Source organism: Pseudomonas sp. NPDC087697 (genome assembly GCF_044743155.1).
Taxonomy (GTDB): domain Bacteria; phylum Pseudomonadota; class Gammaproteobacteria; order Pseudomonadales; family Pseudomonadaceae; genus Aquipseudomonas.
Genome location: NZ_JBIUVW010000006.1, coordinates 1 through 88,853 on the forward strand (window position 1 = coordinate 1; position 88,853 = coordinate 88,853).

The following is an 88,853-nucleotide window of genomic DNA, read 5'->3' on the forward strand; positions in this document are numbered from 1 at the left end:
GTTCACCTTGAATAAAGCGCTTCATGGGCGATCCCTGCGATGAAATCCTCAGAAATCATAGCAAGGGTTCGCAAAGGCGTTTTTACACACTCTGGGCCGATACCGGACTCTCCCAGGGCGCGACTGAAAACTGGGAATGCTTGGAATTGGCTAATTTTACCAGTCTGGGTCGCAGCCGGAGTGGGACTCTACAGCGCCGTTGATCATTGTTGCGGATAGGCCGAATTAGCCTCCCTTTATGCATTGGCGACGCTCAACGATTAATCACGGCAAACAAGTAGATATTGAGAAATGAGCAAAAGAACTTGGTGGGAAAAGACGGTCGAGTACAAATTCGTGGTTGATGCCATGTTGAAGGAGCGTTGTGATTTTGCTGCCCCTTTAGCAGGAAAGCATGAACGCGCGGGAGGTGACACCATTTTTGGATTAGGCACCCGCCTGATTCTGGTTGAATTCAAGCGTGATCTGTCCGAGGTTCCATCTGAGAAGGAGCTCTTCGACGATTACGCGGAAGCAACGGAAAAACTAAGCAAATATGATCACCACTTTATAGTGTACGGTGAATTTATGTTTGGTCCGCCGGAAAACCTACAGTTGGTTGCTCAACACTATTTCTCTGAGCCCAATGTGAATTATTCTGCTTTGGATATCCTGGATTTTGGGGTGACGGAAGCAAATTTTAATAAGTACCTAGCCATCTTGGCTAAGCGCAAGAAGCCAGATGGCCGTGGGAAAGGGAAGAAGCATGTGACCTCACTGGCCATGTCCGCAGTAATCGGCGTTTCAACCGATGGTAAAATGATCGGATCAGTATCTCTGCACGATTATTCTCCGAAATTGTTCCCTTCTCTGGTGCTGCCACCACCTTCACAACAATTAAGCTCGCCTGAATTTGGTGCTAGATCATGAATTAAACATGTTGGGCGGTCGAGATTTTATTGTCCGATGAGTGCCAGTGCTTCCCGTTGCTTCGTTGCTTCGTTGCTTCGTTGCTGGCACGTTTCACGGCGAGCGAGTAGCTGTCTCAAATCTTAGAAGAAGAGAGTTACCGCTTGAAGTATGGGAATTCGCGCGAGCCGCGCTTCATACCAGGCGACCGGGTCTGCCGAGCGAAAAGAACCATCGAAGCCGAGGACATCTGCAATAGGTTTCAGCGCATCAGATTACCGCCACCATTTGGCACCAGCGTGCCCTCCGACTGTTTTTGGTCCACTGTCGCCGGTCGCGAGGAGCAGCTTTGGGTCGATTCTGTTGAAAAAGTCGGCCATGGTTTTCGCAGCTGAAAAGTACCCGTCCGAGATTGAAATCTTTTCTTTCGGTTGAGGCTTCCAGACGCAGATTTCACGCAGCAGCGTGCAAAGGAGGAGTTTTCACCAGTCAATGATTAGGCAGTTTGGGATGACTGACTTTTTCAACAGAATCGGCCAATAGCGGACTGTCGCAATCCTAGAATTCAGGTGCGAGTGGCGCGCAGACTGTGAATGGCATGCACTCGCCATCAGCCCAGAAGCTCCAAGCTGCCCCTGCAAAATGGCTGGTTAAACGTTCAACGTGGCTAAGCTAGGACTCGGTCCAGAGAATCACTCCCCAAAAGCGGTTGTGCTCCTCATCGCGTTCAGCCAGCGCAGCGGGACTGAGCCTTATCCTGAAAACGAGCGTGCTGATTGGCTCTGGCTTTGCTACATTAGCTAGCTATGTATGGACGCATATATCCCGAGTCAATTTCTCATGCGAAGCAATAAACGCAGCATTCTTACGCCCGTAAGTCCTATTTTGATTCCTAACACAAAATCTTATTGGGCTACGCATTTCTACAGCGTATTGAAGTGCATTGACTTGCACAAGAACCTAATTCACTCCCCGCGAAATTTTAAGGATTTTCCACAGTGGAGCATGAGCCTGTTAAGAGGAAATCTTCCACAGGGCTTTTTCGGTACAATGGAATCGTATCTCATGAATTGGGGGGTGCAGTATTTCCTCGCTAGCTTTTTCAATCAAAAGTTAGGCGGACATTTGATAGTTGAGCTTCTGGAGCGACTAGAAGACATGCATGGTGTCTGCTTCAATAAGAATTTGGACTCCTTCGCCTTCCATGTATCGGGAAGGGATTCGGCCCTGAGCTATCGGCTGAATGATAGATTTACCGATATATTCCCATTTAAAGACTTTGAGGGCAATGTGCAGAATCTCATCGCCTTTTCCGATCTGTGCCTAGTGGTCGATAACAGCTTCAATGGTAGTTCGGTGGCCATCTTTGGTGAAGTGGAAGGGATTTACGGGAACAAGTTCAGGTCCGAAAATTACTGGGGAAAGAAGCAGGAGTTCTGTGTTTTTGGAATAGGTACTGTGTCGGGGGAGCAGAAGCAGATCTGGTTCGAAGAGGCCCGACGTAATGGCATCGACAGAGTTCTGCTTATGATCGAAAAATCCCACTTCATCGTAACGGATTTTTCCCAGGCCATCCGCTGTTTTAAATGGCTTTTCTCTAACGGCCCAGCGTTTCAGGATTTCATCGGTGATGAAGAATTCAAGTGGTTCGCCAATCAAATGAGGACAAGATGGTCTGATCCGATTGAGACAGTTTTTCTGTTCCTTGAGGCTTTCATTGACGGCGGTGACCTTGTTGGTTTCAACGAAAATGAAATTAAGATCATAACTGACATTCAGGCGACTTAAGGCAGAACACGATCTATAGTGCGGGCACTCTTCGCCGGAAGAGACGTACCCACACCGAGCATCACCTGCCCATAATGCGTTAAACACAACATTAGGCTGCTTTTGTGCGTTAGATATCTTCCGCGAAGGGCAGCCTTGGGTTGTGGACGTTCGATTTTGTCCGCTTACGATCCAAAGATGACGGTGACGACAGGCAAAAATCTGATGAGGGTAGTCATTCCCTACGTCAGCGTTGGGTCGGAAGAATTGACTACTAATCGGTTGTCGCTTATGTGGCAGTAACTGATCGACTTGCACCGCCCGACGCCCCTATCTGAGCCTGAGCCCAACCATGACCGACCCCGTAAGCACCGCGACCTCCTCACCTCAGGAGCGTCAGTGCATGCTCGCAGAAAGGGGCTGGGAATACCTCAAGAGGCTATGACAGATGCCGCAGAGATTGATAGATCGCGCATGGGTGAAATCTAGCGTGGCGAACGAAACGTTAAAATTTTGAACGCCATCAAGATCGCCGCAGCACTAGATATAAAGCCTTCAGCCCTACTAGAAATAGCAGGGCTATAGGTCTCACAAATTTTTTCTTAGCAACTAATCAATTATACAAACGAAATGGCAGGTCTTCTGCGACGGCTTGCCCAGGAGTGCAGAGCCACTGCCATACCTGTTGTTGTGTTAGGTTTCCTTCGCACAATCGCAATAGCGCCTCACCCAAGTCTCCGCTTTCAACTACGCTTAACCGGCCACAGGATGCAATTTGCTGTGGCACACTCGGATCTACTCCGGGGTGGCAAAGAGTCACGCAAAAACAATCTCTAAAGCCATGAATTTCGGATGCCGCTAAAACCTCTACCGCCTTATTGTAATCGACAAGCTTATCTCCCTCCTTCGATTTTAGCTCGACCACAACCGAAGGCGAATCGGAGAACTTGATTAGATAGTCGGGCGCGCCAGTTTTCGTCTTGTCATCTAATTTCTCAAATACTACACCCAGCTTATAAAGCACCTGTTCGAACGCCACTTCAAATGCATCACCTTTCGCCTCATAATAGCTCTCAATTAAAACCTTGTTATCGCATCTGCTAGCTCGCTTCAGATGCCTTATAGACATTCGCCTCCGCTGGTCAACTTTCCAATCGCGACAAGCGTCTCGTACCCAGTTTGCTTTAGCTTGCGCATTAGGCTTAGATTTTACGAAAGCTAAAATCCTTGCCGCATTCGCCTCAGGACTGCCAAGCATAAGCAATTGCGGCGTTGTGATTCCATGTTTCTTCAAGAGCAACATTTCATGCCTATACAGCTTTAAAGCACTGCCCGCCGCAGATACCCCTGTCATCCAGAGAATGTCGTCCGGCAACCCCTCTTGGACTCTGCATGCTAATCTTCGAATGTAGCGCGTTAGCTTAGATATAGCGCGTAGTAAAGTGTCATCTACTCTTAATTGTGGTGGACGAAGAACTGGCGGCACACGCTTATCGGCGGCGGACATAGCTATCCCGGCCAAGCCCTGTAGTACCCAAGATAGGTTTCTGTTCATTTCTTTGACAGCGCCGGCACTCAGAGATTTAACTTCGCGCTCAATTGCCCTAATCTCAACACCGCTAGTCCACTTCTGGCACAACCATGCCGCATTAGTAGGCACTGGATCAACTTGCCAAAGTGACTCCATTAGGTCATCTGCGAGATGCTGTGCGTCATAAATGGCATCCTTTAACTGATAAGGCAAGAACCGAGTAGGTTTAACTCCATTTCTCGGACGAAACTCAGGACTGGATAAACATGCGGAAAAAATAAGAATCTCTAGTCTGGCTTTTAGATCCGCCGAATCAAGCTGCCCAATGAGTTCTGCCAAATAACGTGACTTCCTAGAAAGGAAGTTTATTAAAAACACTCCGGTTTCAGGTAGCAAACCACTGAACCCGACCGCTCGCCCCACTGGCGTGGGGCTCAGCTCTCCACCAGATGTTTCAACGACGAAGCCAGCATCAATCAACCCGGCCAGAGCGACACCGACTTTATTCGGCCACGTCTTAAATGCAGTTAAGTTGTTATCTTCCTCCCTTAAAGCACTGAACGTTGTGCAAATAAGCTCTTCCAGTTCGGCTCTATTGTTGCACAACCCTGAAGATATCAGTTGCAGTGAAAGTTGACCAAACCTAGCAGGTGCAATTCGTGCTTTGATTTCAGGCAGCTGATGTATCGATAGATAACTTGTAGCTAATGCGCGTTGCGGCCCTGTGCCAAAGTATATTACACGCCCTTCTGCATGATCGAATCCCATACGTCCGACCCGCCCGGACATGTTGTGAAACTCTGCGCTATCTATTGCGACATACTGCCTTTGTTGGCCGTCCCAACGCTCCCAACTAGCAAATACTGCTGCCCCTAGAGGAAAATTCACACCTGCCGCTAAAGTACTTGTGGCAAATACAACATCCAACTTGTTTTTTGACAAGTAACGCTCTACCACTCCGCGTTCTTCGTCTGTCAAATCCGCGTTATGGCTCGCAACACGGAGATCCAGTATCTTCGCTAGCATGGTGTTGGCCGAAGTTTCAGGTAAGGTTTCAAACTCTAGCGACAACTGTCCTTGCTTACCCTTGTGGTACGAAGCTACAAAAGCCTCAGCAAGATCATAAGTATCTTGCTTTTTCATGCAGAAAACTATAATTGGAAGTGGTGGATTTTCTTGTTTAAGCAGATATGTTAAAGCTGAAATTGTTTCCGCTTTAACTCCCGCAGGCAGTCGCTTGTCCGATTCCATAACATCAGGTTTCGCGCTGCTTACTGAATAAATCTGATCACCAATCCAGCATTCATACCACAGATGTTTCTCGCGCTTCTGCTCTAAAATAAGCTTAACGCGCAGCCAGTTCGCTAAGTCTTCAGCGTCCTTGCTCTTTAAAACTGCTGACAACCCTACAAACTGCTTCCAACCCGCATTCCTCATAAGTGTTAGAAGAACTTCAACATTTTGCCCGCGGTTTTCATCTCCCATTAGCTGGATTTCATCGCACACGACAATCGTATTTTGCATGCTTTTTGGCACCCCTGATGCCGACAGCAGCGCTAGGTACTTTTCATATGTAGCAATCACCAGCGGAGCACTTAGAGGAGCCGCAGAATACTGTCCCACGGCATCTTCCACGTAGTCCCCCGTGGCAATAACCATGGAGGCACCATCACCCCCTAAATACCTGTCCAACAACAACGCTTTGAAGTCTTCAAATTTCTGTTTGGCCAGTGCGCGATGGGTTACCAAATATACTGTTTTATTCCCAGCGAGCAGTCCTTCAGCAATAGCCCATAGCCCAATTTGAGTCTTTCCCGTGGAGGTAGGGGAAACCACCAGCATGTTTTGTCCATGCGCCACGCCAGACTCAAGCGCGAGGTACTGAACATCAGTGAGGGATATCGCCCCCTCGGATCGGTAGACCAACCCATCAGTCACAGATGCGGACAGACCGTGTTCTACTGGAAAGGTATCCCTCATGCCTAGCAACTCCTGTCATGCGTATGGGTGCAAGCGCCCAGAGCAATCTGGGCGCCGAGTGTCCGGATTCGGCAGAAGCATACGTAGCATTAAATGGCCATATTGGCCATCCTACTAAGCGTCAGAGCGGCAATCTGGGAAGAAGCAGGGCGGTAAAATGCACAGCCATAAAATCTGTAACTACATGATTTTTAATAAAATCATACTGGATCACCTAGTGGATTCGCTTTTCCCCGGCCCGCCACTTTGAATCGCTCCTGGTTTCTCAGAGACCGATTGACTGGTTCTGGCCGTTTTTGACTATCGCCACCGGCAGCTATGGGTCGTTAGCAGCGAATGCCCCACCCACCCTTCTGATCCGCTACGTGCTCCACGTCGGTTTGTAGTCGTCTAAACCGGACACCCCCTAGGCGAAAATCATCGCCGATCAACTATGTAAAAGCATAAAGCCCGGTAGTTATCCGGGCTAAGCGTTACTCGACCTTTGCGTTAGACCATCGCGCTCGGGCTTCAACCAAGGCCTCGGTATGAGTCATCGGCTCACCGATCATTGTAAAGGGGCAGTACCCTGTTACGAGCACTGCCCAGTGACTGCGGCGGGCTTCACCATCGCTGGCCGCAACTTCGACCATCAGTTCCAAACGGTGCAACTTAATATAGCGGCGCTCCTCCTGTGTCAGCCTGCTAGATGGTGAGACGCTTAAGCGGTTGCCCACCACCTTGGCACTGAACCCACGATCATGGAGATAGTCGATAACTCTCATTCAGAAGGCCTCCGCGTCGGACTCATCGAAGACCATGTCCGGCGAAGTACTGGTGGTGTCGGGGGATAGTTGCCGACTCGAAGTCCTGCAAGTCCCAATGTCCTGCTCGGGGTAATCGTCTGGCAGGACATCAGGACTTGCAGGACATTGCTTCGATAACTTTCTCCCGATGCCCCACTTCACCGTCCCCCCGGATTTACCCAAGGGCTTGCACTCGATGCCTATCTGCCGAAGAGCTGGAGCGGCACGTCGCAGGGCGTCCCCTAGCCCCTTCGCGGAACGCGGCCACGAATCGCAGCCGGTTGGACGGTACTGTTCCAGGGTACGCAGAATCTCTTTTACCGGGGCGGTCACTCCGTGCGGACGCGCCTCGACCAGTTCCACTACGGCGGCAGCTACCGGGCTAGCGTCAATGGTGCGAGCCAGACTTTCCTGCCGACTGGAATTGAACTCGTGCAGGAAATTCTCGGGCTCATATCCCGCTGCGGCGGCGACAGCCATACCGAGGCGAGCGAATTCAACCAACCGCGGACGCTCGTCAGCGGGGATGTGCATCTGCGGCGCTAACTCCAACGCCTTGGCGAAAATATCCAGCAGCGCCCCCAGCAAACATGGACGCTCGGCTTCGTACTCCCGCCAAAGGTCTGTCACTTCCAGCCGCTCGCTGATAACTGGCGTCTCGATAGTGATCGTTCTGTCCACCAGATCTTGCGCCGTGACTGCCGCAGATATGCCATTCAGCACGACAGGGCGCTTCACGCTGATAACACTTTCGTCGGCATCCGAGTACAGCTTGCGCTTGGCAAAGCCGCCTCCGGTTGCCAATACGCACATGGCATCCTGAGTTGCTGCGGGCAAGTGCGAGACGTTCTCCAGGCTCACTACCGCACACACACCAGCAGAAACGAATAGGTCCTCCGACGACTTCGGTGCACTGCGCAATGGGCAGGAATTCGGATCAATGAGCTGGCGCAGTGCTGTTTGTGTCGTGCTCTTGGCACTCCCCTGCTCGCCCAGCAGCTCCAGCACTGGATAAGGCGTATCAGGACGCAGGCATTCGATCAGCCAAGCCAGGGCCAGCAGACGGGAGCCGCGCGGGATGTTCGCCACGTGCCAAAGTTGCTCGATCGATCCACCAGGAACTGGAGCCGGAATCGGCTGCATGGATTCAGGTCGAACAAACATGGCCTCGGGTGACTCTACGATCTCCCACTTACCCGGCAGGATGCGAACCGCTCGGCTACTGCCTGGCCCAGCCAGGTCGAGAAAGTAATCACCAGCGGCGCCAGCAGTGCGCAGGTGTACCTTCTGACAGTCTCCATGGAATCGACCGAGGCCGGCCAAGGTGCTCAGCGCCTCCCGGACCGATTGATCTCGGGGTGCCTTTCCGCTGTCGGAGTAAAAGCCAGCGACCAGCGCATCTCGGAACTGGCGCGCGGCTAGATTGCGCACTTCGCCCGTTGTGCGATCCTTGGCGAAGACATCCTTGTTGTGATCGTGGAACAGCTCGAAGCGTTGCTCCACGAACTTGACCAGCAGAGAAGCTTGGCTCTGCTTTTCGTCAGCATCATCACCGGGCTCGAAGTGCTCCTCGACTGGCTGCTGATCATCGTCTTCGAACTGGTGATTGCCGGGAGCGCTCACCATTTGCAGCAGTTGCTCGACGGTGCCGCCCGCGTCCAGCCAGTCGGATACGTCGCCCTTCGGCAGCAGCCCTGGAAGGCAGAGCACGCGAACTTCGGCCTCTGCCTGACTCAGCGCCCGACAAACCTTGTCGGCGTGCTTATGTCCCGGCTCGTCGTTATCCGCCAGAATTACTACGCGGCGGCGCGCGAAGGGTTCATTGAGTACATCAGGCCACTTGCCAGCGCCACCGGCATTGCAGGTTGCGACCAGCCCCAGCGACTCCAGGCGCAACACGTCCTTCTCGCCCTCCACTACAAACACTGGCGTATCCCAGGGCGCGTCCAGCAGTTGCGGCAGATGGAAGGGAACCTGACGCACACCCTTCACCGACCACACCCAGCCGCCTTTTCCGTCCGGGCAGCGCTGGCGAAAGTCCTTTGGCTCGTAGCGGATAACTTGAAACAGAACGTTATCGTCTTCGTCGGTGTAGTCATAACAAGCCGACATGCGACGGCTGGCCGGTAGGACATCAGGACTTTCAGGACTTGGGGCCAGCTGCTTTTCTTTTAAGCCGTGCTGCTCAAGCCAGCCAATTTGCTCGGCCCGACTTGTGATGCCGGTTTTCCAGGCAATCAAATCCAATACGCCACCACCGCTTCCGTCTTCGTGCGAGTGCCATACCCCCTTTTCCAGATCAACGGAGAGGGAGCCATGCGCTCCGAATCGAAGCTCGGTCGGCTTGCTCTTTGCGGCATTTGGCTCGCCAAGAAGGTAGAGCGCTACTGGCCCAATCATGGATTTCAGCCAAGCCGATCCCGTCGGCGCATAGGCGCCGTTTTGACTTTTCATGGGTTACACCCCTAGCTGCTTGGCTTTGCGCCAGGACCAGAGAGAAGAAGACTGAGAGGAATCAGCGTGCAGGGCGGCCATTACGCGAAGCTTCCAGGACGCTGCAAGTGATGATGAATAGCTCATACTGCGTCCCTCGCTTCAATCTTGGTCTGTAACCAAGCCTCCACCTCAGCCAAGACGTAATAAGCAGCGGCTTGACGGCTTTCGTTGGCCTTAATTGGCTTCGGGAATGTCGGGTCTTTCTTGCGGAGCTTGTCTAGACCAGAGCGGGACAGGTCCAGCCATAGACAGAGCGCTGGCTGACGGATGAGAGCTTTCGGGGGAATTGTTGCTGGCTGCATTTGAGTGCCTCCGTATCGGGTACAGAGCCATTTTTGTTGAACCCCCGATTGCTGTCGCAGTGCTCAAAAGAGATTAGTTAGAGGCTTTTTTCCCCCTTTTTTTTTGCACGTCGGATCAGTTTTTCGATTTCGACAATATCCTCTGGCACCTCGACTCCTGCGGCAACGAGAAGCTCTCGGGCGAGTTCTGCAGCTCTGCGTTTGGTCATCTTCGCTAAGGATGACTGCCGTAGCTTGTCTGCGGTATCAGCCAGCAAAGCATCTCGCGGAAACTTCGGCTTCACGCCCCGAATAGTTGGAGCGGCTTCCAACTTCTGCTCGGTAATATCCAACACATCGGACACCACGGTGGCCTTCGCCTCAAGGTCAGAAAGCAAGCCACCGCTGAAAAAGCCCCCATGGCTACGCCAGCTGGCCTCGTTGATGAGACCCTCGACGAAAGGAGAGAAATTGCTTAGCCGCTGTAGCGCTTCACGAAGACTCAGGTGCGCCTGCTGTATTTCGCGAATTTCTTCGTGGCGCGCGGGTCCTTTTTCCGTTTCGCGGGTGACCGCTCTGTAGGGCCCAAGTCTTTCCTTGAACCACTCCTGAAGATCGCCGTCGTGATGTTCGGCCAAGTCAGCGATAATTGTCTGCGCAGCATCAGACAGGCTTTCATCGACCAAATCACCTGTACCCCATTCGTGTTGATTGTCGAATACTGGAAGTGCTTTTGATCGCTTGCCTCGTTTCGTCATGCTCGTATCCCCCGTATCACGCTCACAACATCAGTGTCCGATGTGCAAAATCGTAGGGTGTAATGTGCTTTTCCCGGTTGGCGTCAAGGTAGTCGGCCCACCAAGTCATCATCAGTCGGCGCTCTTCCAAGTGCTCAGCCTTGTGGATATAGGCGGCGCGTACGCCGTTGCGCTCTTGGTGGCTCATTTGCCGTTCAACCGCGTCACGCGACCACAGGCCGGATTCGACCAACGCGGAACAGGCCATAGTGCGGAAACCGTGCCCGCAAACCTCTATCTTGGTGTCGTACCCCATGCGGCGCAGTGACTTGTTTACAGTGTTCTCCGACATTGGCCGCCAGTGGTAGTGATCGCCCGGCAACACCAGATCAAAACGCCCGCTAAGCCGGCGGATCTGCTCTAGCACTTTAAGCGTCTGGCGTGACAGAGGGACAAGGTGCGGAGTCCCCATCTTGGCCCCTCGATGCGATCTCTTGACGCCCTCGATGGGTACCCGCTCGCCGGGAATCGTCCACATGCTCCGGGCAAAGTCGAACTCTGGCCAGCGAGCAAAGCGCAGCTCACTAGAGCGAATGAACACCAGCAGAGTAAGGCTTACGGCAAGTTGGGTCAGTGGGCGCCCGGTGTCGGCCTCGATGCGTTGCAACAGCTCCGGTAGTCGCGCCAAAGGTAAAGCCGGGCGGTGCTTGGTCTTGCGGGTAGCGGTCGCCCCAACCAGATCAAGCGCGGGGTTGTATTCGATCAAGTTGTGCTGAACGGCGGTTCGCATGATTCCGGTGATGCGCTGGCGCAGTCGCCCAACCAGATCAAGCGCGCCGCGTTTCTCTACCGCCTTCAGACAGACCAGCAGGTCGCGGGTTTTCAGGTCGGTTACGGGGCGTTTACCAAGCATGGGGAAAAGATCGACCTCAATCTCTTTCAGCACCCTGACCGCGTGATCCTTCGACCATTTGCCGGCCATACTGGCGAGCCATTCCCGGGCCACCGCCTCAAAGGTGTGCCCCGCCTCACTGGCCGCCTCGATCTTTGCTTGCTTAGCGCTCTCGATAGGGTCCTGGTCATGCGCCAGCAATTCGAGTGCATCGGCTCGACGTGCACGGGCGGCTTTCAGAGTGAGGGCCGGGTAGTTGCCGAACGTAGCCAGACCAGCCTTACCGCTTGGCTTCTTATACTTGAAGCGCCAGACCTTGGTGCCGGTAGCCTTTACAAGCAAAAAAAGCCCCTGCCCGTCGAACAGGGTGTAGTCCTTTGCGCGGGCCTTGGCGGCCTCGCATTTGGGGTCACTAAGGGGGATTACGGTGCGCGCCATAGGTATACGCCTCGATATCGAACCGATATATACCTAAACGTATACCTAAATCCTGGGGCTGTATAGGAACATACGGGGATATTCAGACACAAAAAAAACCGGCTACAAGGCCGGTTTCTCTAGGTTTCAGGTGTTTACGGGAACATCTGAAATCATACTATTGGTGCCCGAAGCCGGAATCGAACCGGCACGCCCTTACGAGCGGGGGATTTTAAGTCCCATGCGTCTACCAGTTTCGCCATTCGGGCGGTAGCGCGGTGAAGCATTCAAGAACGATCAAATTAACAATCAGTCCTTTTTGCTGCTGATGCGACAGGGGGAGAAATATATACAGCCCTTCCCCTCTAAGCAAGTTCACTGACGTCAAATTCAAGACAAAATCTTGCTGCGTACCGCAAATAAAAAAGCTCCGTAAATCAGTGATCTACGGAGCTATTTTATAGTGGAGGCCGACGTCGGAATCGAACCGGCGTCGATGGATTTGCATTCCATCTATAAATCGCAGCATTTCAATAGGTTAGCACTATATTCATTCCGCAATCCAGCATTTTTTCACAGTCTACAGCCCATGTGGGCTGCGGAACTCACTCTGAGTTGCGGAGCTATTTTCGCCCCTCCCCCGGCGTCCTACCGACCGAACACAATTCCCCAATGCAGGCACCTAAAGGATTGATATTTCCAAACACCATCAGAGGACTGTCAACCCCAGCCCGGCCAACAACATGCCGGCCTGACTCCTGGAGATGATCGCGCCCTTGAACAATTTAGCGTCGACCAAGCGAAGCCCCTGCATGCTTGCCTCACGCAGATCCGCGTCATCGAAGCGTGCATTATTCACTCGAGCCATAGACAGGCTGCCGCCTTCGACAAATACTGCCTTACGAAAATCGCAATAGGTCAGATCAGCATCGCTAAAATCGATCTTGTGCAACTCCGACTTGTAGAAAGAAATACCCGATAGCATGGCGCTGTTCAGCAGGCAGTCAAAAAAACTCAAGCCCAGGGCGGAGACATCGCCGAAGTTGGCCCCAGTGAGCTTGCATCCCTCAAAGCGCACATGGGCAACCTTGCTGCGTTGCCAGTTCGTGTTGTTCAGATCGCACCGATCGAAGCCAGAATCAGTGAGAGCTGCAGAGCGAAAAGTAGCTTCGCCAGCGCGGCAGCTGACCCATCGGGTATTGATCAAGTTGGCAGCGGTAAAGTCCGCGCTGGTTAAAATACACCGTTCAAAATGGGCGCCTGTCAGGCTGATTCGCGACAAATTCTGCCCACTCAAGTCGATCCCCACGCAACGCAATGGTAAAGATTGGAGGCCAGCCAATTCAGCCAAGGTCTGATCCTCCAGATCCTCAGGACCGACGTTGAAGTAACCATTTTGAGCGTGCATTCCTTCTCCTGAGGTTGGGTTTGAGGGAGAGCATCTTCTGGTCGATGCGCTATCAGGTCAATATTGATCTTTTTAACAGTGTGTGAGCAAAAACTCGCTGTAGGGATGGTTACCCTTTCACCTCTTGGCAGTCACTTCTTTTGCATAGGCTTGGCAGGCCCTCAGAGGGATTAACCCCCGGTCGCCGTCGTCGGTGATGCCGATAATTCGTTGAGCATGCGCTGAGTCCAGTCGTGCGCGTGTTCCTCCATGAACCACGCCGCCGGTAGCACCACACGCTCAGACTGCCTCGACCATCTCGCATCGCTCGGATGCAGTGAAGAGATTACGACCGAGCGCCAGCGCGATGTCCAGATGAGCAGTCGGATCCTGCGTTTCCGATTCGAGCAGAAGCTCGGAGGTCACGACGCATGCACCGCAATAATCAAAGATCCCATGGTCAATCTGCGTCTTCATTGCATCGGCATAACCGTGCCGTTCATAGGTTCCTCCGTCTGCGCCACCAACGCCGACAAGATGAACGCGTAGGTGACGAAGCTTCTTCACAAGCTTGGCATCTGAACTGAAGTCGAACGCCCAGCCGTTGCCGAACACGCGATCGATCCATCCCTTGAGAAGCGCCGGCATCGACCACCAGTAGATGGGATAGACCAGCACAAGGGAGTCGGCACGATCGATCCTGGCCTGCTCGGCAGCAACATCAGCCGGCGGTGGCCCCTCCCTGTGATGTACAGCGAGGTCGGCCGCGGAAAACCTCGGATCAAAACCTTCCGCAGAGAGGTCCGCGATTTCGAAAGAGTTGCCGGCATCAGCCACGGATACGCCCTCAGCGACATGCGCAGCGAGGCTATGGCTGAGCGACCTGGGATCATGATGAGCAACAACGATTAGCGCGTGCATGTCGAAAACTCCTGCTACTGATTGAGGGCGAAAGACGAAGGCTATATACTTTTGGTAAGTTACGATCAGAAAGTTACTTTTGGTATATACGCATGTCAAGCGCCGAATCGAGAGAGCAGTCCCCCAGTCTTCAGCCGCGTCGCCGCCTATCTAGAGAGGAGAGACAGCGCCAGCTGTTGGATGTCGCTTGGCGGCTGGTCCGGGAAGAAGGCACGGAAGCGTTGACGCTTGGACGACTCTCCGAGCAAGCCGGCGTTACGAAGCCCGTTGTTTACGACCATTTCGGTACGAGGCCAGGCCTGCTCGCGGCGCTCTATCAGGAGTTCGATGCACGCCAAACAACGCTCATGGATTCCGCACTCCAAGCGAGTGAACCTACGTTAGTGAGTAGGGCTACTATCATCGCATCGTCCTACGTCGACTGCGTGCTTCTCCAGGGCAATGAAATACCCGGCGTGATCGCGGCGTTAGCCAGCTCGCCGGAGCTCGAAAAGATCAAGCGGGAGTACGAAGTGATCTTCATGAATAAATGCCGGACCGCCCTCGCCCCTTTTGCCAGAGCAGGTGATATTGCGCCTGCTGGTCTTCGGGCAATGCTAGGCGCGGCCGAGGCTCTTGCCCATGCCGCTGCAATCGGAGAAATCACCCCTGCGCAAGCGCAGGGCGAACTCTTCGAAACGATCGTCGCGATGGTCGATAGAAGTTCACGCGGCAATACTCACTATGTCGCCGAGACATAGTGCGGTCCGCCCCCCAGAAACACCAAAGCCCGGCACCACACCGGGCTTTTTTCTGCCTGCCACAAGGAGACTTAGGCATGACACCAAAGGAAAAAAAATTACCGTCACCAACTCACTCTTGGGCAGCAATAGTTGGATTATTTTGGGGGCTGGCAATTGCTGCCTGGATCTCCCCGCATGATGAATACTTTTTGGGAAACTTCACCACTTTCTGGCTGCCACATGCAGCTGTTCTGTCGATTTTGCTGCTGCTCAAAGCGCAGCGAGCAGTGTTTGCCGGTGCAGCTATCGCAATGGCGCTTTACTTAAGCCTATTCAGTCTCTGGTATTTCAAGGGGGGAGCTGCTGACTCCACGGCCATGGTCTGGCTGGGCTACTTTTTCAGCTTTCCGGGCGCGCTCATCGGAGCAGTACTCGCTATCTTCACCAAAAGTCCAACAAGCAGATCCATCGCGGTACTGATAGCGTTCGGCTGGGTAGCTCTAGGCATAGCAGTAAATCAAACGATCATTTGCTCTACTGTTATTTATTGTCTGGGAGGCTAGTGCCGGCAAGAGTTATGCGAGATGTAAGCATACGGCCAACACAGGCCGTGAACCAACAGATCGCCTGAAGCAAGAGAGCATTTCGGCACTGTTGTAGAGCATTTCGGCACAGTAACCCCCCTTTGTTCTATCTAGACTCGCGCTTCACTCTAAGACACAGATGAGATCGCGATGAAAATCAGATTAATCCTGCCTGCACTATCCATGGCTGTAGCGCTCAGTGGATACGCTGCCGACTTCTCGCTGACCAGCCGAGATATTGCTGAAAACCGACCGCTGACCAGCCTTGAAGTATTCCAGGGCTTTGGTTGCGAGGGGGGGGGAATACCTCTCCTGAGCTTTCCTGGAACAACGCCCCCGCAGGGACTAAAAGCTACGCGATCACGGTCTACGATCCTGATGCACCGTCCGGTAGCGGCTGGTGGCATTGGACTGTGGTCAACATACCGGCTTCAACCAGCAGTTTGCCAAGGGGAGTGGGTTCGAACCTGCCTACCGGTGCAGTGCAGGGGCGAACCGATTTTGGCCAGCCGGGATTTGGCGGGGCTTGCCCACCTGTAGGGGATAACCCCCATCGCTATCAATTCACCGTATGAGCATTGAAAGTAGATAGACCAATGCATCACCAGTTCATAATCATCGGCAACCCAGGACGGAAATCGTGTGTCTGGCCGCTTGCGCCATGATCGATTTCCAATACGACCAGATGCTCGTGACCATGAACAATTTCAAATCCTTTCAGCTGGTTTGCGCAGTTGGCAGGGGTAGAAAAAGCTTGGCTGTTGGGAGTGGTAACTCGCACAGATGTAATGTCGCGAAAGCCGTTGGGATGTTCAAACGGCTGCGCTCGTTCAATTGGAGCCTCATCTGGTCTCTTGGCAAACGAAAGAAAAAACCACATCGGTTCAGATATAGGCGCATGTCCCACGTCGACTTTCAGGGCAGCTGGTAAGTAAACAGGTCGATACTCCCAGACCGGAAATATTGGCTTCTCGCCTACGGTGGATGGTCTGAAGCAAATTCCAAAGGGCGCGGCGACTCCATCTGCGCACTTGAGGCGGTCAAAGAGTTGGGTTGGCGCTGTTAACTGACTTTGAGCTTCTAACTCATCGGTGAGATGTAAAAGCTCAATGAAAGAATTTCGGAAGAAGAACCTTCTATTGGCAGTGCCTTGGCCTGGGTGTACGTTTGGCGTCCCTTCGGCAAGCCCGAGGGCTTTCAGAGCGTCAGCGCCTCGACCGTCATCATTCACACAAATAAAAATGTGATCTATTTCCATCGTTAATTCCCTTTAATCCTGTGTTTTGATTGCCCAATTATTCGGCAACAGGTCAGCAACTTCACTCGCGCTGCGTCGGCAGACGTGTGAGCACGTCCTTCAGATAAGCATACGGGTCATGCCCGTTAAGCCGTGCCGACTGGATCAAACTCATGATCGCCGCCGCACGTTTGCCGCTGCGCAGTGAGCCCACGAACAACCAGTTAGAGCGCCCGAACTCCCACTGTCGGACCTGGTTCTCGACCCAATTATTGTCAATGGGCACCGCCCCATCATCAAGATAGCGTGACAGTGCTGTCCAGCGTTTGAGGCTGTAATCCAGGGCTTTAGCGATGGCAGAGCCTTCGGGTACGATCTGGCCACTCGCGCATCAGACTGAAGCTAAACGGCCTGAGCCCTGTTGAATACAGAATTCAGGCCGCTCAGGCATAGATGGATAATCGTCCAACTTTGTGGGGCCAGTTCAATTTAGGTGGACACCATGCCTGGGCTTAGCGGAGCCGGCTAGATGACTTTGCCGGACGCATACTGCGAGATGGCCAGAAACAACAAAGCCCAGCACTAGACTGGGCTATTTCACATCTGATTGAGTCAGTGAGCCAGGTCCCGTTACTCTTACGCTATCTCGTCAGCCGTTCGAGCTTAATTGACTACCGATGCACCTGGTTGCGCCCATTACGCTTGGCCTGGTAAAGCGCATCATCGGCGCGAGTCAGAAGGCTTTCCAGATTGTCACCAGGTTGCGCAAGGGCAACACCAAAAGACGCGGTTATCGTGTCGAGCACCTTGTCCGTGCCGCGCGCCTTGATCCGCAACGACTGTATTTTCAGGCGCAACTGCTCAGCATAATCGTAGGCGCTAGTGAGATCAGTGCACTCCCTCAGGATTATGCAGAACTCTTCACCACCATAACGCGCGGCAGTGGCGTGGGGTGTAAGTGAATTGAGTAGCACCTGACCGACATGTTGGAGCACACGATCGCCTAAAGGGTGACCGTACTGGTCATTGAATTGCTTGAAGTGATCAATATCCAGCATGACCAGAGCCACGCCTTGGGGGAAATCGTTCAGCGCTTGCTCCAGCGAGCGAGTGAAGGTAGTTCGGTTCAAGACCTGCGTCAGGCCATCGATTGTCGCATCCAGCTTTGCACGCTCAAGCTTATCTCGCAGGCTTTTAATCTCATTTTGAGCAGCATGCAGCTGGGAGAGGAAGTGTTCTTGTTGACTATGCATGAGCTGGGTGCTTTGTTGCAGCTCGCTCAAAATGCTCGGCAATCGCTCGTTGACTGGCTCCTCAAGCATTTCCAGGCAGCGTCCAAGACTGGCCTGAAAGTTGAGATTACCCTTCACGCTACGAGAGATATCGCGCTCCATATCATCAACCAGATGGATCGCCTGTTGTTGTCCGGCGTAAGCGTTCTCCAGTTCGTCACGAATGATGTAATCGCGAAAAAGCTTCGTAGCGGATTCCGGTGGGAAACAGTCGAAGTCTTTGACCACCCTGTCCAGGTGGCGATTGAGTTCTGGTTTCTGACCTTTGCTGTAGGTGTACCAGAGCGCGTAGTGCACGGGATTGGGTGGAATGTTGTGACGAACCATCAGGGGTACAGCTTGCTTGAGCAGAGCCGCCGCCTCGCGGGAGTCCTCGGGATATAGCGCTAGTACTGTCGCACGCGTCTCTGACTGGTTCATGACATCACTGTGGTTGTTTGTTATTGGCGAATGAAAAACAGGATGAGCATAACCATCTGTACGGCAAACGGCCATTCAACTTAAGCTGCACTGCGTATTGACCGAGTGCCGATCTGGTTTGACTACAGAAACTCATCGATGAGTACGAATCAAAAAGCCCACAAAACCCAGCACTGGACAGGGCTTCGGGATGAGCGTGGATCGCTTGTAAAGTATTCACTCAAAGGATGAACACGATGAACCGCACCAGCCATATCTGCCTGATGGCGACCTATAACGAGTGGATGAATGCAAAGGTTTATGAGGCGGCCAGAAGCCTATCCGATGAAGAGCTCTCAGCGGATAGGAAAGCATTCTTTGGTTCCATTCTCGGGACTCTGAACCACCTAGCTGCCGGAGATACAATCTGGCTAAAGCGATTCGCCAAGCATCCAGCCAACCACTCGGCACTGGAGTCGCTGCGGCAGCTTCCTGATCCGAAAAGCCTCAATCAATTGTTGTTCTCTAATATCCGAGAGCTCTCGGTGCATCGAGAGTGGCTTGATCAGATAATCATCGAATGGGCCCGCTCCATTACAGAATCCGATCTAGACCACACCCTCAATTACACAAGCATGAAGGGTGTACCAGCTGACAGGAGCTTTTATGGCCTGGTCATGCATTTCTTCAACCATCAGACCCATCACCGCGGACAAGTTACGACTTTGCTCTCTCAGGTCGGTGTCGACATAGGCGATACGGATCTGGTCGTTCTCATTCCATCCGAATCCCACACATAGCAAAAAAGCCCAGACTAGACTGGGCTTTTTCATTCGGTTGACCTTAGCTTTTCGGAGGTGCTTTGAGGCTATCCAATCGACCGCTCTCCAGCAAAGCCTTGTACTTCAACGCATCTGCTTCACTGTGATAAACACCTACAAGAACATCTCCTTGAAATACATCCCACATTCTGACTCCCGCGCTACTTGACTCATGAGACATGTGATGCTCATCGCGTTCTTTGATAGTAATGACCATTTGCACATCCTCTGGTTTGAGGCAGGTAAGGTATTTTTTACTCCAGTAATCCCCAAGATTCCATATCTGAAAGCCTTTACATCCCTTCCCTCGTTCCGCCTGTACGAATCCCCAGTAACGCCCTAACCCCGTCGGATAGTAGCCGCGGCTCCTCACACAACCAAGGAGCGGTCATGTCAATCAGAAGCCTCGCGAAAAAATCTCCCAAAAGATCCCGACAACTCCGGCGCCGTCCTCGGCTGGGGTGTCATTCAGAATGCCCCTTGGAAATTCGTCGACATCTAATTATCCAAGGATGCCGCCAAGGCAGCAGAGAAGCGAATCGAGTTCGACGAGAAGGAATTGCGGCACCGGGGTCAGGCTCGGCACCCGGCAGAAGCTTGACGAGCTGATGGCCTGGAACGACAGAGGACATGAGTGAGGTGGTGCAGAACCTGATCCTGAACGCCCATGCGCTCGGACCGACCCTGTCATACCAAGCAATCTAAAGCCCGCGCCACAAAGTTCAGATAAGTGAAAACGTGGCGCGGATGTTTCGGAATGAAAGTTTGGCCGAACTCAAGCGCGACCCGGTCGCATCAGGTCACGGAGGGCGGCGTCAGGCCAACTTGATCAATGCTCCAGAGACATCATCTCTGGCTTGCCGCAGCTCGCACGCATCCTGATTCAGCCGATGGACGACACCCAGTAGCCGCTGGCGCAGCAATTCGTCACCAAGCTGATCAATGGCCCGCATGACATCAACTGCTGCGGCCTCGTTATTGGCTGCAGTGAAGTCCAGTGTTTTACGCAGGTTTCGTGCTGATCGGTTCACTTCAGTAGCCCTCATGAATCAGGCCTGTACCCTACAACAGCAATGTTTCTTTTTAATTTCAGTTGTTTAGCTTCGGATGAGTGGCGCCAGACTGGAGATAACCTATGGAACTGCCGCGAATCGTCTGCCAGTTCAACTGCGGCGCTGCCTCGGCGGTGGCGACCAAACTCGCCCAGTTCCGCGACATCCGACCAAAGGCGGCCAGCGAAATCGTGAACCCGACAAAATGATCGAGGTTGCGGAACGCCCTTGAATAATTGCGGAACACTTCACTTTTCTGAAGGCATAAAAAAACCCGTAGATCATTGATCTACGGGCTTTTAAGAGTGGAGGCCGAGGTCGGAATCGAACCGGCGTAGGTGGATTTGCAATCCACTGCATAACCATTTTGCTACTCGGCCTCAAACGTCCGATGCTTAAAAACAACACCAAACGCATACAAACTGGAGATGGAATCTAGATTGTTATCTATTTCCAACCCTTTGATATCTAAAGGGTTTTTCTCGTTCCTGAATCAGGAATGGACGCAATTCTGGACGTGTTCGCCAGGCATGTCAAGGACAGGAAGAAAAAAATTCTATAGCACGCTACCGAGTGCATTCCACAACCTACAGACGACGTTCCGGAGCAATGCGTCCATGAGCATCGCTACTGGATATTTCACCATTCGTACCTACGCTAATCTGCGAGGGATCCAGGTTTCTGGCGTGCGGTTGAGTGAGGCACAAAATCGGCACGGATAACGCCGGCCTCACCAATACCAGCACTGCCACTCGGCGGGCTTGAGCCAAGTGCAAGGCAACCTGAATAAAACGTCTCAACCCATGGAGTAAAAATATGAGCCTACCCAGGAAATTGCTTGTCGGCGTTGCCTTGACCAGCCTGCTGCTCGGCGGTTGCACCTCAAAAATCACCGAGAAGGAACAATATTCAGGGTTTCTTTCCAACTACAACAACCTGCAAGAAGTCACCACACCCAGCGGCGAGAAAGCCATGCGTTGGGTAACCCCGTCCTGGAACCCAAACGCTTATAACACAGTGGCCTTCAAGCAGCTGGAACTGTATCCGTCACCCAAGCCCAATGAGCGGGTCAACCGTCAGACGCTGGATCAGTTGCAAACCTACATGACGGACAATGCCAAGAGCGTACTGAGCCAGAAGTACCGTGTGGTACCGAACCTTCAGTCGGCCCCCGCCGGTTCGCGAGTGCTGATCGTACGCGCCGCGATTACCGGGGTCACGGCCTCAAACGAAGGCATGAAATGGTATGAAGTGGTTCCGATCGCGGCCGCGGTAGGCGCGACTCAGGCGGCCACCGGCCACCGCGACCAGGACACCGAGTTGTACATCGAAGCCGAGATGATCGATGCGAGCAACGGCCAAACCGTGGCCAAAGTCGTGCGCAAGGTCTTGGGTCAGCAGTTGAAAAATGCAAGCCAGCAGGTTACCGCCAACGACTTCAAAGTGGCGCTCAAGAAGCTGACCAGCGACCTGCAGGCATTTCTCAAATAACAACAGGGTGCAGCGCCGACTCAGCCAGCAAGGCTGAGTCGGTGGTCACTACAGATACCAGCGGTATTCGCGCGCACTGATCTCCTGCAAAAAGGCCAGATGGTCCTGGCGCTTGTTTTCGCAGTACACATCAACAAACTCTGCCCCCAAACCCTCACGCAGCTGTGGCTGATGCTGCATGGCGCGCACGGCCTCGAGCATTTCCAGCGGAAAGTCGATTCCACTGCTGCGGTCGTCATTGAGCGCTGCGATCGGCTCGCGGCGGGCTTCCAGGCCCTGCTCCAACCCCACCAGTATCGCCGCCAGAACCAGATACGGGTTGGCATCAGCACCGGCCAGGCGATGCTCGATCCGCAGATTTTTCGAATCCGAATCGGGAATCCGCACGCACGCATCGCGATCCTCAAAACCCCAGCTGGCACGTGTCGCCGCGTTCACCGTACCGCCCAAACGGCGCAGCGCGTTCTGGTTCGGCGAAAAGATCGGCATGCAATGCGGCAACAGCTCCAGGCAACCGGCCACCGCATGCCGCAGCGCCTGCTGTTGGTTGGCCGCCAGCAGGTTTTTCCCCTCAGCGTCATAGAGACTGACATGCACATGCATGCCGCTGCCCGGATGCTGCAAGTAAGGCTTGGCCATGAAGCTGGCGCGATAACCATGCTTGAACGCGACGCCACGGGTGCTACGGCAAAACAGCGCCGCCCAGTCCGCGGCACGCAGGCCGTCATCGAGGTGACCAAAGTTGATCTCGAACTGACCCGGCCCAAGTTCGGCAGTGATCACTGTGGTATCGATACCTTGCGCTCGCGCCGCTTCGACCATTTCATCGAGCACAGGAGAAAAGCGAGACAGCCGCTCGATGTGCATGTTCGGCTGATCATCGGCATCGTCCGACAGCAGATCGCGAGGGAACTGTGGCTGACCCTCACGCAGCTGTTTATCGAAAAGATAGAACTCCAGTTCGAACGCCACCACCGGATGAATGCCTTTACCACGCAACCGCTCCAGCACCTGTGCGAGAACTTCACGGGGTTCGAAGACGATCGGCTTTTCAGTACCGTCCGAGGTAATCAGCATCTGCCCCAGTGGCTTTGATTCCCAGCTCACCGGTTTGAGCGTACCCGGCACCAGGCGCCGCAGAGCATCCGGGTCACCGTCGTTAAAACAGTAGTCGCCGATTTTAAATAACCCACCCTGCACACCCAGTAGCACGCAGTTCTGCGGCAGCTTCAGTGCACTGCCAGCAGCTACCTTTTCGAGCATCTCAATCGGATAGCGCTTGCCGTAGAAATGCCCAGGAATGTCCAGGGCAATCAGGTCGACATAGCGCACCTCGGGGTAGCGTTGGCGAAAAGCACGAACCTCAGCCAGCAGATCGGAGCAGGCAGCATCCATCGTTGTTGTTCCTTTTATTGTTATCAGGTGTAAACCCACAGCACGCGCGTGAGCTGGTCAGTGAGGTTGCCGTAGCGACAGTGTGTGTGACTGTCGAGCTGAAAACTGTCACCGGCCTGCAAGGTGACCGGCTCGTGGTCATCGCCCAACCACAGCGTCAACGCGCCTTCCAGGACGTAGCCGCCCTGCTCCGAGCTGTCGCTCAATTGCCGCTCGCCACTGCTGGCCCCGGCCTCCAGTTGGCTTTCGAGCATCGAGAACGATGCCCTCATTTTCGGCGAGACCAGAATGTCGGTAATCCCGTTGGCGTAATACAACGTACGACGCTCATCCGGCCGGGTCACCCAAGGCAACACCTTGGGTTTTGGCAAACTGTAGAAATAGGTGGTCGGCACCCCGAGGGCTTCGCTGATCGCTGTCAGGTCCGCCACGGTCGGCCGAGACAAGCCCCGCTCGACTTGCGAAAGAAAGCCCACAGAACGGTCGATTTTGTCGGCCAGTTCCTTGAGGGTGTATTTCTTGTGCTTGCGCAGATCGTGAATAAGGATCGCCAGCGCGGCGATTTCTTCTTGCTTGTTCATGCCAGGAATTCCGGTAGATGACTCATCAAATGCTGTCGCGCAGTCGGTACCAGGCCTTGCCGATGGCCTCCAATGGCGCTGCCAGGTATTTACCGCCGGGAAAGCTGCCATTACTCAAACCCTGGTACAAGGCCAGCTCATCCGCCTGACCAAGAATCGCATCGGACACGGCGCGGGCACCGGCCAGAGTCGGGAGCACACCATGCCCGGAATAGCCCTGTAGCCAGTAGAGGTCGCCACGCCGACCAATGTCGGGAGTGCGTTTGAGGGTAAGGTCGATATGCCCGCCCCAGGCGAACTCCAACTCGACACCTTTGAGCTGCGGGAAGACCCGCTCCAGATAAGGCCGTGTCGCGGCGGCGATGTCTTTCGGCATCCCTCCCAGATAAGTGCAGCCACCACCGAACAGCAGGCGGTTATCCGGTGTGCGACGAAAATAATCGAGGACGAACTGGTTATCGGTGACGCAAACATTGCTCGGTAGCAGTGCCGTGGCCTGCTCTGCGGTCAGCGGTGCTGTGGCCACCTGATAAGTGCCCACCGGTAACACGCAACTGGCAAGCGCAGGGTCTAGTTGATCGAGATAGGCGTTGCACGCCAGCACTAGGATATTCGCCCGAATGCTCCCGCGCTCAGTGGTTACCACGTACTGATCGCCTTCTTCGCGATAGCTCAGCGCTTTGCTCTGCTCGTAGATGCAGCCGCCAGCGCGTTCGATGGCTGCGGCCAGACCCAGCGCCAGTTTCAGCGGATTCAGATGCCCGCCTTCGGGGTCATAGAGCCCCGCCTGATAGCGCTCACTGGCGACCCACTGTGGCAATTCTTCCCGCGTGATGAACTGCAAGCCATCGTGACCCCACTTGTGGCTGGCCTCGCGCTGCCACTCTGTCAGGAGGCTGACTCGACGCGGCATGACCGACGTCCACAGATGTCCAGCTCGATAATCGCAGTCGAAACCATGGCGCGCGGGCAACTCGCGCAGCTCCTGCGCTGCCCAGCGCATGCCGTCCCACAAGCGCCGCGCGCGTTCATAACCCAGCGCAGCCTCCAGCGGCGGCATATCACACGACCAGCCGAGAATCGCCTGCCCACCATTGCGCCCCGAGGCGGCCCAGGCCACGCGACTGGCTTCCAGCAATGTCACACGCTTGCCCGCCAAGGCCAGGCGCAAGGCGGTATGCAGACCACTGAAGCCGGCACCGATGATCAGCACATCGGTGCTTTTTTCACCGTTCAGAGCGGCTCGATCCAACAGGCGATCGGCGCAACTGTGAGCGTAATAGCTGGCGACATGCTGGGAGGACTGCTGAAACATTCGGGCACCCATGAAATTATGTTTTTATAATTTCATGAAAAACTACAGAATAAATTTCACGAACGCAACACCCTGCCCACCCCTCACAGACCGGATGCCCTGTAGCAGCTGGCGAAGCCTGCGTTCGGCTGCGAAGCAGTCGTAAAATCATGCAACGCGGTCTTCCAGATCGACCGTGGAGGCAGGATTTACGACTGCTTCGCAGCCGAACGCAGCCTCGCAGGCTCGACAGCTGCTACGGATTGTGTGCTGGCTTAACTGGCGGGCAGTTGCTTTCTTCCAGTGTTTTATTCCCGCGCCAGCTGTTCAAACAATGCCGAGTACTCTGGAAACAGCTCGCCAAGCGTGCGCCGACTGCCCAATTCCATATCTACAAAATCAAACCCTGGCGAAACAGCTTCACTGATCAAGCCGTAAGCAGCCGGTCCATCCATGAGCTGCGATGCCTTCCAGACACCACCAGGCACGTGCAGTTGCAAGCACTGCCCGGCGGTGACGTCGCTGCCCATCACCACGGTTTTCAATGTGCCGTCCGGGTAGATGAGGAAGTACTGAATCGCATCGCCCACATGGTAGTAGTGAACGATGTCGGATTTGTTCAAATGAAAGTGGCCGACGGGAGACGTGCGGGTCAGCAGGTAATAGATCGAGGTCATCGCATAGCGCCGACCACCCACGGTCTCGACCATGGCCTGGCAATCGGACTGAAAGGTTCTGCGGTAAAAACCACCTTCAACATGAGGCTCCAGGTCGAGTGCGGCGACGATGTCTTGAGCGCTGGGAGTGTGTTTGCCGGGGCTGTTATCAGTCATGCGAAAGGCCATCAGTCAGGTTGAATCATGAAGTTTGCATAGCGTGCAGCTGATCGCAAGCGATCCAGGAAGTGTTGATGAAGAGCTTCGATGGTCACCCCCTTTCGCTGCTTTACTGTAGGGGTAGAGCCTGTCAAACGGGGCCTATGTTTCACTGCGTCTCCCCGTCACTGCCGACCCCAACGGAAAATAGCGCCCCGGAGAGTTGTCATGTCCCTGCACAACGTCGCCCGCTTTGCCGACCTTCGCGAAGACCGTGGTACTCGCATAGAAATCGGCTCACTGAAAATCGTGCTGCTGCGGGCCGGTGAACGGGTCTACGCCTATCAGGGCGAATGTCCGCATGCGCAGGCCCCGCTGGACGAAGGTGTTGTCTGCAACGGTCGGCTGATTTGTCCTTGGCACAAGGCGATGTTCACGGTCGAGGACGGCCAATTGTGCGAACCGCCAGCCCTGAGTGGATTGACCCGCTATCCGGTCAAAGTGGTCGATGGCGAGGTGCAGGTGGACGACCAGCCCTTTGCGCCCATCGAAGCAGCTCGGCTCCCTGACTCACGCCGCTTCGTGATTGTCGGTGCAGGCGCTGCGGGAACAGCGGCAACAGCCGCCCTGCGCGAACACGGTTTTACCGGCCGTCTGGTATTGATCGATCGCGAAACGAATCCTGGCTATGACCGCACGGTACTGAGCAAATACGTCCTCGCCGGAGAAATGTCTCCTGAAGAAACTCCACCGCTGCTGGATGAAAGCTTTTACAACGAACAGCAAATCGAGCGTGTTCAAGGTGAGGTCATCCGCCTCGATGTGGCCGCCAAAAGGGTTTCCCTGGCTGACGGGCGCACCTTCGACTACGACGCCGCGCTCCTGGCCAGTGGCGGTGAACCCAGGCCGCTTTCGGTAAACGGTGCGCATCTGCACAACATCCTGGCGCTGCGTTCGCGAGCGGACGCCGAGCGCATTCTCCAAATCGCAAAACCCGGCACCCGTGTGGTCATCATCGGTGCCAGCTTCATCGGCCTGGAATCGGCATCAGCCTTGCGCCGCCATGGCCTGGAAGTCAGCGTGGTCGCGCACCATGAAACGCCGTTCAGCACACTGTTCGGTGAGCGCATCGGTATGGCGATATTGTCCCTGCATGAAGACAACGGCGTGGTCTTTCACACCGGCACCCAGCCGAAAGCATTCGAGGGCCAAGACAACGTCGAGGCCGTTTTGCTCGAAAACGGTCAAAGACTTCCCGCCGATCTGGTGTTGATCGGCATCGGCGTCAGCCCGGTCACCGATCTGCTCGAAGGTGTTGAGCTGGACGACGATGGCGGGTTGCCGGTAAACGAAGACATGCGCGCTGCGCCAGGTCTGTGGGCCGCCGGCGACATCGCGTCCTTTGCATTGCAAGGTATCCCCACACGTATCGAACACTGGCGTCTGGCCCAGCAGCAAGCGCGGATCGCCGCGCAGAACATGTTGGGCGGTGAAACACACTATGCGGATGTGCCGTTCTTCTGGACGTATCATTTCGACAAAACCTTCGAGATGCTCGGTCATGCCGACCGATGGGACCGGATCGTTTTCGAAGGTAATCCCGAGCAGTACGCGTTTATTGCGTTGCTGTGCAAGGGGGAACAGGTCGAGGCGGTGGTCGCCTGCGAGTACTCGCGGCAAATGGCGTTACTGGCCGAGCGAATGAAACTGCCGTTGCTGCGCGAGGAAGCCTTGCAGACCATTCGACGAATCGCCGCGCAAGAAGACTGAACATCCACAAAAGGCGACGTACTTATTGGAACTATCGTCCTTAATTGCCGGCAAAAAAATAAAAACCGTACACATTCATTATTAATGGCGATAAGAACTCGTACTTCTTATGAGAAAAGAACCGAGCACACTATCCCTCATCGCCAATCCTAATATCAAACAGCCAAACCCCTAACGTGTCGCTATTAATAAAATAATATTAAAAATTTATCAGCCGTACTAGCGCATTGCCCATTGCATATTTATCAACGCCTGCTTAACTGCAAAAGCTGCTGATGACAGCAGTATCCGCAAACACCACGGAAGGAGTCGTTATGAGCAATTCAACTGGCCATAGCATGCCCCCCTATGGGGTGGCCATCCAAGGCGCGATCAAGGCAGGTAACCTGCCGCAAATGAAGACGCTGCTGAAACAACGCGATGCATCCAAGCCAGAACCCAAAGAGCTAAGTACTGCTTACGAGCAGTTGGCAAAGGAAGTCGCTCGCCTGGAAAAGCACTAACGCTTTTTCCACTCTATCTATTGCAATGGAGGCAATTATGTCTGGTTCTAATCAACAGCCTGTCGGCTTGTTCCCACTCTGCTATCGAATTGGCACTTCGGCACCCGGCGCACAAAACCTGGCACTCAATCTCCTGGTTTTTACACCTGAGCAGACGGTAAATGGAACTGCCGCAATCACTCAGGCAACCAACCCACCGCTGGATGTGCATTCCGATGTCTGGGGTGAGTACACCTACCTGACGGTCATGAAACCCGGCGTCAGCAAAATCCTGATCACCGTTCAAGGCAACCAGGGTGGCCCGGGCTCTAACTCCATCGTGAATTTCAAGCTGCATCTGGTGGTCGGTAGCGACTGGAAAGAAGGCGTCGCCAACTACGAGTATTTCAATGGTCAGCGCTGGGTCAAGGTCAATGCACCCGCCCATCTCGTCGAGTCGGTGCCCTCCTACGCCCATTCAGAGCCGTTGGAGCCCGGCCCGGTGATTCCGGCGTATTCGCCGATCATGCCGCTGTACGCCGCACCGATTCAGAGTGCCATTGCCAGCGGCAACCTGGCCCATATGAAAAGTCTGGCAAGCCTTGCCAAACAGCAACTGGACCAGCAACCACAGCTGCAGAGTGTGCTTGAAGCGGCCAAGGGTGAAATCAGCAGGCTGGAACGCCGCTGACCGGCCACTGAACGTGCCTGGCTTGTCCTGAATACAACTAAGGGAGTTGCACCATGTCAATTGGACTTTTTCACACCCGCCTCAACGTTACCAACTCGCTATTGGGCGCACCGGTTTTAACCCTCGATCTGCTGGTGGATACCGTCAACAAGAAAGTCAGCGGTGTGGCCAGCATTTTTCAAAGCACCTACCCACCCCTCAACTTCCGTGCCCGGGTATGGGGTAATTACTCCGAGGCCAAGCTGATCTCCGAGGCGGAGAACCACATCATCCTAACCCTGGAAGGAAGCCCGAGTGGCCCTAACAGCCAGATCGCCCAGACCTTCGATCTGCGGGGTATTTTAGGCGCCGATTGGGCCAGCGGTTTTGCCGACTACAAGTACTTCGATCAGGACCACTGGACTACAGTGAGACACGCAGCCGTCAGCCAAGCCCCGGCGTTGCGCCAAGAGCGCTCGGAGCAGGCGCACTATCCTCACTTGCCGCTCTACGCTGTCGCGGTACAGCAAGCGCAAACCAGCGGTGATCTGGCGCAATTAAAGGCCGTGGTGAGCCAGGGTGAACAACAACTGGCCAGCAGCGGTGCCTTGCGCAGCGCACTGGAGCAGTTGCACGCAGAAATCGCCCGTCTGGAAGCACGCTAACCGGCAATGCCCGGGCTTGGCCAAACCACCATTGACCGAGCCCAGGATCTTTCACACCCAGAGGTAAATCCGCTCGCGCCGTTTACGCTAAGGAAGGCGCGAACACTTCGATGGATTCGTGCCGCGTACGTGTCTGTGCGCAAGGATTTCCCATGTCAGACAATCGCCCTGCCCGCTACCTCAGTGAAACCGACCTCAAACGCTACGTGCCGGTCCATGTGGTCTGGGAAATCACCCTGGCCTGCGATCTCAAATGCCTGCATTGCGGCTCACGCGCAGGCCATCGACGCCCCGATGAACTGAACACCCGGGAATGCCTGGATGTCATCGATTCCCTGGCGGCACTCGGCACCCGCGAGATCACCTTGATCGGCGGTGAAGCCTATTTGCGCAAGGACTGGACTCAATTGATCCAGGCCATCCACGATCACGGCATGTATTGCGCCATCCAAACCGGTGGACGCAACCTGACACCGGCGAAAATGCAGGCAGCGGTGGATGCCGGGCTCAATGGCGTCGGTGTTTCGCTGGATGGACTGGCCCCGCTGCATGACGCCGTGCGCAATGTTCCGGGCTCGTTCGACAAGGCTGTGGACACCCTGCGACGCGCCAAACAATCCGGGCTTGCGGTCAGCGTCAACACCCAAATCGGCGCGGCCACCCTGCCCGATTTGCCCGAACTGATGGACTTGATCATCGAACTTGGCGCCACCCACTGGCAGATCCAGCTGACGGTCGCCATGGGCAATGCCGTCGATCACCCAGAGCTGCTGTTGCAGCCCTACCAACTGCTTGAGGTGATGCCTTTGCTCGCGCGTCTCTACCGCGAAGGTGTCGATCGCGGCCTGCTGATGAATGTGGGCAACAATATTGGTTACTACGGGCCTTATGAACACATGTGGCGTGGCTTCGGTGACGAGCGCGTGCACTGGAGCGGCTGCGCCGCCGGGCAAACCGTGCTGGCACTCGAGGCCGATGGCACCGTCAAAGGCTGCCCGTCATTGGCAACGGTAGGCTTTTCGGGCGGCAACGTGCGCAAAATGAGCCTGCACGATATCTGGCATTACAGCGAAGGCATGCACTTTGGTCGCCTGCGCGGCGTCGACGATCTCTGGGGCTACTGCCGAAGCTGCTACTACAACGATGTCTGCCGCGGCGGCTGCACCTGGACCTCGCACTCCTTGCTCGGCAAACCCGGCAACAACCCCTACTGTCACTACCGCGCTCTGGACCTTCAGAAAAAAGGTCTACGGGAGCGAATTGTCAAACTTGAGGACGCCGCACAGACTTCCTTCGCCGTCGGACGTTTTGACCTGATTACCGAACGCATCGATACCGGCGAGAAGGTCAACAGCGTCAGCGACAGCGGCCAGGTGATCAAACTGGCCTGGGCCAACCAGGGCCAGAAATCGCCTGATGAAGGACGTATTCCGCCTCAACTGGCCCTGTGTCGTGGCTGCTTGCAGTACATCCATGCACACGAAGTGACCTGTCCACACTGCGCCGCCGATGTCGCCACCGCAGAAGCCGAACACCAGGTAAACCGCGCCCGGCAACAAACCATCATCAATACACTGACCGGCTTGCTGGGGTTACCGCAAAACAACTTGATGTAGTGGCGATCTCGATGGCTGGCCTATACGGGAACACGTGCAAATAAAAACGCCACTCAATGAGTGGCGTTTTTAGTGATGTACATATCAGGTATCGAGGCGCTTGCCCTGGAACCTTGCCCGGTAACGACCCGGACTCTCACCGGTCCACTTCTTGAACGCCCGATGGAACGCGCTGGGCTCCTGAAACCCGATCTGTTCGGCAATCACCGTGATGCTTGCCTGGGTCTGGCGCAGCTGTTCAAAGGCAACACCGCGGCGCACTTCGTCCTTGATCTCCTGGAATGAACAGCCTTCACGCTCCAGTTTTCGGCGAACGGTGCTGGGGCTCAGATGCTGTTCGATCGCAAAAGCCTCCAGGGTCGGCCATTGGCTGTAATGGCTGTTGCGCAAACGCTGAAGAACCTGCGAAGCCAGGCCATGCTGGTTTCGAAAACGAATCACCAGCCATTGCGGCGCAGTGCGTAAAAATGCCTTGAGTGAAACCAGATCCTGAACCACCGGCAGTTGCAGGTAACGGCTGTCGAATTCGATCTCGGTGCGCTCGGCGCCAAAGGTCAGATTGGCGCCCCAGAGCATTGAATCATCACTGAGCGACAAACGCTCATGACGAAAGTCTGCACGATCGATGGGAATACGCCGCCCGCCCAACCAACACAGCAGACTGATCATCAACACCAGAAACGTCTCTTCACCGAAATGCGCGACGTCGCTGTTTTTCGCCCGAGTCTGCAAGCCGATGACCGCTCGCTTGCCACGTACTGTCAACGTGCCGCGAAAGTCACGCAGGAACAGCGCGAAATTGGCCAGGCACTGGCGCATGGCTTTTTCCAGGGTCGGCTCTTGAATCAATGCCCGACAGATCAGGGCAAAACTGCCCGGCGGCATGCCATGAGAATCCAACTGGAAGAATTCGTCGTTCAACTCTCGAATCTGCACCAGCCACAACGCGGCAAAAGCGCTGGCCGGCACCCGTGCAGTAGGCTGATCCATCAGTTGCGGATCGATTCCCACCTGCTCAAGTACCGACCGCAGGCGCTGCGGGTTCTCACGCAGGGCATGGATCATTGGATACATGAAGTAGACCGCCACCGAATCCGTTTCCCGCATGTGATCGTCTCTCTCCTCATCATCTGAAAGTGGCAAAAAACGCCATCACCCTTGAACAGTTCTGGCATAGGCCATCGGCGCTGCTGATTCTAGACTCGTGCCCAACAAAAAAGACCTATTTCAGGGAATCAACATGAACCATTCCGATATTTTTGTTGTGAGCGCGGTCCGTTCTGCCATTGGCAGCTTTGGCGGTTCACTCAAAGATGTGCCGCCTATCCAGTTGGCAACCGACGTTTGCCGCGCAGCGATTGAACGATCAGGCCTGGCGCCCGAACACATCGGTCACGCGGTGATGGGGCATGTGATCCCGACTGAAGCTCGCGACGCCTACATTTCCCGCGCCGTGGCGATCAATGCCGGGCTGACCAAAGAGACGCCCGCCTTCAACGTCAACCGCCTCTGCGGCTCGGGTTTGCAGGCGATTGTCAGTGCCGCGCAAAGTTTGATGCTGGGAGATGCCGGGGCCGCGCTGGCGGGTGGCGTCGAATCCATGAGCCGTGGCGCGTACTTGTTGCCGCAGGCGCGCTGGGGCGCACGAATGGGCGACATACAAGCCATCGACTACATGCTCGGTGTGCTGCAAGACCCGTTTGCCGGTTTCCACATGGGTATCACCGCGGAAAACATCGCCGAACACTATGGCATTACCCGTCAGACCCAGGATGAGTTGGCGCTTCTCAGCCAACAGCGCGCCGCGCGGGCGATTGCCGAAGAGCGTTTTGCCGGGCAGATCGTGCCGATCGAAGTGGCGACCCGTAAAGGTACGGTTGCGTTTGCCACTGATGAGCATGTGCGAGCGGAGGTTAACGCCGAACAATTGAGCCGTATGAAACCTGCGTTCAAAAAAGACGGCAGCGTCACCGCCGGTAATGCGTCTGGCCTGAATGATGGTGCCGGAGCCCTGATCATGGCCACCGGGAAAGTCGTGCAGGAGCAAGGCCTCAAGCCTATGGCCCGACTGGTGGGTTATGCCCACGCGGGCGTTGAACCATCAATGATGGGACTGGGACCGATTCCCGCCACCCGACTGGTGCTCAAGCGTGCGGGCCTGACCGTTGCCGACCTTGATGTCATCGAGTCCAACGAAGCCTTTGCCGCCCAGGCCTGTGCGGTAGCGCAAGAGCTGGGCTTCGATCCAGAGAAGGTCAACCCTAACGGTTCGGGTATCTCGCTGGGCCATCCGGTAGGCGCCACCGGCGCGATTATCGCCACCAAAGCCATTCACGAACTGCACCGCTGCCAGGGCCGTTATGCCCTGGCGACCATGTGCATTGGCGGCGGCCAAGGCATCGCCGTGTTGTTCGAGCGGGTTTGAGTACAAGGACATGAAGATGAATCTACAGAACATTGGCGTCATCGGCGCAGGCACCATGGGCAACGGCATTGCGCAAATCTGCGCACTGGCCGGCTTCAACGTGACCTTGTTGGACATCTCCGAAAGCGCCTTGCAAAAGGCGCTGGCGACCGTCGGCAAGAACCTCGACCGGCAAGTTGCCAAGGACTCGCTGACCGAGGAGCAAAAGCACGCGGCATTGGACAAGATCCGCACCAGCACCGACTACAGCACCCTGCACGACGTGCAACTGGTGATCGAGGCCGCCACCGAAAACCTCGAACTGAAGCTGCGGGTGTTGCAACAGATAGCCGCCCAGGTCAGCGCCGACTGCGTTATTGCTTCCAATACCTCATCGCTGTCGATCACCGAGCTCGCCGCCAGCGTAAGTTCGCCCGCGCGTTTCATCGGCCTGCACTTCTTCAACCCGGTGCCGGTGATGGGCTTGATCGAAGTGATTCGCGGCCTGCAAACCAGCGACGCGACCCATGCCCTGGCCCTGGAGTTGGCGCAACGCCTGGGCAAGACCGCGATCACCGCCGGCAACCGTCCGGGCTTTGTGGTGAACCGGATTCTGGTGCCGATGATCAATGAAGCGATCCTGGTGTTTCAGGAAGGCCTGGCCAGCGCCGAAGACATCGATGCGGGCATGCGTCTGGGCTGCAACCAGCCGATAGGTCCGCTGGCGCTGGCCGACCTGATTGGCCTGGATACGTTACTGGCGATCATTGAAGCCTTTTACGACGGCTTCAACGACAGCAAGTACCGCCCTGCTCCGCTGCTCAAGGAAATGGTCGCGGCCGGTTATCTGGGGCGCAAGACCGGACGTGGCTTCCATGCCTATGACTGAGCGTTGCTCACGCTTCGCCGAGAGCCGGGACAAGGCCCTGGAGCTGTTCGCCAGCAAGGGTTTTGGCCAGGTCGGTATGCGTGAGCTGGCAGCCTGCCTGGGGCTTGCCCCAGGCTCGCTGTATCACCACTACCCGAGCAAGCAACACTTGCTGCTCGACCTGATCGAGGAGTTTTACGAGGAATTGCTGGCAACCCTCGGACGTATCGAACGACAACCGCGAGACCTGCGCGCCAGCCTACAAAACGTCATCCACGCACACCTGAACCTGCATCGGGAAATGCCCTGGCATTTTCGTCTGGTGGAACGCGACAGCGGTTGCCTGAACGAGGATCAGCAAGCACGTGTGCGGCAGTTACAGGAGCGCTACGAACGGCAGTTGCTGATGTTCCTCTGCCCCACACCCCGATTCAGCGAGCAAGGGTTACTGGCTGCCGGGCACGCCATTGCCAGCATGCTCAACAGCGCACCCAGCTGGCTGACGCTACACCCGCTGGATGATCGGGAACGGGACGGATTACTGGAGAACCTGCTGACCGGAGCCATTGAGCGTTTGCTGACCCATGCCTCCTGTGATCTGCCAGAGACTCAGACCAAGGTTGCCTGAACAGAGCGCTCTGCGGCTCGCGGATGGCAACCGACCACCCGCGAGCCAGTAGCATCAAGCCAGCAGCTTGAGCTCGTCTTTACCGTACTTGAGCGATTTCTCGTCCGGAATCATCAGACCAGTGTGCTCGTTGCGCCCCTGCAGGATGAAACGCGCGTCCGACTTGCCCAACTGGGTAGCGGCCTGCTGGCTGTCGGCGCCGATCTCGCCCTTCTTCATGCGGTTGACGATCAGCCCCACCGCCGTATCGTTGAAGTCGCGCAGCATCCAGGCATCGCCATCGCTGTCGCCAGCCACCAGCACCGGACCATAGCCCTTCTGTTTAACCAGCACATTCTTGATGCCGACGGTCTTGCCCGGCCCGTAATTGAAGTGCCAATCCGGCTGATAGCGAGTGGTGTACTTGCCGTCTTCCATCGCCATGCGCAGGCCGATCACGTTCTCGGGCGGCACGCCGTATCCGTAATGAGGATTGCCGGCGAACACCCGCACCACATCGTCGATCGAGGCGGTGCTGACATAGACGTCGATGCCATTGGCGCGCAGCGTGTGCATCAGGCCACGGATTTCCTCATGGATGCGGATACCATGAAAATGCGTGTCCGCCACCACCCCTGCCTTGCCCGGCAACGTGCGTGAACTCTCGTACTTGACCTTGCGCAGCGCATCACCGATCGCGTAGTTGTTGGACGCTTCAGCCATCGCCTGCAATTCGGCCGTGGTCATGTTCTTGTAGAAGTACAAAATCCACTTGTAGCCGATCTCCACCGGGTAACTGTCGCAGATCGCGTCGTACATGAAGTAAAGCTTGGCGAGAAAATCCTTGTACTGCTCGCTGGCCTGGATCTCTTCCAGGCTCTTGTCGCCAGCAAGTCCCTTGTAATTGGCGTGCAGCCAACGGTAGTCAGCTTCCACGTCGCTGGCGATGTCTTCCATGGTGACCGGCTTGCCGTCCACCGTGGTGTAGTCCTTCATGAACGCACCGTTCGGCACGTCCTGGCGCACCACGGCGGCGAACTCATCGGGCGTCAGCTTGTACTGCAGATGATTGATCTGGTAGACCAGCAGCGCTTCTTCACAGTCGTTCATGATGCAGGTGTTGTCCCAGTCGAACACCGCATATGGGCGCTGCTCAGGACGATAGGACGCACTTTTGCTGCCGTGCTGGTCGATCACCGCCTGCAGGCGCTGAGTGTTGAGCGGCGACCAGCGCGCCGGATCCAGCGCGCTCGGCGTGGCCGGGGGCGTGGCGGCTTGCGTTATACGAGAGGACAACAACAGTGGGCTTACGACGGAAACGGTAGCGAGGGTGTTCAGAAACTGGCGACGCTGCATGGTATAGCTCCTACTTCTAGACGATAGGTTACAACCGAGGCGATGGCGAAAGCGTGTTTCGAAATATGGACGAGGGGGAAAAACCGTCCCGCGACGAGGCTATCTTCAAATACACAAAAATACAATATTGCCACAATATTACATTTTGATGATTCGCAGACTGCGCCTGAGCAATGCTTATGGGGCCGCACCAAACTTGACAGTGACCGACGCCCCTCCACAATGCGTGCTCGGACAGCGACTCAAACAGCAGGACACCCGGCATGTGGCAAGAAGAGCGTTACCAGCGGATTCGCGCACTGTTATCGACCTTGCAGCGCGTTACCACCGACCGCATCGTCACGGAGCTGAATGTTTCACGCGAGACCGTGCGGCGCGACCTGGTAGCTCTGGAAGACCTGGGGGAGTTGAAGCGGATACACGGCGGTGCCATCTGCGTCGAGGACGAGGCGCCCATCGCCGAGCGGGCGCGCATCAACATCAAATTCAAGCGTGACCTCGCGCGTGCAGCGGTCAGCCTGCTGTCGCACGGACAGACTGTGTTTATCGACGCGGGCACCACCACCGTCATCCTCGCCGAAGAGCTGGCCAAGCTGGGCGGGCTGACCGTGATCACCAACTCGTTTAACGTGGCGCTGCAATTGCGCAATCCCGCCGTGCCGGGCGGCCAGCATAACGAGGTGATCGTACTGGGCGGTTCGCTCGACGACCGTGCTCCGGCAACGGTTGGCGGCACCACGGTGGCGGAAATTGGCCGCTATCGGGCCGACCTCGCGCTGTTATCGCCCGTCGGCATCGACGCCCAGCGCGGTGCCAGCAACTACGACCACCGTGAAGCCGAAGTGGCGCGCGCCATGGCTGAGCATGCCGAGCGCGTGGTCATCCTCGCCGATTACAGCAAGATCGGTTTAGAGAGCCGCGTAGCTTTCTGCCCGCCAGAACGCATCGACGTACTCATCACCAACCACAAGGCCAGTACCGAAGCGGCATTCGCCGCACTGAACGCCAGGCTTAAACACATTGTCCTGGCGTAGCGGGCAATACCACTCAGCACCTGCCGACGAAAACACCCTGCACGTGAAATACCGCCCTGGCATAGAAGGTCATTTCTGATCCGCAGGTTTGCCGACAAAGCCCCGAGTCCCCGTTTGCCAGCAGCATGGAAACACCACTCACCAGGGTGAAAATCCTGAATTCGGCTCCCTTTTAACGCTGACGGCGTGATGTCAGCGCAAAGAGCCGCCAGTCGCTCTGACTGGATCAATTATGTCCCCCCGCGTAGCAACGCCAAGCCAAGCATCAGCATCCAGCCCTTTTTACACCTACCGAATATCAGAACTCTATGGCGGGCGGACACAACCATATCGTAGTATACCCCCCCACAGTATATTTTGATCTCAAGGTGCAATCATGGGCCACACCATCAAGGACAAGAAAAAGCTATTGAATCGTGTCAGTCGTATTCGTGGGCAGCTCGAAGCGATTGAACGTGCGCTGCACGAGGAGCGTGATTGCATTGAGGTACTCCAGCAAATCACCAGTTGCCGGGGCGCCATGAATGGTCTCTTGACTGTGGTGTTGGAGGACCATATCCGCACGCATTTGATTGATGCGGATTTTGCTGACGGCAAGGAGCCGACTGATGCCAAAGAGCAACTGATCGAAATCGTCCGCAGCTATTTCAAGTGAACTCAATATGAATAACCTGTATGAAGCACCGTTTAATGTCGGTCATGACCACGTCTTTCTAGGCGTGGGCCATGAAAAAAATGAGCGCAAGACATGGGCTGTGATTGCACTGTGCACGGCCATGATGTTGGCCGAGATCATCGGTGGGAACCTGTACGGTTCGCTGGCACTGGTCGCAGACGGCCTGCATATGTCCACACACGCCGGCGCCATGTTGATCGCTGCGCTGGCCTACACCTATGCGCGCAAACACGCCAATGATCGGCGGTTCGTATTTGGCACCGGCAAGCTTGGTGATCTGGCGGGCTTCACCAGCGCCATCATTCTCGCAATGATCGCCTTACTGATTGGCTACGAAGCCGTTTCCCGCTTCCTGTCCCCAGTCCCCATCCATTTCAGCGAAGCGATTCCAATCGCCATCGTGGGCTTGGCCGTAAATATCGCCAGTGCCTGGCTGCTGAGCGGTGCAGATCATGGGCATGACCACGGGCATAGCCATGGACACAGTCATGGGCATGCCGAAGGCGATGAACATGATGACCATCATGAAGAGATGCAGCGTATTGTCACTTCTGAAGGGGTGTTCGAGCTGTCGATCTTCGAAGAGGGTGTTCCGCCTGTGTTTCGCTTTAGCACCGAAAGCTCAGGCCCGAAGCTTTCGGCAAGCGATGTCAGCGTTACGACAATACGGCAGGACGGCTCGCGGCAAGTGTTCAACTTTATGCAGAAAGCCGGCTTTCTGGAATCCACCAGCGAAATTCCGGAGCCGCACGGTTTCAAGGTAGCCGTTGCCCTGCCGTCTGGTGAACAGATTGTCGAATTCACGGAGCATGCTCACGACGACCATGGCGTGGATAGCAGCGATCACAATATGCGAGCGGCTTACATTCATGTGATTGCGGACGCGGCCGTGTCAGTGATGGCCATCATCGGCCTGCTGTTGGCCCAGGCATTTGGCTGGCTGTGGATGGACCCGCTGGCCGGTATCGTTGGGGCGTTTGTGATCGCCAACTGGTCCTACGGCTTGATACGCCAGACTGGTGCAATCCTGGTGGATGCCAGTGCAGACACTCGGATTGAAGGCAAGATCAGGAAGGTCATCGACGAGGCCGGTGACAAGCTGGCGGATTTGCATGTTTGGCGGCTCGGCCCTGGGCATCTCGGCGCGGTGGTTTCGGTCGTCACACGCGAGTCGAATCGTACCTCGCAGTTTTACCATCAGCATCTCGCCCAATTCAAAGGGTTGTCCCATCTCACGGTGGAAGTGCACCCAGAAGCAGAGGTCTGAGCAATGGCTCTCAAATCGCCTTGCACCGAAGTCTGTAAATTCGATGGCAAGACCACGCTTTGCGTAGGCTGCTTGCGCACCCTGGAGGAAATTCGCGGCTGGAAAAAAATGACGGATCATCGCCGTCATCAGGTAATCAACGAGCGCTCAAAGCGGTTAGCAAAATTGCAACGAGAAGTGACCTCCCGATAGTCTGGATGCAGCTTTATGCGGCAATCCAAACGCACATTTACCGCGAGCGTCGATCCAGGCAATAGCGTTAGCTTTCAGTTGCTGCTGGTCGACAATCGCGGTAAATGAGGGGGCGAACAAAGACTTGATGCCAGGCACACAAACAGTCGTTTCATACCTTGAGCCTTCTGGCTATTGGCAGGCGACTTTTCTGAAGTGTCCGTCAATCATCAGGTGCTGATGGTCCCCAGGCAGGAGCACCTGCGATCCACAACCGTAGCGACCGGGCGTCTTAATATTTCTTCATCATGCCATTGCTCATATCGTCCTTTTTTTCCAAGCCCTCGTTCTTCATGGCGCCACCTTTATCCATGCTGTCTTTTTTCATGGAGTCACTTTTACCCATGGCGCCACTCTTCGTCTGGTCGCCCTTGGTCTTGTAGTGGTGCTTGGTCTTCATGGTATCGCTTTTCATTTCGTCCTTTTTCATCGTGCCCTTTTCCATCTGATCCTTGGACATATCATTCATATTCGTTTCAGCCGCAAACACTGGGGCGGCCACCACCAGGACAACGGCGGCAATCGCCGTAGCAATCAGCTTCTTCATGTCACTACTCCTGTGTAGTTCGTGTTAACGACAGCGGCAATGCGCCGCCTTTCAGAACAGCCTGTTGCTCAACTGCCACTGAACCAGTTGTAACCCTGATCCTCCCAATAACCACCGGGGTAATCGTTGGTCACAAAGATCTCTACAACATGTTTGGGATTCTTGAAGCCCAGCTTTGTGGGCATACGCAGCCGCAGGGGGTAACCGTACTCCGGCGGCAATACCTGTTCGTCATAACTCAGGGTCAACAGCGTTTGCGCATGCAAGGCCGTGGGCATGTCGATGCTGGTGTAATAGTCATCAGCGCATTTGAGTCCGACATATTTGGCACTGGTGTCGGCTCCCACACGTTGCAGAAAAGTCGAAAAGGTCACCCCACCCCATTTGCCGATGGCGCTCCAGCCCTCCACGCAAATCAACCGCGTGACCTGACTGGTGTGCGGCAACTGGTTCAATTCGGCAAGGGTCCAGCTGTGTTTATCCTGGACCAGACCGCCAACCGTGAGTTTGAAATCGTCACCGTCGATGTCCGGAATGCCGTTGCGGTCGTAATAGGCGTTGAAGGGAAACGGGCGTGTCATCATCGACTCGGGGTAAGTCGGTGCCAGTCTGCTCGGATCGAACAGCGCCGCCTGAACCTTGTCATTGAAGCGCGAGACCATTTTCAACATGGACTCCACGGAGTCGCTGTCATCCAGGCGACAGCCTGTCAGCAAGACAATCCCACCCAGCGTCCAGGCATGGCGAAGAAATTGTCTGCGCGCAGGTAGATCAAGTTCCTGCGCGACCGATTTGATGATGGCGGGGTCATCCAGCCCGTCTTTTCCAGATTGTCTGATCATGGTTTAGCGCCCGCGCAGCATGGCAATCAGGGTACGTGGCACGAGGGCCACCATCACCAGATGCACCACGGTAAAGGCGACCAGCAGGGCCATGCAGACAAAGTGCACGATGCGTGCTGAGTCATAACCGCCCATCAGTTCCCTCAGCAAAGGAAACTGCACGGACTTCCAGATCACCAGTCCCGACAGCACGAGCACAATGAGATCGAGCACGACAAACAGGTAGGCGAGCTTTTGCAGGGTGTTGTATTGCCGCAAGTCCGCATGAGCAAGCTTGCCTCTGAGGGCCGCCAGGAAATCATGAATGACGTCGCCGGGACGGATGGGGAAAAATTTGTAGACGATGCGGCCGGAGAAGATATTGAGCAGAAGGTAAATAATGCCGTTGACGAGCAGTATCCACATCGCCGCAAAGTGCCACAGCAGTGCTCCCGCCAACCAACCACCCAAGGTGATACTTGCGGGAATCTGGAAGGAAAAAATCGGCGAGGCGTTATAGATACGCCAGCCACTCATCACCAGGATGAGCACCGCGATGACGTTGACCCAGTGGGTCAGCCGGAGCCAGATCGGGTGAATGGTTTGGGAGCGACTCATATGCCCTACCCTGCCGGTACAGTGCCGGCGAATCCCCCCGGCCACCACGAAATGTGTTGGCTCTATCCCCCATGTTCAACCTGCATCTCCACTGGAGTTGCAAACAGCGCCGACCTATCGCGCATCTTTTAAGACTAGCATCGGCTTGGAGACGCGGTTTTACATTATTCGTCCTGGCACTTTGTGCAGATGCGCAGAGCGCGGTCATCGCGCTTATTACAAAATCCATATATAGACTTTTCCAAATAGTGCTGACGTGAAAGATCTGACTGATCTCCCAGCCCCCCTAGATTCAGGAAGGTTCAATGATGCCGCTCAGCAGACCCCGGGGGCCCTATTGAACTAATCTAACGCTGAGGCTTTACCCTGCATACGGGAAAACATATATTCGATAAAGCGCATGTGAACTGAAATTTCACAATGACCAGCAACAAACCCGACGTGTTCCGTCACACCCTTCACGAAATTCATGAGCGCATCGAGATGTTCGTCTTGGTGAAAAACAAACACTGAGAACCGATATGGCTGACCATCTGACTCCGACCACTGTTTTCAAATGTCTGGCTGACGACACCCGGGTACGCACGATGCTGCTCATCACCCGTGAGGGGGAGCTGTGTGTTTGCGAACTAACCTGCGCCTTGAACGAGAGCCAGCCAAAAGTCTCCAGACACCTGGCGCAGCTGCGTACTTGCGGCTTGCTTTCGGACCGTCGGCAAGGCCAATGGGTTTATTACCGACTACACCCGAATCTTCCCGACTGGGTACATCGGGTCCTGACCACTGTGCTGGAAAGCAACAAGCACTGGTTGAGTCCTGATGCCAAGCGCCTTGATGAAATGGGTGACCGCCCTGAACGGGCAGTCGCTTGCTGCGAAAGCAAGATCGCCTGATTCCGCCCTCGACTGCGAGATCGTCCGATGAAAATCCTGTTTCTCTGCACCGTTGATAGCTGCCGCGCTATTCAGCATCCAGCCCATATCGAATACATCGGCCAGTTCGATACCCAGTCGAACTCCCACTGACAACAGATACAGAGCACAACAACATGACTATCAAAGTTGGCATCAATGGTTTTGGTCGGATCGGTCGCCTCGCTCTGCGAGCAGCCTGGAGCTGGCCAGAGTTTGAGTTCGTGCAGATCAACGATCCAGCAGGTGACGCGGCAACACATGCGCACCTGATGAACTTCGACTCGGTGCATGGCCGTTGGAATTACCAGGCCGACTCCGAGGGCAACAGCATTGTCATCGACGGCAAACGAATCAAGGTAACTGCCAATAAGGCGATTGCCGACACCGATTGGTCGGGCTGCGATCTGGTGATTGAAGCCAGCGGCAGGATGAAGACCGTCGCTGTGCTTCAGGCTTACCTCGACCAGGGCGTTAAACGCGTGGTGGTCAGCGCTCCGGTGAAGGAAAAAGGCGCGCTGAACATCGTCATGGGCGTCAATCATCAGCTGTTCAATGCCGCGGAACATCGCATCGTCACGGCGGCGTCATGCACCACAAACTGCCTGGCGCCTGTGGTGAAGGTGATCCACGAAAAGCTGGGCATTCGCCATGGCTCGATCACCACCATCCACGACCTGACCAACACCCAAAGCATTCTTGATCAACCCCACAAGGATCTGCGTCGTGCACGGGCTTCGGGCATGAGCCTGATCCCGACCAGCACCGGCTCGGCAACAGCTATCGCCGAAATTTTCCCGGAGCTGCGCGGACGCCTGAATGGCCACGCGGTACGTGTGCCGCTGGCCAACGCTTCGCTGACTGACTGTGTCTTCGAGGTTGAGCGCGCCACCACCGTCGAGGAAGTGAATCAATTCCTGAAGGATGCTTCCGAAAACGAGCTGAAGGACATTCTCGGTTTCGAGGAGCGTCCGCTGGTATCCATCGACTACCGCACCGACCCGCGCTCATCGATCATCGACGCACTGTCGACCATGGTCATCAATGGCACCCAGATCAAACTCTATGCCTGGTACGACAACGAGTGGGGCTATGCCAACCGCACCGTCGAGCTGGCCAGAATGGTCGGACTGGCGGTCTAAGGAGCGGTCATGAAAGCGTTGTCAGCCCTCGCTCCAGAAGTGCGGCAGTACTTGCTCGTTACGGGTAATTACTGGACCTTCACCCTCACCGACGGCGCCTTGCGCATGTTGGTGGTGCTGCACTTTCACGCGTTGGGCTACAGCCCGCTGCAAATCGCGGCGCTGTTTCTGTTCTACGAATTCTTTGGCGTGATCACCAACCTGGTGGGCGGATATCTCGGTGCCCGGCTGGGCTTGAACCGAACAATGAACATTGGGCTGGGTATCCAGGTCGCGGCGCTGCTGATGCTGACGGTGCCTGCGGCTTGGTTGACCATCCCTTGGGTGATGGGCGCTCAGGCGTTGTCCGGGATCGCCAAAGACCTGAACAAGATGAGTGCCAAAAGCTCCATCAAACTTCTGGTGCCGGATGGGCATCAGGGCAAGCTCTATCAATGGGTGGCCATCCTCACCGGCTCGAAGAACGCACTCAAGGGCGTCGGCTTCTTTCTCGGTGGCGCATTACTCGCACTGATGGGGTTCAAGGGTGCGTTGTTGGCCATGGCAGGCGTCCTGGCACTGATCTGGATCAGCAGCCTGATCCTGCTGAAGAGGGATCTGGGCAAAGCCAAGGCCAAGCCCAAGTTTCGCGAAATCCTGTCCAAGAGCCGGGCGATCAATATCCTCTCAGCGGCCCGGATGTTTCTGTTCGGTGCTCGTGATGTCTGGTTCGTGGTGGCCTTGCCGGTATACCTGAGTAGTGTCTTTGGCTGGGACTTCTGGAAGGTTGGTGGATTCCTTGCGGCCTGGGTGATCGGCTACGGCATCGTGCAGTCCTTCGCACCCAACATCACCGGCAAGAAACGTGGGCACGTACCGGATGGTCGTGCTGCATTCTTGTGGGCACTTGCTCTGGCAGGTTTGCCCGCAGCAATCGCTCTCGGACTGAACACCGGGTTGTCGCAACAGTTGGTTCTGTTGGGTGGGCTGATGGTCTTCGGTGTGCTGTTCGCGGTGAACTCCTCGCTGCACAGCTACTTGATCGTGTCCTATGCCAAGGAAGACGGCGTGTCGCTGGACGTGGGCTTTTACTACATGTCCAACGCCATGGGGCGACTGATCGGCACCGTGCTCTCCGGGTGGGTTTATCAAGTGTATGGGTTGGGCGCGTGCTTATGGATATCGAGCGCTTTTGTGCTGCTCGCAGCTTTGATTTCTATTGCATTACCTCGGCACGCAAGTCACTGAGATAGGCGCGGCACGGACCACTAACAAACCAGGAAACAGCTCGTCGTACGCTTCTATTTTGTTCAGGTAATACTGGCTTAATTCAGGTCCTGTGATATCGCCTGAGTCTGCGCCTTTCGACAGGTTCCTTATGACTCGCGTCGAATTGTAAGAGCCATTTTCAACGACTACACTCCAGCCCATGAAACGCTACCTGCGGTTTTTCCTCATCTTCATGATTAGCCTGGCGCTTCCCCTCAGCGGGATGGCGGGCGTTCAGGCACCGACAGAGCCTTGCCCCATGAAAACCATGGGCATGGCGATGATGGACGATATGGGGATGGACTGCTGCCACGATATGAAAAGCCCCTCCGATCACGGCAAACCCTGCAAGCCGGGTCAGGAGTGCAAGACTGGCGGCATGCTGCAAGTCTCGATCATCAAGCCTCCCGTCAGCTTGTCCAGCCCCGTTGTGCTTTCCCTCTCCAGCGATTTCCTCCCTGCCCAAACCCTTTCAGGGGTGTGGCGACCGCCTCGCGTTTGATTCCTGTACCACTCTGAGTCCCATCGCACATTGATGCGATGGCATATCTGCGCGCATGTCTGAAGAGCCGCGCAGTGATTCATCACAGGAATCGTGAAGATGAACTTCCTACGTTATTGCGCAGGCTGGCCTCTCATGGCCGGCCTGACAGCAGGCGTTCTGGCATTGCCGAGCCTGGCCACCCCGCTGACACTCGATGAAGCCTTGCGGCTGGCCGAAAACAACGCCCCGTCACTGATCGCCCAAGCCGCCAAACTCCAGGCCGCCAGCAGTGCAGCCATTCCAGCCGGCGAACTACCCGACCCGAAGTTAAAGCTCGGCGTGCAGAACTACCCCATTGGCGGCCCCGAACGCTGGAGCATTAACCAGGACTCCATGACCATGCAGATGGTTGGGGTCATGCAGGAAGTGCCCAACCGCGACAAGCGCAAAGCACGTATTGAAGTGGCCGATGCGGCCGTTGACCGAGCTGCGGCTGAAGGCCGTGTCGAGCGTCTGAACGTCCGTCAGGCCACTGCGCTGGCCTGGATCAGCAGCTACTCCGTCGAGCGTAAGGAAGCGCTATTCCAGGATTTTTACAAAGAGAATCGTCTGTTGAGCGATACCGTCCGGGCACAGATCGCCGGTGGTCGTGCCCAGCCTGCCGATGCGGTCACGCCGAAACAGGAGGCGGCGCAGTTGGCGGAACAACAGGACGATCTGACCCGTATGCGCGCGCAAGTCCGGGCTGCACTCAAGCGCTGGATTGGCCCGGCCGCCAATGACCTGCCAACGGGTAGCTTGCCGCAATGGCCCGTCGAGACCTCAGGCTACTCCCATAAGCTGCAACATCACCCCGCACTGGCGGCCTTCGAACCGATGACCCGCGAAGCGGAGGCAAAAGTCCGTGAAGCCGAAGCGGATAAGCAGTCCGATTGGAGCTGGGAACTCGATTACCAACACCGTGACCGTCAGTTCGGTGACATGGTCAGCGTGCAGCTCTCGTTCGACCTGCCACTGTTTCCCGGCTCCCGACAAAATCCAAAAATCGCCGCCAAACACGCCGAATTGAACCAATTGGAGGCTGAGCGTGAAGCCATGGTGCGTGAGCACACCCAGCAATTGGAGGAGAGTCTGGCCGAATACGAGCGTCTGAATCGGGCCGTGCACCGCAGCCAGGAAAGTCTGGTGCCCCTGGCCAAGGAAAAGGTCGGGCTAACCATGGCCAGCTACCGCGCCGGTAAAGGTGACTTGGCGGCAGTCATCGCTGCCCGACGTGAACTCATAGAGGTCCGCCTCAAACAGATCGATGTCGAAGAACAGCGAGCCCTGACCAACGCACGCTTGTATTTCAATTATGGGGAAACCAGCCAATGAGCGCTCGAATCTGGAAAATGGCTGTGTTGACTGGCTTGTCGGTTGCCCTGGGGGTTGCAGGCGGTTACTGGTTCGCTCAGCAACGCATGAACACAATGCCTGATGCACTCGCCGCACAGAGCCCCAAGACGCAAGACGAACGCAAGGCCCTGTATTGGTACGATCCGATGTACCCGCAGCAGAAGTTCGACAAACCGGGCAAGTCGCCCTTCATGGACATGCAGCTGGTGCCGCAATACGCCGACGCAGCAACGAACGGCGCGGCCATCAGCATCGACCCCCGTCTGACTCAGAATCTCGGCCTGCGACTGGCGACAGTGACCCGTGGCGCCCTCACCTCCAGTCTGGACGTGGTCGGCGTGTTGGCATTCAACGAACGGGATGTCGCCGTGATCCAGGCGCGTACTGCCGGTTTTGTCGAGCGGGTTTATGCCCGTGCTCCCGGCGATGTGCTCAAGGCCAATGCACCATTGGCGGATATCCTGGTACCGGAATGGGCCGCTGCCCAGGAAGAATTCCTTGCACTTAAACGTAACGGCGATGCCGACTTGCTGGCAGCGGCCCGCCAACGGCTGCGCCTGACGGGGATGCCGGCAGCGCTGATTACCCAGGTAGAGCGTAGCGGCAAGATTCAGCCGAACCTGACCCTCACCAGCCCCATCAGTGGTGTGCTGCAAGAGTTGGATGTCCGTACGGGCATGACCGTGGCGGCCGGCGAGACGCTGGCTCGCGTCAATGGCTTGAGCAGCGTCTGGCTGGCGGTGGCCGTTCCAGAGTCAGAGACCGGATCGATCGTCGTCGGCCAGACGGTAGAAGCACGCCTTCCAGCCTTCCCGGGGACGGTGCTCAACGGCACGGTCAGTGCGATCCTGCCCGAAACGAATATGGACAGCCGCACCGTTCGCGTGCGCGTCGAACTGCCCAACCTTGATGGGCGTCTCAGACCCGGATTGTCGGCGCAGGTGCGCCTGAACCGAACGACCGAGCAAAGTGTGTTGTGGGTGCCGAGCGAGGCGGTCATCCGCACTGGCCGGCGCACTCTGGTGATGCTCGCCGAAGACGCTGGTCGCTACCGTCCGGTAGAGGTGCAGCTCGGACAGGAAAACGACGGCAAGACGGCGGTATTGAAAGGCCTGCAAGAAGGTCAACACGTGGTCAGCTCGGGACAGTTTCTGCTCGACTCCGAGGCTAGCCTCAAGGGCATCGTCGCAAGTGAGCGTCTGGAACAACCAGGGGAGCAACCATGATCGCCGCCCTGATTCGCTGGTCCGTCGCCAACCGTTTCCTGGTCCTGCTGGCCACGCTGTTCGTCACGGCCTGGGGCGTCTGGTCGGTTCAGAGCACCCCCATCGATGCACTGCCGGACCTCTCCGATGTTCAGGTGATCATCCGCACCCCCTATCCGGGACAAGCGCCGCAAATCGTTGAGAACCAGGTGACCTACCCGTTGGCCACCACCATGCTCTCGGTACCAGGGGCGAAAACCGTACGCGGTTATTCTTTTTTCGGCGACAGCTTCGTGTACGTGCTGTTCGAAGACGGTACCGATATGTATTGGGCTCGCTCGCGAGTGTTGGAGTATCTGAGCCAGATACAAAGTCGCCTGCCCGCCAGCGCCAAACCGGCCTTGGGACCCGATGCCACGGGGGTGGGCTGGATCTATCAGTACGCCCTGGTGGATCGCACCGGAGGACATGATCTGGCGCAATTGCGCGCTCTTCAGGACTGGTTTCTCAAGTTCGAACTCAAGACCCTGCCCAATGTGGCGGAAGTGGCCACGGTGGGCGGCATGGTCAAGCAGTACCAGGTACAGCTCGACCCACTCAAACTGGCCAGCCTGGGCATCACTCAGGCGCAGGTCACCGAGGCGATTGGCAAGGCCAATCAGGAAACCGGCGGTGCGGTGCTGGAGATGGCGGAAACCGAGTTCATGGTCCGCGCTTCAGGCTATTTGAAGACCCTGAATGACTTTCGCGCGATCCCGCTCAAACTCAGTGCCGGTGGCGTGCCGGTCACCCTGGGAGATGTGGCCACGATACAACTGGGGCCGGAGATGCGTCGCGGCATCACCGAACTCGACGGTGAAGGTGAGACCGTCGGTGGCGTGGTGATTCTGCGCAGCGGCAAGAACGCTCGCGAAACCATTGCGGCAGTCAAGACCAAGCTCGACGAACTGAAAAGCAGTCTGCCGGCCGGGGTGGAAATCGTCACCACTTACGATCGCAGCAAGTTGATCGACCGCGCCGTGGAAAACCTCAGCCACAAACTGCTTGAAGAGTTCATCGTCGTCGCGTTGGTCTGCGGGATATTTCTCTGGCATTTGCGCTCATCCCTGGTGGCTATTATCTCCTTGCCGGTCGGGGTGCTCATCGCCTTCATCGTCATGCGTCATCAAGGGATCAACGCCAACATCATGTCCCTCGGCGGGATCGCCATTGCCATCGGCGCCATGGTCGATGCCGCCGTGGTCATGATCGAAAACGCCCACAAGAAAGTCGAGGCCTGGCACAAGGCCCATCCTGGGGAAGAACTGAAGGGCGAACATCATTGGCACGTGATGACCGAAGCAGCGGCTGAGGTGGGCCCGGCGTTGTTCTTCTGCCTGTTGATCATCACCCTGTCGTTCATTCCGGTGTTCACCCTGGAGGCTCAGGAGGGTCGTTTGTTCGGTCCGCTGGCCTTCACCAAAACCTACGCCATGGCTGCTGCGGCCGGATTGTCGGTGACGCTCGTGCCGGTTCTGATGGGCTACTGGATTCGCGGACGGATTCCCAATGAGGAACAGAACCCGCTGAACCGTTGGTTGATCAAGATCTATCAACCGGCGCTGGACGCGGTACTGCGCCGACCAAAAATCACCATGCTGGTCGCGCTTTTGGTGTTTCTCAGCGCGGTATGGCCGATGTCACAGCTGGGTGGCGAGTTCCTTCCACCGCTGGACGAAGGCGATCTGCTCTACATGCCTTCGGCTCTACCAGGGTTGTCAGCACAGAAGGCAGCACAGCTGTTGCAACAGACCGACCGCCTGATCAAGACGGTACCCGAAGTCGAGCACGTTTTCGGTAAAGCCGGTCGTGCCGAAACCGCCACCGACCCGGCGCCGCTGGAGATGTTCGAAACCACCATCCAGTTCAAGCCACGCGAGCAATGGCGACCCGGGTTGACCCAGGAAAAACTGGTGGAAGAGTTGGATCGGGTGGTGCGTGTTCCGGGGTTGACCAATATCTGGATACCGCCGATCCGCAATCGCATCGACATGCTCGCCACCGGGATCAAGAGCCCGATAGGGGTGAAAATTGCCGGCACCCACCTGACGGAGATCGATGCGGCGACTCAGGCCGTCGAGCGCGTGGCCAAGGATGTGCCCGGTGTCAGTTCGGCCCTGGCTGAACGCCTGACCGGTGGCCGCTATATCGATGTGGATATCGACCGCAAGGCCGCTGCCCGCTATGGGCTGAACATCGCTGATGTGCAATCGATCGTGGCCGGCGCTATCGGCGGTGAAAACATCGGGGAGACCATTGAAGGGCTCGCCCGCTTCCCGATCAACGTGCGTTATCCCCGTGAGTGGCGTGACTCGCTCGGCGCCTTGGAACAGTTGCCGATCTACACCCCACTGGGGAGTCAGATCACCCTGGGCACGGTGGCGAAGATCAAGGTCAGTGATGGTCCACCGATGCTCAAGAGCGAGAACGCCCGACCTTCTGGCTGGGTGTATATCGACGTGCGTGGCCGGGATATTGCTTCGGTGGTCGCCGACCTGCGCCGGGTCGTCGGCGAACAGGTCAAGTTGCAGCCAGGTATGAGCCTGAGCTACTCAGGGCAGTTCGAATTTCTCGAAAGGGCCAACGCACGACTCAAGCTGGTCGTGCCGGCCACGCTGCTGATCATTTTCGTCCTGCTTTACCTGACCTTCGCCCGCTTCGATGAAGCTGTGTTGATCATGGCCACTCTACCGTTCGCATTGACTGGCGGCGCATGGTTCCTCTATCTGCTGGGGTACAACTTGTCGGTGGCCACCGGCGTCGGCTTTATCGCGTTGGCCGGTGTGTCTGCCGAGTTTGGCGTGATCATGCTGCTCTACCTGAAGAACGCCTGGGCCGAACGTGAAGACCTCGGTGACAGCACCGAGCGTGGACTGGTCGCAGCGATTCGCGAAGGCGCGGTGCAGCGCGTTCGGCCCAAGGCCATGACCGTGGCCGTCATCATCGCCGGCCTGCTACCCATCCTGTTGGGCAGCGGCACCGGCAGCGAGGTGATGAGCCGTATCGCTGCGCCTATGGTCGGCGGCATGGTCACCGCCCCCTTGCTCTCCCTGTTCGTCATCCCGGCAGCCTACCGCTTGATGCGCCGCCGACACCTCAAACCAGTGATGATTCGCTACTAAAAGCGAGATTACGGACTTGACCCTGCGTCCTGGAAGCCGGCTGCAAAAAGTCGAGCAAGGCCTGCCGGGTGTCATGCCAGGCCGCCGGGTGTTCCATATCGAGGAAGTGCCCGGCGTTCTTGATGGTATGGAACCGGGACTGACGGGCATGAGCGGCAAAAAGCCGGGCGTCTTCCACCGAGGTGTACTCATCCCATTCGCCGTTGACAAACAGTAACGGGACTTCGATGGCGTCGGCACAGGCAGCGTAGCAATGGATGTCCTGGGTCAGGACCTCATTGACGTGGAAATGCATCTGCCGGTATTCGTGTTCGGCCAGGCTGCTGACATGGCGGTGATTAAAACGTTTGAACAACGATGGCAGGTGCTTGCCGATGGTGCTGTTGATCAAGCGTCCGACATTGAGGCGATCACAGGCCTGGAGAAAGTTCAGGCCGCTCTCCAGGTAATCACGCATCGGCGTATTGATCCGCGCTGCAAATGAATTGATCACCGCCTTCTCGATTCGTCGCGGCCGCTGGGCCAGCGCCAGCAAGGTAGCCGCACCGCCCCAGGAAAAGGACAGCACATGGTGCACGGAAAAGTGCTCGATCAATTCCAGCAGTATTTCTGCTTCGTCCTCCTTTCGGATCGGTTGGCCATGGAGGTTGTGTAGTCTCGACTGACCGGCGTAAGGCTGGTCGTAGAGCACCACATTGAATCGCGGCTGCAGGTAGCGCACCGTTTGGGCAAAGGATGCAGTAGTTGCCAGCGAGCCGTTGACCAGAATGATGGTTTTGTCAGCAGCGGCGTTGAGATAGTGCTCGGTATAAACCTTGTACTTCTTGCAAATCTCGACGATGGCAGTTTTCGGCATCATGTCATTTTCTTCCCTGAACAAATTGGACTAAGCGCACAGCATGAGCGACTGCCCAGACGGCATTCATGACTGATCAGTCACTGACTGACCAGAAGTTCAGAGTTAAGCAGGGATTTTCCCGTCTGCAAGAACGCAGACGAGTTATTCCGTCGGGTCGCAAGCGATCAACCGATCTCGGAGCCCGGATGCACAAACCCGGTGCAGACACCTCGCCCGGGATTGCTGCCTTCGCATAACCCATGCACCTATGGGAAGATGCTTGCCGCCTTGAGTCGGCTGAGTTGAGTCGAGCCTCTCCTTTCCATGCCTGAAATATCAATCATGAACCGGATCACACGCGTATCAAGTACCCGTACCAAGGCGCTTTGCAGACTGTGTCTGTCGATACCGCTGCTGATGACCCATAACGCGTGGAGCGCACCCTTACCGATTGAGCTGTTTATCCCCGACGCACCCCCACTGACATTTGTCGATGATTCCAAAGGTCACGGAATCGTTGGAGATCTCGTCCTGATGGCCGTTGCCAAAGCCGGCTATGTCGCTCATGTACAGGCGCTTCCCTGGGCCCGATCGCAAAAGCATGTCAGTGAGAATCAGGACATCTTGATAGCCCCTTTGTCACGCACGCCAGAACGTGAAAACCGCTTCACCTGGATCGCCCCGATCATGCCCATGGAGCGAGCTTTTTTCAGCCTGGAGCAGCGGGTGAACAGCTTCGAAGAAGCCAGGAAGGCTTACCGTGTGATCGGTGTAGGTTTGGGCAGTGCGCAAGAGGAAATCCTGCGCGCACAAGGCTTCGGCAACGAGCAGATCTACCCGCTGACCATTGGTGACAACCCCGCGCAAATGCTCTTGAAGGGCCGCATCGATGCCTGGTTCAACGGTGTCCCGGAGAGTCAATACATCTGGCCAAAGGTGTCTCGACGCACACTGCTGATGAGTCCCGTCATGAACAGTGCGAATCTCTATCTGGCCTGCTCGAAGCAATGCTCCCCTCAACGGGTACAAGACTTGCGCGAAGCGGTTGAAACGCTTCGCAGTGACGGTACCCTGGCGCGTATACAAAAGAGCTATTTGTCGCAGTAGTGAATCCTGAATAAGCGCTTTTTCAAATCAGCACTGGCGGTCAAGGTCGGTGCCGGCCGCGTCATGCTGCAATCCCAGGGCCAGACGCGGGGCGGTGCCAGCGCGGTGATCGGTCGCGGTACCGCGCTTCGGATCAAGGCGAAAATGATAACTACTTCTCTTAGGTAGCTGTCCGTTGATTAGTGTTTATACATCAGACCATGAAGAACCCCGAACCTTAAGCCTGGCTCGGAAGGAGTCATATGCGGGATGCCAAATACCTTGAACGCCGCCAGCATGACCACGAGACCGCCAGGCAAGATGCTCAGGCGATGGGTTTGCAAACCCGCCAATTTGAGTTGTTTGACATGCCCCACTTCGAGCAGACGCAACGACAGGCGCAACAGACCGCCGTAGGTGATACCGCTTTGCCCATAGTCGTTCAATCCGTTGGCCTTGAGCACTTTGGCCAGCATCCGTGCGGTACCTGAAGAGCCGATAGTCTGCTGCCAACCCAGCGCTCGATAACGACGTGCAACTTTTTCAAACTGTAGAGTGGCCACACGCTCAGCCTCCAGGAGCGCCTGAGCCGTGATGCAGCCCCCTTGAAAGTAACGCGCACCAAAGATGCCGCTGCCAATGGCAATGCTCTCGGTTACAAGGGGCTGAGTGCCCCTCCCAAGAATCAATTCGGTGGAGCCGCCGCCGATATCCACTACCAGTCGCATGCTCTCTGCACCCGGTATCGTATGGGCAACACCGGCATACACCAGTTGGGCCTCTTCATGCCCGGAGATGACGTCAATACGAAACCCCAGGTGCCGCTCCGCGCTGGCCAGAAACAGTTGGGCATTATCAGCTTCGCGGACGGCACTGGTCGCCACTGCCCGCACACGGCCCGCCTCAAAGCCGCGTAACTTTTTGCCAAATCGCGCGAGCGCTTGCCATCCCCGATCCAGCGCCAACTCATCCAGAGCCCCGCCTTGAAATCCCTCCGCCAAACGGACCGGCTCACGAAGGGTTTTCACTTCCTGGATCACGAACTGCTGGTTCCGCTTGACCGACTGACCAATCATCATGCGAAACGCATTGGACCCCAGGTCAATGGCCGCAAACAGGGAGGCGTCGCCTTTCATGGGGGATTCCTTGCAAATTCATCAACCAGAAGGCGGACGCCTGCTGTGCGCTCAAGGCGGTTTGCGAGGATCTTGCCATTAGTTCGATGACGCCAAGATGACACCCTCTAACCTTTTCAAATAAACAGACAACAGGCCAACCTGACTGGATAACCGTGATGCTCCGGCACACCCGCACGGACGCTGCTAGGCTTTCAATTCGCTCTGAGGAAATGTCGCCATGTCAGCAACTCCCCAACTGCCGGACATACTCGAAACCCTCCACGAAAACCAGCTCGCTCTGGCCGACGCCATTGAGTCGATAGCGATGTGGATAGATCAGAGGGGGTCCGCTGGCGTTTCCAGCACCGCTCTTGGAGCTATCGCCACACTCGACTTGAACGCCGAGTCCGTCAGAAAGGGCATTGAGTCACTGAGAAAAACCATCAGATGAACCCGATTAAGCAATTCCCTATGTCGCTTCCAACTCGATACTCAGATCTCAAAAGGGCAAGAGCTTTTTTGTCCAGGCTAGTAATTGACCTGAACCACCACACGAAGGGATTCCAGTGATGCAGATCAGAATCGAAGAAGCGAGTGCACCCGAAGGCTGGCTTGTCTGGATAGACGCGTGGTGCGTCAAATTTCGAAGTTATGCAGAAGCCGAAGCCTTCGTGAAAAAGCTGGAGGATCGTGTAAACGCAGCCCACCCCTTGCCTATCAGCATAAATAGGTCTGTGGTAGAGCTGTCTTGAGGAGCCATCTTCGCTGCGCCAAAAAATCGTCATCGTTTTGTAACTTTCTGACAGTGATACTCAGGCCATTCAACGCCTACTGTTTTTTTTGCTGCCACTTCAGGCAGCTTTTTTTTTGCCTGATCATTTTGGCAGCAGCTTTGCCAAGTCAACCAAAATGGTCATGCCAGGAACCTGGGATCACCAAATTCCACTCTGTATATTTTCACTATCTAGAAGGAAAAAAGATCTGTACCCGCAGCCCCAAGCCATTTGGGGCTGCATCCAGTACGACCTGAGCTCCGTGCTGTTCTGCAATCGTTTGAACAATTGAAAGCCCCAGTCCGCTACCAGAGCCTGTTTGATTGTTGCCTCGATAGAATCGCTCTAGCACCCGCTCACGATCCACTGCACTTATTCCTGGGCCGTTGTCGCATACCTCAAGCACGACACCTTGGTCTGTATCGCGTACTGCCACGTCAATCTTTGCGTGGGCACCCGCGTAACGAATGGCGTTGTCGACCAGGTTATTGAGCAAGATACGTAGCGTTTCGGGATTCCCGGTAATGCTGGCTGCCGTACTCTCGGCTAGCCCGAGATCGATACCGGAAGCTTCAGCCCTACGAACCTGATCACCGATCACCGATTTGCATAGCGCGGATAATTCGACGCTCTGCATGACTGGCGATTGCGCGTCAGGCTCCAAACGAGCCAAGGTCAACAACTGTTGTGTCAGATGAGTAAGACGTGTGACGCCCGCCTGTACCTCTGACAGCGATACCTGCCGGTCTTCATCCTGAGTGGCCCGCTGTGCCAACTCCACTTGAATGCTGAGTGCTGCCACTGGGGTGCGTAGCTCGTGCGCGGCATCAGCGATGAAGTGTTTTTGCATGGTGAAGGCATTCGCCAGACGTTCCAGCAAATCGTTGAGGGCATCGACCAGAGGTTTGACTTCGCCAGGCAACTCTTTCGAAGCGATCGGCTGCAGGCTATTCACGTTGCGCTCCGACAGTTCTGTCGCCACTGTTCGCAGGGGTTTGAGCCCGTAGCTGATACCCAACCACAAGAACAGGGCCAGCAAGGGAATCAGTGATACCACTGGCCACAGCAGGTGCACGGCTAGACCGGCGAGTTCTTCCCAGCGTTGATTTTGTGCTTGAGCCACCCGGATAAACTTGTCGCCACGCTCGCTGACGAACGTGTGCCAGGTTTGATCCCCGACCTGAACATCGCTCAGTCCAGTTTGCTGCGGTGGTGGCAGCGTGAGCGCGGAGTTGGTCGTAAAACTCAAGGCTCCTGCGCTCCAAACCTGAAGCAATACTTCGTCAGCATTATCATCACTGAGCGGACTGGGTTTCTTGCCTGTATCCGTCAGTACAACACGCTCACCAGGATCCACATTGATGTGTTCTGCGAGGTAACGCATTTGGTCGTTGAGCAGATCATCCAGTTCAAGGACGGCCCCCCAATAGGTGCCGATACTTGCCAGCAGTCCAGCCAGAAAAGTGGCTGGCAGCAGCCATAACAGCAGACGCCGACGGAGCGAACTCATGCGTCCTCTCCAATGTGGTAACCAACCCCTCTGACGGTTCGGATCACCTGCGCACCAAGCTTTTTGCGAAGATTATGGATATGAACTTCCACCGCGTTGCTACCAACCTCGTCACCCCAACCATACAGACGATCCTCCAGCTGCTCACGCGATATCACCGCATCCGGCTCTTTCATCAGTTCGTGCAGCAATGCATATTCTTTCGCCGATAAGCTGACAGGCTCATTGCGCAACCACAGCAGGTGCCGTACCGGATCAAGCCGCAACGGGCCACCCCGAAGCTCCGTCTGCACACGCCCGGATTGACGGCGACTGACGGCGCGGATGCGTGCAACCAGCTCCTCGATAGCAAACGGTTTAACCAGGTAATCGTCAGCGCCCTGATCAAGACCCGCCACCCGATCTGGAAGCGAATCGCGGGCAGTGATTATGATTACCGGTAAGGTCTCGTCGTGTTGACGCAGAACCTTGAGCACATCCATTCCATCCTGGCGCGGAAGTCCCAGGTCGAGTAGCAGCAACGCATATGGAGTGGTTTCCAAAGCGAGTACGGCGGCCTTCCCGTCCGTGACCCAATCCACTGTGTACCCTTCCTGGCGCAAGCCTTTTTGCAAGCCACTGCCGATCATCGGGTCGTCTTCTGCCAGTAATATTCGCATCGCCTGGTCCCTCTCCTCGCATCAGCGGTTCGTGCTGCAGTGTGCCGAAGTCTTGACTCTGCGCCTATCCAATCAAAGCCATAGTGCACCTGAACTACACGCAGCTTCGCCACCATCACTACTGACGTAATCCAATCGCCATGATAACGAGCATTAAGGGCTTTTCAATCGCGCGGCACAAGAATAATGTAGAGAAACAAACTATTTTTGAATGTATCTCTACATGAAAAATTGGCTCACGTTAATCCTCGGCTTACCCACCGCAAATGCCACCGAGCGCATGCGAGCCTGGCGGGCCCTGAAAGCCTCTGGAGCGGCGGTGTTACGCGATGGTGCCTATCTGTTGCCGGACACCAGCGCCTGTCGTGAAGCGCTGGCCTCTGTCGAGCGCGATATTCTGGCCATCAATGGCACTGCCTACGTCCTGCCTGTCGTCGACCCCAATGGCGAACGCTTCGTAGAGCTGTTCGACCGTAGCGATGAGTACAGCAAGCTTGGCGCTGAGATCGAAGCCTGCCGTGCACAGCTCAATACCGAGAATGCACTGGTGACCACCAGGCAGATTCGAAAACTGCGCAAAACCTACGAACAGCTGACCACTATTGATTACTTTCCCGGCAAGCCGAAGCAGCAAATCGACTCGGCTTTGCAGGAACTTGAGACCGCTGTCAGTAGAGCGTTGTCTGCGGACGAACCCCATAGCCACGACCAGCCAATCGTGCCGCTGAGTCTCGGTGACTTTCAGGGTCGCGTATGGGCAACACGTCAGCGGCCTTGGGTTGACCGACTCGCCTGCGCGTGGCTGATTCGACGCTTCATTGACCCACACGCTCAGATCCTCTGGTTGAACAGTCCACAGGACTGTCCGACCGATGCGCTGGGTTTTGACTTCGATGAGGCAACCTTCAGTCATGTCGGCAACCGTGTGACCTTCGAAACCCTGCAAGCCAGTTTTGAAATCCAGGAGCCCGGTCTGGGCCGCATTGCTGCCCTGGTGCACTACCTCGATGTCGGGGGGATCCAGCCAGTGGAGGCTGCCGGCATCGAACGGGTGCTGGCCGGGCTACGCGAAACCATTACTCATGACGACCACTTGCTGGCTGCTGCGAGCGCCATCTTCGACGGCCTGCTCGCAGCGTTTGTGAAAGAGGAACAACCCAATGACTAAGGTTTCTCCATCACTCGTTGAAGAGGATCTGCCCAGACCGGAGGCGATCAGTTTCCGCGAGGCGTTCTGGTTCTGGCTCAAGCTCGGTTTCATCAGTTTCGGCGGGCCGGCAGGACAGATCTCGATCATGCACCAAGAGTTGGTCGAGCGGCGGCGCTGGATCTCCGAACGGCGCTTTCTGCACGCCCTCAACTACTGCATGTTGCTGCCGGGGCCGGAGGCTCAGCAGTTGGCGACCTACATCGGCTGGCTGATGCATCGCACCTGGGGTGGCGTCATCGCTGGGGGGCTGTTTGTGCTGCCCTCGCTGTTCATCCTGATCGCCTTGTCCTGGATGTACATCGCCTTTGGCGACGTGCCGGTGGTGGCTGGGCTTTTCTATGGGATCAAACCCGCCGTGACCGCCATCGTCGTACAGGCGGCTCATCGAATCGGTTCACGAGCACTGAAGAACAATTGGCTGTGGGCCATAGCGGCGGCGTCGTTCGCGGCGATATTTGCATTTGATGTTCCCTTTCCGCTGATCGTGCTGAGTGCGGCGTTGCTCGGCTACCTTGGTGGCCGTTTTGCTCCCGAGAAGTTCAGAACCGGGGGCCACAGCGCCGCCAAAAAATCCTATGGCCCGGCCTTGATCGATGACGACACTCCGTCCCCCGACCATGCCCGGTTCAGCTGGTTGAGACTGGCGCTGCTGGCACTCATCGGCGCAGCGCTGTGGGCGCTACCGATGGGAGTCTTGACCACACTCTTCGGCTGGCAAGGCACCTTGACCCAGATGGGCTGGTTCTTTACGAAGGCGGCGCTGCTGACCTTTGGCGGTGCCTATGCAGTGCTCCCGTATGTCTACCAGGGCGCGGTTGGTCACTATGGGTGGTTGACCCCGACACAAATGATCGATGGCCTGGCCTTGGGTGAAACCACACCGGGGCCGCTGATCATGGTGGTAGCTTTCGTCGGCTTTGTCGGCGCCTATGTCTCGCAGGTATTCGGTGCCGATCAGGTATTTCTGGCGGGTGCCCTCGCGGCCACACTGGTGACCTGGTTCACCTTCCTGCCTTCGTTCCTGTTCATTCTCGCCGGTGGTCCGCTGGTGGAGGCGACTCACAACGAACTCAAGTTCACCGCGCCGCTTACCGGGATTACTGCGGCGGTAGTTGGGGTGATTCTCAATTTGGCGGTGTTCTTCGGCTATCACGTGCTGTGGCCCAAAGGGTTCAGCGGCACCCTTGATTGGCCCTCTGCGCTGATCGCCATTGCAGCAACGATTGCCTTGTTTCGCTTCAAGCGTGGCGTCATTCAAGTACTGATGGCCTGTGCGCTCATTGGTTTGGCAGTGCATCTACTGCGCTAGCGGGCGTACGGCGATCAATAGCACTCTGGCAGGCATTGGGCCTGCCGGATCATCCAGCCTACTGAGCTAGGCAGGAGGTGTTCCATGAGGTGGATTACCCGTGAACGACCCAAGATTGATCGCATCGCTTGTCCTTGGCTGATCACTCATTTTATCGATCCACAGGCCGAGTTCTTGTACGTGCCCAGCAGAGAGGTTCTGCGGATTGCCGCCGAGATAGACGCAACGCCTTACGACATTCCGGGCGTTGAGCTTTCCCACGTAGGTGAGCTGTGCAGCTTTGATGCGTTCCTGAAAAAGTACCAACTCAGTGATCCTGCCTTACAGCATTTGGCCAAAATCGTGCGCGGGGCAGATACTTCCCGCCTGGATCTGACACCACAATCGGCTGGGCTGTACGCGATTTCACTGGGGCTATCGCAGCGTTATGCCGATGATCACGAAATGCTCGTACAGGGTTTGATTATGTATGACGCGCTGTATGCCTGGTGCAAGGAGTGTCAGGCCGAAACGCATAACTGGCCTCCGCAGATGTGAAGCGCTCAGTTCAGACAGAAGTCCAGTTCTCGACTGAGCTTCTGTCTGAATGGCTGTGGTAGTCAGCATGCTCGTAACTCTACGTCCTTGAAATCAGAACTTCTGAGCAAGGGCCGCTAGGGGTTGTTCGACTGATGTGCCCCCCAGAGTCAACCTTAAGGTGGATTTAAGGAAGCAACCACTATGGTGCGTATCACTCGCACCGTGATCACAACGTGGTGCTTCCTAGTCTCCTGAACGGGTCTCCCCATGGAAGAGCTCAATCACTTCGCGAAGCTCTGCGCGCTCCGCCACTTTGTCCTCAAAGAAAATGCGAATGCATAAACATTTTTTTATCACTGTGGCAGTGCTGCTCACCGGCTGTGCGAGTTATCAACCGCAACCCCTGGTGCCTCAGAAAATGATGGCTGCCTATGAAGAGCGCTCTCTGACTAACCCAGAGCTTCAGCGCTTCATAACAGCGCGCCTCCCCAAAACCACTAGCGCCTGGGATCTGAGTAAATTAACTCTGGCAGCCTACTACTACAGTCCTGAGCTGGACGCGGTACGCGCCAGGTTTGCTAACGGTGAGGCGGCAACAGAAACGGCTAATCAACGACCCAATCCGTCCTTGTCGTTGCCACTGCAGTACGCCGATCAGCCGATAAAACCGTGGACGTATGGACTGGCCCTCGACATCCCGATTGAAACTGCCGGTAAGCGTGGCTATCGAGTGGCGCAAGCGCAACAGCTCTCAGACGCTGCCCGTCTCAATATCGGTCAAACCGCCTGGCAAATCAGGAGTCGTCTTCGCGGCGCGTTACTCGACCTTTACGCCGCCAGCCAGCACCACGCGATTATCGAGCGTCAGGTCGACATCCAGCAGAACATAGTCACCATGCTGCAGAAGCAGCTTTCGTTGGGGTCGGCCTCGACGTTCGAATTGAGCCAGGAGCAGATCATTCTGGAGCGTGATCGTAGCGACTTGGCTAATAGCGAAAAACTGATGCTGGACGCCAAAGCACTGATCGCTCAGACCATTGGGATTCCTCTCAGGGCTCTTGACCCCATCAGGCTAGACCTGAGTGAATTCGAGAGCCTGACCCCGCAGATCCCTGATAACACCGCCCGCCGCCAAACCATTCTGAATCGCACTGACATCCTGGGTGCCCTGGCCGAGTACGAAGCGAGCCAAGCCGCTCTCCAACTGGAAGTTGCACGGCAATATCCGAACCTGTCACTCGGGCTCGGATACTCGTTCGACCAAGGGGTGAACAAGTACAGCGTTACACCGGCAGGCATCACCCTCCCCCTGTTCAACCGCAATGAGGGGCCTATCGCGGAGGCCGAAGCGCACCGCAAGGAAGCTGCCCTCCACGTTGAAGCTCTTCAAGACCAAGCGATCAATCAGACCGACAGCGCTCTGCAGCACTATCACCTGGCCACGCAAAACCTGGCGCTCATCGACACCCAGGGGACGACCCGAACAGCAGCCTTTCAAGCTGATCAACATTCCTTTGATTTAGGCGCGATTGACCGACTGGCGCTATCACGGTCACGCCGTGCCGTGAATGTCGATGCTATGAACCACGTGGATGCAGTGGTTCAACTCCAGCAAGCCATCAGTCAACTTGAAAATGCCATCCAGCAACCACTCGATGGAATCTCACTTCACGCCCAGTCAACAGAGTCGGTCATTCGAAAATGAACACACCCTTTCGCAGCAAAACTTCTCGAATCACCCTGGCGGTGGTAGCCGTTGTCGGATTAGGCGCTTTAGGTTTTTTCTCTTATCAAGCCATGCAGGTCGCGCCTGTAACTGCGGTAGCGCCCCCTACACGGGTCACCACCGAAGGCGGTTTGACCATCGTCACGTTGGATGAAACGACCCAGGCAATTAGTGGTATTCAGAGTGAACCAATCACTGCGTCCAGGCATCAAGTGGAACATCTGGCTTACGGCAGTGTGCTTGATGTGCAAGGGCTCAATGATCTGAGCACTCGTTACGCTATGGCTCAAGCAGACTCAGCGGCGGCACAGTCTGCCGCTTCGGCCTCGGGCCAGGAATATGAGCGCAACCTCGCGCTGTTCAAGGCTAACCAGAGCGTGTCCATGAAGCTGCTGCAAGCCTCACAAGTCACATGGAGTACAGACAAGACCAAGCTGCAAGCCGCGAGTGCCAACATGCAGTCGGTACGCAATAGCGCGCTCCAACAGTTTGGTGCGCCCTTGGCCGGCATGATCGGAGCGCAAGACGCCCCTCTATTGCATCGGCTGTTGAATCGCGAGGACATGCTTTTGCGCGTTGTCCTCCCCCTCGGTGACGATCTGACCGCGCCTGAACAGATCGCGATTGAGTCCAGCGAACATCATCGGGAAACGGCTCGGCTCATTTCAGTCTCGCCTCAAGTCGACGCTTCGACTGAAGGCCGTGCATACCTTTACCGAGCGGCGGCGACCCTGCCAGTCGGTAGCAAAGTCGTTGCCTATTTGCCGTTACCCACACCTACCAGCACCAGCCTCGTCATACCTGAGGCCGCCATCCTGTGGTTTGGCGGGCAACCGTGGGCGTATGTGCAAATTGCCAAAGACCGGTTTACCCGCCGTCCTGTCGCAGACCAACCCCCCTACAACAATGGGTACCTGGTCAGCACCGGGTTTGAGTCTGGTGATCGTGTCGTGGTGCAGGGTGCGCAACTGCTGTTATCCGAAGAACAGCGTCCGCCCATCACCGCATCAGCGTGCAAAGACCCCGAATGTGACGACTAACCGGACGGTAGCGAATACACCATGTTGAATTCAATTATCCGCTTTGCTGTGCGCTTCCGAGGGGTGGTTATCGCCCTCGCCTGTCTGCTGGCAGGTTATGGCCTCTACACCCTGACTCAGGCCCGGCAAGATGTTTTCCCCGAGTTCGCGCCACCGCTGGCGGTGATTCAAACCGAAGCCCCTGGGTTATCGTCCGAACAGGTTGAAATGTTGGTCACCCAGCCGGTCGAAAATGCCATGGGTGGCACCTTGGGGCTTGCGAGCATGCGATCCAAATCGCTGCCGGGGCTGTCAATGGTGACATTGACCTTCAAGGATGGGGCTGACATTTACCGCGCCAGACAACTGGCTGCGGAGCGGCTCAGTACGCTCGCCGGTATTCTCCCGCACGGGGTCAAAACACCCGCGCTATTGCCATTAACGTCATCAACCAGCGTCACCCTGGTCGCGGGTATTACCTCGGACACCCGCTCGCTGATGGAGATGCGCACACTGGCGGAATGGACAATCAAACCGCAATTGTTGCGCGTGCCCGGAGTGGCGGACGTGATCGTATTCGGCGGCGATCTCAAACAGTTTCAGATTCAGGCGGATCCCAAAAAACTGGTGCAATACGGTTTATCTCTGCAAGACGTGTTGAGCGCGGCCCAGCGTGCAACCGGGGTTAGAGGCGCGGGTTTTCTGGAAACCGCTAACCAGCGCATCGTCTTGAATACCGAGGGTCAAACCGTTACACCCGCGCAGTTGGCGCAAACGGCGCTCAACTACCAGAAGGGTATCGCCGTACGCTTGGGCGATGTCGCCACGATAGCCTATGGGCCTGCTGCCGCAGTGGGTGCGGCGGCAATCGAGGGAACGCCTGCGGTGTCGCTGATGGTGGAAAGCCAATATGGCGCCGACATGATGAGCGTTTCCAGTAGTGTGGAACGCGCCCTGGACAGCTTGAAACCTGCGCTCGAAGCGGAACAGGTGAGCCTGCATCCGGACATCTTCCGCCCAGCCAAATTTATTGAAACCGCGATTGGTCACCTGCAAACGGCACTGCTGTTGGGAGGCGTGCTGGTTGTCCTAGTGCTGTTTCTGTTCTTGCTCAATATCCGCACCGCAATCATCTCGGCTACCGCGATTCCGCTGTCCTTGTTAACGGCGGTGATCGTGCTCCATCACTTCGGTGTGAGTCTCAACACCATGACCTTGGGCGGTCTGGCCATTGCCTTGGGAGAGGTCGTGGACGATGCCGTGGTCGACGTGGAAAACATCTTCCGTCGGCTACGCCAGAATCAAGCGCTGGAGCGTCCCGTATCACCCGCCTTGGTGGTACTGCGCGCCTCATTCGAAGTCCGTAGTGCAGTGGTGTATGCCACCCTGGTTGTTGCGCTGATTTTCCTGCCTGTTCTGGCACTGTCAGGGATCGCCGGGAAACTGTTCGCGCCCTTGGGGCTCGCCTACATCCTGGCGATTTTGGCCTCCCTTGTGGTGGCCCTGACGGTCACGCCGGCGCTGGCGTTTATGTTGTTGACCAGCAAGCCACTTCAATCGCAAGAGCCAAAACTGGTGCAGCGACTGAAGGCGCGTTATCTGAAAATACTCGCGAGCATCGAGTCGCACTCTCGCTCAATCGTCTGGATGATCGTCATTCTCTGCACGGTGGCGGCCAGCGCGCTGCCGTTTTTTGGCGGCAACTTCATACCGGAATTGAAGGAAGGACATTACCTGATCCATATGGCACTGGCCCCCGGCTCCTCTTTGAGCGAATCCATGCGAGTGGGCGACCGTGTAGCGCAGGAGCTGAGCACAGTCTCCGGCGTGCGACTGGTGGCGCAACGCGCAGGGCGTGCCAGTGAAGTGGTCGATCCGACTGGCGTTCACGTCAGTGAGTTCGAAGTGGATTTGAACAGCTTGTCCGCCGCAGAGGAAACCCAGGTCGTGGCGCGTATTCAACAAGTGCTGGCCAGCTTCCCGGGTCTGACGACGTCGGTGAACACCTTCCTGACTGAGCGGGTCGACGAAAGCATCTCCGGCGTCACCGCGCCGGTCGTTATCAATGTCTTTGGCCCTGACCTGGATGTGCTGGACAGCAAAGCCCAGGAAATCGCCCAGGTAATAGGTCGAATCCCAGGCACCATTGGCCTGAGAGTCGAGTCCGCCCAACATGTACCGCAATTGACCATCAGGCTCCGGCCTGAGCAATTGACCCATTGGGGGTTCGAGCCGGTCGACGTGATGGAGGCGATTCAAGTGGCTTACGACGGCATGACCGCCAGCCAAATCTATCAGGGCAACCAGACTTATGACGTCACCGTCTCGTTGGCTCCCACGGCCCACCACAGTGTCGCGACAGTCGGTTCACTGCTACTGCGTAACAGAACCGGAACAACGGTGCCTCTCAATCAACTGGCCGTGATCACCCAAACCACCAGCCGTTACCAAATCATGCACAGCGGTGGCCAACGCCTGCAAACAGTCTCGACCGCCGTACATGGCCGGGCGGTGAGTGACTTCGTTCAGGAGGCTCAACGGCTGATTAACAAGGAGGTCACCCTACCCAAGGGAACCTACGTCTTGTTTGCTGGAGAGGAGCAGGCGCGTGCGCAATCGCAACAGGACTTACTGGTTTACACAGGGGCTGCCATCATTGGGATCATGCTGCTTTTGTTCCTTGCCCTGAAAAGCCTGCGTGCGCTGGTCCTGGTCCTCGTGAACCTGCCCTTCGCCCTGGTAGGCGGTGTGTTGACCGTGTTGGTGTGTGGTGGGAATTTGTCATTGGGATCGCTGGTCGGGTTTGTCACCCTGTTCGGTATCACGCTGCGCAACTCCATCATGCTCGTCTCGCATTACTCAAACCTGGTGAATGAAGAAGGCATGACATGGGGTCCGGAAGCGGCTCGAAGAGGTGCCGCCGAGCGACTGGTACCGATCCTGATGACAGCCGTGGTGACCGCTTTGGGACTGCTGCCTCTGGCGCTCGCCAGTGGCGCTGCTGGCAATGAAATCGAAGGGCCCATGGCTATCGTTATCCTGGGTGGGTTAGTGACCTCGACTGCACTCAATCTATTGGTGTTACCAACGTTGGCTTTGCATTTTGGACGCTTTGAAAAGCGCACCGAGGAGTTTCCCGCTGACGTCGCACCTGCGTCATAACGGTTGTGCGACTTATCGGGAAGACACGTACATTGATCGCCTAACCAACAACATTGCATAGGCAGCCCGCGAATGATGACGTCCCTGGTCTCATCGGTCATCGAGTTCCTAACGGCGCATCCGCATGTCGCCTATCTGACGGTGTTTCTTCTGGCACTTTCCGAGTCAATCCCGATCATCGGGGCCGTCGTTCCAGGCACGGCCGTGATCCTCGCGCTCAGTGCCTTGGTGCCGAGTGGCGTGTTATTGCTCTGGCCGTTGCTGGTCGCCGCCACGTCAGGTGCTATCGCTGGTGATGGTCTTTCGTTCTGGCTCGGGCATCGATACCACCGCGAGATTCTTGGTTTCTGGCCATTGAACCGTCACCCTGAACTGATTCAGCGCAGCGAGGCCTTTTTCGAGCGTCACGGTGCCAAGAGTGTGTTTCTCGCGCGCTTCGTACCGGGCGTCCGCGCCTTCATCCCGCTCCTCGCCGGCATGATGGGAATGGCGGTCAGTCGGTTCTATGCGGTCAATGTTGCCTCGGCACTTGCTTGGGCTCCATCGCATATCCTGTCCGGTGTGCTCGTAGGCGCGACGTTCAGCATTCTCGGAGCGGCCGCCAAGCCGGTCGCGATCCTGCTGGTCGTTCTACTCGCGACGGGCTGGGCGCTCCTGCATATCGTGCGTTGGACGTTGCGTCGCGGCGTCCCTTACTTCATCGACGCAATGGGGCGGCTGCGGCGCTGGGCCGGCACCCACGACACTTGGCTGAGCCGCAGTCTCACCCATTTACTCGATCCTTCGCGGCCCGAAGCACGGATTCTCGCATTGTCGGCTGCGCTACTCGTCGGTGCAGCCTGGCTCTTCTTTGGCATCCTTGAAGATGTCGTCACCGGTGACCCGTTGCTGCTCGCAGACAGCGCGATATACCACGCTCTTCAAGATCTTCGTACAGCACTCGGCGATGCGGTGATGATCGCTATCACAGAACTTGGCGACACCACGGTCGTGGTGGCGGTCACGATTGTTGTCTTGCTGTGGCTCATGTACAAACGCGCCTGGCGTACCGCTGCCTATTGGCTGGTAGCGATTGCCGGTGCTTCGGCGCTCAACACGGTCATCAAAGTGGCATTGCATCGACCTCGACCCGGCGAGCTTCTCTACTCAGGGTGGAGCGCCTTTTCCTTCCCCAGCGGCCATAGCACGGTGAATGTCGTGCTCTATGGTTTCCTCGCCTTCCTCATCGCGCGTGAGATCCGCCCAGCATGGCGCCTCGTGGTCGCTCTCGGCGCAGCAACCCTGATATTTCTGATTGCCTTCTCGCGCCTCTACCTTGGTGCGCATTGGTTTTCCGACGTGCTCGGGGGGCTGGCATTCGGATCCGCGTGGCTGGCGCTGCTCGGACTGTGCTACCTGGGGCGACAAGCCGGACGCATTGAGCCAAAGGGCCTACTCGCCGCCGGATGTTCAGCACTGATTCTCGCCGGAGGATTCAATATCTATCGTAGCCATGCGACCGATAGCGACCGATACGCCGTCAACGTAAGAACTCCGTCCATGGCCGCCACCGATTGGTGGGCGTCGGGTTGGCAGCAACTGCCGGTGCGACGTATTGATCTGACTGGCGAGACGAATGAGCCACTGACGTTCCAGTGGGCCGGTGATCTGAAGGACTTGCAAAATGTCCTGCAGCACAACGGGTGGCGCAACTCGGCGGACTGGACACCGTTGAATGCCCTGAATTGGTTTTCCGTCCAGACCGATCCGGCAGCTCTTCCGGTTATTCCACTTTTCGCCAGTGGTCGCCTCCCCAGTCTGACGCTTGTTCGACCGAATAGTGGTAGCGCACTGACCAGCTCGCGCCTCGTGCTTCGAGTGTGGGTCGTCGATTTCGAGCTCACGAACGGGCGTACTTCATCGCTGTGGATGGGCTCGGTTGTCGAGGAGCGCTTCTATCATCCCCTGTCCCTCGTCACGTTGACGTCGACACAGCCTGGTGTGAATGCACCACGGGGCACGCTAGCTGCCGCTTTTGACGGTGCGCGGCTCCTCTCTCGAACCGCAGGCACGGCAGATGTGGATTGGGATGGCCAGGTCCTGTTAGCTCGCCACGGTAAGACACAGAAAACAATGTCCGACTGATCGCGGCGAAGGATTGACTGTCAGGATCCATCGCGCGATGAGCGCCGTTTTCAGGGATAGTTTCTGATAGCTCGTGATTCATCGCCACGCAGGTGCCGCAGACGCTGGCTCAGCGACAGCACCCAAACGAAGAACACCGGCACCCACAAAACCCCGAGCACCGTTGCCGCCAGCATTCCGCCAATCACGCCGGTACCGATGGCACGTTGGCTGGCCGCGCCGGCGTCGGTGGCCAGCGCCAGTGGCACGACGCCGAGGATGAAGGCCAGATCTGGGTCGATCCCACACGACTGGTGGGTTACAACCTGTCGATGGCCGACGTGAGCAAAGCCATCGCTGCGCAAAACGTGCAAGTGCCCGCCGGCAGCATGGGTGAAAGCCTCGCCCAGGCGGCGGCCCAGGCCGCGCGCTTGCGGTTTCGGCCAATCGTCATGACAGATGCGCATGGCGCGCTCGGCCGTGTACATCTGCACCCGCCCAACCCCTGCCACTCGGCGAATCTCGTTGTTGATGCCTCGCGCCGCGTAGTCCGCCAGGCCGATAGAGTCCTGCTGCCCGTCGGTGTAGGACAGGGTGTAGATCATCAGGAAATTGGCGCGCACCTGCTCGACTTTCAGGCCTTGTTCGATCACGGCCCGAGGCACACCTGCGTGATCGATCTAGTGCCGGCTACGCAGTCTCCCGCAAGCGTCTTGGATGCAAATCCCTTCGATGTCAAAGACACCGATCGCACGACATCAAGTGTTGAACAGGTCGATCTTTGAGCGTGAGGCCCCCAGGCCCTGTACGAAAAGAGACTGACTCAATTCTGGACCTATTAGAGATAGACCGGGCATTCACATGCCCGGCTTTTGCTTGATGACAAATCCGTTCTGGATAAGATCGGGATATCAGCGCCTGACTTTCAAGACGCGCCTTTGCTGGGAACGCGTTGCGCTGGATCATAGAAGAATGTCTCCTCAGCGATCCGCTCGCCTTCCCAGCGCTGGTATGCAAGTTCTTCCATGTGAGTAGCCGTTCCATCAAGCCACTCAAAATGAAAGACCCAACGAATGACGACGTTATCCCCGCTCACGAACACTGGACGTACGCACTTCGACGACACAGATTTGGCTCGCGCCATGACTTTATGTTCGTTCGCCACGTGCGCGCTTCGCCCAATCCTTGGCGGAGCCTGGTTCTCCTGCATCGAAGAGTCCACGGTGTAAAACTCCTCACACGCCTGGGCATGTGCATTCTGTTCAACTCGCGCGATGAAGCGCTCAAGTGTCTCGGCAGTGGGCATATTTTTCTCGGGCGGATTAACGGGAAGTTTGACTAAGTATGGCCGGCGAACTCAGACAGGACTGGCGGTCGGCAATCAGAATAAACCCTACCGACAGCAACGCACAAAACGCACCCAATATGATCGATACCGAGTAGTTCTGGTAAAGGTCGAACAGCAGCCCTGCGGCGCTCCCTCCGATCAGGGCGGCCAGCCCGACCGAAATGTACAGTGCGCCCAGGATCGCCCCCAGATTCGCCGTGCCGAACCAGCTGGCAGCCACCGATGGATAGAGGGATATGCAGCCACCATTGGCCACGCCGAAACAAATGGCGAACAGCGCCAGCGTGACGAATGTATGGGCTCCGAGCCACAGGAGACTGAGCAGCGCCAGCGAGAAGGTCAGAACGATCAACAGGCGACGCACGCCCATCCGGTCACCGATACTCCCCAGAAACAACCGGCCGGCTACGTTGCCGACGCCGATCAGCCCAATCAACAAATTGGCCTGGGTGGCGGAAATGCCAAACTGGCGAGCGTAGGGGTTGATGTGCACAAGCGCGAGAAACAACCCGACCGAGCCCAAAAAAATCGCCCCGAAGTACCACCAGAATCGCCCCGTACTCGCGGCTTCGGCCAAGCGCATGCCGCTGGGGGCCGCCTGAGGCCCGCCGCTCGCCGAGGGGGCGAGGCCATCCGGCAAAAGGCCTAGCTCCTGGGGATTGCTCCTGACCAGCGACGCCACCAGCAGGCCAACGACAAGAATGGCTACGGCGAAGATCTGCATCGTCGACTCCCAGGAAAAGTGCTGCATCAACAGCCCGGCAGCTGTCGGTCCGACAAAAGTCCCGACACCGGTTCCCGCCAGCGCTATACCCGAAGCCTTGCTGCGGCTCTTGATGAACCAGCGCTGGACCGCTGCCACCGTCGGTACATACACCAGACCGACCCCCAATCCGACCAGGGAGCAGAAGCACACCAGGAACAGTTGCAACGAGCCGGAAGCAAGGCTACCGAGAAAAAAACCGAGCGCCAGAAAGATGATGCCGGCGCAGACCACGACCCGGGTCGAGATGCGATCCGCCAGAGATCCGGAAAAGACCCCTACCGCGTAGTAGATGAAGGCGGTCAGTGAAAACACCGATGCCACGGAAAAACGCCCCACATCGAAGTTGGACTGGATCTGCGAAAAAAACGCCCCGAAGGAGTAGGCGCCGCCAAAGATAAGTGCCAGCAGCAGATGTGCCGCGAACACTACGTACCATCCTGGAAATACTTTGGTTTTCATCACGGTTTGCTCTCGGATCTTTATGGCGCGGACGCGCCGGCATCATCAATGCCCCCCAGCTTCATCAGGTGTTCCCCGTACATATCCGTCAATGGTGGGCATATAGACTTGTACATACATGTATGCAACTTTGCGGCCAACCACTCTCCATTCGTCTTTGCCCAGGTACCCCAGAGCGCCTGAAAGCCGCACAACACACTGGATCAAATATAAAAAAGCGAAAAAAACAGCCCCCCACCCGATCTTTGGACTGGTGAGTCCTGAGGTATTTTTTTGCGCCACAGCGAGATATTAGGTAACAAGTTGCCGGGAATCGGTGCATGGCAGTGACAGCTGATATCTCGGTTATCCAGAAATACAAAAGTTAACATCCGGTTGCAGCACGAAGGCTGCCGCTTACCCCTCCTAGTTCGGGTCCAACAATCCGCCACTCCAGTTGCGCGACACCCGGGCTCCGGTGAATTTCGCCACCACCATGCCCTGAGGCACCAGCCGATCCCGATAGCGTGTCACCATCCGCCCCGCTTGCTCGGCACACAGCACCACTTCGGAAGACGGATCACCCGGCCGCCCCAGAATCCGCGCAAACCGCTGCCCTTCTTCGACGAAATCGCCCAGCTCTTTTTCAAAGACCAGCACCCCGGACTGCGGCGCGAGAATAGTCTCCATATGGCCCATTTCCATTGCCTCGACGGGCCAGTCACCGGGTGACAGCGCCTCATCGATTACCCCACAACCGCAAAGCCAGACGTACAGCCCCGCGGCATCCTGTTCGGCAAACCGATCGCTGACATCACCCTGCCCGCGCAATTCCAGCGTCGCCGCCAAGTGCTGGTCCGTGACGCCATCACGCAGCCAGGGCGCAATGATGGTTTCCTCGAAGGAGCCATCGCCACCTTCATCCCAGATGATCGCCACATCCATCTTCATCGCCGCCGCCAGTTCGCGGCCACGTGGCCAGAAACTGCGGTGAACGTAGAGGTACGGTATTGCCTCGTCATCGGTGTGCAGATCGAGCATTAAATCCGCCATGGCCGCCAGTTGTACCAGGCTTTTTTGCCATGCCTGGACATTGGTCGAAGGTCGGGCCATTGCTGTCGACTGGTCGAACGAACGGTTGAAGTTATGGCCGGTGGCGTCGTGAAACCGACCGAGAATTCGCCCTTGGCGAAACTGCCCGATGCCCAGGGGATTGGCCTGTGGCACCACTGTCACGCTGCCCTTGAGGCGGCCCTCGGCCTCGGCGACCTGAAGCCGCTGCATCAGCACATGCAAGACCAGCATCCCGGCGATTTCATCGGCATGTACCCCGGCCTGCAAGTGCACCTTCGGTCCGCTGCCATCGCCCTCAAAACGCCAGGCGCCGACCCGCACTGCGTCACCGTTATTGTTGCGAACACTGAACGAAATATCCTGCGCCATACACTTGCCCTCCCGTCATGACCGTTAAAACCCGATGCCGCCTTCACTGGAGATTGAACGCACGTTCAACTAAGCTCGCCCATCAGGATCTGCATCCAAGGACTGTCACGTGACCACCCCCTCTCCAAAAAACCGCCGCGCTGAACCCGACGAGCGCCGCGAAATGCTGATTGCCGCCACCATGCGTTGCCTGGTCCGCGACGGTCACGCCGGTATTTCCGTGCGTCGCATCGCCACCGAGGCCGGGGTGTCCGTCGGCCTGCTTAATCATCATTTCGGTACCATCGATGCACTGATCGCCGACACTTACCAAAAGCTCGCGAGCGAACTGACCACCGCCCTGCTCCAGGAAATCGAGCAGGCCGGCACGCCTGCCGAAAAGATGGACGCGTTCCTTACAGGCTCTTTTTCGCCCCGGGTCATGGACCCGCAATTGCTCGGAGTCTGGGTGGTGTTCTGGAGCCTGATCCGCCATTCCGAACACGTCAGCCAGTCCCACGAAAAAAGCTACCGCGCCTACCTCGATCTGCTCCGCCAACTGCTGGACGGACTGGCGGCAAGCGAAGGTTTCGTGATCCACGACACCCGCCTGGCCGCCATCGGCTTATCGGCGATGCTCGACGGACTCTGGATCGAATGGTGCCTGAACCCCGAAACCTTCAGCCCCGCCAACGGCCTCCATATCTGTCGTTGCTGGATAAAGGGATTGCGTCACGGAGCATTCAGCGCCAACGACGTCCTGTGACGGGTGGCGGCCAAAGATCATCGCCAGGGTGCCGCTGACTGCAATCAGCCCGGCACCGATCATCAGCGACACATCCATCAGCGTGCCCCAGACCAGGTTCGACAGCGCGAATGCCCAGATCAACCCGGTGTACTCAAACGGCGCCAGCAAGATCGCCGTGGCCCGCTGGAAACTGGCGAACAGCAGAAACTGCCCGATACCGCCGACCAGCCCGGCGCCAAGCATCCCCAGCCAGGCCGAGGTCGGCGATGGGGTATGGGTCCAGGGCAACGCCACCATCATGCAAATGACAAACACCACGTTGGTGATCAGCATCTGCTCCAACACTGAAGTCTGGTCATCTACCTGCCGCAACTGGATGTAGGTGAACGCCCAGCACATCGCCGCCAGCAGCGTCAAAACGATCGGCAACGGGTCGGCCATGTTGCTGGGGCGACAGGCAATGATCACGCCGACAAAGCCGATGATCAGGGTGAACCACTGCCAGCCGCTGGCACGTTCCTTGAGGATCACTGCCGCCAGCACCGTGACCATGATCGGTGCCGAGAAATACAGCGTGGTCATCTCCGCCAGAGTCAGGTCCCGGGCTGCCGTGTAATACAGCAGCCAGGCAACAATCGACAGTAACCCGCGCACCACCAGCAAGCGCCGGCTCGGCGAGCGCCAGGCCCGCTGAACCAGCCGCAGGCGTCCTGCCAGCAGACAGGCGAGCACCACCACGAGGCTGCGCCAGAACAGGATGCTGACCACCGAATAGTCGGCCACCAGCCACTTGATGCCCGCGTCCTGCAAGGCCAGGAACGCATAACCCAAGGTGCACAGGCCAATGCCCTGCAACGAACGGTCAACCCGTGGCGAGTTCATTACACCGACCTGCGCAGCGGCGTCCCGCGCCGCTCGGCAAAGGCGAACAGCGCCTCGATCAGGAACGTCAGGCAGACATACACCCCGGCCACCAGCAGCAACGGTTGATACACCTGCAAGGTCTGGGCACGGACCACGTTGGCGGCGCCCAGCAGGTCGATCACCGCGATGGTCGAGGCCAGCGCCGTGGACTTCAGCAACATCACGGTCTCTCCGGCCAATGTCGGCAACAGCAACCGCATGGCCCGGGGCAAGCGCACCCGCAGCAGGGACTGGCGCGGGGTCATGCCAAAGGCCGAGGCGGCTTCCATTTCCCCTTTTGGCACTGCCAGCAGGCCGCCGCGAATCACTTCGCCCACATAGGCGCCCACCGACAGCACCAGGGCGAACACGATGTACCAGTAACCGTCACGCAGATAAGGCCAGAGAAAACTGCCACGAATCAGCGGAAACTGCGCAAACAGGCTGCCAAGCCCGTAGTAGAAGATGTAGATCTGGATCAGCAAAGGTGTACCGCGCAGCACACTGGTGTAGAACAGGCTGGCCTTGGCGATCACTTTGTTCTTCGAGATCCGGGCCAGCGCCACCAGCACCGCCAGCACGAAACCGAACACACTGGCAATCAACAGAATGGTGATGCTCGTTTGCAGCCCTCGGCCCAACAGCGCCGCGTATTCAACTATCCATGCTGGAATCATTTCATTCACTCAGCCAAGGGCATCCAGCGACGAGTGCGTCGCTCAAGCCGTCCCGACAGGTAGTTGGACGCCAACGTCACCGCGTAGTACATCGCCGCGGCCGTGAGGTAGAACAACAGGTAGTGGCGCGTCGAACCCGCCCCTTGCTTGGCGGTATACAACAGCTCGTTGGTGCCGACCACGCTGATCAAGGCACTGTCCTTGATCAGGTTGATCCACAGGTTGGCCATCCCGGCCATCGCATAGGGCGCCATGATCGGCAGCGTTACCCGCCGGAACAGTCCGAACCCGCTCTGGCCGAATGCTCTTGCCGCCTCGATCTGGCCGAAGGGAATCGCCTGGATAGCCGCCCGAAAAATCTCCGAGGCGTAGGCGCCCTGCACCAATCCCAGCACCAGGATCGCCGCCAGAGGGCCGCTGACATTCACAGCGGAGTAACCCATCCGGGCCATCAGCGAATTGAGGAGCATGGAACCGACGTAGTACAGCAACAGGATCAGCAACAACTCCGGAACCGCCCGGAACAACGTGGTGTAGCCGCGCATCAGCGCCGCGATCGGTCTGGGGGCGCTCAACTTGAGGCAGGCCACCACCAGTCCGATGAACAGCCCGACCACAAAGGCCCCGGCCGATATCTGCAGGGTCATCCAGAGCCCCTTCAACAGCGCACCACCCCATCCTTGTTCGCTGAAATCGATCAACTCGAACATTGCTGGCATTTCACTCTCCCGTTATCGCAAACCAACCGCCTGCCGCGATCCCTGTGGGAGCGAGCTTGCTCGCGAAAAAACGCTAACGATAACGCGGGTTTTCTGATGAACCGCAGCGCACTGACGTCCATCGCGAGCAAGCTCGCTCCCACAAGAGGCCGTCGGCGCACCGTTTTCATTCGGGTGGCCGACGTCCGGTATTACTGTCAGAACGCGGGTTTCACGCTGGTCCCGAAGTAGCTCTGGGAGAGGTCGTCATAGTCCTTGCTTGCCAGCAACTTCTGGATCGCCTTGTCGAGATTGGCCTTGAGCTGAGTGTCATCCTTGCGCAGACCGGCGCCCACGCCTTTGCCGAAGATCGGGTCATAAGGCACCGTGCCCAGGTAGGCCAGGTCCTTGGCATCCGGCGTCTTGACGAATGCCGCCATGGCCGTGCCATCCGCCATCATCAGGTCGACACGACCGGCAATCAGGTCGGCGTTGGCCGAGTCCTGGGTGTCGTAATACTTCACTTCAGCAGTTTTTTCGTAGTAAGCCTTCAGGTAGCTGGCGCTCACCGTCGAGTTCTGCACCGCGATGATCTTGCCCTTGAGGTCATCCGGATACTTGTTCACAGCAGTGCCCTTGGGCCCGACAATCGCGATCGCCGAGTCATAGTAGGCCTTGCTGAACGCGATCTGTTTTTCGCGCTCTTCGGTCACGGACATGGAGGAGAAAATCACGTCGATCTTCTTCGCCAGCAGCGACGGGATGATCCCGTCCCACGCCACTTCCTTGATCTCGCACTCGGCTTTCATTTCGCTGCACAGCTTGTGGATCAGGTCGACTTCAAAGCCTTTCCATTCACCGTTGGCCTGCTTCTCGGTGTACGGCGGGTAGGGTTCTGCTGCGACCGCGAACCTGATCGGCTGCGCCTGTGCCGCACTCATACCGGCCAGCATTACGCAGGCCACGCCGGTTAACCAGTTTGCCAAACGTCGATTTCCCATGATTGTTCCCCGTTTTTTTTATGTTATTAGCGAGTCTGATGAGCGTTGACGAATTGTCGGCAACGTTCGCTGCGTGGGTGTACGAACACTTCGTCCGGCGAACCGGCTTCCTCGATCAACCCTTGATGCAAGTAGGCGACTTTGGAAGAGACATCGCGTGCAAAGGCCATCTCATGGGTCACCAGGATCATGGTCCGGCCTTCTTCGGCGAGAGAGCGAATCACCCGCAGCACTTCTCCGACCAGTTCCGGGTCGAGTGCCGAGGTGGGTTCATCGAACAGCATGACCTTGGGCCGCATGGCCAAGGCCCGGGCGATAGCCACCCGTTGTTGCTGTCCCCCGGAGAGAAACGCCGGGTACTCGTTGCGCTTGGCCGCAAGCCCCACGCGTTCAAGCAAGGCTTCGGCCCGTTCAGTGGCCTCCGCACGGCTTTCACGCAGGACCTGAGTCGGCGCTTCGATGAGGTTTTCCAGCACCGTGCGATGGGGCCAGAGGTTGAAGTTCTGGAACACCATGCCCAGGCTCGAACGAATCCGTACCAGCTGTTTGGCGTCGGACACCAGCGGCGCGCCGGGACGATCGAAGTTCAAGTGAATGCTTTCACCGTCCACCAGAATGCGACCCTGGTCCGGCACTTCGAGCATGTTGATGCAGCGCAGCAAGGTACTTTTGCCCGAGCCGCTGGCGCCAATCAGGGAGATCACATCGCCTTCGCGGGCCGTCAGGGAGACGCCTTTGAGGACCTCGATATTGCCGAAGCGTTTGTGCAGGCCATCGACTTCGATCATGGTCTTGCCCGCGACCGGCTCAACGGCCGCTTCGCTGGTCACACGGGTGATCGCAGGTCTCGGCGCTTCGCCTTTCAACACCAGGACAAAATCGCGAATACGCTGGCAGGCCTGGGCCAGTCGTTCTTCACCCAGCGTGAACGAGAGCCGCACAAAGCCTTGTGCCGGCTCGCCGAAAGCGGCCGCATCCAGGACCGATACGCCCGCCTCGCGCAACAGACGCCAGGCGAATTCCAGAGAGCTCAGGCCAGTGCCCCGCACGTCCACTAGCACGAACATGCCGGCATCGGGGTTAAGCACTGCGATCCCCGGGCAATCAGACAGGCTCGCCACCACCAGATCGCGACGACGGCGATAGATTTCGCGCATGCCGTGGGTCACGTCCTCATGGGCCTGCACTGCCTTGAGCGCGGCCTCCATGACAAACCCCGGCAAGCCATAGAGCATGCTCAACACCAGGGTTTCGGCATGCGCCACCAGGGATTCATCGGCGACGATCCAGCCGATACGCCAGCCGGTCATGGCATGGGATTTCGACAGGCTGCCGATGACCACGCAACGCTCGGCCATGCCCGGCAAGGCCGCCAGGCTGAGGTGCTCGCGCTCGAACGCGAGGCTCTCATAGACCTCGTCCACCACGACCCACAAGTCATGGGTGATGGCGAGGTCGGCGATGGCTTGCAGCTCTTCGCGGTTGAGCACCACACCGGTGGGGTTGTTTGGATTGGATAAAAAAATAGCCCGAGTGCGCGGGGTAATGGCCTTGGCCAGCACGGCAGCATCGAGCCTGAAACCCGAATCCGCCGCGCAGGGCACGCGCACCAGCGTCGCACCGGAGGCCTTGAGCGTCGCCTCGTAGGTCACGTACATCGGGTCCAGGGCAATCACTTCGTCGCCGGCAGTGAGCAGGCACATCGAGGTGACGAACAGCGCGTTCTGCGCCCCTGCCACATTGATGACGTTTGACGCTTGCAGCTCACGGTCGAACAGTTGGCTGTACCGAGCGGCGATGGCTTCACGCAAGGCCTGGCGACCGGCGATTTCGGTGTAGTGGGTGTCACCCTCTCGCAGCGCGTGAATCGCGGCATCGGTGATGAAGTCTGGAGTGGGGAAATCCGGGTCTCCGACGCTGAGGATGATCACATCCTCGCCACGGCGCTGGGCTTCATACGCTGCATTGTGAATATCCCAAGCGGCAACGCCTTGGCCTGAGATCCGCTCAACAAAGGGTGAAAACCGCATGCCAGTGCCTCGTTCGAATAGAAGAAACGCAAGCCCGCAACCAGCCGGGGAGAAGGTGGAACGAACATAGTCGAAGCTGAACACTCGTTCAACAGAAAAGTCACCAGGGTTCGCGTTCAGCGTAAACAGGTCGTTTTTACGACAGTCGGGCTGTTTTCCACACTCTCGTCAGAGAAGCGGACTTTCGTCGATCAGGATCGAACCACTGAACCCGAGACCGGTAGGTTTTCCAGCAGGTTGAGTCCCGTGATTTTCACAAAAGTCTCATAGTCCACCGGCCTCTCAATGCGGGTTTCCGCGTTGGGTAGCACATAGGCCCAGGCGCGCTTGGACGAAGCGTCGTAGACCAGCTTGAACAGGCGGTCAGGTACCCAGACCTTGTTGTCGCCAATCGTGGAATGGCCAGCGTCAAAGAGCGGGCCGGTAAAGACAAAGACATTGCCATCGGCTCGCTTCGCGAACTTCCTGACATCAGACTCGACCTTGCTCCAGATCTTCCGGTTATTGGTCGGGTCTTGCGGCACCATGTTTGAAAGCGCAAAGGACTGGGCCATTGCATGCGGACTCGGTGCATCGGCTGCCGGGGACTGATGGCCGCGATCCACTGCCGGATGTTGGCCACGGTAGTCGCTCAACTCGGCCCGCCCGCTCTTGGGAATGCGTGGGTCCGGATAGAACTGATTGGTTCGCTCCTCCCCCTTGGCATCCTCAAGCAGAGCTGAATTAAGACGCTCAACCACAACCAACGGAGTCTTGCTGGTTTGCGAGTACAGCACCGCAAAGTTGTCGGAACACAGAGCCAAGGGCTTCATCATTGCCGGCACACTGGCGATGCTGATCGGCCTGGCTGCCGGGAACAGGTCTGCACACCCATCAAACGATGCCTGTTTCTGTTTGCTTGAATAAAGGTCAATCGCTGCGTTCTGGCTGATTGAGCCTGAACGGTGCCCCTGCTCCTCATGCTGGCTGGGCAGATTGAGGAAGTCCGGCAGGCTGCGAGCTTCTGCCGCACCCGTCGAGAACAAAACAAGGGCCGACAGCCCCACTGCAATTTTGCGTAGGTTCATGCTTGGAATCTTTGAGTTGGATTAAGGGGGATACTTGCGGCAAAGCCCTGAAATCGCCGGTACGAAAAAAGAGGCCAAAGCCTCTTTTTTCAATGCTGACAACAACATAACGAGATTCGCACCTAGCGTCTGACCCTTTGAAATCAAAGGAGTTTCTTTTACTACCGAAACAGGAATAGACATGACCCGCAAAAACATCGACGTGACCGCCTGCATCATCCCAGCGGCGCGGACGGCACCCAAAACAATCAGACCAGACTGGCCTTAATGCGAGATTATCCCGTGGTCAATCGCGTATTTGACCAAGGCCGCGGGCTTGTCGATGTTGAGTTTGCGACGGATGCTCAAACGATGGGTCTCCACGGTCCGAACGCTGATGTCCAGTTCGCGGGCCATTTCCTTGTTGTTCATTCCCTGAACCATCTTGCACAGCACTTGACTCTCGCGCGGCGTCAGCTCGTTATCGGTATTCTTGTCGGCGATGAGCCGATGTGCGATCTCTGCACTGTAAAATGTCCCGCCGCTGGCGATAGCTTCAATGGCAGCAATGATTTCCCGTGAAGGTGCATTCTTCAGCACATAGCCGCTGGCGCCAGAACGAACAGATTCACTCACATACTCATAGTTGTCGTACATGCTGAGTACAAGAATCTTGAGCAACGGATACTGCTTGCTCAACACTCGGGTCAGCTCAAGTCCGTTCATGTCCTTCAGACTGATGTCGACCAGTAACAGGTCTGGCTGACAGAGCCTCACCATCTCAATCGCATCAGCTCCATTTTCGGCCTCTCCCACCACTTCCAGGGGGGACATGACCGCCAGCAGAGCCTTGATCCCATCACGGACCAGGGAGTGATCGTCGACCAGGGCGACGCGGATTGGGTAAAGCAGGTTCATCGGGGGCGTTCACTCTTGTTGTTATTGGGTTAGTCAGTGTTTTGTACCGGGAATTTTCATCGGCAGCAGAACGTCCAGCACACTTCTTCCCGGCATCGATGCAAGGTCGAATCGTCCACCAAAATGCTCGACGCGTTCACGGATATTGCGCAGGCCAATGCCGGAGTGACGACGTTCGACCAGGGCGACGTTGAAACCGATACCGTCATCGACCACCGTCAGCCTTACGGATTCTTCGGACCCGTGCAGGGTAATGGATACGTTTTGAGCCTGCGCATGTCGTTCGATGTTGGTCAGGCCTTCTTGCACAATGCGAAACAACGAGACCGGTGCCCCATCTACCAAGTGGCAATCGAATTCGTTGTTGTTGTAGGTCACCACGAGCCCGCTCCGCTGCTCAAACTCCGCTGCGAGTTGACCAATCGCCGCCGGCAGACCCAGCGTGTCGAGCAGCGACGAGCGTAGGTCGTGAGAGAGGCTGCGAACCTCGCCAATCGCCTCTCCCAGGCGCTCCGTGGCGTCTCTTAAAATGCTCAAACCCTTGTCTTGTCCACCCTCCAGCACATGGCTGGCCAGTTCGAACTGAAACTTGATGGAAACGAGTACCTGGCTGATACCATCGTGCAGCTCACGGGAAACCCGTGATCGCTCTTCCTCTTGCAAACTGACGATACGCTGGGTCAACCGCTGAAGTTTTTTGTCGGCCAGACGATGCTCGCTGACGTTCAGCGTCATGCCGCTGGCGAAGACTAAAAGCACTGCCACGAGGGCTACCACCGCAATCGCGAGCATCGTTTTGCGGATGCCTTGAGCCACCTCGTCACGCGCCTGCTGTGTTGCGCGCTCAACGTCCTCAAGGTAGATGCCGGTACCGAGCATCCAGCCCCAACGATCCAGCATCACGACATAGGCAAGCTTGTCGGTCACTTGACCGGTAGAGGGCTTGTTCCAGGCATAGCGTTGAAAGCCTTCTCCTGACTCCGCACTTTTCAGTAACGCCTGGATCACCGGCAGGCCGTGAGGGTCCTTCATGTCCCACAGGTATTTGCCCACCAGTTCCGACTGCCGCGAGTGCATCAAGCTACGGCCCTGACGGTCGTAAACAAAGAAGTAGCCATTGATACCAAAGCTGAGCTTACGCAGTTCTTCCAGAACTTGTTGCTGTGCGTGCTCGTCACCCTTGCCGTTGTCGTATAGCGGCGCGATCAGGCTTTGCGCCATTTCGACATAGTTTTTCAGTTCTGCACGCTTGCTGGCCAGAATGCTGTCTTCGATCAGTTGCGCCTGTTGATCACCCAGTTGGCGGTTCAGAGAAATCACCAGCGCGCAGATGACGGCAATCGCCAACACCAGCGGCAGAATCCCGAGCGCGACGATTTTATGTTTGAGCTGCATCTCTGCTCCTGACCGGACCGAGGGAAGGCGAAGGCCCGGCATCATATGCCAAAGATACGCGCGTCCAGTAGCGGTGCTGGACGGAATGACGTGCGGCTCAGTTGAAATGCAAAACCTGTGGAAGCGGGCTTGCTCGCGAAGGCGGTCTATCAGACAACATCGATGTTGAATGACAGATTGCTTTCGCGAGCAAGCCCGCTCCCACAAGGAGATCAGCGTCGTCTACGTAGAACTACGCAGGTGGTGCGTACGTAGTCGTGCGGATACATTTATTGACGGCATGCGTGGATATTGGGCCAGCTCCGCACAGCGGACACAATTATAAAAATTACCGCCGCAGTCCACTGGCTGTCGGCAGGAGACACGCAATGACCCGTCTGGCTAAACACCTCGCCTGGTTTGCCGTGGCTGTCCTGGGAGCTTTTGCGCTGAGTGTCGTGGCCCTGCGCCGCGGCGAAGCGATCAACGCCCTCTGGATCGTAGTCGCAGCAGTCGCTATCTATCTGGTTGCATACCGTTATTACAGCCTGTTTATCGCCAATAAGGTGATGCAGCTCGATCCCGGTCGAGCCACCCCCGCCGTCGTCAACAACGATGGTCTGGATTACGTCCCGACCAACAAACATATTCTCTTCGGTCACCACTTCGCGGCCATTGCAGGTGCGGGGCCGTTAGTTGGTCCAGTGTTGGCAGCGCAGATGGGCTATTTGCCCGGTACGCTCTGGCTGATCGCCGGCGTGGTGCTGGCCGGTGCCGTTCAGGACTTCATGGTCCTGTTCATGTCGACCCGCCGCAACGGCCGTTCCCTGGGTGATATGGTCCGTGAAGAAATGGGCCGTGTCCCCGGGACCATCGCGCTGTTTGGCTGCTTCCTGATCATGATCATCATCCTCGCGGTGCTGGCGCTCATCGTGGTCAAGGCCTTGGCCGACAGCCCGTGGGGCATGTTCACGGTGATGGCAACGATCCCGATCGCGATGTTCATGGGCGTGTACATGCGCTACATCCGCCCTGGCCGCATCGGTGAGATTTCCGTTGTCGGCGTGCTGCTGCTGCTCGGTTCGATCTGGCTGGGCGGGCAGATTGCCGCTGATCCGGTCTGGGCCAAGGCCTTCAGCTTCACCGGAATCCAGATCACCTGGATGCTGATCGGCTACGGTTTCGTCGCGGCAGTAATGCCGGTCTGGCTGATCCTGGCGCCGCGCGACTACCTGTCGACCTTCCTCAAGATCGGCACCATCATGGCCCTGGCAATCGGCATCCTGATCACCATGCCCGAGCTGAAAATGCCGGCACTGACCCAGTTCATCGATGGCACCGGCCCGGTGTGGAAAGGCGGGCTGTTCCCGTTCCTGTTCATCACCATTGCCTGTGGTGCGGTCTCGGGTTTCCACGCGCTGATCGCTTCGGGGACTACGCCCAAGCTGCTGGCCAGCGAAGGCCATGCCCGTTACATCGGTTACGGCGGCATGCTGATGGAGTCTTTCGTGGCCATCATGGCGATGGTTGCCGCTTCGGTGATCGAACCAGGTGTGTACTTTGCCATGAACAGCCCGGCGGCAATCGTCGGCGGTGATGTGATGCAAGTCGCGCAAACCGTCAGCAGCTGGGGTTTTGCAATTACCCCGGAAGCCCTGCAAGCGGTGGCCAGGGACATCGGTGAAACCACCGTCCTGGCCCGTGCCGGCGGCGCGCCGACCCTGGCGGTCGGTATCGCGCAGATCCTGCACAGCGTTCTGCCGGGTGAGAACACCATGGCGTTCTGGTACCACTTCGCGATCCTGTTCGAAGCGCTGTTCATCCTGACCGCAGTCGACGCCGGTACGCGTGCCGGGCGTTTCATGCTGCAGGATTTGCTCGGCTCCTTTGTCCCGGCGCTCAAGCGCACGGAATCCTGGACTGCCAACCTGATCGCGACCGCCGGTTGCGTGGCGATGTGGGGTTACCTGCTGTACCAAGGCGTGATCGACCCGCTGGGTGGCATCAACACCTTGTGGCCGCTGTTCGGTATCTCCAACCAGATGCTGGCCGGTATCGCACTGATGCTCGGCACCGTTGTGCTGATCAAAATGAAACGCCAACGCTACATCTGGGTGACCTTGCTGCCAGCAGCCTGGCTGCTGATCTGCACCACCACCGCAGGCTTCATCAAGCTGTTCGACGCCAACCCGGCGATCGGCTTCCTGTCGCTGGCCAAGAAATACAGCGATGCGCTGGCCAACGGTCAGATCCTCGCTCCGGCCAAGGACATCACGCAGATGCAGCACGTGATCTACAACGCCTACACCAACGCAACGCTGACGGCGCTGTTCCTGTTCGTGGTCTTCAGCATTCTGTTCTATGCGATCAAGGTCGGTATTTCGGCCTGGGGCAGCAAAGAGCGCACCGATAAAGAATCGCCATTCCAGGCTATTCCGGACGCGTAATCGAGGATTGCAAGCATGTTCAATGACCTGAGTCGCCTCGGTAAATACCTCGGTCAGGCCGCGCGCCTGATGGTCGGCATGCCCGACTACGACACCTACGTCGAGCATATGCAAAGCAAACACCCGGACAAACCGGTGATGAGCTATGAGGTGTTCTTCCGGGAGCGCCAGGAGGCTCGTTACGGTGGCGGGAATGGACAATCGCCTCGTTGCTGTTGATTGCCCACGACGATAAAAAAATGCTCCGTATCGAAAGATACGGAGCATTTTCGTTAGTAATCCGCAACAACTCGTTCCTTTAACGCAGATTCGCTACTATGTTTGCCCCGCTTTCCTTGTCTGCGGTTTTCTTCATTCTGGAGCCCGAATGCCTAGTCAAAAGGACATCGCCGCCGAAAGCGGCGCACCGATGATTCCTGAACAGCGTCGTGAATTGATGCTGCGACAGTTGCGCAAGCATCAGGTGCTGAGTGTTCATCAGTTGATGGAAATGTTCGAGTGCTCGCACATGACGGTGCGCCGCGACATTGCGTTGCTGGAACAGGAAGGTCGCGCCTACTCGGTAACAGGTGGCGTTCGAATCGCCAGCCAACTGCACAGTGAGCCCAGCCATCAGCTCAAAGCCGTGGTCGAGTTGCCGCAGAAGCAGGCGATGGCGAAACTCGCCGCCCGGCTGCTGCATGCCGATATGACGATTTACCTGGATGCGGGAACCAGTACCCTGGAGATCGTCCCGTACGTCAAGGCGCTTTCCGGCATGACCGTGGTGACCAACGACTTCGGCGTTGCCCAAGCCTTGATGGACGCACCCCACGTCACGGTCATTCATACCGGCGGACAGCTGGATCACTCCAACCATTCCTGCGTAGGCGGATTGGCGGTTGCCACTTTGCGGCAGGTGGTCACCGATATCGCCTTCATCTCCACCAGTTCCTGGGATTTGCGTCGCGGCCTCACCACACCTTCGGCGCTGAAGGTGGAGGTCAAGCAAGTGGCGATGCAATCGGCCTCGCAAACGGTGCTGGTGGCCAGCAGTTCGAAGTACGGTACCTTCAGCATGTACCGGATCGCCGGGCTCGAGCAGTTCGACATCATCCTCAGCGACGACGCGCTGACCGCCGCCGCGGCCGATGGCATCCGCAAGCAAGGTGTGGAACTGCTGTTGCCCTCTGATAGCGGCGCGTAGAACCCTAACGCGCCTTCGGGTCTGTACGAAAACTCGCCGAGCGGCGACCAGGCAAGGCAAAAACAGGCGAGCAAGCGGAGTGTAGGGACCTACATGAGCATTGCGAGCCTGTTTTTAACGCAGCATGATCGTCGCGCAGGCCGTTTTCGTACAGAGCCTAGCGCGCCTTCCAGTCGCGCAGCCACTGCAAGCCCGCCGAGGTGTCGCCGCGCGGCCGGTATTCGCACCCTACCCAGCCGTCATAACCCAACTGGTCGATCAACTCGAACAGATAGGGATAGTTGACCTCTCCCAGATCCGGCTCGTGTCGGTCCGGCACACCGGCAATCTGGATATGGCCAATACCCTCGAAGTCCCGGCGTAATTTGGTGGTCAGGTCGCCCTCGACGATCTGGCAGTGATAGCAGTCGAACTGAACCTTGAGGTTGCGGGCGCCCACTTCCTTGCAGATGGCCTGGGCCTGATCCTGCCGGTTGAGGAAAAAGCCCGGTATGTCCCGTGTATTGATCGGCTCCAGCAACACCGTGACGCCAACCTTGGCCGCTTGGGCGGTGGCGTAGGCAAGGTTCTCCAGGTAAATGCCGTGATGCCGTGCCCGGTCGTTCTCGGAGGGCAGCAGGCCAGCCATGACATGGATGCGTGAGTTGCCCAGCACGGCGGCATATTCCAGGGCTCGATCGAAACCGCTGCGAAATTCACCCTCCCGGCCGGGCAACGACACCGTGCCCCGCTCCCCCGCCGCCCAGTCACCGGGCGGTGCGTTGAACAGCGCCTGCACCAGACCGTTGTCGCTCAAGCGCTGCTTGAGTTCCTGTGCACTGTAGTCATAGGGAAACAGATACTCCACCGCCTCGAAACCGTCGGCAGCGGCAGAAGCGAAGCGATCCAGAAACGCATGTTCCGGGTAGAGCATGCTGAGGTTTGCAGCAAAACGAGGCATGGTAGCTCCTACAAATGGCTTTTTTGTAGGAGCACGGCTTGCCGGCGATGGCATCCTTGAGATCGCCATCGCGAGCAAGCTCGGCTCCTACAGGTCGACAGTTCGTTAGACAAACGGCCAGATCAGCAAGGTAATACCGAAACCCAACGTACCGAGCAACGTGGTCAGTACCGTCCAGGTGCGCAAGCCGTCGGCCACACTCAGCCCGGCCAGTTTGGTGAAGATCCAGTAGCCGGCGTCATTGATATGGGACATGGCCAACCCGCCACCGCCCATGGCCAGGCACAGCAGGGCCATGTGGTTCGGGGTGAGGTTGAGGGTCGCAATCAGCGGGCTGATAATGCCGGCGGTGGTCACCAGCGCCACCGTGGTCGAGCCCTGCACCGCACGCAACAACATGGTCAGCAGAAAGCCTAGCGCGAGTACCGGCAGACCGGTGGTACGCAACATATCGGAAACCACGGCACCGATTCCGGTATCCACCAATACCTTGCCGAATACACCGCCGGCGCCGGCAATCAGGATCACCATCGCAACACCGGGCAAGGCAGAGCCGATCACGTCGGACACCTGAGTGCGACTCCAGCCCCGACGCGAACCCAGCAACCAGGCACACAGCAAAGTGTCGATCAGCAGTGCTACCAGCGGTGCGCCGAGCACGGTCATGATGCTGCGCAGGATCGATTCGGCCGGCAGCAGCGAGGTGGCCAGGGTGCCGAGCAGAATCAGAATGATCGGCAACAGGATCAGGCTGACAATCAGGCCAAAACCCGGCGGCGGTGCCGGCGGCAATTTGGAGACGATGCTGCTGGTGGACTCTTCCAGGCCCATGTGCGACGCGGCCACGGCAGCTTGCGCAGCGTTCTTGTCGTTGCCATTGGACCAGGCGGCCAGATCTTCATTGGTGACATGCGGACCGTAGACCTCGGCACGAATATCGTCGGTCATCGGGTACACCCGACGGGTCATGCGCCCGGCCACTCGGTAGACGACATAGCAAAGCAGCGCGGTGATCGGCAGACCGAACATCAGCACGCGGCCGAGGTCGGCGCCCAACTGGCTGGCAGCGGCCACTGCGCCCGGGTGTGGCGGCAGAAAGGCGTGCACGGTCAGCAAGGCCGCGCACATCGGCAGCGCGAACACCAGCAGCGGCTTACGCGCACTGCGAGCGACGCTATAGGCCAGCGGCATGAGGATGATCACGCCGACCTCGAAGAACACCGGCACCCCGACCATGAAGCCGGCAATCGTCAGTGCCAGGGGCGTACGCCGATTACCGAAACGGGTGATCAACGTCTTGGCCAGCGCCTCGGCACCGCCGGAGAGTTCGATGATCCGGCCAATCATCGCGCCCAGGGCAATGATGATCGCGATATGGCCCAGGGTCTTGCCCATGCCGCCTTCAATGGTGGCGACCAGATCGGCCGGCTTCACCCCGGCCACCAGTGCCACCAGAATACTCACCAGCATCAAGGCGACGAAGGGCTGGAATTTGTACTTGAGCACCAGGAACAACAACAACGCGATGCCCACCCCTGCCGTAATCATCAGGACTAACGGGCTCATTTCAGAAACCCTCCACGCCGGGTAAACGAAACGGTTCTGCCACTGGATCTGAAAATGCCGCCGTGAAGGTGAGTCATGCTTGGATTTCCTCTTGTTATTGTTTTTCAGGCAAGCCGGGACCATCGAGAGTCGCTGCGCGTCTCCCGGACAGGGCCTGCGTCATCTATCTGTCGTGCTAAATCGACGGTCTACCAATGCGCACCGAAGGTCTCTCGCAACTCGTCCAGCGCCGCCTGATCGAGCGGTTCGGGCTTGGGGTTGCTCATCAACCAGAGCCGTGCAGTTTCCTCGAGTTCTTCCAGGGCGTAGCTGGCCTTGGAAACCGAACTTTCCCAGACCACCGGTCCGAGCCGCTCAAGCATCACGCCGCGAACGCTGTTCGCCAGCCGGGCGACCTGTTCGGCAACCTTCGGCGAACCGGGTCGCTGGTAGCCAATCAACGGAATGTGCCCGACTTTCATGACCTGATAGGGCGTCAGCGGCGGCAAAATGTCGTCCGGCTGCCAGACACCGGCCAGCGTCAACGCCACCAAATGGGTGGAGTGGGTATGCACCACGCCGCCAACACTCGGGTTGCGGTCGTAGACCTGGCGATGCAGCGCCAGGGTCTTTGAGGGTTTGTCACCGGACACCCATTCGCCGGCCAGATTGACCTTGGCAATGGTCGCCGGATCGAGTCGCCCGAGGCAGACGTCGGTCGGCGTAATCAACCAACCGTCGTCCAGGCGCGCGCTGATATTGCCGGCGCTACCAACGGTGTATCCGCGCTGGTAAAGGCTATGGCCAACCTCACAAATTTCTTCGCGCAAGGCGTTTTCGTTACTCACTCTGCACCTCCCGCGAGCAGGTTCAAGGCTTTGCTGAAGAAATCCCGGCCACCGAAGTTGCCCGATTTGAGTGCCAGCGCCAAAGGTTCGTCAGTACTGCTGACGGTCGCCGGCACCCCCGGATCGATCTGCGCGCCGATCTGCAGCAGCTGTACGCCCAGCGCCTGAACCACAGCGCCCGAGGTCTCTCCACCGGCGATCACGAAACGGCGCACACCGCTCTGGCGCAGACCTTGTGCAATTTTGCCAAAGGCGTTTTCCACCAGACTGCCGGCCTGCTCAACACCCAGTTGCTGTTGCACCGACTTGACCTCATCCGGTGAGCTGGTGGCGTAGATCAATACGGTTTGTTCGTTATCACGAGCGAAAGTCAACGCTTGCGCTACCACCGGTTCACCTGCAGCCAAGGCCAACGGATCAATCCGCAAGGCTGGCCGGCCGGCTTCGAGCCAGGCAGCCACTTGTCCATTGGTGGCGATCGAAGCACTGCCGGCCAACACCACTTCCCCGCCGAACACGGCCGGGAGTTTCGAGGCATCGAGG

General features: G+C 57.0%; 78 protein-coding genes, 2 tRNA genes and 8 pseudogenes. 42 read left to right on the forward strand and 46 right to left on the reverse strand.

Going from position 1 to position 88,853, the window contains the following annotated elements; all coding sequences use genetic code 11:
* Positions 1 to 291: 291 nt before the first annotated feature.
* Complete coding sequence (locus ACIPIN_RS06385; protein ID WP_401116757.1) at positions 292 to 909, forward strand: hypothetical protein; 618 nt, start codon at positions 292 to 294, stop codon at positions 907 to 909.
* A gap of 1,044 nt (positions 910 to 1,953) precedes the next feature.
* On the forward strand, positions 1,954 to 2,676 hold the full coding sequence (locus tag ACIPIN_RS06390) for a hypothetical protein (RefSeq protein ID WP_401116759.1): 723 nt from the start codon (positions 1,954 to 1,956) through the stop codon (positions 2,674 to 2,676).
* A 592-nt stretch (positions 2,677 to 3,268) separates the two neighbouring features.
* Here the strand turns inward: ACIPIN_RS06390 and ACIPIN_RS06395 are convergent.
* The 10 genes and pseudogenes from ACIPIN_RS06395 to ACIPIN_RS06440 all read right to left on the reverse strand — a co-directional run bounded on the left by ACIPIN_RS06395 (position 3,269) and on the right by ACIPIN_RS06440 (position 14,082).
* Entirely contained in the window at positions 3,269 to 6,166 is a 2,898-nt protein-coding gene (locus tag ACIPIN_RS06395) for a DEAD/DEAH box helicase (RefSeq protein WP_401116761.1), read from the reverse strand.
* Positions 6,167 to 6,639: 473 nt separating this feature from the next.
* On the reverse strand, positions 6,640 to 6,930 hold the full coding sequence (locus ACIPIN_RS06400) for a hypothetical protein (RefSeq protein ID WP_401116763.1): 291 nt from the start codon (positions 6,928 to 6,930) through the stop codon (positions 6,640 to 6,642).
* Positions 6,931 to 9,405 (reverse strand): hypothetical protein, encoded by a 2,475-nt coding sequence (locus ACIPIN_RS06405; RefSeq protein ID WP_401116764.1) that lies wholly within the window; start codon positions 9,403 to 9,405, stop codon positions 6,931 to 6,933.
* A gap of 122 nt (positions 9,406 to 9,527) precedes the next feature.
* Positions 9,528 to 9,749 carry a helix-turn-helix transcriptional regulator gene (locus ACIPIN_RS06410; protein ID WP_401116766.1) on the reverse strand — a complete coding sequence of 74 codons (222 nt, stop codon included), beginning with the start codon at positions 9,747 to 9,749 and terminating at the stop codon, positions 9,528 to 9,530.
* 77 nt (positions 9,750 to 9,826) lie between these two features.
* Positions 9,827 to 10,486: a hypothetical protein gene (locus tag ACIPIN_RS06415; protein ID WP_401116768.1), complete on the reverse strand. Its 660-nt coding sequence runs from the start codon at positions 10,484 to 10,486 to the stop codon at positions 9,827 to 9,829.
* Between the two features lie 22 nt (positions 10,487 to 10,508).
* Positions 10,509 to 11,795, reverse strand: coding sequence for a tyrosine-type recombinase/integrase (locus tag ACIPIN_RS06420; protein ID WP_401116770.1), 1,287 nt, complete (start codon positions 11,793 to 11,795; stop codon positions 10,509 to 10,511).
* A gap of 161 nt (positions 11,796 to 11,956) precedes the next feature.
* A tRNA-Leu gene (locus tag ACIPIN_RS06425) sits at positions 11,957 to 12,043 on the reverse strand.
* A gap of 440 nt (positions 12,044 to 12,483) precedes the next feature.
* Positions 12,484 to 13,182, reverse strand: a complete 699-nt coding sequence (locus ACIPIN_RS06430) for a pentapeptide repeat-containing protein (RefSeq protein ID WP_401116772.1) — start codon at positions 13,180 to 13,182, stop codon at positions 12,484 to 12,486.
* A 117-nt stretch (positions 13,183 to 13,299) separates the two neighbouring features.
* Positions 13,300 to 13,461: pseudogene (locus ACIPIN_RS06435) on the reverse strand (lysis protein); the annotation flags it as partial.
* A complete protein-coding gene (locus ACIPIN_RS06440) occupies positions 13,462 to 14,082 on the reverse strand; it encodes an NAD(P)H-dependent oxidoreductase (RefSeq protein ID WP_401116774.1) in 621 nt (206 codons plus the stop codon). It abuts the pseudogene before it with no gap.
* A gap of 92 nt (positions 14,083 to 14,174) precedes the next feature.
* On the opposite strand from ACIPIN_RS06440, the gene ACIPIN_RS06445 reads away from it, so the two are divergent.
* The 3 genes and pseudogenes from ACIPIN_RS06445 to ACIPIN_RS06455 all read left to right on the forward strand — a co-directional run.
* Positions 14,175 to 14,822: a TetR/AcrR family transcriptional regulator gene (locus ACIPIN_RS06445; protein WP_401116776.1), complete on the forward strand. Its 648-nt coding sequence runs from the start codon at positions 14,175 to 14,177 to the stop codon at positions 14,820 to 14,822.
* A 77-nt stretch (positions 14,823 to 14,899) separates the two neighbouring features.
* The gene (locus tag ACIPIN_RS06450; RefSeq protein WP_401116778.1) at positions 14,900 to 15,367 is read left to right on the forward strand and encodes a hypothetical protein; all 468 of its coding nucleotides are present in this window, start codon (positions 14,900 to 14,902) and stop codon (positions 15,365 to 15,367) included.
* Between the two features lie 171 nt (positions 15,368 to 15,538).
* Positions 15,539 to 15,960, forward strand: a pseudogene (locus tag ACIPIN_RS06455) (YbhB/YbcL family Raf kinase inhibitor-like protein); the annotation flags it as partial.
* Positions 15,961 to 15,989: 29 nt separating this feature from the next.
* Here ACIPIN_RS06455 and ACIPIN_RS06460 read toward each other — a convergent pair.
* From ACIPIN_RS06460 to ACIPIN_RS06470, 3 genes and pseudogenes are all read right to left on the reverse strand, one after another.
* Positions 15,990 to 16,646, reverse strand: coding sequence for a VOC family protein (locus tag ACIPIN_RS06460; protein ID WP_401116780.1), 657 nt, complete (start codon positions 16,644 to 16,646; stop codon positions 15,990 to 15,992).
* Between the two features lie 12 nt (positions 16,647 to 16,658).
* Positions 16,659 to 16,998 (reverse strand): annotated as a pseudogene (locus ACIPIN_RS06465) (transposase); the annotation flags it as partial.
* A 298-nt stretch (positions 16,999 to 17,296) separates the two neighbouring features.
* On the reverse strand, positions 17,297 to 18,337 hold the full coding sequence (locus ACIPIN_RS06470; protein ID WP_401116781.1) for a GGDEF domain-containing protein: 1,041 nt from the start codon (positions 18,335 to 18,337) through the stop codon (positions 17,297 to 17,299).
* A 236-nt stretch (positions 18,338 to 18,573) separates the two neighbouring features.
* Between ACIPIN_RS06470 and ACIPIN_RS06475 the strand changes: the two genes are divergently transcribed.
* Positions 18,574 to 19,116 carry a DinB family protein gene (locus tag ACIPIN_RS06475; protein WP_401116783.1) on the forward strand — a complete coding sequence of 181 codons (543 nt, stop codon included), beginning with the start codon at positions 18,574 to 18,576 and terminating at the stop codon, positions 19,114 to 19,116.
* Between the two features lie 43 nt (positions 19,117 to 19,159).
* On the opposite strand, the gene ACIPIN_RS06480 is transcribed toward ACIPIN_RS06475, so the two are convergent.
* Both ACIPIN_RS06480 and ACIPIN_RS06485 read right to left on the reverse strand, forming a co-directional pair.
* Entirely contained in the window at positions 19,160 to 19,354 is a 195-nt protein-coding gene (locus ACIPIN_RS06480; RefSeq protein ID WP_401116785.1) for a hypothetical protein, read from the reverse strand.
* 598 nt (positions 19,355 to 19,952) lie between these two features.
* On the reverse strand, positions 19,953 to 20,168 hold the full coding sequence (locus ACIPIN_RS06485) for a hypothetical protein (RefSeq protein ID WP_401117069.1): 216 nt from the start codon (positions 20,166 to 20,168) through the stop codon (positions 19,953 to 19,955).
* A 104-nt stretch (positions 20,169 to 20,272) separates the two neighbouring features.
* On the opposite strand from ACIPIN_RS06485, the gene ACIPIN_RS06490 reads away from it, so the two are divergent.
* Positions 20,273 to 20,398 (forward strand): hypothetical protein, encoded by a 126-nt coding sequence (locus ACIPIN_RS06490; RefSeq protein WP_401116787.1) that lies wholly within the window; start codon positions 20,273 to 20,275, stop codon positions 20,396 to 20,398.
* A 97-nt stretch (positions 20,399 to 20,495) separates the two neighbouring features.
* Here the strand turns inward: ACIPIN_RS06490 and ACIPIN_RS06495 are convergent.
* Positions 20,496 to 20,569: transfer RNA gene (locus ACIPIN_RS06495), tRNA-Cys, on the reverse strand.
* Positions 20,570 to 21,005: 436 nt separating this feature from the next.
* Between ACIPIN_RS06495 and ACIPIN_RS06500 the strand changes: the two genes are divergently transcribed.
* Entirely contained in the window at positions 21,006 to 21,680 is a 675-nt protein-coding gene (locus ACIPIN_RS06500; protein ID WP_401116788.1) for a DUF3313 domain-containing protein, read from the forward strand.
* Between the two features lie 48 nt (positions 21,681 to 21,728).
* On the opposite strand, the gene ACIPIN_RS06505 is transcribed toward ACIPIN_RS06500, so the two are convergent.
* The 4 genes from ACIPIN_RS06505 to ACIPIN_RS06520 form a co-directional block, all read right to left on the reverse strand.
* The gene (locus tag ACIPIN_RS06505) at positions 21,729 to 23,075 is read right to left on the reverse strand and encodes a glutamine synthetase family protein (RefSeq protein WP_401116790.1); all 1,347 of its coding nucleotides are present in this window, start codon (positions 23,073 to 23,075) and stop codon (positions 21,729 to 21,731) included.
* A 23-nt stretch (positions 23,076 to 23,098) separates the two neighbouring features.
* Positions 23,099 to 23,656, reverse strand: a complete 558-nt coding sequence (locus tag ACIPIN_RS06510; RefSeq protein WP_401116792.1) for a helix-turn-helix domain-containing protein — start codon at positions 23,654 to 23,656, stop codon at positions 23,099 to 23,101.
* Positions 23,657 to 23,681: 25 nt separating this feature from the next.
* Positions 23,682 to 24,971 (reverse strand): NAD(P)/FAD-dependent oxidoreductase, encoded by a 1,290-nt coding sequence (locus tag ACIPIN_RS06515; RefSeq protein ID WP_401116794.1) that lies wholly within the window; start codon positions 24,969 to 24,971, stop codon positions 23,682 to 23,684.
* Positions 24,972 to 25,258: 287 nt separating this feature from the next.
* Positions 25,259 to 25,783 carry a cupin domain-containing protein gene (locus ACIPIN_RS06520; protein WP_401116796.1) on the reverse strand — a complete coding sequence of 175 codons (525 nt, stop codon included), beginning with the start codon at positions 25,781 to 25,783 and terminating at the stop codon, positions 25,259 to 25,261.
* Between the two features lie 210 nt (positions 25,784 to 25,993).
* On the opposite strand from ACIPIN_RS06520, the gene ACIPIN_RS06525 reads away from it, so the two are divergent.
* The 5 genes from ACIPIN_RS06525 (at position 25,994) to ACIPIN_RS06545 (ending at position 30,968) form a co-directional block, all read left to right on the forward strand.
* A complete protein-coding gene (locus ACIPIN_RS06525) occupies positions 25,994 to 27,535 on the forward strand; it encodes an FAD-dependent oxidoreductase (protein WP_401116798.1) in 1,542 nt (513 codons plus the stop codon).
* Between the two features lie 314 nt (positions 27,536 to 27,849).
* On the forward strand, positions 27,850 to 28,038 hold the full coding sequence (locus tag ACIPIN_RS06530) for a DUF1843 domain-containing protein (RefSeq protein WP_262116177.1): 189 nt from the start codon (positions 27,850 to 27,852) through the stop codon (positions 28,036 to 28,038).
* A 37-nt stretch (positions 28,039 to 28,075) separates the two neighbouring features.
* On the forward strand, positions 28,076 to 28,708 hold the full coding sequence (locus ACIPIN_RS06535) for a DUF1842 domain-containing protein (RefSeq protein ID WP_401116800.1): 633 nt from the start codon (positions 28,076 to 28,078) through the stop codon (positions 28,706 to 28,708).
* A gap of 53 nt (positions 28,709 to 28,761) precedes the next feature.
* Complete coding sequence (locus tag ACIPIN_RS06540) at positions 28,762 to 29,352, forward strand: DUF1842 domain-containing protein (protein ID WP_401116802.1); 591 nt, start codon at positions 28,762 to 28,764, stop codon at positions 29,350 to 29,352.
* Between the two features lie 152 nt (positions 29,353 to 29,504).
* Positions 29,505 to 30,968: a GDL motif peptide-associated radical SAM/SPASM maturase gene (locus ACIPIN_RS06545; protein WP_401116804.1), complete on the forward strand. Its 1,464-nt coding sequence runs from the start codon at positions 29,505 to 29,507 to the stop codon at positions 30,966 to 30,968.
* An 84-nt stretch (positions 30,969 to 31,052) separates the two neighbouring features.
* Here ACIPIN_RS06545 and ACIPIN_RS06550 read toward each other — a convergent pair whose 3' ends face one another.
* Entirely contained in the window at positions 31,053 to 32,075 is a 1,023-nt protein-coding gene (locus ACIPIN_RS06550) for an AraC family transcriptional regulator (RefSeq protein WP_401116806.1), read from the reverse strand.
* A gap of 133 nt (positions 32,076 to 32,208) precedes the next feature.
* On the opposite strand from ACIPIN_RS06550, the gene ACIPIN_RS06555 reads away from it, so the two are divergent.
* The 3 genes from ACIPIN_RS06555 to ACIPIN_RS06565 are packed head-to-tail and all read left to right on the forward strand — an operon-like array spanning position 32,209 to position 34,868.
* The gene (locus ACIPIN_RS06555) at positions 32,209 to 33,393 is read left to right on the forward strand and encodes an acetyl-CoA C-acyltransferase family protein (RefSeq protein ID WP_401116808.1); all 1,185 of its coding nucleotides are present in this window, start codon (positions 32,209 to 32,211) and stop codon (positions 33,391 to 33,393) included.
* 16 nt (positions 33,394 to 33,409) lie between these two features.
* A complete protein-coding gene (locus ACIPIN_RS06560; protein WP_401116809.1) occupies positions 33,410 to 34,261 on the forward strand; it encodes a 3-hydroxybutyryl-CoA dehydrogenase in 852 nt (283 codons plus the stop codon).
* Positions 34,248 to 34,868, forward strand: coding sequence for a TetR/AcrR family transcriptional regulator (locus ACIPIN_RS06565; protein WP_401116811.1), 621 nt, complete (start codon positions 34,248 to 34,250; stop codon positions 34,866 to 34,868). Before ACIPIN_RS06560 ends, ACIPIN_RS06565 begins: the two co-directional genes overlap by 14 nt.
* Positions 34,869 to 34,922: 54 nt before the next feature.
* Here ACIPIN_RS06565 and ACIPIN_RS06570 read toward each other — a convergent pair whose 3' ends face one another.
* Positions 34,923 to 36,203 carry a haloacid dehalogenase-like hydrolase gene (locus ACIPIN_RS06570; protein ID WP_401116813.1) on the reverse strand — a complete coding sequence of 427 codons (1,281 nt, stop codon included), beginning with the start codon at positions 36,201 to 36,203 and terminating at the stop codon, positions 34,923 to 34,925.
* Positions 36,204 to 36,466: 263 nt separating this feature from the next.
* Between ACIPIN_RS06570 and ACIPIN_RS06575 the strand changes: the two genes are divergently transcribed.
* The 4 genes from ACIPIN_RS06575 (at position 36,467) to ACIPIN_RS06590 (ending at position 39,372) form a co-directional block, all read left to right on the forward strand.
* Positions 36,467 to 37,237, forward strand: coding sequence for a DeoR/GlpR family DNA-binding transcription regulator (locus ACIPIN_RS06575; RefSeq protein WP_401116815.1), 771 nt, complete (start codon positions 36,467 to 36,469; stop codon positions 37,235 to 37,237).
* 376 nt (positions 37,238 to 37,613) lie between these two features.
* Positions 37,614 to 37,892: a metal/formaldehyde-sensitive transcriptional repressor gene (locus ACIPIN_RS06580; RefSeq protein WP_401116817.1), complete on the forward strand. Its 279-nt coding sequence runs from the start codon at positions 37,614 to 37,616 to the stop codon at positions 37,890 to 37,892.
* A gap of 7 nt (positions 37,893 to 37,899) precedes the next feature.
* Complete coding sequence (gene dmeF / locus ACIPIN_RS06585; RefSeq protein ID WP_401116819.1) at positions 37,900 to 39,180, forward strand: CDF family Co(II)/Ni(II) efflux transporter DmeF; 1,281 nt, start codon at positions 37,900 to 37,902, stop codon at positions 39,178 to 39,180.
* A 3-nt stretch (positions 39,181 to 39,183) separates the two neighbouring features.
* Positions 39,184 to 39,372, forward strand: coding sequence for a DUF1289 domain-containing protein (locus ACIPIN_RS06590; RefSeq protein ID WP_401116821.1), 189 nt, complete (start codon positions 39,184 to 39,186; stop codon positions 39,370 to 39,372).
* Positions 39,373 to 39,643: 271 nt separating this feature from the next.
* On the opposite strand, the gene ACIPIN_RS06595 is transcribed toward ACIPIN_RS06590, so the two are convergent.
* The 3 genes from ACIPIN_RS06595 to ACIPIN_RS06605 all read right to left on the reverse strand — a co-directional run bounded on the left by ACIPIN_RS06595 (position 39,644) and on the right by ACIPIN_RS06605 (position 41,397).
* Positions 39,644 to 39,958, reverse strand: coding sequence for a hypothetical protein (locus ACIPIN_RS06595; RefSeq protein WP_401116823.1), 315 nt, complete (start codon positions 39,956 to 39,958; stop codon positions 39,644 to 39,646).
* A 68-nt stretch (positions 39,959 to 40,026) separates the two neighbouring features.
* Positions 40,027 to 40,800 (reverse strand): molybdopterin-dependent oxidoreductase, encoded by a 774-nt coding sequence (locus tag ACIPIN_RS06600; RefSeq protein WP_401116825.1) that lies wholly within the window; start codon positions 40,798 to 40,800, stop codon positions 40,027 to 40,029.
* A gap of 3 nt (positions 40,801 to 40,803) precedes the next feature.
* Positions 40,804 to 41,397: a cytochrome b/b6 domain-containing protein gene (locus tag ACIPIN_RS06605; protein ID WP_401116827.1), complete on the reverse strand. Its 594-nt coding sequence runs from the start codon at positions 41,395 to 41,397 to the stop codon at positions 40,804 to 40,806.
* 420 nt (positions 41,398 to 41,817) lie between these two features.
* Here ACIPIN_RS06605 and ACIPIN_RS06610 point away from each other — a divergent pair.
* From ACIPIN_RS06610 to ACIPIN_RS06645, 8 genes and pseudogenes are all read left to right on the forward strand, one after another.
* Positions 41,818 to 41,910, forward strand: a pseudogene (locus ACIPIN_RS06610) (arsenate reductase ArsC); the annotation flags it as partial.
* 8 nt (positions 41,911 to 41,918) lie between these two features.
* Entirely contained in the window at positions 41,919 to 42,290 is a 372-nt protein-coding gene (locus ACIPIN_RS06615) for a metalloregulator ArsR/SmtB family transcription factor (RefSeq protein ID WP_401116829.1), read from the forward strand.
* A gap of 155 nt (positions 42,291 to 42,445) precedes the next feature.
* A complete protein-coding gene (locus ACIPIN_RS06620) occupies positions 42,446 to 43,450 on the forward strand; it encodes an ArsJ-associated glyceraldehyde-3-phosphate dehydrogenase (protein WP_401116831.1) in 1,005 nt (334 codons plus the stop codon).
* 9 nt (positions 43,451 to 43,459) lie between these two features.
* Complete coding sequence (gene arsJ / locus ACIPIN_RS06625) at positions 43,460 to 44,677, forward strand: organoarsenical effux MFS transporter ArsJ (protein ID WP_401116833.1); 1,218 nt, start codon at positions 43,460 to 43,462, stop codon at positions 44,675 to 44,677.
* A gap of 181 nt (positions 44,678 to 44,858) precedes the next feature.
* A complete protein-coding gene (locus ACIPIN_RS06630) occupies positions 44,859 to 45,200 on the forward strand; it encodes a hypothetical protein (RefSeq protein WP_401116834.1) in 342 nt (113 codons plus the stop codon).
* Positions 45,201 to 45,299: 99 nt separating this feature from the next.
* Entirely contained in the window at positions 45,300 to 46,556 is a 1,257-nt protein-coding gene (locus ACIPIN_RS06635; RefSeq protein ID WP_401116836.1) for a TolC family protein, read from the forward strand.
* Positions 46,553 to 47,803 carry an efflux RND transporter periplasmic adaptor subunit gene (locus ACIPIN_RS06640; protein WP_401116838.1) on the forward strand — a complete coding sequence of 417 codons (1,251 nt, stop codon included), beginning with the start codon at positions 46,553 to 46,555 and terminating at the stop codon, positions 47,801 to 47,803. Before ACIPIN_RS06635 ends, ACIPIN_RS06640 begins: the two co-directional genes overlap by 4 nt.
* Positions 47,800 to 50,943, forward strand: a complete 3,144-nt coding sequence (locus tag ACIPIN_RS06645) for an efflux RND transporter permease subunit (RefSeq protein ID WP_401116839.1) — start codon at positions 47,800 to 47,802, stop codon at positions 50,941 to 50,943. The genes ACIPIN_RS06640 and ACIPIN_RS06645 overlap by 4 nt, the downstream gene beginning before the upstream one ends.
* Here ACIPIN_RS06645 and ACIPIN_RS06650 read toward each other — a convergent pair.
* On the reverse strand, positions 50,918 to 51,802 hold the full coding sequence (locus tag ACIPIN_RS06650) for an alpha/beta fold hydrolase (RefSeq protein ID WP_401116840.1): 885 nt from the start codon (positions 51,800 to 51,802) through the stop codon (positions 50,918 to 50,920). The two genes, ACIPIN_RS06645 and ACIPIN_RS06650, sit on opposite strands and share 26 nt — an antisense overlap.
* A gap of 321 nt (positions 51,803 to 52,123) precedes the next feature.
* On the opposite strand from ACIPIN_RS06650, the gene ACIPIN_RS06655 reads away from it, so the two are divergent.
* Positions 52,124 to 52,888 (forward strand): substrate-binding periplasmic protein, encoded by a 765-nt coding sequence (locus ACIPIN_RS06655; protein WP_401116841.1) that lies wholly within the window; start codon positions 52,124 to 52,126, stop codon positions 52,886 to 52,888.
* 179 nt (positions 52,889 to 53,067) lie between these two features.
* Here ACIPIN_RS06655 and ACIPIN_RS06660 read toward each other — a convergent pair whose 3' ends face one another.
* On the reverse strand, positions 53,068 to 54,003 hold the full coding sequence (locus tag ACIPIN_RS06660; protein ID WP_401116842.1) for a Ppx/GppA family phosphatase: 936 nt from the start codon (positions 54,001 to 54,003) through the stop codon (positions 53,068 to 53,070).
* Between the two features lie 220 nt (positions 54,004 to 54,223).
* Here ACIPIN_RS06660 and ACIPIN_RS06665 point away from each other — a divergent pair, with 220 nt between their 5' ends.
* A complete protein-coding gene (locus ACIPIN_RS06665) occupies positions 54,224 to 54,436 on the forward strand; it encodes a hypothetical protein (RefSeq protein ID WP_401116844.1) in 213 nt (70 codons plus the stop codon).
* Between the two features lie 509 nt (positions 54,437 to 54,945).
* Here the strand turns inward: ACIPIN_RS06665 and ACIPIN_RS06670 are convergent.
* Positions 54,946 to 56,268 (reverse strand): ATP-binding protein, encoded by a 1,323-nt coding sequence (locus ACIPIN_RS06670; protein WP_401116846.1) that lies wholly within the window; start codon positions 56,266 to 56,268, stop codon positions 54,946 to 54,948.
* The gene (locus ACIPIN_RS06675) at positions 56,265 to 56,927 is read right to left on the reverse strand and encodes a response regulator (protein WP_401116848.1); all 663 of its coding nucleotides are present in this window, start codon (positions 56,925 to 56,927) and stop codon (positions 56,265 to 56,267) included. Before ACIPIN_RS06675 ends, ACIPIN_RS06670 begins: the two co-directional genes overlap by 4 nt.
* A 223-nt stretch (positions 56,928 to 57,150) precedes the next feature.
* On the opposite strand from ACIPIN_RS06675, the gene ACIPIN_RS06680 reads away from it, so the two are divergent.
* The 7 genes from ACIPIN_RS06680 (at position 57,151) to ACIPIN_RS06710 (ending at position 67,996) form a co-directional block, all read left to right on the forward strand.
* Entirely contained in the window at positions 57,151 to 58,095 is a 945-nt protein-coding gene (locus ACIPIN_RS06680; RefSeq protein WP_401116850.1) for a chromate resistance protein ChrB domain-containing protein, read from the forward strand.
* Complete coding sequence (gene chrA / locus ACIPIN_RS06685) at positions 58,088 to 59,446, forward strand: chromate efflux transporter (RefSeq protein WP_401116852.1); 1,359 nt, start codon at positions 58,088 to 58,090, stop codon at positions 59,444 to 59,446. The genes ACIPIN_RS06680 and chrA overlap by 8 nt, the downstream gene beginning before the upstream one ends.
* Before the next feature lie 84 nt (positions 59,447 to 59,530).
* Positions 59,531 to 59,983 (forward strand): chromate resistance protein ChrB domain-containing protein, encoded by a 453-nt coding sequence (locus ACIPIN_RS06690; RefSeq protein ID WP_401116854.1) that lies wholly within the window; start codon positions 59,531 to 59,533, stop codon positions 59,981 to 59,983.
* A gap of 316 nt (positions 59,984 to 60,299) precedes the next feature.
* Positions 60,300 to 61,670 (forward strand): TolC family protein, encoded by a 1,371-nt coding sequence (locus ACIPIN_RS06695; protein WP_401116856.1) that lies wholly within the window; start codon positions 60,300 to 60,302, stop codon positions 61,668 to 61,670.
* Positions 61,667 to 62,731, forward strand: coding sequence for a hypothetical protein (locus ACIPIN_RS06700; RefSeq protein ID WP_401116858.1), 1,065 nt, complete (start codon positions 61,667 to 61,669; stop codon positions 62,729 to 62,731). The genes ACIPIN_RS06695 and ACIPIN_RS06700 overlap by 4 nt, the downstream gene beginning before the upstream one ends.
* A gap of 21 nt (positions 62,732 to 62,752) precedes the next feature.
* Complete coding sequence (locus ACIPIN_RS06705; protein ID WP_401116860.1) at positions 62,753 to 65,872, forward strand: efflux RND transporter permease subunit; 3,120 nt, start codon at positions 62,753 to 62,755, stop codon at positions 65,870 to 65,872.
* Between the two features lie 72 nt (positions 65,873 to 65,944).
* Complete coding sequence (locus tag ACIPIN_RS06710; protein ID WP_401116862.1) at positions 65,945 to 67,996, forward strand: phosphatase PAP2 family protein; 2,052 nt, start codon at positions 65,945 to 65,947, stop codon at positions 67,994 to 67,996.
* Positions 67,997 to 68,046: 50 nt separating this feature from the next.
* Here the strand turns inward: ACIPIN_RS06710 and ACIPIN_RS06715 are convergent.
* Positions 68,047 to 68,265: pseudogene (locus ACIPIN_RS06715) on the reverse strand (efflux RND transporter permease subunit); the annotation flags it as partial.
* Between ACIPIN_RS06715 and ACIPIN_RS06720 the strand changes: the two are divergent.
* Positions 68,266 to 68,376: pseudogene (locus ACIPIN_RS06720) on the forward strand (efflux RND transporter permease subunit); the annotation flags it as partial.
* 60 nt (positions 68,377 to 68,436) lie between these two features.
* Here ACIPIN_RS06720 and ACIPIN_RS06725 read toward each other — a convergent pair.
* From ACIPIN_RS06725 to ACIPIN_RS06740, 4 genes and pseudogenes are all read right to left on the reverse strand, one after another.
* A pseudogene (locus ACIPIN_RS06725) lies at positions 68,437 to 68,640 on the reverse strand (efflux RND transporter permease subunit); the annotation flags it as partial.
* A 260-nt stretch (positions 68,641 to 68,900) separates the two neighbouring features.
* Positions 68,901 to 69,281: a hypothetical protein gene (locus tag ACIPIN_RS06730; RefSeq protein WP_401116864.1), complete on the reverse strand. Its 381-nt coding sequence runs from the start codon at positions 69,279 to 69,281 to the stop codon at positions 68,901 to 68,903.
* Positions 69,282 to 69,297: 16 nt separating this feature from the next.
* Entirely contained in the window at positions 69,298 to 70,548 is a 1,251-nt protein-coding gene (locus tag ACIPIN_RS06735) for an MFS transporter (RefSeq protein ID WP_401116866.1), read from the reverse strand.
* 405 nt (positions 70,549 to 70,953) lie between these two features.
* A complete protein-coding gene (locus tag ACIPIN_RS06740) occupies positions 70,954 to 71,970 on the reverse strand; it encodes a succinylglutamate desuccinylase/aspartoacylase family protein (RefSeq protein ID WP_401116868.1) in 1,017 nt (338 codons plus the stop codon).
* 181 nt (positions 71,971 to 72,151) lie between these two features.
* Here ACIPIN_RS06740 and ACIPIN_RS06745 point away from each other — a divergent pair.
* Positions 72,152 to 72,619, forward strand: a pseudogene (locus tag ACIPIN_RS06745) (TetR/AcrR family transcriptional regulator); the annotation flags it as partial.
* Here ACIPIN_RS06745 and ACIPIN_RS06750 read toward each other — a convergent pair.
* From ACIPIN_RS06750 to ACIPIN_RS06785, 8 genes are all read right to left on the reverse strand, one after another.
* Positions 72,575 to 73,579 (reverse strand): DMT family transporter, encoded by a 1,005-nt coding sequence (locus ACIPIN_RS06750; RefSeq protein WP_401116870.1) that lies wholly within the window; start codon positions 73,577 to 73,579, stop codon positions 72,575 to 72,577. The pseudogene ACIPIN_RS06745 and the gene ACIPIN_RS06750 overlap by 45 nt on opposite strands.
* A complete protein-coding gene (locus tag ACIPIN_RS06755) occupies positions 73,579 to 74,277 on the reverse strand; it encodes an ABC transporter permease (protein WP_401116872.1) in 699 nt (232 codons plus the stop codon). The genes ACIPIN_RS06750 and ACIPIN_RS06755 overlap by 1 nt, the downstream gene beginning before the upstream one ends.
* A gap of 5 nt (positions 74,278 to 74,282) precedes the next feature.
* Complete coding sequence (locus tag ACIPIN_RS06760) at positions 74,283 to 74,996, reverse strand: ABC transporter permease (RefSeq protein WP_401116874.1); 714 nt, start codon at positions 74,994 to 74,996, stop codon at positions 74,283 to 74,285.
* 197 nt (positions 74,997 to 75,193) lie between these two features.
* Positions 75,194 to 75,976 (reverse strand): transporter substrate-binding domain-containing protein, encoded by a 783-nt coding sequence (locus ACIPIN_RS06765; protein WP_401116876.1) that lies wholly within the window; start codon positions 75,974 to 75,976, stop codon positions 75,194 to 75,196.
* Positions 75,977 to 76,002: 26 nt separating this feature from the next.
* On the reverse strand, positions 76,003 to 78,006 hold the full coding sequence (locus ACIPIN_RS06770) for an aminotransferase class I/II-fold pyridoxal phosphate-dependent enzyme (protein ID WP_401116878.1): 2,004 nt from the start codon (positions 78,004 to 78,006) through the stop codon (positions 76,003 to 76,005).
* 191 nt (positions 78,007 to 78,197) lie between these two features.
* A complete protein-coding gene (locus ACIPIN_RS06775) occupies positions 78,198 to 79,073 on the reverse strand; it encodes a DNA/RNA non-specific endonuclease (protein ID WP_401116880.1) in 876 nt (291 codons plus the stop codon).
* Positions 79,074 to 79,337: 264 nt separating this feature from the next.
* Positions 79,338 to 79,970, reverse strand: a complete 633-nt coding sequence (locus tag ACIPIN_RS06780; RefSeq protein WP_401116882.1) for a response regulator — start codon at positions 79,968 to 79,970, stop codon at positions 79,338 to 79,340.
* A gap of 33 nt (positions 79,971 to 80,003) precedes the next feature.
* Positions 80,004 to 81,365 (reverse strand): cache domain-containing protein, encoded by a 1,362-nt coding sequence (locus ACIPIN_RS06785; RefSeq protein WP_401116884.1) that lies wholly within the window; start codon positions 81,363 to 81,365, stop codon positions 80,004 to 80,006.
* A 368-nt stretch (positions 81,366 to 81,733) separates the two neighbouring features.
* On the opposite strand from ACIPIN_RS06785, the gene ACIPIN_RS06790 reads away from it, so the two are divergent.
* The 3 genes from ACIPIN_RS06790 to ACIPIN_RS06800 all read left to right on the forward strand — a co-directional run bounded on the left by ACIPIN_RS06790 (position 81,734) and on the right by ACIPIN_RS06800 (position 84,977).
* Positions 81,734 to 83,791 carry a carbon starvation CstA family protein gene (locus ACIPIN_RS06790; RefSeq protein WP_401116886.1) on the forward strand — a complete coding sequence of 686 codons (2,058 nt, stop codon included), beginning with the start codon at positions 81,734 to 81,736 and terminating at the stop codon, positions 83,789 to 83,791.
* Between the two features lie 15 nt (positions 83,792 to 83,806).
* Positions 83,807 to 84,010, forward strand: a complete 204-nt coding sequence (locus ACIPIN_RS06795) for a YbdD/YjiX family protein (protein WP_401116888.1) — start codon at positions 83,807 to 83,809, stop codon at positions 84,008 to 84,010.
* A 148-nt stretch (positions 84,011 to 84,158) separates the two neighbouring features.
* On the forward strand, positions 84,159 to 84,977 hold the full coding sequence (locus ACIPIN_RS06800) for a DeoR/GlpR family DNA-binding transcription regulator (protein ID WP_401116890.1): 819 nt from the start codon (positions 84,159 to 84,161) through the stop codon (positions 84,975 to 84,977).
* Between the two features lie 157 nt (positions 84,978 to 85,134).
* On the opposite strand, the gene otnI is transcribed toward ACIPIN_RS06800, so the two are convergent.
* The 4 genes from otnI to ACIPIN_RS06820 all read right to left on the reverse strand — a co-directional run.
* Complete coding sequence (otnI, locus tag ACIPIN_RS06805) at positions 85,135 to 85,917, reverse strand: 2-oxo-tetronate isomerase (RefSeq protein WP_401116892.1); 783 nt, start codon at positions 85,915 to 85,917, stop codon at positions 85,135 to 85,137.
* 105 nt (positions 85,918 to 86,022) lie between these two features.
* Positions 86,023 to 87,483 (reverse strand): SLC13 family permease, encoded by a 1,461-nt coding sequence (locus tag ACIPIN_RS06810; RefSeq protein WP_401116894.1) that lies wholly within the window; start codon positions 87,481 to 87,483, stop codon positions 86,023 to 86,025.
* Between the two features lie 188 nt (positions 87,484 to 87,671).
* The gene (locus ACIPIN_RS06815; protein WP_401116896.1) at positions 87,672 to 88,310 is read right to left on the reverse strand and encodes an aldolase; all 639 of its coding nucleotides are present in this window, start codon (positions 88,308 to 88,310) and stop codon (positions 87,672 to 87,674) included.
* A partial coding sequence (locus ACIPIN_RS06820) for a nucleotide-binding domain containing protein (RefSeq protein WP_401116898.1) occupies positions 88,307 to 88,853 on the reverse strand: 547 nt, incomplete at its 5' end. The genes ACIPIN_RS06815 and ACIPIN_RS06820, both read right to left, overlap by 4 nt.

Excerpts from the sequence above, each read along its gene's own strand:
- ACIPIN_RS06575 (WP_401116815.1), top strand. The coding sequence starts at position 36,467 with ATGTGGCAAGAAGAGCGTTACCAGCGGATTCGCGCACTGTTATCGACC.
- ACIPIN_RS06500 (WP_401116788.1), top strand. The coding sequence starts at position 21,006 with ATGAGCCTACCCAGGAAATTGCTTGTCGGCGTTGCCTTGACCAGCCTG.
- otnI (WP_401116892.1), bottom strand. The coding sequence starts at position 85,917 with ATGCCTCGTTTTGCTGCAAACCTCAGCATGCTCTACCCGGAACATGCG.
- ACIPIN_RS06490 (WP_401116787.1), top strand. The coding sequence starts at position 20,273 with ATGGAACTGCCGCGAATCGTCTGCCAGTTCAACTGCGGCGCTGCCTCG.
- ACIPIN_RS06605 (WP_401116827.1), bottom strand. The coding sequence starts at position 41,397 with ATGAGTCGCTCCCAAACCATTCACCCGATCTGGCTCCGGCTGACCCAC.
- ACIPIN_RS06510 (WP_401116792.1), bottom strand. The coding sequence starts at position 23,656 with ATGAACAAGCAAGAAGAAATCGCCGCGCTGGCGATCCTTATTCACGAT.
- ACIPIN_RS06620 (WP_401116831.1), top strand. The coding sequence starts at position 42,446 with ATGACTATCAAAGTTGGCATCAATGGTTTTGGTCGGATCGGTCGCCTC.
- ACIPIN_RS06770 (WP_401116878.1), bottom strand. The coding sequence starts at position 78,006 with ATGCGGTTTTCACCCTTTGTTGAGCGGATCTCAGGCCAAGGCGTTGCC.
- ACIPIN_RS06795 (WP_401116888.1), top strand. The coding sequence starts at position 83,807 with ATGTTCAATGACCTGAGTCGCCTCGGTAAATACCTCGGTCAGGCCGCG.
- ACIPIN_RS06765 (WP_401116876.1), bottom strand. The coding sequence starts at position 75,976 with ATGGGAAATCGACGTTTGGCAAACTGGTTAACCGGCGTGGCCTGCGTA.
- ACIPIN_RS06590 (WP_401116821.1), top strand. The coding sequence starts at position 39,184 with ATGGCTCTCAAATCGCCTTGCACCGAAGTCTGTAAATTCGATGGCAAG.
- ACIPIN_RS06420 (WP_401116770.1), bottom strand. The coding sequence starts at position 11,795 with ATGGCGCGCACCGTAATCCCCCTTAGTGACCCCAAATGCGAGGCCGCC.
- ACIPIN_RS06780 (WP_401116882.1), bottom strand. The coding sequence starts at position 79,970 with ATGAACCTGCTTTACCCAATCCGCGTCGCCCTGGTCGACGATCACTCC.
- ACIPIN_RS06790 (WP_401116886.1), top strand. The coding sequence starts at position 81,734 with ATGACCCGTCTGGCTAAACACCTCGCCTGGTTTGCCGTGGCTGTCCTG.
- ACIPIN_RS06450 (WP_401116778.1), top strand. The coding sequence starts at position 14,900 with ATGACACCAAAGGAAAAAAAATTACCGTCACCAACTCACTCTTGGGCA.
- ACIPIN_RS06390 (WP_401116759.1), top strand. The coding sequence starts at position 1,954 with ATGAATTGGGGGGTGCAGTATTTCCTCGCTAGCTTTTTCAATCAAAAG.
- ACIPIN_RS06555 (WP_401116808.1), top strand. The coding sequence starts at position 32,209 with ATGAACCATTCCGATATTTTTGTTGTGAGCGCGGTCCGTTCTGCCATT.
- ACIPIN_RS06665 (WP_401116844.1), top strand. The coding sequence starts at position 54,224 with ATGTCAGCAACTCCCCAACTGCCGGACATACTCGAAACCCTCCACGAA.
- ACIPIN_RS06400 (WP_401116763.1), bottom strand. The coding sequence starts at position 6,930 with ATGAGAGTTATCGACTATCTCCATGATCGTGGGTTCAGTGCCAAGGTG.
- ACIPIN_RS06640 (WP_401116838.1), top strand. The coding sequence starts at position 46,553 with ATGAGCGCTCGAATCTGGAAAATGGCTGTGTTGACTGGCTTGTCGGTT.
- ACIPIN_RS06580 (WP_401116817.1), top strand. The coding sequence starts at position 37,614 with ATGGGCCACACCATCAAGGACAAGAAAAAGCTATTGAATCGTGTCAGT.
- ACIPIN_RS06560 (WP_401116809.1), top strand. The coding sequence starts at position 33,410 with ATGAATCTACAGAACATTGGCGTCATCGGCGCAGGCACCATGGGCAAC.
- ACIPIN_RS06750 (WP_401116870.1), bottom strand. The coding sequence starts at position 73,579 with ATGAACTCGCCACGGGTTGACCGTTCGTTGCAGGGCATTGGCCTGTGC.
- ACIPIN_RS06675 (WP_401116848.1), bottom strand. The coding sequence starts at position 56,927 with ATGCGAATATTACTGGCAGAAGACGACCCGATGATCGGCAGTGGCTTG.
- ACIPIN_RS06470 (WP_401116781.1), bottom strand. The coding sequence starts at position 18,337 with ATGAACCAGTCAGAGACGCGTGCGACAGTACTAGCGCTATATCCCGAG.
- ACIPIN_RS06740 (WP_401116868.1), bottom strand. The coding sequence starts at position 71,970 with ATGGCGCAGGATATTTCGTTCAGTGTTCGCAACAATAACGGTGACGCA.
- ACIPIN_RS06525 (WP_401116798.1), top strand. The coding sequence starts at position 25,994 with ATGTCCCTGCACAACGTCGCCCGCTTTGCCGACCTTCGCGAAGACCGT.
- ACIPIN_RS06690 (WP_401116854.1), top strand. The coding sequence starts at position 59,531 with ATGAGGTGGATTACCCGTGAACGACCCAAGATTGATCGCATCGCTTGT.
- ACIPIN_RS06565 (WP_401116811.1), top strand. The coding sequence starts at position 34,248 with ATGCCTATGACTGAGCGTTGCTCACGCTTCGCCGAGAGCCGGGACAAG.
- ACIPIN_RS06680 (WP_401116850.1), top strand. The coding sequence starts at position 57,151 with ATGAAAAATTGGCTCACGTTAATCCTCGGCTTACCCACCGCAAATGCC.
- ACIPIN_RS06535 (WP_401116800.1), top strand. The coding sequence starts at position 28,076 with ATGTCTGGTTCTAATCAACAGCCTGTCGGCTTGTTCCCACTCTGCTAT.
- ACIPIN_RS06530 (WP_262116177.1), top strand. The coding sequence starts at position 27,850 with ATGAGCAATTCAACTGGCCATAGCATGCCCCCCTATGGGGTGGCCATC.
- ACIPIN_RS06775 (WP_401116880.1), bottom strand. The coding sequence starts at position 79,073 with ATGAACCTACGCAAAATTGCAGTGGGGCTGTCGGCCCTTGTTTTGTTC.
- ACIPIN_RS06395 (WP_401116761.1), bottom strand. The coding sequence starts at position 6,166 with ATGAGGGATACCTTTCCAGTAGAACACGGTCTGTCCGCATCTGTGACT.
- ACIPIN_RS06515 (WP_401116794.1), bottom strand. The coding sequence starts at position 24,971 with ATGTTTCAGCAGTCCTCCCAGCATGTCGCCAGCTATTACGCTCACAGT.
- ACIPIN_RS06655 (WP_401116841.1), top strand. The coding sequence starts at position 52,124 with ATGAACCGGATCACACGCGTATCAAGTACCCGTACCAAGGCGCTTTGC.
- ACIPIN_RS06475 (WP_401116783.1), top strand. The coding sequence starts at position 18,574 with ATGAACCGCACCAGCCATATCTGCCTGATGGCGACCTATAACGAGTGG.
- chrA (WP_401116852.1), top strand. The coding sequence starts at position 58,088 with ATGACTAAGGTTTCTCCATCACTCGTTGAAGAGGATCTGCCCAGACCG.
- ACIPIN_RS06480 (WP_401116785.1), bottom strand. The coding sequence starts at position 19,354 with ATGGTCATTACTATCAAAGAACGCGATGAGCATCACATGTCTCATGAG.
- ACIPIN_RS06660 (WP_401116842.1), bottom strand. The coding sequence starts at position 54,003 with ATGAAAGGCGACGCCTCCCTGTTTGCGGCCATTGACCTGGGGTCCAAT.
- ACIPIN_RS06445 (WP_401116776.1), top strand. The coding sequence starts at position 14,175 with ATGTCAAGCGCCGAATCGAGAGAGCAGTCCCCCAGTCTTCAGCCGCGT.
- ACIPIN_RS06710 (WP_401116862.1), top strand. The coding sequence starts at position 65,945 with ATGATGACGTCCCTGGTCTCATCGGTCATCGAGTTCCTAACGGCGCAT.
- ACIPIN_RS06540 (WP_401116802.1), top strand. The coding sequence starts at position 28,762 with ATGTCAATTGGACTTTTTCACACCCGCCTCAACGTTACCAACTCGCTA.
- ACIPIN_RS06650 (WP_401116840.1), bottom strand. The coding sequence starts at position 51,802 with ATGATGCCGAAAACTGCCATCGTCGAGATTTGCAAGAAGTACAAGGTT.
- ACIPIN_RS06595 (WP_401116823.1), bottom strand. The coding sequence starts at position 39,958 with ATGAAGAAGCTGATTGCTACGGCGATTGCCGCCGTTGTCCTGGTGGTG.
- ACIPIN_RS06385 (WP_401116757.1), top strand. The coding sequence starts at position 292 with ATGAGCAAAAGAACTTGGTGGGAAAAGACGGTCGAGTACAAATTCGTG.
- dmeF (WP_401116819.1), top strand. The coding sequence starts at position 37,900 with ATGAATAACCTGTATGAAGCACCGTTTAATGTCGGTCATGACCACGTC.
- ACIPIN_RS06700 (WP_401116858.1), top strand. The coding sequence starts at position 61,667 with ATGAACACACCCTTTCGCAGCAAAACTTCTCGAATCACCCTGGCGGTG.
- ACIPIN_RS06755 (WP_401116872.1), bottom strand. The coding sequence starts at position 74,277 with ATGATTCCAGCATGGATAGTTGAATACGCGGCGCTGTTGGGCCGAGGG.
- ACIPIN_RS06785 (WP_401116884.1), bottom strand. The coding sequence starts at position 81,365 with ATGCAGCTCAAACATAAAATCGTCGCGCTCGGGATTCTGCCGCTGGTG.
- ACIPIN_RS06760 (WP_401116874.1), bottom strand. The coding sequence starts at position 74,996 with ATGCCAGCAATGTTCGAGTTGATCGATTTCAGCGAACAAGGATGGGGT.
- ACIPIN_RS06440 (WP_401116774.1), bottom strand. The coding sequence starts at position 14,082 with ATGCACGCGCTAATCGTTGTTGCTCATCATGATCCCAGGTCGCTCAGC.
- ACIPIN_RS06670 (WP_401116846.1), bottom strand. The coding sequence starts at position 56,268 with ATGAGTTCGCTCCGTCGGCGTCTGCTGTTATGGCTGCTGCCAGCCACT.
- ACIPIN_RS06410 (WP_401116766.1), bottom strand. The coding sequence starts at position 9,749 with ATGCAGCCAGCAACAATTCCCCCGAAAGCTCTCATCCGTCAGCCAGCG.
- ACIPIN_RS06615 (WP_401116829.1), top strand. The coding sequence starts at position 41,919 with ATGGCTGACCATCTGACTCCGACCACTGTTTTCAAATGTCTGGCTGAC.
- ACIPIN_RS06695 (WP_401116856.1), top strand. The coding sequence starts at position 60,300 with ATGCATAAACATTTTTTTATCACTGTGGCAGTGCTGCTCACCGGCTGT.
- ACIPIN_RS06800 (WP_401116890.1), top strand. The coding sequence starts at position 84,159 with ATGCCTAGTCAAAAGGACATCGCCGCCGAAAGCGGCGCACCGATGATT.
- ACIPIN_RS06705 (WP_401116860.1), top strand. The coding sequence starts at position 62,753 with ATGTTGAATTCAATTATCCGCTTTGCTGTGCGCTTCCGAGGGGTGGTT.
- ACIPIN_RS06600 (WP_401116825.1), bottom strand. The coding sequence starts at position 40,800 with ATGATCAGACAATCTGGAAAAGACGGGCTGGATGACCCCGCCATCATC.
- ACIPIN_RS06520 (WP_401116796.1), bottom strand. The coding sequence starts at position 25,783 with ATGACTGATAACAGCCCCGGCAAACACACTCCCAGCGCTCAAGACATC.
- ACIPIN_RS06810 (WP_401116894.1), bottom strand. The coding sequence starts at position 87,483 with ATGAGCCCGTTAGTCCTGATGATTACGGCAGGGGTGGGCATCGCGTTG.
- ACIPIN_RS06545 (WP_401116804.1), top strand. The coding sequence starts at position 29,505 with ATGTCAGACAATCGCCCTGCCCGCTACCTCAGTGAAACCGACCTCAAA.
- ACIPIN_RS06635 (WP_401116836.1), top strand. The coding sequence starts at position 45,300 with ATGAACTTCCTACGTTATTGCGCAGGCTGGCCTCTCATGGCCGGCCTG.
- ACIPIN_RS06505 (WP_401116790.1), bottom strand. The coding sequence starts at position 23,075 with ATGGATGCTGCCTGCTCCGATCTGCTGGCTGAGGTTCGTGCTTTTCGC.
- ACIPIN_RS06735 (WP_401116866.1), bottom strand. The coding sequence starts at position 70,548 with ATGAAAACCAAAGTATTTCCAGGATGGTACGTAGTGTTCGCGGCACAT.
- ACIPIN_RS06630 (WP_401116834.1), top strand. The coding sequence starts at position 44,859 with ATGAAACGCTACCTGCGGTTTTTCCTCATCTTCATGATTAGCCTGGCG.
- ACIPIN_RS06550 (WP_401116806.1), bottom strand. The coding sequence starts at position 32,075 with ATGCGGGAAACGGATTCGGTGGCGGTCTACTTCATGTATCCAATGATC.
- ACIPIN_RS06405 (WP_401116764.1), bottom strand. The coding sequence starts at position 9,405 with ATGAAAAGTCAAAACGGCGCCTATGCGCCGACGGGATCGGCTTGGCTG.
- ACIPIN_RS06570 (WP_401116813.1), bottom strand. The coding sequence starts at position 36,203 with ATGCAGCGTCGCCAGTTTCTGAACACCCTCGCTACCGTTTCCGTCGTA.
- arsJ (WP_401116833.1), top strand. The coding sequence starts at position 43,460 with ATGAAAGCGTTGTCAGCCCTCGCTCCAGAAGTGCGGCAGTACTTGCTC.
- ACIPIN_RS06415 (WP_401116768.1), bottom strand. The coding sequence starts at position 10,486 with ATGACGAAACGAGGCAAGCGATCAAAAGCACTTCCAGTATTCGACAAT.
- ACIPIN_RS06645 (WP_401116839.1), top strand. The coding sequence starts at position 47,800 with ATGATCGCCGCCCTGATTCGCTGGTCCGTCGCCAACCGTTTCCTGGTC.
- ACIPIN_RS06430 (WP_401116772.1), bottom strand. The coding sequence starts at position 13,182 with ATGCACGCTCAAAATGGTTACTTCAACGTCGGTCCTGAGGATCTGGAG.
- ACIPIN_RS06730 (WP_401116864.1), bottom strand. The coding sequence starts at position 69,281 with ATGCCCACTGCCGAGACACTTGAGCGCTTCATCGCGCGAGTTGAACAG.
- ACIPIN_RS06460 (WP_401116780.1), bottom strand. The coding sequence starts at position 16,646 with ATGGAAATAGATCACATTTTTATTTGTGTGAATGATGACGGTCGAGGC.